Genomic DNA, 110,423 nt, shown 5'->3' on the forward strand with positions numbered 1-110,423 from the left:
AGAGCGACCCGCTGTGGCGCCTGCCGCTTTGGGCGCCCTACCGCAAGGGGCTGGACAGCAAGGTGGCCGACCTCAACAACGTGACCAGCAACGGCATGGCCGGAGCGATCACCGCGGGGCTGTTCCTCCAGGAATTCGTGTCGAAGGACACGCCCTGGGCGCATCTCGACACCTTCGCCTGGAACAGCGGCGCCCGCCCCGGCCGCCCGGAAGGCGGCGAGGCGCTGGCCCTGCGCGCGGCCTACGCGGTCATCGCCAAGCGGTTCGGGTAATCCAGCGGTCCAGCATCCGGCGTATGGTTAAAATTGTCACCCCCGCGGGCGTCGCGGGGGTGGCGTGGCGATTCGGAAAGGACTAAAACCTTTGGGTAGGACCGGTGGACTCGGGTGCCGGCCGGGTTTTTGGAGGCGGATACATGGCGCTGAAGGTTCGTGAGGATTATCGCACCCTCACCGGTCCGGAAAAGGCGGCCATTCTGATGCTGGCGCTGGGCGACGAGCATTCGTCCAAGCTGTTCGCGATGATGGACGACGAGGAGATCAAGGAGCTGTCGCAGGTGATGGCGAACCTGGGCACCGTCTCCGCCAACCTGATCGAGCGCCTGTTCGTCGAATTCGCCGAGCAGATGTCGGCCACCGGCTCGCTGGTCGGCTCCTTCGACTCCACCGAGCGCCTGCTGCTGAAGACGCTGCCCAAGGACAAGGTCGACTCCATCATGGAGGAGATCCGCGGTCCCGCCGGCCGCACCATGTGGGACAAGCTGGCCAACGTCAACGAGTCGGTCCTGTCCAACTATCTGAAGAACGAGTATCCGCAGACCGTGGCGGTGGTGCTGTCGAAGATCCGCCCGGAACACGCCGGTCGCGTCCTGACCCAGCTGCCGGAGAGCTTCGCGATGGAGGTCATCATGCGCATGCTGCGCATGGAGGCCGTGCAGAAGGAGGTTCTGGACGACGTGGAGCGCACGCTGCGCACCGAGTTCATGACCAACCTCGCCCGCACCAGCCGCCGCGACAGCCACGAGATGCTGGCGGAAATCTTCAACGGCCTGGACCGCACGACCGAGCACCGCTTCATGGCCGCCCTGGAGGAACGCAACCGCGACAGCGCCGAGCGCATCAAGTCGCTGATGTTCACCTTCGAGGACCTGTCCAAGCTCGACCCCTCCGGCGTCCAGGCCCTGCTGCGCAGCGTCGACAAGCAGAAGCTCGCCACCGCCCTGAAGGGCGCGTCGGAGACGCTGAAGGACCTGTTCTTCTCCAACATGTCGGAACGCGCGGCGAAGATCCTGCGCGAGGACATGGCCGCCATGGGCCCCGTCCGCGTCCGCGAGGTGGACGAATCCCAGATGTACATGGTCCAGCTCGCCAAGGATCTGGCGGCCCGCGGCGAGATCGTCATCTCCGAAGGCAGCGGCGAGAACGAGCTGATCTACTGAGCGGGGTCCCGACGAGGTTGCCCCCACCCTCCCCATGCTGCGCACGGGTCCCCTCCCTCCCCCGCTGTGCAGGGGAGGGCGCTGTCCGAAGCCGCCGGAGTTCCCTCCCCTGCGCAGCGGGGGAGGGTTAGGGTGGGGGCAAGCCAATGCAAGCGCTCTAAGCTCATAATATGACCCCTTCCGGAACGAGCTTTCTCTCGGCCCATGTGCATAATCGGTTGTCGCCCTATCCTTTGAGGACGACGCCATGCCGACCATTCATCGCCAGGACGGCTTCCGGTTCTACTTCTACAGCCATGAACCCAACGAGCCGGCGCATGTTCATGTGGACCGGGGCGGTGCCTCGGTGAAAGTCTGGCTGACCCCGGTGTCCGTTGCGATTAATATGGGCCACTCGGCAAAGGATCTGGCCGATGTGCTGCGGATCGTGCGGGAGCATCGGGCGCGGTTCCTGGAGGAATGGCATGGCTTTTTCGGCACCGAAGGTTGATCTGCGCATCAAGGCCGTGTTGCTCGACGACGAGCGGTTGACGGTCGACCTTATGGATGGACGGTCCATCGCCGTGCCGCTCGCCTGGTATCCGCGCTTGTTCGACGCCACCCCGGAGCAGCGCCGGAATTGGGAGATCGCTGGCGGCGGCTACGGCATCCACTGGCCCGATGTGGATGAGGATCTCAGCACCGAAGGGCTTCTGCGCGGGGCGCCGGCCCCTCGACACATTTCCCCTCCCGCGACACCCTGACCGATTGATCCGGCTGCGAAACGCTTGCCTGTCCGGGCCGGGTTGAGGGACACTCCGTCGCCGCGCGTTCCGAATGCGGGGGCCTTCGGGGGCAAGGGACGCGGCACGCGGGGGGAAAACATGGCACGGAACCTGAAAGCGCTCGGCCTGTGGCGGACGGCTTTGATCGCCAGCGTCCGGCAGGACGGGCCGGATCTGTCGGCACGCCAGATGGCCATCATGCTCCAGGTCTATCTGACCGACCCGCCGCACACCGTGCGCGGTCTGGCGGCGACGCTGAACATCTCCAAGCCCGCGGTGACCCGCGCGCTCGACCGGCTGTCGCTGCTCGGCTTCATCAAGCGCAAGCGCGACGTCGAGGACAAGCGCAGCGTGCTCGTCCAGCGCACCGTGAAGGGCAGCGTCTTCCTGTCCGACTTCGCCGAGCTGGTCGTCGCGGCGGGCGCCGTGGCCCCGGAGGACATGGCGGTCATCCGCGCCGAGGAGGAGGTAGCCGCCTCCGCCAAGGCGCGGCTGGAGGCGCAGCTGGGCGCCTCCGGCCCTGTGGCGGTGCCCGTTTGACCGCCGACGCCTTCAGTAGCCCTGGCTGCGGTCCACGAGGTTCGGCAGGGGGCGCCCCTCGCGGAAGGCGGTGATCGCCTCGGCCACCACCGCGGCGGAACGCGACGGGTGGGTGACGGCGGCGACGTGCGGCGTCACATGCACCTTCGGGTGGGTCCAGAAGGGATGGCCGGCGGGCAGCGGTTCCTCCGCGAACACGTCCAGGCTGGCCCCGGCGATGTGCCCGCTCTCCAGCGCCTCCAGCAGATCGTCCTCCACCAGATGCCCGCCGCGCGCGGCGTTGACGACCACCGCCCCCTTGGGCAGGGCGGCGAACAGCTTGCGGTTCAGCAGGCCGCGTGTCTCCGCCGTCAGCGGCAGCAGGCAGACCAGCAGGTTGCATTGCCCGAGCATCGCCGCCAGCCCGTCGGGTCCGGAGAAGCTCTCCACTCCCGGCAGCGCCTTCGGTGTGCGGCTCCAGCCCAGCACGCGGTAGTCCATGCTCAGCAGCGTCTTGGCCGAGGCCATGCCCAGCTCGCCCAGGCCCAAGATACCGACACTCACCTCCGACGCCGGGCAGGGGTCCAGCGGCTCCCACCGCCCGGCCCGCTGGAGCGCCTCGTAATCGTCGAGGAGCCGGTGCCAGCGCAGCACCTGGAGCGCCACATAGCCGGCCATGTCCACGGTCAGCCCCTCCGACACCATGCGGACCAGCGGCACCTCGGGCAGGGTGGGGTCGAGCAGCAGCGATTCCACCCCGGCGCCCAGCGACACGATCAGCTTCAGGTTCGGCAGGGTGGCGAGCAGCCCGTGCGGCGGCTTCCACACCAGCGCCATCTCGATGTCCGCCGGGTCCCCCATCTCGGGCCACACCCGCACCTCCAGGCCGGGCAGCCGGGCGTCCAGCTCGCTCAGCCAGCGGTCGGAGCGGTCGGTGGTGGAGCAGAAAAGCAGCGTCACGGTGCAAACCCCTGTAATGTTGTCGTTCTTCGTCTCAAACCCGTTCGAGCCAACCGTGCCCCGTCTGATCCTGCTGAACAAGCCCTATGGCGTGCTGCCCCAGTTTACCGATGAGCAGGGGCGCCCGACATTGGCCGACCATGTGCCGGTGAAGGGGGTCTACGCCGCCGGGCGGCTGGACCGCGACAGCGAGGGGCTGCTGGCGCTGAGCGACGACGGCGCGCTGATCGCCCGCATCGCTTCGCCCAAGCACAAGCTGCCCAAGACCTATTGGGTGCAGGTGGAGGGCGACCCGACCGAGGAGGCGTTGCAGCGCCTGCGCGACGGGGTGACGCTCAACGACGGGCCGACCCTGCCCGCCGAGGCCCGCCGGATGGAGGAGCCGGATGGCCTGTGGCCGCGCGACCCGCCCGTGCGCTTCCGCGCCGCCATTCCGACGAGCTGGATCGCGCTAACTCTGAAGGAGGGGCGGAACCGGCAGGTGCGCCGCATGACCGCCGCGGTCGGCTTCCCGACCCTGCGGCTGATCCGCTGGTCGATCGGTGACTGGACGCTGGACGGGCTGGCGCCCGGCCAATGGCGCGAGGTGACGGTGCCGGGGTGGGACTCCCCGAAGGCGCCGCCGGTCCGAACGGCGCCGCCGCCCGGCACCAAGGCGAAGCGCCCGCGGAGCCAAGGCAATCGCACTTGACCCTCATAGCCCTCTCTCCTCCGCTCACGCGCAAACGAAGTTTGCGCTGACGCGACAGGCGGACCTCTGGTCCGCCGAAAGTGGGGAGAGGGTGGCCCGTAGGGCCTCTCGCGCGGGGGGCAAGCCAGCGTGGGAAGGCACAGGTAGGCCTAGACCGGCTCGCAGCCGTAAGCCTTGTCTCCGGCCAGCCGGTGCGGTCGGAGGCGGCATCAGATCAGCGATCAACGTCCGCAAGACGGAAATGACCGCCATCACTGGGCCGTCAGATAGGACTTGGCGCGTGGATTCGCGGTGAATTCGTCATACGCCTGCGTGGGACGGGGATTGGTATCGTCGGCAGCGATGCCTGTGCCGTGTCAACGCCGCCGGAGGTTGTCCATGTCGCGCTCGGCGCTCCGAAGGACCGCTAGGGTCTGCGCGAGGCATCGCGGCAAGTGGCGGACATTTTGGCCGAGACACCTGCCATATCTCCCATGGTTGTATGAATTTCTATGGCGTATTGAATGCATTCAAGTTGACATTTTCGGTCCCTGTGGAGCATACGATCACGCATTGCATGCAGGCATTGCTTGCCTCCCGAAGGAACACGCGATGTCATCCGAACAGGAGTGGCCGCCTCTTCCCCCTTTCAGCACCGGCGTGCGTGGTCGCTGCCCACGCTGTGGCCAGGGTCATCTGTTCAGCGGCTTCCTGAAGCTGCGCTCCCACTGCGAGGTCTGTGGTCTGGACCACTCCTACGCCGATCCGGCTGACGGCCCCGCCTTCTTCGTCATCTGCTTCGTCTCCATTCCCACGGTCATCCTGGCGCTCTGGATCGAGGCAAAGTTTGAGCCCCCTTACTGGGTGCACCTCGTCACGACCTTGCCGTTCCTGTTGCTGACCTGTGTTCCGCCCTTGCGGCCGTTGAAGGGTTGGCTGGTGGCCAGCCAGGACTTTTACAAGGCTGAGGAAGCCCGTTTCGTTACAGCCGCGCCAACCCAGCCGCCTGTGGCCTCGCCCGCAGACAAAGTCTCGCGCTCGACCTGATTGCCGTCAGGTTTCCTTGACGATAGATAGTGTCATAGCCTGGAGATGTTCAAAATGTACGACTGGTTCCCTTTGGTATTCTTTCCATTCAAGATTATCGTGTTAGGAACGGGCATGTTCTTCGCCATCAAGTGGCATCACGATCAAGCGAAGAAGGATAAAGCGAAGAAGAATAACGAAACCAACGGATCGTAAGCGCCCGCCGAACACAACGGCCGTCGCCTTGCGAGGACGCCAGCGGCATCAGATCCGCGATCAACTCCCCCTTGTGCCGGGCTGAACTCATGCCGCCGGATTCCGCGCCCTCCCGGCTGCTGATCAGCAACAAACAGACGGAAATGACCGTCATCACAGGGCCGTCAGACAGGACCTAACCCTCTCCCCAGAGGGGAGAGGGGATATTGAATGCGATTGTGCTACATCCGCACGGCGTCGGACTTGACGGCTTCCAGGTTCAGCGCGGCGGCGAGCAGGGCGCGGGTGTACTCTTCCCGCGGCTCCTCGAAAATGCGGCGGGTGGGGCCCTGCTCCACGACCTTGCCGTCCTTCATGACGATGACGTGGCTGCTGAGCGCCCGCACCACCCGCAGGTCGTGGCTGATGAAGAGGTAGGCGAGGTTGTTGCGCGCCTGGATGTCGCGCAGCAGGTCGACGATCTGCGCCTGCACCGACATGTCGAGCGCGCTGGTCGGCTCGTCCAGGACGACGAATTTCGGCTTCAGCACCAGGGCGCGGGCGATGGCGATGCGCTGGCGCTGGCCGCCGGAGAACTCGTGCGGGTAGCGGTGGCGGCTGGACGCGTCGAGCCCCACCTCCTCCAGCGCCTTCGCCACCATGGCGTCGCGTTCGGCGCCGGAGCCGATGCCGTGGATGGTCAGCCCCTCGCCGATGATCTGGCCGACCGACAGGCGGGGCGACAGGCTGCCGTAGGGGTCCTGGAAGACCACCTGCATCTCCCGCCGCAGCCCGCGCAGCTTCTTCGCCTGCCAGCCCTGGATGTCCTTGCCGTCGAAGCGGATCGCCCCCTCGCTGGCGTGCAGGCGCAGCAGGGCCAGCCCCAACGTCGTCTTGCCGGAGCCGGACTCGCCGACCACCCCGACCGTGTGCCCCTGCCGCACGTTGACCGACACGCCGTCCACGGCGCGGACGTGATCGACGGTGCGGCGCAGCAGGCCCTTCTTGATGGGGAACCAGACCTTCAGGTTGTCGGCGGCCATGATCTCCGGCGCGTCGGCGGGCGGGGTCAGCGGGTCGCCCTTCGGCTCCGCGGCCAGGAGCTTGCGGGTGTAGGGGTGCTGCGGGCGGGCGAAGATGTCGGCGACGTCGGCCTGCTCGACGATTTCGCCCTGGTTCATCACGCAGACCCGGTCGGCCATCTTGCGCACCACGCCTAGGTCGTGGGTGATGAGCAGCAGCGCCATGCCGAAGCGGCGCTGGAGGTCCTTGAGCAGCTCCAGGATCTGCGCCTGGATGGTGACGTCCAGCGCGGTGGTCGGCTCGTCGGCGATCAGCAGGTCGGGCTCGTTGGCGAGCGCCATGGCGATCATCACGCGCTGGCGCTGGCCCCCCGACAGCTCGTGCGGGTAGGCGTTCAGCCGCTTTTCCGGGTTGGGCAGCCCGACCAGCCGCAGCAGCTCCAGCGTGCGCTTGCGCGCGGCGGCGCGGGACAGGCCCTTGTGCAAGAACAACGTCTCGTTGATCTGCCGCTCGATGCTGTGCAGCGGGTTCAGCGAGGTCATCGGCTCCTGGAAGATCATGGCGATGCGGTCGCCGCGCACGTCGCGCAGCACCTTCTCCTCCGCCCCCACCAGCTCGGTCCCGCGGAAGCGGATGGAGCCATGCGGGTGGCGGGCCATGGGGTAGGGCAGCAGTTGCAGGATCGACAGGGCGGTGACCGACTTGCCCGACCCGGACTCGCCGACCAGCGCCAGGGTCTCCCCCTTGGCGATGTCGAAGGACACGCCCTTCACCGCGTGCATCGCCCCGCCGCCGGAACGGAACTCGACATGGAGGTTGCGGACCTGGAGGAGATCGTCGGTCCCATTGGTCGTCATGTCGGTCATGGGCGGTTCCGCCTTCTTGGGCTGGTGGTCGTCAGGGGCATCATTCCGCGGCCTTCTGCGCCACCGCCGCCGCCTCGTTGGCGGTTCCGGTGGCGGTGGAGAGCTGGCCGATGGTCTTGCGCGGGTCGAAGGCGTCGCGCACCGCCTCGCCGATGAAGATCAGCAGGCTCAGCATGATCGCCAGCACGAAGAAGGCGGTCAGGCCCAGCCAGGGCGCCTGGAGGTTCGCCTTGCCCTGGGCCAGCAGCTCGCCCAGCGAGGGGGAGCCGGGGGGCAGGCCGAAGCCCAGGAAGTCGAGCGCCGTCAGGGTGGTGATGGAGCCGTTCAGGATGAAGGGCAGGAAGGTCAGCGTCGCCACCATGGCGTTGGGCAGCACGTGGCGCACCATGATCGTCGCGTCGGTGGCGCCCAGCGCGCGGGCCGCCCGCACATAGTCGAAGTTGCGCGCCCGCAGGAACTCCGCCCGCACCACATGGACCAGCGAGGTCCAGGAGAACAGCAGCAACAGCCCGAGCAGCCACCAGAAGTTCGGCGTCACCACGCTGGACAGGATGATGAGCAGGAACAGGGTGGGCAGGCCCTGCCAGATTTCGATGAAGCGCTGGAACAGCAGGTCGGTGATGCCGCCGAAGTAGCCCTGCACCGCCCCCGCCATGATGCCGACGACGGAGGAGAAGGCGGTCAGCACCAGCCCGAACAGCACCGAGATGCGGAAGCCGTAGATCAGCCGCGCCGTCACGTCGCGCCCCTGGTCGTCGGTGCCCAGCCAATTGTCGGCGGACGGCGGGGCCGGGGCGGGGACCGGCAGGTTGTAGTTGATGGTGCGGTAGCCGTAGGGGATCGGCGGCCAAACGATCCAGCCCTTCTCCTCGATCAACTGGCGCACATAGGGGTCGCGGTAATCGGTCTCCGTCTCGAACTCGCCGCCGAAGGTGGTTTCCGGATAGGCGGTGAAGACGGGCCAGTAGAGCGCGTTGTCGTACTTGATGAGCAGCGGGCGGTCGTTCGCGATGAACTCCGCACCCAGCGACAGGGTGAACAGCACCAGGAAGATCCAGAAGGACCAGAAGCCCCGCCGGTTCGCCCGGAAATTCGCCAGCCGCCGCCGGGTGAGCGGCGTGACGCGCAGGCCGAGGAAGCGGTCGCCGGTCATGGGCGCGCCCTCCGGCGGGCATTTGCCCTCTCCCCTCTGGGGAGAGGGGAGGGTGAGGGGATTGCGCGTGACGGTGCGTACGGCAAAAGCGCACCCCCCTCACCCCAACCCTCTCCCCAGAGGGGAGAGGGAGCATGCGTCAAGATCGCAAAGCTCGCCATCACACCCTCCGCGCTTCGAAGTCGATGCGGGGATCGACGGCGACGTAGGTCACGTCGCCGACGAGGTTCATGATGAGCCCCAGCAGCGTGAAGAAGTACAGCGTGCCGAACATCACCGGATAGTCGCGGTTGATCGCCGCCTCGAAGCCCAGCAGCCCCAGCCCGTCCAGCGAGAAGATCACCTCGATCAGCAGGGCGCCGGTGAACAGGATGCCGATGAAGGCGCCGGGGAAGCCGGCGATGACGATCAGCATGGCGTTGCGGAAGATGTGGCCGTAGAGCACCCGCCGCTCCGCCAGCCCCTTGGCGCGGGCGGTCACGACATACTGCTTGTTGATCTCCTCCAGGAAGGAGTTCTTGGTCAGCATGGTCAGCCCGGCGAAGCCGCCGATCACCATGGACAGCACAGGCAGCACCATGTGCCACGCATAGTCGAGGATCTGTTGCCACCAGGGCAGGCTCGCCCAGTTGTCCGAGACCAGCCCCCTCAGCGGGAACAGGTCAAAATAGCGCCCGCCGGCGAAGACGACGATCAGCAGCACGGCGAACAGGAAGCTGGGGATGGCGTAGCCGACGATGACCACGCCGGAGGTCCAGACGTCGAAGGGCTGGCCGTCGCGCACCGCCTTGGCGATGCCCAGCGGGATCGACACCAGATAGACGATCAGCGTCGTCCAGATGCCCAGCGAGATCGACACCGGCATCTTCTCGATCACCAGATCGACGACGCTGCGGTCGCGGAAGTAGCTCTTGCCGAAGTCGAACATCAGGTAGTTCGACATCATGTGGATGAAGCGCTCGTGCAACGGCTTGTCGAAGCCGAATTCCTTCTCAAGCTGCTTGATGAATTCCGGGTCGAGCCCCTGGGCGCCGCGGTAGCGGCTGCCGGTGTCGCCGCCCTGGGCCTGCTGCGCCGCCGGGCCGCCGGTCTCGCCGCCGCCGGTGCCGCCGATGCGGGCGGTCGCCTCCACCGCGGTGCCCTGGACGCGGGCGATCATCTGCTCGATGGGACCGCCGGGGGCGATCTGCACGATCAGGAAATTGATGACCATGATCCCGAACAGGGTCGGGATGATCAGCAGCAGACGGCGGATGATGTAGGCCAGCATCGCGCGGGTTCGCCTTTCTTAATCCAACCGTCTCAGGGAGCCGCGCGGCGGGCCGTGTTGGCGAGCTTCGCGTTCTTTTCGGGATCGACCCACCAGGTGTCGGTGAAGGCCAAGCCGTATTTGGGCGCAACCGCCGGATGGGAGAAACGGTTCCAATAGGCGACGCGCCGCACGTCGTCGTGCCATTGCGGGATGACGTACCAGCCCCACAGCAGCACGCGGTCCAGCGCGCGGGTCGCGGTGACCAGGCTCTCGCGGTCGGGGGCCTGGATCACCCGGTCGATCAGCGCGTCCACCACCGGGTCCTTGATGCCGGCCAGATTGCGGCTGCCCGGCTGGTCGGCGCGGGCAGCCTGCCAGTAGTCGCGCTGCTCGTTGCCGGGCGAGGTCGATTGCAGGATGCGCTGGATGACCATGTCGAAGTCGTAGCGGTCGATCCGATTCTGGTACTGGGCGGTGTCCACCACGCGGATGGCCGCCTCGATCCCGGCGCGCTCCAGGTTGCGGACGAAGGGCTGGACGATGCGGTCCATGTCCGGCTGCACCAGCAGGATCTCGAAGCGCATCGGCTCGCCGGTCTTCGCGTTCAGCAGCTTGTTGCCCTTCAGCTCCCACCCGGCCTCTTTCAGCAGGGCGAGCGCCGTGCGCAGGTTCGGGCGGATGTTGCCCGACCCGTCGGTCTGCGGCGGCGCGAAGGGCTTGGTGAAGACCTCCTCCGGCAGCTTGCCGCGGAACGGCTCCAGAAGCGCCAGTTCCTCCGGAGAGGGCAGGCCGGTGGAGGCCAGTTCGGAGTTGGAGAAGAAGCTCTTGGTGCGTTGGAACAGGCCGTAGGACAGGTTCGCCCGCGTCCATTCGTAATCGAACAGGTGATTCAGCGCCTCGCGCACCTTGCGGTCGGCGAAGACCGGGCGGCGGCTGTTGAAGACGAAGGCCTGCATGCCCTGCGGGTCCTGGTGCTTGATCTCCTCGCGGACGATGTGGCCGTCGCGGACCGCGGGCACGTCGTAGCCGGTCACCCAGTTCTTCGACGAATGCTCCACCCGGAAATCGATGGCCCCGGCCTTGAAGGCTTCGAACACCACGTCGAGGTCGCGGTAATAGTCGAAGCGGATGCGGTCGAAGTTGTAGCGCCCGCGGTTGACCGGCAGGTCCTTGGCCCACCAGTCGGTCACCCGCTCGAAGACGAGCGAGCGGCCGGGCTGCACCTCGACGATCCGGTAGGGGCCACTGCCGACGATGGGGTCCAGCGTGGTGCTGGCGAAGTCGCGCACCCCGGAACCGTTTCCTTCGAACACATGCTTCGGCAGCACCGGCAGCTGGCCCATGATGACCGGCAGTTCGGGGTTGCCGCCGTCGCGGAAGGTGAAGGTGACCGCGCGTTCCCCCGTCTTCTCCGCCTTCACCACGTCGGCGTAGTAGGTGCGGTAGAGCGGGTGGCCCTTGTCGCGCAGCGTCTCGAAGCTCCACACCACGTCGTCGGCGGTGACCGGGGCGCCGTCGTGGAAGCGCGCCTGCGGGCGCAGCGTGAAGCGCACCCAGCTCCGGTCCTCGGCGACGGTGATCGTCTCGGCGAGCAGCCCGTAGCGGGTCAGCACCTCGTCCCCGCTCTCCACCGTCAGCGTGTCGAAGGGCAGGCTGGCCCCGGCGGCGGTCGACCCGCGCAGGATGAAAGGGTTCAGGCTGTCGAAGCTGCCGTAGGTCGCCAGCTTGATCTCGCCGCCCTTCGGGGCGTCGGGGTTGACGTAGTCGAAATGCTGGAAGTCCGGCCCGTATTTGGGCGTCCCATGGGCCGTGACGGCGTGCCCCGCGGTTTCGCTCGGGTTGGTCTGCGCGCGGGCCGTGGCGAAGGGTTCCGCCAGATACAGGCACATGACCGCGGCGAGGATCGCTTTACCGGTCTTCCTCATGCCCCTCTCGATCCTTTTTGTTTCCGGTAAGGTAGGGGTCCGTCTATGGCACATTCAAGGCGGAGACGGGTATGGCGGCGTCCAAGCTCGCGGCGGGCTGGGAAACCGGTGCGGCGATTTGCGCCTGAAGCGCCGCGGCAAGCGCGTCCACGACCCGTGTCAGCGTGTCCAGCTCCTCCAGGAAACGGGCGAACAGGGCGGGGGTCAGCCGCTCGTCGAGGGCCGCGATCCCTTCGAACAGGTCGCGCCCGGTGTCGATCGCCAGGATGAAGTGCAGCCCGTCGGTGGCCAACCGGACCTCGCGGGCGCCCGCCAGGGCGGCGAGCCGGGCGGCCAGGGCCCGCATTTCCGGCGGGAACCGGCGTTCGGCCTCCGCCGCCGCGCCGCTCAGCGGGGTCAGCACCGGCTCGCCGCCGCGGGCGCCGAGGGTGAGCGTGCAGGACAGCGGCGGAACCCCCGGCTGCGGCAGGTCGATGCAGAGAAGCCAGCCGCGGAAAATCCGGACGGTGCCCTTCAAGGGGCCGGCGAACTTGTGGAGTTCGACCTCGTTGAACCAGAAGGCCAGGCCCCGGCGCACCCCGGTGATACCGTCCTCGGCGCGGGCGGAATGCGGCTTCAGGTCGCTGAACAGCTGGCGCAGCCGGCGCCGGCCCAGGCAGCCGCCGGGCGCGTAGGTGAGGTCGGCGTGGCGGCAGGCGGCCAACACGAGCGCGACGAAGAAGCGCTTGCGGCGGCGGCGGAAGAGAACCAAGGGCGCGCTGAAGACAGCGAAGGCGAGGGCGCCATAGAGCTTCCCGCCATGCTTCCCGCTCTTCAGGAGGAAGGGCAGCTTCACCAGGGCGAGCGCCGTCCCGCCGATCACGGCGAAGACCAGCAGCACGATGGCGGCGCGGGTTCCGGTCCGCTGCCGCTCCAGCCGGTCCAGCAGCGGCCGGATCTCCCGGTCGAACAGATCCTGGGCGTCGGGTGCCGGTGAAGGGGCGGGTGTCTCCGGGGTCATTGGACGGCGGCCCTCAGCCTTCCTTGCCCGGCTTCACCCACCACGCCTCGGGGAAGCCGCTGTTGCGGAAGCCCAGATCGTATTTCGGCGTCTTCTCCGGGAAGCCCAGCGTCGTCCGGTAGGCGATCCAGTTGTCCGGGTTGTACCAGTGCGGCACCATGTAGAAGCCCCACAGCAGCACGCGGTCGAGCGCGCGGGTCGCCGCCTGGACCGACGCCAGATCCTTCGCCGCCAGGGCCTTCTCGATCATCGCGTCGGCCGCCGGCTCCTTGATGCCGGCGTAGTTGGCCGATCCCCGGACGTCGGCGGCGGCGGAGCCGAAATAGCTGCGCAGCTCGGTTCCCGGCGGGGTGAAGAAGTTGAAGTTCGCCACCACCACGTCGAAGTCGAACTCGTCGGTGCGCGCCTGGAACTGAGCGGTGTCGACCACCCGCAGAACCGCGTCGATGCCCGCCTTGCGCAGAGCCTCCACATAGGGCTGGATCACGCGGGTCAGCGCGCCGGTGCCGTCGAGGAACTCGATGCTCAGCACCTCGCCGGTCCTGGCGCTGGTCATCCGGCCGTTCTTCAGCTCCCACCCGGCCTCGCGGAACAGGCGCATCGCCTCGCGCAGGTTGTTGCGGTTGTTGCCGCTGCCGTCGGTCTTCGGCGGCTCGAAGGGGGTGGTGAAGACGCGCTCCGGCAGCTGGGCGCGGAAGGGCTCCAGCAGGGCCAGCTCCTCCGGCGTCGGCGGTCCCTTGGCGCCGAAGTCGGAGTTGGGGAAGTTGGAGGTGGTGCGGAGATATTGGCCGTACAGGATGTTCTTCTGAATCCATTCGAAGTCGAACAGATAGCCCAGCGCCTCGCGCACCCGCGGGTCGGCGAACTTGGCGCGGCGGGTGTTCAGGCGGAAGCCCTGGGCGCCCAGCGGCAGGTCGCTCTTCACCTCGACGCGGTTCACCCGGCCGTCGCGGGCGGCTGGGAAGTCGTAGCCGGTGGTCCAGCGCTGCGCCCGGTTCTCGGTGCGGAAATCGTAGGCGCCGGCCTTGAAGGCCTCGAACATCACGTCGTCGTCGCGGTAGTAATCGACCTTCACGCTGTCGAAATTGTAGAAGCCGCGCGCCGTGGCCAAGTCGCGGCCCCACCAGTCGGCCACCCGCTCGTAGGTGATGGAGCGGCCCGCATCGACCGACTTGATGCGGTAGGGGCCGCTGCCCAGCACCGGCTCCAGCGTCGTCTTGGCGATGTCGCGGCCGTTGGCGGTCCACCAATGCTCGGGCTGGGGGGCGATGCTGGTGGCGAAGTCGATGATCGGCTTCATCTCCCCGGTGGTCTTCAGGGTGATCTTTAGCCGGTGCTCGTCCAGAGCCTCCACCGTCGCCACGCGGTCGAGGAAGGATTTCAGGAAGGGGTTGCCGTGCGCCTGGATGGAATCCCAGGCGAAGACCACGTCCCCGGCGGTCACCGGCACGCCGTCGTGCCAGCGCGCGTCCTTGCGCAGGTGGAAGACGGCCCAGCTCTTGTCGTCGGGCAGTTCCACGCTTTCCGCCAGCGCCCCGTAGGCGGCGTCCATCTCCCAGCCGGAGCCGACCATCAGCGAATCGGCGATCAGCCCCAGCGTGCGCGGGGTGACGCCGCGCAGGATGATAGGGTTCAGGCTGTCGAAGCTGCCCTGAGCGGCCAGAGTGATCTGTCCGCCTTTGGGGGCCTCGGGGTTGGCGTGCGGGAAATGGGTGAAGCCCGGCTTGAACTCCGGCTCGCCGAACTGTTTCAGGGCGGGGACGGTGACCGTCTGCGCCTGGACCCCGTTCGCCTGGATTGGCGCCGACAATGCGAGGAGGGCCAAGAAGGCAGTCGTCCGGGCGGCAGCGAGAACTCGGCGCATCGTCGGTCCTGATGTGGTTGGGCCTGACATGGTTGGCCTGAAGTGGCTTGGCGGATCAGCCTTAGCATGTACGCGCCTTGCGGCGCGTCAAGTCCGCGTACGCAACGGTATCTTACGCCCGTCCGCTGGCGCCGGCCCGTCCGGGGGCGCAAAAAAGGCAGGAATGTGGCGACGCCTGACGAGGTGGTGACATGTCGATGGTCCGGCGCACGAGCGCGGAGTTTCTCGGCACCTTCTGGCTGGTGTTCGGCGGCTGCGGCAGCGCCGTGCTGTCCGCCGCTTTCCCGGAGGTCGGGATCGGGCTGACCGGCGTCTCCCTGGCCTTCGGCCTGACGGTGCTGACCATGGCCTACTCGGTCGGCCACATCTCCGGCTGCCACCTGAACCCGGCGGTCACCGTGGGGCTGTGGGCCGGTGGGCGCTTCCCGGCCAAGGACATCCTGCCCTACGTCATCGCGCAGGTGGTCGGCGCCTTCCTGGCGGCGCTGGTGCTGTACGTCATCGCCACCGGCAAGGCCGACTGGTCGCTGGCCGCCAAGGGACTGGCCGCCAACGGGTACGGGGAGCATTCGCCGGGCGCGTACAACCTCACCTCCGGCCTGCTGGCCGAGGTGGTGCTGACCTTCATGTTCCTGATCGTCATCCTGGGCTCCACCGACCGGCGGGCGCCCGCGGGCTTCGCGCCGCTGGCCATCGGGCTGGCGCTGACGCTGATCCACCTCATCAGCATCCCGGTCACCAACACCTCGGTGAACCCGGCGCGCAGCACGGGCCCAGCGCTGGTCGTCGGCGGCTGGGCGCTGCAGCAGCTCTGGGCCTTCTGGGTGGCGCCGCTGGTGGGTGGGCTGCTCGGCGGGCTGGCCTACCGCGCGCTGGCCGAGGAGATGCCGCCGAAACCGGCCATCACCGGCGAGGCCCGGCCATCTACCTGAGTCCTTTCTGACCCTTTCCCTTCGGGTCCCTCCCGACTCAGCGGACCGTGCCCCTCCGGCGCGGTCCGTTTTTTATGGGAATGTTCGCCCTCGCCCGGCGGAAGTCACGGCCTTGTCGCGGGAACTTCGCGGGCGTCAACGGTTATTCTGGGCATCCGTTGACGCACTGGGAGTAGATCATGCGGCAGTTCGACCCCGATTCCAACCCGATGACCGACGAGGATTACGGCATCGTCCTCGGCCTGTTCATCGGCATCTACCTGGGGCTGCTGGCCGTCTCGCTGCTGCCCTGACCGGCGCGGGCCTTCTTCCAGTGGTCGGCCATGCGCTCCATGAGCTGACGGTAGCGGCGGTCGGACCGCATCATCCGGCGCACCGCCTTGCCGTTGCGCGGGTCGGCCAGCATCCATTCCTCCGCGGCCATCTGGTGCTCCGGGTGGATGGACAGCATGTAGATCGCCGCCTGCTCCGGCTGCGTCACGGCCTCCTCCTTCAGCCCCTCCAGGATCGCCCCGACATAGAGCGGCAGGACGTTGCGGAAGTCCTCCGGTCCGGTGCCGTCCTGGCTGGAGGCGTCGTCCCCGGCGCCCATCAGGGCGCGGCGCTCCTCCGCCGGCAGGGCGAAGAAGGCGTCCAGCCCCAGCAGCAGGTCGCAGACCGTCTTCTTGCGGACCATCCAGTTCGCCCCGCCCGACACCCGGCCGGCCAGCGAGTGCAGGAAGGGGCGCAGCTTCTCCGGCGAGGTCTCGAAGACGGAGCGGGCGGGCGTGGCGATGGTTGCCATGGGCGTGGTCCTCCTGTCTCAGCCGGCAAGGGCGGCCAGCGTTTCGCGATGGGTGCGGGCGTCGCCCGCGGCGACCACGCGTCCGCTGGAGGTGGCGTCGAGCGGTTTCCCGTCCCAATCGGTCATCAGCCCGCCGGCCCCGGTCACCACCGGCACCAGCGCCGCGAAGTCGTAGAGCTTCAGCCCCGATTCGACGACGAGGTCGTAATAGCCCGCGGCCAGCAGGCCGTAGCTGTAGCAGTCGCCGCCATAGACCGACACCTTGGCCGCCCCCGCCACCCGGCGGAAGGCGTCCTGGTCCGCTCCGGGGAACAGGTCGGGCGAGGTGGTCCCCAGGGTCGCCGCGGCCMGCCCCCCGGCGCAATCGCGCACGCGGGCCGGCTGGCCGTTGAACAGGGTGGCGCGCCCCTCGACGCCCAGCCAGCGGTCCCGGACGATGGGCTGGTCGATGACGCCGAGCACCGGGCGCCCGCGGTGCAGCAGGGCGATCAGCGTGCCGAAGATCGGGCGGCCGGTGATGAAGGACTTGGTGCCGTCGATGGGGTCGATCACCCACACCCATTCGGCGTCCAGGTTCTTCGTCCCGAACTCCTCGCCATAGATGCCGTCGTCGGGGCGTTCGGCCTCGATGATGGCGCGGATGGTCCGTTCCGCCTCGCGGTCGGCGATGGTGACGGGGGAGGCGTCGGCCTTGTCGTCCACCGCCACCGGCGTGCGGAAATACTGGCGGATGACCGGGCCGGAGGCGTCGGCCAGACGCTCCGCCAGGGTCACCAGGGGGGTGGGGCAGGGTTCGGTCATGGTCGCTCCGCCGGATCGCGCGTGGTGGGAAAGAGGGCGGCATCCTAGTCGGCTGCTCTCCCGGCGCAAACCATCAATGCGGGAGCCATCATCAAGAGGGGAGGGTTGCGTGGGACGCCGCTTCCCCGTCCGGCGGGCTTGTGGCAGCCTCTTCGCCATGCACGACCGCTCCTCCCCACCCGACCGCCCGACCGCCCGCCCGAACGCCTATGCCGGCATCCCGCTCGATCGCGCCGCCGTGCGCCGCAAGGACAAGGACTGGCTGAAAGACGCCTGGGCCTCGCCGCAGGCGCGCCTGCTGCCCGTGGCGAAATCGCGCAACTTCGTGACCGGCGACGCCGACTCGGCTCGCGCGGTCGCCGTCGCCTGCGGTGGTGACTGGGGGGTGGAGCCGGTTTTCCTCGGCCTGCTGGACGGCGTGCCGCACTTCACCGTCGACCTGACCGCTCTGGAGGCGCCGGAGGAGCATCCCGCCCTGGCCGGGCTCGGCCGTTTCGAGGACCTGCGCGCCGTCGGCCCGGTAATGGAGGCGACGGAGGCCGGGCTGTGCGCCTACGCCCGCGGCATCACCTGGTGGAACGCCCGGCACCTTTTCTGCGGCGTCTGCGGCTCCGTCGCGGCGGGTGCCGAGGGCGGGCATGTGCGCGTCTGCACCAACCCGGACTGCGCCACCCACCATTTCCCGCGCACCGACCCGGCGGTGATCATGCTGGTCCATGACGGGGCCGGGCGGATGGTGCTGGGCCGCAACTCCCGCTTCCCGCCAGGCATGCATTCGGTGCTGGCCGGCTTCGTCGAGCCGGGCGAAAGCCTGGAGGACAGCGTCAAGCGCGAGGTGCTGGAGGAGGTGGGGCTGGAGGTCACCGACATCCGCTACCACTCGTCGCAGCCCTGGCCCTTCCCGTCCTCGCTGATGCTGGGCTTCAGCGCCCGGGCGGTTACGCTGGACATCCAGACCGACCTGGAGGAGCTGGAGACGGCCCACTGGTTCGACCGCGAGTTTCTGCGGACCTTTACTCCCAGCGAGACGTTCCGCCTCGCCCGCCCCGACAGCATCGCCCGCCGCCTGATCGACGAGTGGATCGCCGAGGGGGAGTGAGGGCGTCGCATCGCGTGCCCCCACCCTAACCCTCCCCCGCTATCGCAGGGGAGGGGATAGCTCCCTCCCTTGCCGAAGCCGTGGGAAGGGGGGGCAAGCGCGGCTCGCCCCATCCCTCAATCCTCGCCGATGCGCTGGCTTTCCTGATAACGGAAGGGGTTGGCGGGGTAGACGCCCAGGATCTTCACCTCGCCCGCGCGGGCGAAGAAGGCCAGCTCCTCCAGTGCCAGGCGCAGGGAACGCTCCTCGGGATGGCCCTCCACGTCAGCGTAGAACTGGGTCTGGGTGAAGTGCCCGCCGACCATGTAGCTTTCCAGCTTCGTCATGTTGATGCCGTTGGTGGCGAAGCCGCCCAGCGCCTTGTAGAGGGCCGCCGGCACGCTGCGCACGCGGAAGACGAAGGTGGTGATGATCTTGGCCCCGGTCCCCTCGGTGGGCAGCGGCGGGGTCTTCGGCTCGCGGGACAGGATCAGGAAGCGGGTGGTGTTGTGCTCCGCGTCCTCGATGCCGCCCTTCAGGATGTCCAGCCCGTAGATGTCCGCGGCCAGCGAGGAGGCGATGGCAGCGTGCTGCGGGTCGCCCAGCTTGGCGATCTCGGCGGCGGCGCCTGCGGTGTCGGCGTGGGAGATCGCCGTCAGCCCCAGCTCGCGCGTCATGTTGCGGCACTGGGACAGCGCCTGGATGTGGCTGCGCACTGTCTTCAGCCCGGCCAGCGTGGCCCCCTTCGGGGCGAGGAGCTGGTGGTTCACCCGCTGGAAATGCTCGCCGATGATGTGCAGGCCGCCTTCGGGCAGCAGATGGTGGTTGTCGGCCACGCGCCCGGCGATGGAATTCTCCACCGGGATCATGGCGAGCGCCGCGCGTCCCTCGCGCACGGCGGCGAAGGCGTCCTCGAACGTGGCGCAGGGCAGCGTCGTCATCTCCGGAAAGACCGTCCGGCAGGACAGGTCCGAATAGGCGCCGGGCAGGCCCTGGAAGGCGATCACGTTCGAGGTCGTCATCGGTTGGTCTTCTTTTTAAAGGGAGGTGCGCTTGGCGAGGATCGCGCGGGCGCGCTCCAGGTCGGCGGGAGTATCGACGCCGAGCGGAACCGCGTCAACGACGGCGGCGTCGATGCGCATGCCGAAGGCCAGCGCGCGGAGCTGCTCCAACCGCTCACGCTGCTCCAGCGCCGAGGGCGGCAGGCGGACGTAGCGCTCCAGCGCGGCGCGGCGGTAGGCGTAGAGCCCGATGTGGTGGAACAGCGGCCCGTCGCCCCATGGAGCGGTGGCGCGGCTGAAATAGAGGGCGCGGCCCCGCCGGGCGCCGGGCGGCAGCTCCAGGATGGCCTTCACCACGTTGGGGTCGGTGCGCTCCTCCTCCCGGGTGATCTCGACCACCAGCGTGGCGATGTCCACCTGCGGGTCGGACAGCGGGGCGAAGGCGGCGCGCACCACCGCCGGCTCGATGGTCGGCAGATCGCCCTGTACGTTCACCACCGCGTCGTATTTCCCCTCCGGATCGAGCAGGCTGACCGCCTCGAAGATGCGGTCGGAGCCCGAGGGGTGGTCGGGCCGGGTCAGCACGGCGGTGCCGCCCGCCGCCTCCACCGCCGCGGCGATTTGCGGCTCGGCGCAGGCGACCACCACGGGGCCGATCTCCGCCTCCATGGCGCGGCGCCACACCTGCACGATCATCGGCGCCCCGCCGATGTCGGCCAGCGGCTTACCCGGCAGGCGGGTGGAGGCCATGCGGGCGGGAATCACGACGATTGGGTTTGAGGGCGGCGGGTTCGCCGTGCCCCGGGTGTCTGCGTTGGCGTTCATGTCGGCGTTCATGATGGAACGGCCCCCTGTCGCGTCGGAAAGGTGGCGCGGGTGAACCATGGATCGCCCTTTGCGTCAAGCGGTGTCACTCCAATATTCAGACGGCCAACAGTCGGAAACCCGACATTCCTGTGGCAAGGGAGGGGGCCGAAGCGGTGACAAGCCGCCGCGGTCACGCTATCGTGCGGCGGAGAACCAGCCAGTCCTGGCGACGGACCCGCGGCACGACAAAAAGGGGAAAAAGACGTTATGAGCATGGAGTGGAACAAGATTTTCGGCGCCGTGCTGCTGGCGGGTCTGATCGCCATGTTGGCCGGCTTCGCCGCGGAAGTTCTGGTGCACCCGAAGTCGCTTGAGAAACCCGCCTATGTGGTGGCCATGCCGGACGGCGCCGCTCCGGCCCCCAGCGGTGGCGCGGCCCCGTCCGGCCCCGCCGAGATCGCCCCGCTGCTCGCCAAGGCCGACGCCGCCGCCGGCCAGTCCGCGGCCAAGGCCTGCGCCGCCTGCCACAGCTTCGACAAGGGCGGCCCGAACAAGGTCGGCCCGAACCTCTACGGCATCGTCGGCGCCGCGCACGGTCATATCGACGGCTTCGCCTATTCCGATGCTATCAAGGGCAAGGCCGGCCCCTGGAACTACGACGAGCTGAACCACTTCCTCTACGACCCGAAGGCCTACGCGCCGGGCACCAAGATGACCTTCGCCGGCGTCAAGAAGGACCAGGACCGGGCGAACATCATCGCCTATCTGCGCTCCCTCTCCGACAGCCCGGCGCCGCTGCCGCAATAACTGCCGCAGCAACGCGCCTCGGTCTCATCCGGGAAAAAGGAAAAAGCCCCGCGTTCCGCAGGACGCGGGGCTTTTTCGTTCCGCCTCAAACGGAAAGCCGGCAGATTGGCCTTGCATGGGGCGGCCTTATCGCCGATATAAGGCGCGGGAGGCTGGCGGCGGACGAGTCCCTCGCCAACCCGGTCAGGTCCGGAAGGAAGCAGCCGTAACGAGTTTCGGCTCGGGTCGTTCGTCCAGTCTCCCACCCTTCCCCATAAATTCCTGCAGCGAATTGAAACGGCGACAGCCCCGTGCCGTGACGCTATTCTGCGCTCCGTCGTGAAGCCGATTACCGGGCCAGCCGCGTGACCGATACCACCGTTGCCGATATGTCCTCTTCCGTTTCCGGGACGTCCGGGGGCCTCGCCTACCGGGTTCTGGCGCGAAAATACCGTCCGAAGAGCTTTGCCGAGCTGATCGGGCAGGACGCGCTCGTCCGCACCCTGACCAACGCCATCCATTCGGGCCGCATCGCCCAGGCCTTCATGCTGACCGGCGTGCGCGGCGTGGGCAAGACAACCACCGCCCGCATCATCGCCCGCGCGCTGAACTGCACCGGGCCGGACGGCACCGGCGGGCCGACGGTGACGCCCTGCGGCGTCTGCGACAATTGCCGGGCCATCGCCGAGGACCGCCACGTCGATGTGATGGAGATGGACGCCGCCAGCCACACCGGCGTGGACGACATCCGCGAGATCATCGACGGCGTGCGCTACGCCCCCGTCTCGGCGCGCTACAAGCTCTACATCATCGACGAGGTCCACATGCTCTCCAAGAGCGCGTTCAACGCGCTTTTGAAGACGCTGGAGGAACCGCCGTCCCATGTGAAGTTCGTCTTCGCCACCACCGAGATCCGCAAGGTGCCGGTGACGGTGCTCTCGCGCTGCCAGCGCTTCGACCTGCGGCGCGTCGACGCCCAGGTGCTGAAGGAGCATTTCACCCGCATCACCGGCCTGGAGGGGGCGGGGATCGAGCCGGACGCCGCGGCCCTGATCGCGCGCGCCGCCGACGGGTCGGTGCGCGACGGGTTGTCGCTGCTCGACCAGGCCATCGCGCTGGCCGCCGGCACCGTGACCGCGCAGCAGGTGCGCGACATGCTGGGTCTGGCCGACCGCAGCAAGGTGATCGACCTGTTTGAGGCCGCCGTCTCGGCCAAGCCGGCGGAGGCGATGGACCTGCTGTCCGACCTGCACCGCGTCGGCGCCGATCCGGTGGTGATCCTCCAGGACCTTCTCGACCTCGTGCACAACCTGACGCGGCTGAAGGTCGTGCCGGACAGCGCCAACGACCCCGGCCTGCCGGAGGCAGAGCGCACCCGCGGCGCCGCCCTGTCGGCCAAGCTCGGCATGCCGGCGCTGACCCGCGCGTGGCAGCTCCTGCTGAAGGGGCTGGGCGAGGTGCAGGCGGCCCCGGTGCCGCAGCAGGCGCTGGAGATGGTCATCGTGCGGCTGTCCTACGCCGCCGACCTGCCGACTCCGGGCGATCTGATCCGCCAGTTCCAGAATTTGCAAAATGGCGGCGGGCAAGGTGGACAAGGCGGTGGCGGTTCCGCGCCGCGCGGCCCCGGCGGCGGGCCGGTGGCGGTGGGCGGCTCCGCCGTGCGCGCCGTCGCCCAGGCCCCCCAGCCGAGCCCGCAGCCGTCGCCCCAGCCCGCGCCGGCCGTCGCCGTGGCGGACGAGGAGCGCGTGGCGATGCCCCGCGACTTCCGCACGCTGGTCCAGGTCTTCGCGGAGAAGCGCGAGGGCGCGCTCTACGGCCACCTGACCGGCAGCGTCCATCTGGTGCGCCTGGAACCGGGGCGGCTGGAACTGCGGCTGACGACCCTGGCCCCGTCGACCCTGCCGAATCGCGTCGGCCAGCTGTTGACGGAATGGACCGGCCAGCGCTGGGTCGTCATCGTCTCGGACGCGCCGGGCGAGCCGACGCTGATCCAGCAGGAGCAGGCCGCTCAGAGGCGCGCGCTGGAGGAGGCGGAGGCGCATCCGGTGGTGCGCGCTGTTCTGGACGCTTTTCCCGGCGCGAAGATCACCGATGTCCGCGACCTCAAGGCAGCGGTCGAGGCCGAGCCCCAGGTTGCGGATGACGGGGAGAATCCCGACCTTATGGTCATGCAGCAGGACGACGGGGTTTATTACCCGCTCGACGATGAAGGAGATTTCTGACCCATGAAGAACCTCGGCCAGATGATGAAGCAGGCCCAGCAGATGCAGGCCAAGATGCAGGAGATGCAGGCCCGCCTGGGCGAGGTCGAGATGAGCGGCCAGTCGGGCGCCGGCATGGTCACCGTGACGGTGAACGGCAAGGGCGAGATGAAGAAGATCAAGCTCGACAAGTCGATCGTCGATCCGGAGGACATCGAGGTCCTGGAGGACCTGATCATCGCCGCCTTCAACGACGCCAAGGCCAAGGTGGAGCAGCACGTCGCCAACGAGACCCAGAATCTGATGGGCGGGATGAAGCTGCCGCCGGGCATGAAGCTGCCGTTCTGAGTGTTGAATGGCCGGGTCGAACGCGGCCCGGCCGCCCCTAAAAAACGAAGCCGTGAATGATCGGACCTGAAATCGAGCGCCTGATCCAGCTCCTGTCCAAGCTGCCGGGGTTGGGGCCTCGGTCGGCGCGGCGGGCGGCGCTGCACCTGATGAAGCGCCGCGACAGCCTGCTGGTGCCGCTGTCCGAATCCATGGCGCTCGCCGCGGAGGCCATCCGCAACTGTTCGGTCTGCGGCAACCTCGACAGCCGCGATCCCTGCTCCGTCTGTTCCGACCACAGCCGCGACCGCTCGATTATCTGCGTCGTGGAGGACGCCGGTGACCTCTGGGCGCTGGAGCGCACGCGCGCCTTCCGCGGCACCTATCACGTGCTGGGCGGCACGTTGTCGGCCTTGCAGGGGGTGGGGCCGGACGATCTGAACATCCCGTCCCTGGTGGAGCGCGCGAAGGACCTGGCGGTGACCGAGGTCATCCTGGCGCTGAACGCCACGGTCGATGGCCAGACCACCGCCCATGTGGTGACCGACCGCCTGTCCGGCAGCGGGGTCTCCGTGTCCCGTCTGGCCCACGGCGTGCCGGTGGGCGGGGAATTGGATTACCTGGACGACGGGACGCTGACCGCGGCGCTGAAGGCGCGGCGGCCTTTGTAGCAAGGTGTTGCAAAGGGAGGTCCTTGCCCCCTCCCTGACCCTCCCCCGCTTCGCAGGGGAGGGGATCAGACGTGCTTACTTCTTCTTCAGCGCGGCGACACCCGGCAGGTCCTTGCCTTCCAGCCACTCCAGGAAGGCGCCGCCGGCGGCGGAGATGTAGGTGAACTTCTCGTCCACGCCGGCATGGGCCAGCGCCGACACGGTGTCGCCGCCGCCGGCCACCGACAGCAGGCCGCCTTCCGACGTGCGCTCGGCGACGAGGCCGGCGACGGCGTTGGTGCCGGCGTCGAAGGGCTGGATCTCGAAGGCGCCCAGCGGGCCGTTCCACACCACCGTCTTCGCACCCTGGAGCTTCAGGCCGAGGAACTCGACCGTTTCGGGACCGACGTCCAGCGCCATCTCGTCGGCGCCGATGCCGTCCGCCGGAACGGCGCGGTGGGCCGCACCGGCCTTGAACTCCTTGGCGACGATGAAGTCCTTGGGCAGCAGAAGCTCGCAGTTGGCGGCCTTGGCGGTCTCCATGATGGCGCGGGCCTGATCGGCCATGTCCTTCTCGCAGAGCGAGGCGCCGACATCCACGCCCTGGGCGAAGAGGAAGGTGTTCGCCATGCCGCCGCCCAGCGCCAGCATGTCCACCTTCTTCACGAGGTTGCCGAGCAGGTCCAGCTTGGTGGAGATCTTGGCGCCGCCGACGACGGCGGCCACCGGGCGCTCCGGCTTCTCCAGCGCCTTGGTCAGCGCCTCAAGCTCGGCCTGCATCAGGCGGCCCGCGGCGGCCGGCAGGTATTGGGCGACACCTTCGGTCGAAGCGTGGGCGCGGTGCGCGGCGGAGAAGGCGTCGTTGACGTAGAGGTCGCCGAGATCGGCGATTTGCTTGGCGAAGGCCGGGTCGTTCTTTTCCTCTTCCGCGTGGAAGCGGGTGTTCTCCAGCAGAACGATGGCGCCCGGCTGCGCGCCGTCGATGGCGGCCTTGGCCTTGTCGCCGACGCAATCCTCGCCGAAGGCGACGGTCTGGCCGACGGCGGCGCTCAGCGCGTCCAGCACGTTGCGCAGCGAGTTCTTGGCGTCCGGACCGTTCTTCGGGCGGCCAAAGTGCGACAGTACCACGACCTTCGCACCCTTCTTCGCCAGCTCCGTCAGGGTCGGCGCCAGACGGTCGATGCGGGTCGTGTCGGAGACCTTGCCGTCCTGCATCGGGACGTTGAGGTCGGCACGCACCAGCACCGTCTTGCCGTTCACGTCGAGGTCGTCGATGGTGTTGAACTCGGTCATGGCTGCTGTCCCTACGGGTTGAACTTTTGCCGGGCAATCCAGCACAGGGGCGCCCGCTTTGCAACGGCCCGCGTGGGCGACCGGTTGCCCCATGCGGCGAATGGACCGGGCTCTGGGCGGGCGGGGCCGGCGATCCCATCTCTATGTCCATGAACAGGATCACCCCGCTGTCCTCCGCCCAACTGGCTCCCCGGCCGGCTCCCTGGCCGACCCCGCGGCTGGCCCCCCGGCTGGCTTATGCGGCCAGCCAGTCCGCCCGCGTCGCCTGGTTCCTCGGCCAGTACATGATGGCCGCGCGGATCGGCCGGCGGATCACCGGACCGCCGCGGACACCCCCGCCCGACGGGCGTCCGGTGCCCGGCACCCGCGCGATTTTGGAGGAACTGCGCGCCCTGCTGGCCCGCGACCTCGCCAACATCGAGGCGGGCTGCTACCGCCTGCCGCACGACCTGCTGCCCGACCCGCGCCGGCTGCTGACCGACGCCGCCGCCTTCTTCCGCGACGTGCCGGAAGTGTCGCGCCGCCGCCGCGACCATGCGGCGGTGGAGGTGCGCGCCAACCCGCCGCCCGGCAGCGCGGGACTGCCCGCCTACTACCGCCAGAACTTCCACTACCAGAGCGGCGGCTACCTGACGGAGGAGAGCGCCCGCCTCTATGACCATCAGGTGGAGGTGCTGTTCGGCGGCGGCGCCGACGCCATGCGCCGCCAAGTTCTGGTGCCGATCTTCGAGCATCTGAAAACGCGCCGCAGCGCGGACTGCCGCCTGCTCGACGTGGCCGCCGGGACGGGGCGCTTCCTGACCTTCGTGAAGGACAACCACCCGCGCCTGCCGGTGACCGCGCTCGACCTCTCCCCGGCCTATCTGCGGGAGGCGCGGCGCAACCTCGCCCCCTGGGCGCGCAGCAGCGCGCTGGTCCAGGCGACGGCCGAGGCGATCCCGCTGGCCGACCGCTCGCAGGACATCGTGACCTGCATCTACCTGTTCCACGAACTGCCGCCGAAGATCCGCGCCCAGGCCGCCGCCGAGATGGCCCGCGTGCTGAAGCCCGGCGGCATCCTGGTCTTCATGGACAGCGTGCAGTACGGCGACAACCCGATGATGGACGGGCTGATCGACCGCTTCCCGCAGTCCTTCCACGAGCCCTTCTACGCCCATTACGCCCGCGATGACCTGCCCGCCCTGTTCGCCGCCGCCGGGCTGCGCTTGCGCGAGACGTCGCTCGCCTACATGTCCAAGCTCCTGGTGCTGGAAAAGGTGGACCCCTGATTGCGGGGGCTGCAACAAAAGCGTCATGGTTCTGTAACTTGACCGTGGCTGGGGCCTGTGCAAAACGGGGACCCACCGGAAACGACGGGGCACGAATGGTGGTCGAAGCGGAGTCCAACCGGGAAACCGAGCTGAAGCTGGCCGTCAGGGCCGAAGACATGGCGAAGCTCCGGTCCTGCCCGGCGGTCGCATCCCGCGCCAAGGGAAAAGCCGGCACCAAGACCCTGGAAAGCACCTATTACGACACCGCCGACCGGCGTCTGGCCGGGCGTCTGGTGACGTTGCGCGTGCGCAAGGTTGGCAACCAGTTCCTTCAGACGGTCAAGGGCGCGCCGGAGCGCGGCGAGCTTGGCCGGGCGGAGTGGGAGCACCCGGTCGCCGGACCGGCCCCCGACCTGTCGGCCATCGAGTCGCCGGAGGCGCTGGACCTGCTGGGCTCGGTCGGCGCGGCGGAGCTTCAGCCGCTTTTCACCACGCTCATCCAGCGCACCGTGCGCGTGGTGACGATGGGCGAGGGCGAGAGTGCCAGCCGGATCGAGGTCGCCTTCGACAGCGGCGAGATCCGCGCCCCCGACGGCGCCTCCATCCCGGTGTCGGAGGTGGAGCTGGAGCTTCTCGAAGGCTCCGCCGCCACCCTCTACGATCTGGCGCTGGAGCTGGCCCAGGCCGCCCCGCTGCGGCTCGACCCGCGCACCAAGGCGGAGCGCGGCTATGCGCTGGCCGACGGCACGGCGGACAAGGTGGTCAAGGCGGGCAAGCTGGAGCTGGACCGCGACACCACGGTGGAAGGCGCGCTGGCCCGCATCCTGCGCTCCTGCATCGGCCACATGCTGGCGAACGAGGCCGTCACCCTGATCGGCGAGGACGCGGAGGGCGTCCACCAGATGCGCGTGGCGCTGCGCCGCCTGCGCTCGGCGCTCGCCCTGTTCAAGGATTTCATCCCCGCCGCGTCCTACGCCTGGCTGGTCGGCGAGGTGAAGTGGCTGGGCGGCAGCCTCGGCCCGGCGCGCGACTGGGACGTCTTCCTGGCCGAACTGCTGGAGCCGGTGAAGGACTCCTTCGACCGCGCCGACGGCCACGGCAAGCCGCTCCAGGAGGACATCGACGCGCTCGCCGCCGCGGCGCGCGCCCGCCGCGACCGCGCCTACGAGGGGGTGCGCGAGGCCATCCGGTCGGAGCGCTACACCAGCTTCCTGCTGAAGTTCGGCGCCTGGGTCGAGTCGCGGGGCTGGCGCGACCAGCCGGTCAGCGAGCATTCCGCCCGCTTGTTCGACCCGGTGGAGGATCTGGCCGACCATCTGCTGTCGCGCCGCGCCAAGAAGGCCCGCCGCGCCGGCCACGGCTTCGCGAGCCTGTCGGTGACCGAGCGGCATGAGCTGCGCATCGCCTTGAAGAAGCTGCGCTACGCGGCGGAGTTCTTCCGCAGCCTCTACGACGACAAGCCGGCCCGCCGCTACATCCAGGATCTGTCGGCCTTCCAGGACGCGCTGGGCCACCTGAACGACGTGGCGACGGCGACCCGCCTGCTGCACGAGCTGCACGACGACGGCAGCCGTCCGGAGCCGGGCGAGCCGCGCGCCGCCGGCATCGTCATCGGCTGGCACGCCCGCGGCGTGGCGGAGTCCGAGACGGCTCTCCGCGGCCTGTGGGAGGAGTTCGCCGACGCGAAAGCCTTCTGGTCAAAGCCCGACCGGGAGGGGTAATCTTCCCACCCATGCGGACCATCCTCGTCGCCAACATCAAGGGCGGTTGCGGCAAGACCACGATCGCCACCCACCTCGCCGCCGCCTGCGCCGCCGCCGGGCACAGCACGGCGCTGGCCGACGTGGACCGCCAGCGCTCCTCGCTCGGCTGGCTGGCCCGCCGCCCGGCCACGGCCTCCACCCTGATCGGGCTGGACTGGGCCAAGGACCTGTCCGACGCGCCGAAGGGCATCCGGCGTCTCGTCATCGACGCTCCGGCCGCGCTGAAGACCAAGCAGATCGAGGATCTGGTGCGGATGGCCGACGTCGTCGTCCTGCCGGTGCTGCCCAGCGCCTTCGACGAGCAGGCGACTCAGCGCTTCCTCGGCAAGCTGGAGGAGCTGAAGTCGATCGCCAGGAACCGTAAGTCGGTGGCGGTGGTCGGCAACCGCCTGCGCGCCCGCACCAAGGCGGCGGACCGGCTGGACCAGTTCCTCGGCGGGGTTGGGCACAGCGTGGTGGCCCGCCTGCGCGACAGCCAGATCTACGCCGACGCCGCGGCCTCCGGCCTCAGCCTGTTCGACCTGACCGGCAAGCGCGCCGCCGAGCACCGCGCCGACTGGGAACCGCTGCTGGCCTACATCGAAAGGGCGTGAGCGGCGACGGCGCCGTTACAGTCTGTTACGTTCGGGCATGGTGCGGGACATCAAGCGGTTACAATCCGGCCTCACTTTGGCCGCATTCCGTTCAACCCGCGAGCCGTCCCCCATGCCCTCCCTCACCTCCACCATCACCCGGCAGATCGTCACGCCGGTGACCATCGTCCTGTTCGTCGTCTCGACGGTGACGGGAATCATGCTGTTGCTGCACTGGAACGGCAATCTGGTGCGCTTCTCCCACGAATGGCTGAGCGTCGGCTTCTCCGCCATCGGCCTGTGGCATCTGGCGCGCAACTGGGCCGCCTTCCTCCAGTATTTCAAGCGCAACGTCGCCCTGTCGGCCTTCGTGGTCAGCGTCGCCGGTTCGCTGGTCTTCACGGCGATGACCGGGACCCCGGCCTCCACAGGCGGCCCCGGCGCGATGATGCGGGCGGTGGCGAACGCCCCGCTGGCGACGGTGGCGCCGGTCTTCGGGCTGGACGCCGACAAGGCCGTCCAGGCCCTCAAGGCCGCCAACATCGAGGCGCAGCCCGGCGAGTCGCTGTCGGCCATCGGCAGCCGCGCCGGCATGAACGCGGTGGGCGTGGCGAACATCCTCACCGCCGCCAAGCAGCCCAAGCCAGCTTCAAATGGGCCGGCCTCGTAACGTTTTGGAAGCGACCGCCTACACCCGCGCCACGAGGAACAGCCGCTTGAAGGGAAACAGCGTGCGGCCGTCGGGGCGCCGGGGGTAGGCGGCGTTCAGCCGGGCGCGGTAGGCCGCAAGAAAGTCGTCCAGCTCCGCGCCCGTCAGCGTGTCCAGGACGGGAAGCAGCGTCGTGCCGCGCGTCCATTCCAGCACCGGATCGTCGCCCTCCAGAACCTGGAGATACTCCGTCTCCCAGAGGTCCAGACGCCGGGTGAGCGGGGCGAGCCAGCCATAATAGGTCTCGGGCGCATGTACCGGGGCGGTGCGCAGGACCGGCGCCAGCCGCTCGGCCCAGGGGCCGTCCGCCGCCGTCTCGTAGAGCAGGCGGTGCGAGGGCGCTTCGAAGTTGCGGGGCATCTGCACGGCCAGAACCCCGCCGGGGGCCAGCGCCCGCAGCAGGTCCGGGAACAGCCGCTCGTGCCCGTCCAGCCAGTGCAAAGCGGCGTTGGAGATCAGCAGATCGACTGGCCGATCGGGGCGCCAGACGCGCAGGTCGGCCTGGAGCCAGCGCACGCGGGACGGCGTGGTCCGCGCGCGTTCCAGCATGGCGAGGGAATTGTCCACCCCCAGCACCTCGGCCTCCGGCCAGCGTTCGGCCAGCAGGCGGGCGAGCTGCCCGGCCCCGCAGCCGAGATCGACCACCGTCCGCGGAGTCGAGGAGGGCAGGGCCGCCACGAGGTCGTGGGCCGGGCGGCGGCGCCAGGACTCGAACCGTGCGTATTGTTCGGGGTCCCACGGCATGCCCGGCCTCCACCGGTTGAAGGGGTTTGGGGGTTATTCCTGCTCGCGCTGGCGGGCGATCCGCTCGTCCATCTGGTTGTAGTGCTTCGTGACCATCATGAAGATCGTCCCGATGCAGCCGATGGCCAGCAGCCAGCCGCCGTAATAGAACGCCGTGTCCGCCGCGCGCGACGCCGCCAGCAGGCCGATGAACGCCATGAAGCCCAGGACACCCCCGGTGATCCACTTGCCCGTGCCTTCCAAAGTCCCGTTCCCTTCCTTCGCTGCCGGTCCCGCGCGGGGCGTCCGCCCGGCGGGATGCCGACGGGTTGACCGTGCCGCGAATTCTGGTGGAGCGGGCGCCGGAAATCAATGCGGGATGGGCGAATCCGATGTGGGCATTTCGCCCAGGCGGGCGGCCCCCTCCACCACGATCCCCGGGGGAAGCTCCAGCGCGAAGACGGTGCCCGCCGCGGTGCTCTCCACCAGCCTCAGGTCGCCGCCATGGGCGCGCAGCACCTCCCGCGCGATGGCGAGGCCCAGCCCGACGCCGCCCGCCCGCGCGGAGCCGGCGAAGGGCTGGAACAGGTTGTCCCGCGCCCGCGGCGGCAGGCCCGGCCCGTCGTCGGCGACCAGCAGGACCAGCCCGCCGCCGGGCCGCCTCTCCGCCGTCACCGTCACCGCCGCGGCCCCCGCCTGCACCGCGTTGCGCCCCAGATTGACCAGCGCGCGGGAGAGCTGGGCGGCGTCGGCGTGGACGGTCAGCCCCTCCGGCACCCGGTTGTTCCAGCGCAGTTCCGCCCGCTCCCCATCCGGGCGCAGGGCGGCCAGCGCCTCGGCCCCGGCCTCCTCGACCAGCGGACGCAGCGGCACCTCGGTCTGCGCCAGGGGCAGCAGGCCGTCGCGGGTGTAGGTCATCGTCTGGCCGCACAGCTCCACCGCCCGGTCGATGGAGGCCATCAGCCGCGGCGTGACCCGCCGGACCTCCGGATCGGCGCTCTCGGCCAGCCGTTCCGACAGCAGGGCGGCGGTGGACAGGATGGCGCGCAGGTCGTGGTTGATCTTGGCGACCGCGGTGCCCAGCGCGGCCAGCCGCTCGCGCTGGCGCAGCGCGCTGCGGATGGTGGCCTGCATGTCGGCCAGCTCGCGCTCCGCCACGCCGATCTCGTCGGTGCGGGCGCTCGGCTGGAAGGGCGGCGTGCCGTCGGGGTCGCGGCGGATGGCGACCAGCCCCTCGGTCAGGCGGCGCATCGGCCGCACCAGCAGCCGGGTCAGCGAGACGAAGACCAGAACCGCCGCGATCAGCGAGATCGCCACCGACAGCGCCAGGATGCGGCCCGAGAAGTCGATCATCGCCCGGATCATCGGCCGCTCGTCGATCACCATCTCGACCTGGAAGGCGGGGTCCTTGGGCGACGGCCCGATCACCCGGATCACCCGGTCGCGCCGCTGGGCCAGCGCCATGAAGGCGTCGGCGGTCAGCCGCGGCGCCATGGTGGAGCGCAGGTCGAAGACGGCGTCCACCGTCGGCGGCATGGAGCGGGACAGCATGTAGACGCGGCTGTCCGGCCGGATCAGCTCCACCGCGTGGGCACCGACATGGGCCAGCAGCTCGTTCTGAAGCTCCATCGCCACCATCATGTCCGGCGTCGCCTCCACCGACAGGGCGGCGAGATGGGCGGCGGCCAGCCGCTCCTCCAGATAGGTCAGGCGGTAGCGCGCGATGGACGGCGTGTAGATCAGCACCTCGGCCAGCAGGACGAACAGCACGGTCAGCACCAGCAGCTTGGCCGACAGGCTGCGCGTCACGGAGGGCAGGGGCATGAGCGGTGTCCGGGGGCAGGGTCCGGGGGAAGGGATGCCGGAGGATAGGGCAGGATGCCGCCGCAGACCAGTTGCCGGACCTTATTATCCCTCTCCCGCACCGGGGGAGGGGATTCGAGCGCTCCCCTCTGGCGCGCCACTCCCAAGATTGGTAGTAGAACCGGCATGAGCGACCTTGCCCGTCACATCGACTCCCTGTCCCGCGCCAGCGTGCTGTGCGTCGGCGACGTCATGCTCGACCGATTCATCTACGGGTCGGTCGACCGCGTGTCCCCCGAAGCGCCGATCCCCGTGCTGCGGATCGAGCGCGAGACGGCTATGCTCGGCGGCGCCGGCAACGTGGCCGCCAACGTCATGGCGCTGGGCGCCGGCTGCCGCTTCGTGTCGGTGGTGGGCGAGGACGCGGCGGGGCTGGAGCTGGTCCGCCTCGTGGCGAAGGAGACGGGCGACGGCGGCGGGCTGGTCGCCGAGCCGGGGCGCCAGACCACCGTCAAGACGCGCTTCATCGGCGGGCGCCAGCAGCTGCTGCGCGCCGACGCCGAAACCATCGCCGCCATCGGGTCGGAGGAGGAGGTGATGGTCGCCGCCCGCACCGGCCTGCTGACGGTGGGTGCGGTGATCCTCTCCGACTATGGCAAGGGCGTGCTGACCGACGCTCTGGTGGCGCAGCTCATCCAGGCGGCGCGGGAGGCCGGGCTGCCGGTGGTGGTCGATCCCAAGGGCGACGATTTCGGGCGCTACCGTGGGGCCAGCGTGATCACCCCCAACCGCAAGGAGCTGATCCAGGCGACGGGGATGCCCGCCGACAGCGACGCCGAAGTCGAGGCCGCCTGCCGCTTCCTGCTGGACAGCTGTGGCATCGACGCGGTGGTCGCCACGCGCAGCGAGCGCGGCATGTCTGTGGTCACCCGCGACGGCGCCACCCATCTGCCGGCCAACGCGCGCGAGGTCTTCGACGTCTCGGGCGCCGGCGACACGGTGGTGGCGACGCTGACCTCCGCCCTGTCGGTGGGGGTGGAGCTGACCGATGCGGCGCGGCTGGCCAATCTGGCCGCCGGGATCGTGGTGGGTAAGGTCGGCACCGCGGTGGTCCGCGCGCCGGAGTTGCTGTCCGCGCTGCACGAGCAGGAATGGCGCAGCGGCGAGGAGAAGGTCGACACGCTGGAGCAGGCCGTGGAGCGGGCCGAGCGCTGGCGCGCCCGCGGCAAGCGGGTGGGCTTCACCAACGGCTGCTTCGACCTGCTGCACCCCGGCCACATCGCGTTGCTGAACCAAGCCAAGGCGGCCTGCGACGTGCTGGTGGTGGGACTGAACAGCGACGCCTCGGTGAAGCGGCTGAAGGGCGAGACGCGCCCGGTGCAGACCGAGACGGCGCGGGCGACGGTGCTCGCCTCGCTGGCCTGCGTCGATCTGGTGGTGATCTTCGGCGAGGACACGCCGGAGGAGCTGATCCGCGCCCTGCGCCCCGACGTGCTGGTGAAGGGGGCGGACTACACCGTCGCCACGGTGGTCGGTGCCGGATTCGTGCAGAGCTACGGCGGCAAGGTCGTGCTGGCCGACCTTGTGGACGGCCAGAGCACGACCAACACAATCAGGCGCATGCAGCGCTGAATTCGGGCGTTGACCGCCCCGGCTTGCGGCCGGGGCGTCCACGCCACGCGATCACATTTTCTTCTGGACGCTGTCCGACGAGCGCTCCACGGCGCGGCCGCCGGCCTGCACGTCCTGGCCCATGCCTTCGACGGTGTTGCAGGCGGCGAGGCTGGTGGTCAGGGCGGCGCCCAGGGCGGCGAAAAGGACGAGCTTCTTCAGGCTACGCATGGCATTTTCCTCTTGAGGTCGAAAACAATCGCCTGAAAAACGCGAGAAACCAGCCAAAGGTTTCCGAAGCCTCACCGTGCGGAAGGACAGTTCTCCACACTCAAACGGATAGGGGGAGGGCGCGCATGTTCGAAGGGTTCACCCGCCACCGCATCGCCGCCGACGGCGCCGAGATCCACACGCTGGTCGGGGGCGAGGGGCCGCCGCTCCTTCTGCTTCATGGCTTTCCGCAGTGCCACGCCCTGTGGAACCGGGTCGCGCCGCGGCTGGCCGAGCGCTTCACCGTGGTGCTGACCGACCTGCGGGGGTACGGCCAATCGTCGAAGCCGCCGGGCGATCCCGCGCACGAGACTTACTGCAAACGCACCAACGCGCGCGATCAGGTGGCGGTGATGGCCGCGCTCGGATTCGACCGCTTCCGGCTGGCCGGACACGACCGCGGCGCGCGGGTGGCCCACCGGCTCGTCCTCGACCATCCCGACCGGGTCGAGCGCGCGGCCTTCCTGGACGTGGTGCCGACGTTGGAGGTCTTCGCCCGCATCGACCAGCGCATGGCGACGGCCTACTACCACTGGTTTTTCCTGATCCAGCCGAACCGTCTGGCGGAACGGCTGATCGGGGCGGACCCCGACTTCTATCTGGGGCAGGTGCTCGGCTCCATCGGCAGCAGCGCCGACATCTTCGAGCCGGAGGCGATGGAGGCCTACCGTACCGCCTTCCGCGACCCCGCCACCGTCCATGCCATGTGCGAGGACTACCGCGCCGCGGCCGGCATCGACCTGGAGCACGACCGCGAGGACCGCGCGGCGGGCCGCAAGGTGGCCTGCCCCGCCCTGTTCCTGTGGGGCCGCAACAGCGCGGTCGGGCGCCTCTACGACGACCCGCTGGGCATCTGGCGCGGCTACGCCCCGGCCATCGAGGGTCATGTGATGCCCGCCGGCCACTTCATCCCCGAGGAGGCGCCGGAGGAGACGGCGCAGGCGTTGCTGGATTTCTTTGCGGGGTGATTCTCACGCGGCGTGTCGCGCAGCCGTCTCTTTGCGGAAGCCCGATCCCCTTTCGGGCGCTTCATGGAGAAGGGACGCCGCCATGCGCTGCCAGGAGTTTCTGGATAATATTAAAACCTGTTTCGAGAGAGGATTTATTGATTACTCAAAGTTCAGAGAAATTGCCGCGGGTGAAAGTATATCGGGCGGGTGGGAGGTCTGGTTACAGCTTGAAATTGCGTATGGATTCTTGAAAATTGCCAGCGAGAGGGGTTATGCTTCGAAATGTTCACGGGAAGAAGCCTATCCTTCTCAGGACATTAAAAAAGTTAAAAAAGAGATCGATGGGAAAATGAATGAAGAAACATATGAGGCGAATGAAATAAAACCGTATATCAGTACAACGGGTCCCGTCCGCGACAAAAGCTCTGCCGCGCGCGCGGATTTTCTGATAAAACGGAACATGGGGATTTTTGTCACGGATGATACTTATGTTGAGCTGAAATGCATTAATCAATCACATACCAATCCAGTTGGGAACGCTTGGGGGCGTTTCGAGGGCGACATCATCAAACAGACGGATCTTCTTCGCTTCAACTCTACCCTGAACTGCATATCGGTCCTCGTGTCGTGTGGATATTTTACGGAAGAAGAAGTTCGAGGGGATGAAGCTGAGCTTCGCTGGTTTTGGGAGGCGGGGAAGCGCGACGCCTATGTCTACGACATGAGAAATGAGCGCGTCAGCACACTTAAGGATGTTCGGGTGGACCGTGAGTACCGACCGTTCTTTATCGCTGTCGCAATCAATAATCTACCGGAGTACAGGGGGGCCACTTTCACCCCTGAACTGTGGAGCAAGCCGTTGTCGAACGAAGGTGGGGGAGTATAAGGATCCAGGAATGACCTTCAGGATGGTCCGGCGCCTCAGGTCCCTGGGCGACAGCATCCAGGCCTTGCGTCCGCCGTTGATCCGGGATTTCAGTGCCGGTCCGCTCCTCCGTGCAAAACTCCATGACCCGCTCGACTCCGGCGCGGTTGTACCCGTTCCGGCCTCATGTCAGCACGGGCTCCGGCTGTTCCCATGCCGGTCTTTCAACCCGGCATCCCTCCCCCCGGACGAACTGTCCCGTTGCCAGTTGGCGTGAGCGGCGGCATAAATCGGCGCGCGGCCCTCCCCGCTGGACGGGAAGGCTTTTGGCAAACACAAAAATGGCGGAAGGAAAGCCCCCAATGGCTGAAAGCACTTTCGACGTCGTCGTGGTCGGCGGCGGTCCCGGCGGGTATGTCTGCGCGATCCGTGCGGCGCAGCTCGGTTTCAAGGTCGCCTGCGTCGAGAAGCGCAGCGCGCTGGGCGGCACCTGCCTGAATGTCGGCTGCATCCCCTCCAAGGCGCTGCTCGCCGCGTCGGAGAAGTTTGAGGAGGCCAAGCACGGCCTCGCCAAGTTCGGCATCAAGGTCGGCGGCGTGGAGCTGGACCTGCCGGGCATGCTGTCCCACAAGGACAAGGTCGTCAAAGAGAACACCGGCGGCATCGAGTTCCTGTTCAAGAAGAACAAGATCGCCTGGCTGAAGGGTGCGGGCCGCATCACCGCCCCGAACACCGTCGAGGTCGAGGGCGTCGGCACCGTCACGGCGTCCAAGGCCATCGTCATCGCCACCGGCTCGGAAGTCACCCCGCTGCCGGGCATCGAGATCGACGAGCAGAAGATCGTCTCCTCCACCGGCGCCCTGGAGCTGCCGGAGGTGCCGAAGCGCCTCGTCGTCATCGGCGGCGGCGTGATCGGTCTGGAGCTGGGCTCGGTCTGGGGCCGCCTCGGCGCCGAGGTCACGGTCGTGGAGTTCCTGGACCGCATCCTGCCGACCATGGACGGCGAGGTGTCCAAGCAGATGCAGCGCATCCTCGGCAAGCAAGGCATGACCTTCAAGCTCGGTTCCAAGGTCACCGGCGCCAAGGTCACCAACACCGGCGTCACCCTGTCGGTCGAGCCCGCCGCCGGCGGCACCGCCGAGGAGATCGAGGCCGACGTCGTGCTGGTCGCCATCGGCCGCCGCGCCTTCACCAACGGGCTGGGCCTCGACGCCGTCGGCGTGGAGATGGACAACCGCGGCCGCGTGAAGATCGGCACGCATTTCGAGACCAATGTGCCGGGCATCTACGCCATCGGCGACGTGGTCGAAGGCCCGATGCTGGCCCACAAGGCCGAGGAGGAGGGCGTCGCTCTCGCCGAGCTGCTGGCCGGCCAGGCGGGCCACGTCAACCACGACCTCGTCCCCGGCGTCGTCTACACTTGGCCGGAAGTGGCCGCGGTCGGCAAGACCGAGGAGGAGCTGAAGGCCGCCGGCACCGCCTACAAGACGGGCAAGTTCCCCTTCACCGCCAACGGCCGCGCCCGCGCCAGCGGCACGACCGACGGCTTCGTGAAGATCCTGGCTGACGCGCGCACCGACAAGGTGCTGGGCGTCCACATGGTCGGCCCGAACGTGTCGGAGATGGTGGCCGAGCTGGCCGTGGCGATGGAGTTCAGCGCGTCCGCCGAGGATATCGCCCGCACCTGCCACGCCCACCCGACCCTGTCGGAAGTGACCAAGGAAGCCGCTCTCGCCGTGGACGGCCGCGCCCTGCACATCTAAGGCGCGTCTATCTCCTCTCCCTTCCCTGCGAAGCGGGGGAACCCTTCTCTCCCTCCCCCGCCCAGCGGGGGAGGGCCGGGGAGGGGGCAACATCCCTCCCACCTTCGACCCTACGGCGTCTTCTTCGCCCGCGGGTGCGCCGAGCGGTACACCTGCATCAGCTGCTCGCTCTCCACGTCCGTGTAGCGCTGCGTCGTCGACAGCGAGGCGTGGCCCAGCAAATCCTGGATCGCCCGCAGATCGCCGCCGTCCGCCAGCAGATGCGTGGCGAAACTGTGCCGCAACGCGTGCGGCGTCGCGGTTTCCGGAAGCCCCATCAGGCGGCGCAGGTCGCGCATCCGCCGCTGCGCGATGGCCGGGGCGAGCTGCCCGCCGCGCACCCCGACGAACAGCGGCGCGTCCGGACCCTGCTTGTAGGGGCAGGCGTCCATGTAGGCCCGCACCGCCTCGGTCACCGCCGGCAGCACCGGGACGATCCGTTCCTTGTTGCCCTTGCCGGTGACGCGCAGGGTCTCGCCCAGCGGTGCCTCGCGGCGCGTCAGGTTCAGCGCCTCCGAGATGCGCAGGCCGCAGCCGTAGAGCAGCGTGAACAGCGCGCGGTCGCGCTTGCCGACCCACGGCTCGTCCGGCTCCTTCTCCGATTCCTCCAGCAGCCGGCCGGCGTCCAGCACGGTCAGCGGCTTCGGCGCCGGCCGCTTGATGCGCGGGCCGGAGAAGGTGTTGATCGCCGGGTTGTGCAGGCGCCCGTCGCGGTCCATCCAGCGGAACAGGTTGCGCACCGAGGACAGGGCGCGCGACCGACTGTTGGAGCCGATCCCCTTCATGGCGAGATGGGAGAGCCAGGAGCGGAAATCCCTGACGGTCAGCGCGGCGAGGTCGTTCATCGACGGCGGCTTCGCCTGATAGCCGGTGATGAACTCCAGGAAGGTCGCGACGTCGCCGATGTAGGCGGTCAGCGTGTGGGGCGAGACGTTGCGCTCGCTCTCCATCCAGCGGCGCCAGTGGACCAGCGTGTCCTGCACGTCGGGCTGGGCGGCGAAACCGAGGACGGGATTCTGTTTTCCGGTCATGCGTTCCGTGGGTTCAGGCCGGCAGTTCGAGCCAGCCGCGGATCACCCGCTCGACCACGCGGGCGAGGAAACCGACCAGTTCCGTCCCCTGGCCACCGTGGAAGCTGTCCGGCTCGCGGCTGCCGAAGGCCAGCATGCCGTCCGGCGTCTCGCTGGACACCTGAAGGCGGATCAGGATCTCCGACCGCACCAGCCCAGCGCCGGGGCCGTACAGCTCCGGGTCGCCCTGGATGTCGGCATTCAGCGCCACGTCGGCCTTGCCCAGCCAGCGGTCGACGGTTCCCGGCTCGACCACCCGCACGCCGGAGGTCTGGACATGGGGGGTGTCGTGGCCGTTCGATTCGACGATCAGGCAGGCGACGTCCAGGTCCAGAAGCACCGCCAGATCGGTGGTGATGGTCTGGATGAGCTGCTCGAAGCTCTGGGCGTCGAGGAGGAACAGCACCGCCGCGTGGATGCGGTTCTGGCTGTTCATGTTGGCGCGCGAGGTGCCGATCAGCTCGCGCTGCTGGTCCTTCAGCAGGCGGACCTCGCCGCGCAGCCGCTCGACCATGTAGGCCTGCAGGTCCACCACCCCGCGCCCGCGGTCCTGCGACGGCGGGGTCAGGTGGTGGACCAGCTCACCGTGATGGACCAGGAAGTCGGGATGGTCCCGCAGGTAGGCGCACACCTCCTCGGCGGTCGGCGCGTCCTTCCTCTGGGGGGTGTGTCCCGGTTCCCGGCCCATGCCGCCGTCCTCAGAGGATGGACTGGCCGGTCTTCTGCCAGTCGGCGACGAACTGGGCGAGGCCCTTGTCGGTCAGCGGATGGTTGAAGAGCTGCTTCAGAACCGACGGCGGGGCGGTGACGACATGGGCGCCCAGGCGGGCGGAGTCGACGATGTGGATCGGGTTGCGGATCGAGGCGACCAGCACCTCGGTCTTGAAGTAGTCGTAGTTGCTGTAAATCTCCACGATGTCGGCGATCAGGCCCATGCCGTCCTGCCCGATGTCGTCCAGGCGGCCGACGAAGGGCGACACGAAGCTGGCGCCGGCCTTGGCCGCCAGGATCGCCTGCGCCGGGGAGAAGCACAGCGTGACGTTGACCATCGTCCCTTCGGAGGACAGCGCCTTGCAGGTCTTCAGGCCGGCCTGGGTGAGCGGAACCTTGACCGTGACGTTGTCGGCGATCTTGGCAAGCTTCTTTCCTTCCGCCAGCATGGTCTCGAAGTCGGTGGACGCCACCTCGGCGCTGACCGGGCCGTCCACCACATCACAAATTTCGGCCACGAGGTCGAGGAAGCTGCGACCGGTCTTGGCGACGAGGGAGGGGTTGGTGGTAACACCGTCCAGCAGGCCGGTGTCGGCCAGATCGCGGATCTCGGCGATGTCGGCGGTGTCAACGAAGAACTTCATGACCAGGAATCCATGCTTGCTGAGGAAGAGCGCGCCCTGTTGCCCGGGATTCGATGCCCGGTATCGCGGCCAGGGGGCACTTTAGCCGATGCGTGAAAATTCCGCCAGATCCGGGGCCAAATCCGGGGCCAGTTCCGGAGGACCGGCGCAGGCTCTTCTGCCGGGCACGGTGCCGCCGGATGCGGACCCGCGCGTCCGCGTGCTGCTGCCGCTGCCGCTGCGCGAGGCCTACGATTACCGCGTGCCCGCCGGGATGACCCTCGTCCCCGGCGATTACGTGGAGGTTCCGCTGGGGCCGCGCCGCGTGCTGGGGGTGGTGTGGGGCGACGGCGCCGGAGTCGTGGCGGCCGCGCGGCTGAAGCCGGTGGTCCGCCGCTTCGACGTGCCGCCGATGCCGGAGGTCGAGCGCAAATTCGTGGAGTGGGTCGCCGCCTACACCATGACGCCGCCGGGCCACGTGCTGCGCATGGCGATCAGCGTGCCGTCGGCGCTGGAGCCGGCGAAGGCCATGCTCGCCTATCTGCGCAAGCCCGCCGCGGAGCCGCCGCCCGGCTTCAAGATGACCGACCCGCGGCGGCGCGTGCTGACCCTGCTGGACGACGGCCCGCCGCGCACCCCGGCGGAGCTGGCCGAGGAGGCCGGCTGCGGCGTCACCGTGGTGCGCGGGCTGGCCGAGGCCGGGCTGCTGGAGCCGGTGCTGCTGCAGCCGACCAAGCTCGGGCGGCCCGACTGCCACCGCCCCGGCCCCACCCTGTCCGCCGACCAGGAGGCCGCGGCGGCCGACCTGCGCGCCCGCGTCGAGTCCGGCGTCTATTCCACCGTGCTGCTCGACGGGGTCACCGGCTCCGGCAAGACGGAGGTCTATTACGAGGCCATCGCCGCCGCCCTGAAGGCGGGCAAGCAGGCGCTGGTTCTGCTGCCGGAAATCGCCCTGTCGGCGCAGTGGCTGGACCGCTTCGCCCGCCGCTTCGGCGCGCCGCCCGCGGAATGGCATTCCGAACTGACCGGGGCGCAGCGCCGCGACACCTGGAGGGCGGTGGCGAACGGCGAGGTGCCGGTGGTCGTCGGCGCCCGCTCCGCCCTGTTCCTGCCCTACAAGAACCTCGGCGTCATCATCATCGACGAGGAGCACGACTCCGCCTACAAGCAGGAGGAAGGGTCGATCTACCACGCCCGCGACATGGCCGTCGCGCGGGCGCATCTCGGCGGCATCCCCACGGTGCTGGTCTCCGCCACGCCGTCGCTGGAGACCAAGGTCAACGCCGACAGCAACCGCTACGCCCGCATCGAACTGCCGGGCCGCCACGGCGGCGCCGTGCTGCCCGACGTCGAGCTGGTGGACCTGCGCAAGGACCGGCCGCCGGCCCGCCACTGGCTGGCCCCGTCGCTGAAGAAGGCCATCGAGCAGACGCTGGCGGAGAAGGAGCAGGTGATGCTGTTCCTCAACCGCCGCGGCTACGCCCCGCTGACGCTGTGCCGGGCCTGCGGGCACCGGCTGCAATGCCCCAACTGCACGGCGTGGCTGGTCGAGCACCGGCTGGCCCGCAAGCTCCAATGCCACCATTGCGGCCTGTCCCAGCCGCTCTCGCCGACCTGCCCGGAATGCGGCGAGGAGGGCACTTTGGCGGCCTGCGGTCCGGGCGTGGAGCGCATCGCCGAGGAGGTGGCGGAGCTGTTCCCGGACGCCCGCGCCGCCATCATGGCATCCGACACGCTGTTCGGCCCCCGCGCCATCCAGGAGATGGTCCGCCGCATCGCCGACCACGAGCTGGACATCCTGATCGGCACCCAGGTCATGGCGAAGGGCCACCATTTCCCCATGCTGACGCTGGTCGGGGTGGTCGACGCCGATCTCGGGCTGGCCGGCGGCGATTTGCGGGCGGGGGAGCGGACCTACCAGCTCCTTCATCAGGTGGCCGGGCGCGCCGGGCGCGGCGAGCGGCCGGGGCGGGTGATGCTGCAGACCACCATGCCCGAGCATCCGGTGATGCAGGCGCTGGCCGCCGGGGACCGCGACGGCTTCTACCAGCTGGAGGCGGAGATGCGGCTGGAGGCCGGGATGCCGCCCTTCGGACGGCTGGCCGCCCTGATCGTGTCGGGGGAGGACGCGGCGGCGGTGGAGAAGCTGTCCATCGCCCTGGGCCGCGCCGCGCCGCGCAGCGACACCGTCGCCGTGCTGGGACCGGCCCCGGCGCCGCTCGCCCTGCTGCGTGGGCGGCATCGGCGGCGCCTGCTGCTGAAGGCGCCGCGCACCGTTCAGGTGCAACCCTTGATCGCTCATTGGTTGGAGCAGGTGGCGATTCCGCCCAACGTGCGCGTGCAGGTGGACGTGGATCCCTACAGCTTCCTGTAGAAGAGATGTCGCGCCCGTTAAGAATCGTCGGACTCCTGTAAAGGGGGGCTGCGACCGATTGTCCCTGCGCGCTCCGCAAGGCACCTGTGACGTTTGGTCCGTTGCGGCCGGCGGGTCATGGTATTACCAGAGTATGGAAGTCATCTTTCGCCGAGCGATCTCATGTCCAGGCTGCGCGGTCGTTTCCACCTCCACACCTTGCTGACGGTTCTTCCGGTTCTCGCCCTGCTGGCGATCATCGCGCTCGCGGCGGGCGTACCCGCCCAGACCCGGGGGACGGAATCGGACGCCAAGGCGCTGCTCGACAAGACCAGCGGCTATTTGCGCCAGCACGGCGCGGAGAGCGCGCCGGACGCCTTCGCCCAACGCGACGGCGCGCTGATCGACCGCGACCTCTACCCGATGCTGATCGACCGCGACGGCGTGATGGTGGCCCATGGCTGGACGCCGTCGCTGAACGGCGCGAACCTCAAGGACCTGAAGGACGTCGACGGCAAGCCCTTCATCCGGGAGGCGCTGGACATCGTGGCGGAGCGGGACTCGGGCGCCGTCAGCTACAAATGGACGGACCCGCTGTCCGGCCAGATCGCGCCGAAGACGATGATCGTGCGCCGCATCGTCCTGGGCGGCGAGCCCTATCTGCTGTCGGTCGGCGTGTATCGCTGACGGCCGACTCGGACTTTTCCGAAGGGTGAAAAAGGCACTTAGAGCACCGAGACGGAACGGTCGGTCCGCGGGCGGGGACGCCAGATCGACAGGCATTCGGCGGCGCTGCCTCCCGATCCGATGCCGTACCAGCCGGAGCGGTCGTTGAAGGACAGGCTGTAGCGCCCGCGCCCGTCGCGCTCGAACCGGAAGACGGGACGGTCCACGCCGGGCAGGAGAACAAGGAGCCGGTCATGCTCCCGGCCCGTTTCGCGGATGACCCCGGCCCAATGGCCAAGGCGCAGCTTCGGCTCGGCCACCGCCTCGAAGTCGTTGAGGTCGGCGGGCGTGAAGCGGGCGCAGGAAAAAGCGACGACGGTCATGATTGGCCTGGGTTTGTCCTGTCAGACGGGCTGTGGGGCGACCCTGCGCGTGAATGGTTAAACGGGTGTTAAGTGGCGCGTTAGGTCACAGTCTGGTCTCTGGACCGTCGCGGAGCGAGACCCGGAAAAACGGACCTCGAAGAGGGCAGGGACATCGGATGACGAGGTGATCCGTTGCGGTTGTGAAGTGGTATGCCCATTTCCAGCCGCCACCGCCAAGAGCGGACCCCACGCCGCAGGGGCGCAAAACGCCGCACGCAAGCCGCGTGCAAATTGTCCAGACCCCGTTGCGCAGGGCCTAATCCTGTGATATTGGACCGCTCGCTTTCGCGGGCTGGGCCGCCGCGATGTGGGTTTTGCCCTATTTAAGGCCCTGAAAATTCACCGTCTACCGAACTCAATTCGAGGGATCAGGTGGCAATCGAAGGTACAGGCGTTTCCGAACTCGCTAAGCGCTACTCCATCGCGCTGTTCGAGCTTGCGGACGAGAACAAAGCGTTGGATCAGGTCGCGAGCGATCTGGTTGCGCTGAAGCAAATCCTGGCTGAGAGCGCCGACCTTCGCCGCCTCGTCCGCAGTCCCGTGATCAGCCGCGCCGACCAAGGCCGGGCGATGGCCGCGGTTCTGGACCGCGCCGAAGTGTCCGATCTGACCAAGCGCTTCATCGGGCTGGCGGCCAAGAACCGCCGCCTGTTCGCGCTGGAAGGCATGATCGAAGGCTATCTCGCCGAACTGGCCCGCCGCCGTGGCGAAGTGACCGCGCAGGTCACCTCCGCCCAGCCGCTGAGCGACGCTCAGCTGGCCGCGGTGACCGACACGCTGAAGGCGTCGATCGGCTCCAAGGTGTTGGTCAACACCTCGGTCGATCCCGCGCTGATCGGGGGCATGATCGTTAAGTTCGGCTCGCGCATGGTCGACACCTCGGTGCGCACGAAGCTGAACAAATTGCAACTCGCCATGAAGGCCTCAGGGGGATCAGTCTGATGGATATCCGCGCCGCAGAAATCTCTGCGATCCTCAAGCAGCAGATCGCGAATTTCGGGACCGAGGCGGACGTCGCCGAGGTCGGACAGGTCCTCTCCGTGGGTGACGGCGTCGCCCGCGTGCACGGCCTGGACAACGTGCGCGCCGGCGAGATGGTCGAGTTCCCCGGTGGCATCAAGGGCATGGCGCTGAACCTCGAGACCGACAACGTCGGCGTCGTGATCTTCGGCACCGACAGCGAGATCAAGGAAGGCGACACCGTCAAGCGCACGGGCACCATCGTGGACGTGCCGGTCGGCAAGGGTCTGCTGGGCCGCGTCGTGGACGGCCTGGGCAACCCGATCGACGGCAAGGGCCCGCTGGTGGACGTCACCCGCACCCGCGTCGAGGTCAAGGCCCCCGGCATCATCCCGCGCAAGTCGGTGCACGAGCCGATGCAGACCGGCCTGAAGGCCGTCGACAGCCTGGTTCCGATCGGCCGCGGCCAGCGCGAGCTGATCATCGGTGACCGCCAGACCGGCAAGACCGCCGTCGTCATCGACACCTTCCTGAACCAGAAGCCGATCAACCAGGGCGACGACGAGAGCAAGAAGCTCTACTGCATCTACGTCGCCGTCGGTCAGAAGCGCTCCACCGTCGCCCAGATCGTCAAGACCCTGGAAGACGCCGGCGCCCTCGAATACTCCATCGTCGTCGCGGCCACCGCGTCGGAGCCGGCCCCGCTGCAGTTCCTGGCGCCCTACACCGGCTGCACGATGGGCGAGTATTTCCGCGACAACGGCATGCACGCCCTGATCGTGTACGATGACCTGTCCAAGCAGGCCGTCGCCTACCGTCAGATGTCGCTGCTGCTCCGCCGTCCGCCGGGCCGCGAAGCCTACCCGGGCGACGTGTTCTACCTCCACAGCCGCCTGCTCGAGCGCGCCGCCAAGATGGGCGACGCTCACGGCAACGGCTCGCTGACCGCACTGCCGGTCATCGAGACGCAGGCCGGCGACGTGTCGGCCTACATCCCGACGAACGTGATCTCGATCACCGACGGTCAGATCTTCCTCGAGACGGGCCTGTTCTACAAGGGCATCCGTCCGGCCATCAACGTCGGCCTGTCGGTGTCGCGCGTCGGCTCCGCCGCCCAGATCAAGGCGATGAAGCAGGTCGCGGGCACCATCAAGATGGAACTGGCCCAGTACCGCGAGATGGCCGCCTTCGCGCAGTTCGCCTCGGACCTCGACGCCGCCACCCAGCGCCTGCTGGCCCGTGGCGCCCGTCTGACCGAGCTGCTGAAGCAGCCGCAGTTCCAGCCGCTGCCGGTCGAAGAGCAGGTCGTGTCGATCTTCTCGGGCGTGAAGGGCTACCTCGACAAGATCAAGGTCGAGGACGTCAACCGCTTCGAGCAGAAGTTCCTCGCCGAGGTCCGCTCCAAGGGGGCCGACATCCTGGCGACGATCCGCAACGAGAAGCAGATCACCTCTGCGACCGAGGAGCGCCTGAAGGCCTTCCTCGACAACTTCTCCAAGGTGTTCGTCTGATCGACGGCGGGGGCGCAGTCCCTGCGCCCCGTCCGTCAACCCGAACGACCCCGAGCGGAATGAAGGGCCGGCATGCCTAACCTCAAGGACCTAAAGAACCGGATCGCCAGCGTCCAATCGACGCGGAAGATCACCTCGGCGATGAAGATGGTCGCCGCCTCCAAGCTCCGCCGCGCGCAGGAGCAGGCGGAAGCCGGTCGTCCCTACGCCGAGCGCATGGGCCGCATGCTGGCCTCTCTCGCGGCCAACGTGCAGGACTCGGGCAACGGCCCGAAGCTGATGACCGGCACCGGTTCCGATCAGGTGCATCTCCTCGTCATCATCAGCTCCGACCGCGGCCTGTGCGGCGCCTTCAACGGCGCCATCGTCCGTGAGTCCCGCCGCCAGATCCAGCGCCTCCAGTCGGAAGGCAAGACGGTCAAGCTGCTCACCGTCGGCCGCAAGGCCCGCGACCAGCTGCGCCGCGAGTACGGCTCGCTGATCGTCGAGACCTACGAGGATGTGGGCCGCCGCAAGCTGTCCTTCGCCGACGCCGATGTCGTCGCGCAGAAGGTCCTCGCGATGTACGACGCGGGCGAGTTCGACGTCTGCTCGGTGATCTTCAACAAGTTCAAGTCGGCGATCTCCCAGATCGTGACCGTCCAGCAGCTCGTTCCCTTCGCCGTCGAGGCGCAGGCGGAAGAGGACGCCGCGGGCGCCGAGGTCAAGGCGATCTACGAGTTCGAGCCCGATGAGGAGCAGATCCTCGCCGAGCTGCTGCCGCGCAACCTGTCGATCCAGGTCTACCGCGCCCTCCTGGAAAGCGCCGCGTCCGAACAGGGCGCCCGCATGACCGCGATGGACAACGCGACGCGCAACGCCGGCGACATGATCAACAAGCTGACGATCACCTACAACCGCACGCGCCAGGCCTACATCACCAAGGAGCTGATCGAGATCATCTCCGGCGCCGAGGCGGTTTAACGGCGCAGCGTTCGCGGTCGATACGACGGCACATCCGACAATTATCGAGTTCCGAGGGAGCTTTACTCCATGGCCACCACCACCCAGGCGACGAACGCCGCCGGCAAGATCACGCAGGTCACGGGCGCCGTTGTCGACGTCCAGTTCGACGGCGAGCTGCCGGCCATTCTGAACGCGCTGCACACCCAGAACGACGGCAAGACCCTCGTGCTCGAGGTTGCGCAGCACCTCGGCGAGAGCACCGTCCGCGCCATCGCCATGGACAGCACCGACGGCCTGGTCCGCGGCGCCGCGGTGACGGACACCGGCGCCCCGATCGCCGTGCCGGTCGGCCCGGCCACCCTCGGCCGCATCATCAACGTGATCGGCGAGCCGATCGACGAGCGCGGCGACGTCGGCGCCGAGCGCACCCTGCCGATCCACCGTGCGGCCCCGGACTTCGTCGAGCAGTCGACGGACGCCGAAGTGCTGATCACCGGCATCAAGGTCATCGACCTGCTGGCTCCCTACGCCAAGGGCGGCAAGATCGGCCTGTTCGGCGGCGCCGGCGTGGGCAAGACCGTGACCATCATGGAGCTGATCAACAACGTCGCGAAGGCGCACGGCGGCGTGTCCGTGTTCGCGGGCGTGGGCGAGCGCACCCGTGAGGGCAACGACCTCTACCACGAGATGATCGAGTCGGGCGTCATCAAGCTCGACGGCCCGGGCTCCAAGGTGGCCCTGGTGTACGGCCAGATGAACGAGCCGCCGGGTGCCCGCGCCCGCGTCGCCCTGTCCGGTCTGACCCTCGCGGAGTATTTCCGCGACGAGGAAGGCCAGGACGTGCTGTTCTTCGTGGACAACATCTTCCGCTTCACGCAGGCGGGTTCGGAAGTGTCGGCTCTGCTGGGTCGCATCCCGTCGGCGGTGGGTTACCAGCCGACGCTGGCCACCGACATGGGCGCCCTGCAGGAGCGCATCACCTCCACGAAGAAGGGGTCGATCACCTCGGTGCAGGCCATTTACGTGCCCGCCGACGATCTGACCGACCCGGCCCCGGCCACCTCCTTCGCCCACCTGGACGCCACCACGGTGCTGTCGCGCTCGATCGCCGAAATGGCGATCTTCCCGGCGGTGGACCCGCTGGACTCGACCAGCCGCATCCTGGACCCGCGCGTCGTCGGTGAGGAGCACTACACCGTCGCCCGTTCGGTGCAGCGCGTTCTGCAGACCTACAAGTCGCTGCAGGACATCATCGCGATCCTGGGCATGGACGAGCTGTCGGAAGAGGACAAGCTGGTCGTGGCCCGCGCCCGCAAGATCCAGCGCTTCCTGTCGCAGCCGTTCCACGTCGCCGAGGTGTTCACCGGCACCCCGGGCGTGCTCGTCAGCCTGGAAGACACCATCAAGGGCTTCAAGGGCATCGTGAACGGCGACTACGACCACCTGCCGGAAGCGGCCTTCTACATGGTCGGCACCATCGACGAAGCCATCGCCAAGGCGAAGAAGCTGGCCGCCGAAGCCGCCTGATCACGGTCGGCTGACGTTCGGTAACGAGGCTAACCCTCTCCTCCGCCCGCGCGGGGGAGGGGGTTCTTATGAAGAGGCACCAGGAAACCCATGGCCGATAAAGTCGAATTCGAGCTGGTCTCTCCGGAGAAGCTGCTGACCTCGCAGCCCGTCGACATGGTCGTGGTGCCGGGTTCGGAAGGTGACTTCGGCGTCCTCGCCGGCCACTCGCCGATGATTTCGACCGTCCGTCCGGGCGTGATCGACGTCTATGAGGCCGACCGCGTGGTCGACCGGGTGTTCGTCGCCGGCGGCTTCGCCGAAGTGACCGAGACCCGCTGCACCGTCCTGGCCGAGGAGGCCATCGCGGTCGCCGAGATCGACCGCGCCAAGGTCGAGCAGCAGATCCGCGACCTGGGTGAGGATCTGGAAGACGCCAAGTCCGACGACGAGAAGGCCCGCGTGGAGGCGAAGATCGCCGTCGCCCGTGCCAAGCTCGACGCGACCGGCGCGACCACGCACTGACACCGGGGCCGGCCCGGCGGCGGTAAACGCCGGCTGGGCCGTTTCCGTTGCATTGCGCCTTCGCAGCCATACATAGTGTCCCGCAAGGGATCGAACGCCTCCCGGCCCGTCCGTCGAGGCGTTTTTGTTTTTATGGTCCTGTTCTCCGTCAGAGCGTGGAACAACCGGCCCGGAACGGCGGCCGCAGCGGGAGTGGAGTGTGGCGTTGCACTGGAAATACGAAGAGCTTCCCTGGGATCACTTGGACCACAGCAAGGTCGATCCCGATCTCGTCCCGCTCATCAAGGCGGCGGCCCTGGTGGAGTTCAACGCCGACGACTACACGGCCTACCTCTGCAACGTCTTCCACGACGATCCCAAGTTCCAGGAGGTCGCGCACGGCTGGGCGGTCGAGGAGGTCCAGCATGGCCGCGCGCTCGGCAAATGGGCGGAGCTGGTCGATCCGACCTTCGACTTCGACCGCGCCGTCGAGCGTTTCCGCGCCGGCTACAAGGTGCCGATCGACCTCGACGCCTCGGTCCGCGGCTCGCGCACCGGCGAGATGATTGCCCGCTGCATGGTCGAGACGGGCACCAGCAGCTACTACGCGGCCATCGGCGATTCGACGGACGAGCCGGTCCTCAAGCTGATCTGCAAGAACATCGCCGCCGACGAGTTGCGCCACTTCAAGCTCTTCTACACCTACACCAAGAAGTATCTGGAGCTGGAGCAGCTCAACAAGTTCCAGCGGCTCAAGGTCGCGCTGTCGCGCATCGGCGAGTCGGAGGACGACGAGTTGGCCTACGCCTACTACGCGGCCAACGCGCCGGAGGGCGAGCCCTACGCGCACAAGACCTACAATCAGGCCTACATGCGCCGCGCCTACGGCCGCTACCGGCCCAAGCACGTCGACCGCGCGGTGGCGATGGTCTTCAAGGCCTGCGGGCTCAAGCCGCACACCCGCTTGTACAGCGTCGCCGCCCGCGGCGCCTGGTGGCTGATCGAAAGCCGCGCCAAGCGGCTCGCCAAGGTCGCGTAAACGGTCGGGCCTCAATTGTAGCCCTCTCCCCTCCGGGGAGAGGGTGCCCGCGAGGCGGGCGGTGAGGGGGTTGCGCGTGGCGGTACGTCCAGCACAAGCGCAACCCCCTCACCCTAACCCTCTCCCCAGAGGGGAGAGGGGACTTCAAATGCAATTCTCCTAAAATCAGCCCCGCCGCAGCGCCGCGATGATCGGGGCGAACTCCGCCAGGACCGACTCGTAAACCGGGCGCTTGAAGGGCACGATCAGGCCGGGCAGGTCGTCGGCATCAACCCATTTCCAGGCGTCGAACTCCGGGTGCTCCGTGGCGAGGTCGATGTCGGCGTCCATGCCGGTGAAGCGGGCGGCCAGCCAGACCTGCTCCTGACCGCGCCAGCGGCCCTTCCAGACCTTGCCCAGCAGATGATCGGGCAGGTCGTAGCGCAGCGTCTCCGCCGTCTCCCCGAGGATCTCGGCCTTGTCGGTGCCGATCTCCTCCTTCAGCTCGCGCAGGGCGGCCTCATGCACGCCCTCGCCTTCGTCGATGCCGCCCTGGGGCATCTGCCAGGCGTCCTTGCTGTCGCAGCGCTTGGCCACGAAGACCTGCCCGCGGTCGTTGAGCAGCATCACCCCCACGCAGGGGCGGTAGGGGAGAGTCTCGCGGTCGATGACCTTCTTGCTCATGCGCCTTATTGCTTCTGCAGGTTGGCCACGGCGGAGACCGGCACGATGGCGATGCCACGGTCGGCCAGCCCGGTGAGCCACAGGTTGATCCGTTCGATGGTGCTGGGGTAGGGCGCGCCGATGCCCACCGCGGCGCCGTTGGCCTTGGCGATGGCCTCCAGCTCGGCGAGCTGGTCGTCAATGGCGCCGCGCGACAGGTCGCGGTCGATCACCCGGTCGGCGAAGGCCCGCGGCACTCCGGCCTGACCCGCCAGGGTGCCAGCGACGCTGCGCGGGTTGGCGCGGGCGTCCAGGACCATCAGGCCGCGCGCCTTCATCGCCGCGACGACCGGGTTCACCGCGTCGGGGTTGGCGGTGAATTTGCTGCCCGTGGTGCTGGTGATGCCGACATAGCCGACCGCCTTGCCCAGCGACCATTCCAGCCGCTCCATGTTGCGCTCGGGCGGCAGCATGGTCAGCAGGGCGTTGGGGCCGGGATCGTTGCGCGGATAGTCCTGCGGCTCCATGGGGACCGAGAGCATCACCTCGTGTCCCTTGCCGCGGGCGCGCTCGACCCAGTTGTCCAGCCGGTCGGCGTAGGGGACGAAGGCCAGCGTGATCGTCGGCGGCAGCTTCTGCAGGGCGTTGCCGGTGGTCACGCCGGATATGCCCATCTCGGCCAGAACGATGGCGATGCGCGGGCGTCGGTCGGCGGCGGGAAAGGGCCGGGCATAGACCTGCCAGGGCTTTCGCCCGTCCTCGGCGATGCGCGGCAGCGGCCCGTTGCGCGAATCCTCGACCAAACCGGGGACCGGCGCCGGCGTCAGGGTGACCGGCTCGTTCACAGCCACAGCGAGCGGCGGCGAGGGAGCCGCGGCGGCGGGCGGCGGAGGAGCCGCCGGTGGGGAGGCCGCAGGCGGAACCGGTTGCACGGGAACCGTCGCCGCGGCGGGCGGTGCCGCCGGCGGTGCCGGGGGCTGAGCGCCCTTCACCGCCACCTCGACACGGGGAATGGCCGCCTGCCACGCCTCGGTGGTGTGCGCTGCGTTCATCGCCAGCCAGCCGGCCAGCCCGCCCAGCCCAAGGGCCAGAACGGCGTAGGCGCCGAGCAGCCTCTTGGCGAGGGGCGACAGCGGGCGGCGTTCCTTGCGCGCGCGGGGAGCGTCGTCCGAATCGCCGCCGGCCCTCCGGCGCCGGAGGCGGGCCAGCAGGCCGGGTCCGGAACGTTCCCGTTTCGCGGGCTTCAGGCGGCCCAGCAGGGCGGCAGCGTTCACGGACCCGTTCCCTCCCCTCAGTGCGCGCGGGCCTGGAACAGGGCGACGCCCCGCAGCAGGTCGAGCGCGCGGGCCAGCTGGTAATCGAAGGGCGGCTGGTTGGGCGCGCCCTCCCCATTCTCCGCGGACGGCGCCGCCGGGGCGTTGCCGTTGGCCGGAGCGGGAGTCGCACCCGGCGCTGCGCCCGGAGCCGAGCCGGGCGCCGCCCCGGGAGCCGGAGCGTTGCTGGCGCCCGGCGCCGGGGCCGGCTGGGTGGTGGCCGGGCGGGGGGCGTCCGGGTTGCGCAGCGCGCCGCGCAGGTCGCTCTCGCGGCGGCGGATCAGACCCTGGTCGGTTTCCTCGACGCGGGCCGGATGCACCTCGATGTCCGGGGCGATGCCCAGCGCCTGGATCGACTTGCCCGACGGGGTGTAGTAGCGCGCCGTGGTCAGGCGCATGGCGCCGTGGCCGGGCAGCGGGATGATCGTCTGGACCGAGCCCTTGCCGAAGGACTGGGTGCCGAGGACGAGCGCCCGCTTGTGGTCCTGGAGCGCGCCGGCGACGATCTCGGACGCCGAGGCCGAGCCGCCGTTGATCAGCACCACGACCGGCAGGCCCTTGGCGAGGTCGCCGGGCTTGGCGTTGTAGCGCGTGCCCTCCTCCGCCTTGCGGCCGCGGGTGGAGACGATCTCGCCCTTCTCCAGGAAGGTGTCGGAGACCGAGACCGCCTGGTCGAGCAGGCCGCCGGGGTTGTTGCGCAGGTCGAGGACGTAGCCCTTCAGCTTGTCGCCCAGCTGCTGCTGGATCGAGGCGATGGCCTTCTCCAGCCCTTGCTGCGTCTGCTCGTTGAAGCTGGTGACGCGGACGTAGCCGATGTCGCCCTCGGTGCGGTAGCGGACCGACTGCACCTTGATGACGGCGCGGGTCAGCGTGACCTCGAACGGCTCGCCGGCCTCGCCGCGGCGCACGGTGACCTTGATGTCGCTGCCCACCGGGCCGCGCATCTTCTCCACCGCCTCGTTCAGCGACAGGCCCATCACCGCCTCGCCGTTGAGCTGGATGATCAGGTCGCCCGGCTGCAGCCCGGCGCGGAAGGCCGGCGTCTCGTCGATGGGGGAAACGACCTTGATCAGGCCGTTCTCCATCGTCACCTCGATGCCCAGCCCGCCGAACTCGCCGCGGGTCTGAACCTGCATGTCCTGGAAGCTCTTGCGGTTCAGGTAGCTGGAATGCGGGTCGAGCGAGGTGAGCATTCCGTTGATGGCGGATTCGATCAGCTGCTCGTCCGTCGTCGACTCGACATACTCGGCGCGCACGCGCTCGAACACGTCGCCGAACAGGTTGAGCTGGCGGTAGGTCTCGGAACTGTTGCCGGTGCTGTTCACCTGCGCGGTGACGGTGGCGACGCCGGCCCCCAGAAACACCAGGGCCGCGGCGGTGGCGGCACGCTTGACTATCCTCATCTACCCTTGTCCTTTCCCCTCCGGGGCGCCGAAACCGCGCTGTGGATTGATCGGCTGTCCGTGACGTCGTAGCTCGAAGTAAAGATCGGGTGACCCGTCGGTGGGCATCAGGCCAATGGGCTCCCCCGTGGCCACGCGCCGTCCGACGGCCGTGTCGATGCGGCCAAATCCAGCGATGAGACTATGATATCCGTGGCTGTGTTCCACGATCAAGATTTGGCCATAGCCGCGGAACGGCCCGGCGAAGACGATCGTTCCGGCTTGCGGTGACACCACCGTCGAGCCGGCGCGGGCCTGGATGGTGACGCCCCGGCTGGTCGCGCCGTAGCGGTCGGCCTCGCCGTAGCGGACGGTCACCCGGCCGCCCACCGGCAGACGCTCTCCCGCAGGGGCGCTGGGCGCGGCGCGGGCGGTTTCCGCCTCGGCCCTGGCCCGCTGGTCTGAGGCGCGCTGCTCCGCGAGTTTCTGTTCGGCCTGCCGTTGCTCCGCTGCCTTCTGGTCCGCCAGCTTCTGCTCGGCAGCTTTTTGCTCGGCAAGCCGGCGTTCGGCTTCGCGGCGCTCCGCCTCCAGCCGCTCGGCCTCGCGCTTGGCCGCCATGGCGGCGGCGCGGCGTTCGGCCTCGATGCGGTCCATCAGCTGGCGCAGGTCGGCGGCCTGACCGGTCAGCCGGGCGGTGCGCTGGGCGACCTGCTGCCGCTCCTCCTCGGTCTGGCGCGACAGCTCCTCGCGCCGGGCGACGAGCTGGCCGATCTCCTTCTGGCGGTCGATCAGGGTGAGGCGGGCGGCGTAGGTGCGGCTGCGCTGGGCCTGCAGCGTCTCGCGCGTCTCGGCCAGCCGGGTCAGCGCCTGGGCCAGCGCATCGGCGCGGGCGCGCAGGGCCGGGACCGTGTCGCGCAACAGCAGGGCTGAGCGCAGCGTGTCCACCGGCCCGTCCGGGCGGGCCAGCGCCGCTTCCGGGGGGATACGGGCGACGCGCTGCAGGGCGGCGAGCAGGGCGGCGATCTGCTGCCGCTCGCCCTCCAGCTTTTCGGCCTGGTTGCGCTCCTGCGTCTCCAGGGCGGTCAGGGACTCTTCGAGATGGACGAGTTCGTCTTCCTGCGCCCGCTCCTGATCGGCGAGGCCGACCAGCCGGTCGCGCAGCTCGTCCAGCTCCTTCTGAAGCGTCTGGGACTGGCGGTCGAGCTGCTTTTGCAGTGCCTTGTCGGACTGGATGTCCTGCTCCACCCGCTTCAGCGTCTGGCCGGGGGACTCGGTCTGCGCCGTGGCGGCGGTGGAGATGACGAGAAGTGTGGCGGTCAGCAGGGTGGCTGTCAGCAGGGCCGGGCGCCAGGAAAGCGCCCGTCTCAGCCCGGCGCCTTGCGGAACGGAGACGGGGAGGGGGAGCAGAGCAACACCCGCCGGATGATCGCGCCCTGCGCCCATGCCCGGTTCTGCCTTATTCCGCGGCGGCCCGCGCGCTGGCGCGGTCGATCAGGCTCTTGCCGGTCATCTCCGCCGGCTGCGGCAGCTTCATCAGGTCCAGCAGCGTCGGGGCGATGTCGGCCAGACGCCCGCTGCGGATGGCCGACACCCCGGTGGGGCCGTTCACCAGCACCAGCGGCACCTTGTCCAGCGTGTGGGCGGTGTGCGGGCCGTTGGTCTGCGGGTCCTTCATCAGCTCGCAGTTGCCGTGGTCGGCGGTGACCAGCATCACGCCGCCCTGGGCGCGCACGGCGGCCTCCAGCCGGCCCAGGCTGGCGTCCACCGCCTCCACCGCCTTGATGGCGGCGGACAGGATGCCGCTGTGGCCGACCATGTCGGGGTTGGCGTAGTTGATGACCACCAGATCGTACTTCCCGCTGTCCACGGCGGCGACGACCTTGTCGGTCACCTCGGCGGCGGACATTTCCGGCTGGAGATCGTAGGTCGCGACCTTCGGCGACGGCACCAGGATGCGGTCCTCGCCGGGGTATACGCGCTCCTCGCCACCGTTGAAGAAGAAGGTGACGTGCGGGTACTTTTCCGTCTCGGCGATGCGCAACTGGGTCAATCCGGCCTCGCTGACCACTTCGCCCAGCACCTTGGTCAGGGATTTCGGCGGAAAGATGGTCGTCATCAGCTTGGCGAGCGTGGACGAGTACTCGACCATGCCGACGGCGGCGGCCAGCTTCGGCACCGAGGCGCGCTCGAACCCGTCGAAGGCCGGGTCGACGAAGGCGGCCAGGATCTCGCGGGCGCGGTCGGCGCGGAAGTTCGCCATCAGGATGGCGTCGCCGTCCTTCATGCCGGTGTAGCCGTCGATGACGGTCGGCAGGATGAACTCGTCGTGGGTGCCGGCGGCGTAGCTCTGCTCGATGGCCTGGATCGGGTCGGCGGCCGTCTCGCCCTGGGCGCTCACCAGCGTGGCGTAGGCCTTGGCGACGCGGTCCCAGCGCTTGTCGCGGTCCATGGCGTAGTAGCGCCCGCTGACCGTGGCGACATTGACGCCGGGCAGGGCGTGGACGTCGGCCATGAACTCGGCCATCTGGTCCTTGGCGCTCTGCGGCGGCACGTCGCGGCCGTCAGTGAAGGCGTGGATCTCGACCGGGACGCCCTCATGGGCCAGCACGCCGGCCAGCGCCGCGATGTGGTCCTGGTGCGAATGAACGCCGCCCGGCGACAGCAGACCCAGGATGTGGCAGCGCCCGCCCGAGGCCAGCAGCGTCTTGGCGAGATCGGTCAGCGCGGCGTTTCGCTCCAGTTCGCCCTCGACGATGGCGTGGTCGATCATCACCAGATCCTGGCGGACGACGCGGCCGGCGCCCAGGTTCATGTGCCCGACCTCGGAGTTGCCCATCTGGCCCTTGGGCAGCCCGACCTCCTCCTCGCTGGCCTCCAGGAAGGCGCGCGGCTCCGACGACCACAGCCGGTCCCAGTTGGGCGTGTTGCCCTGCGCGATGGCGTTGTCCTCGCGCTCCTCGCGGTAGCCCCAGCCATCCAGGATGCACAGCACTACGGGTCGGGGACGATTGGTCTCGGTCATCACGCTCCTCATACGCCTGTCACGGTCGGGTTGCGGGTCTCGGTCGAACTGTCTGACGCCGTTGTTCTTAGAGGTTCTTGTGGCTGATGCCATTTTACGCGCGCATCGCCTTGGGCCGGATCAGAAAATGGCACGCCCTCGCAGCCGCGCAATGGGAGTCATGCACGGTGATAGGGGTGTCCGGCCAGAATTTGCTGGGCACGGTAGATTTGCTCCGCCAACATGCCTCGCACCAGCATATGCGGCCATGTCATGGCGCCCAAGGCCAAAAGGAAATCGGCGCGCGCCCGCACGGCGTCGCCGTGGCCGTCGGCCCCGCCGATGAGGAAGGCGATGTCGCCCGCCCCCTGGTCCCGCCAGCCGCCGATCTTGGCGGCGAAGGCCTCGCTGGTGATGGTCTTGCCGCGCTCGTCCAGGGCCACGACGATGGCCCCGGCGGGGATGGCGGCCAAAAGCAGCTCCGCCTCCTGCCGCTTCAGCTCGTCGGAGGCGAGGCGCTTCTTCACCTCGACCTCGCGCAGCGTCAGCGGCCAGGACAGGCGGCCGGCATACTCGTCATACAGGTCGCGCGCCGGACCGGTCCGTGACCGCCCAACCGCGGCAAGCCACAGACGCATCGGTCCGACTCCCGTTCGTCACCGGTCCTGAACGTTGTCCGTCAGGCGCTCATGCGCTCGGCGGAGGGCCGCGGCGTGTCCAGACCCCACATCTTTTCGATGTTGTAGAAGGTCCGGACTTCCGGGCGGAACAGGTGGATGATGACATCCCCGGCGTCGACCAGAACCCAGTCGCACTGGTTCAGGCCTTCGATCTCGACGCCGCGCAGACCGGCCTGCTTCATGCGGTCGGCCAGCTTCATGGCCATGGCGGCGATGTGCCGGGTGTTTCGGCCCGACGCCACGATCATGTAGTCGGCGAAGCTGGTCTTGCCGGCAAGGTCGATGACGACGACGTCTTCGGCCTGATCGTCGTCCAGGGACGTCTCGACGAGCGCCTTCAGTTCGTCCGGCTGGGGAACGGGCGCGGGCCGCACAACGGGCGCGGCCGGTTCGATGAACGTGTTGATGGTACCTACCTCGCGATACAGGGTCACGACCCGCTGGCGCGTGCCCGGCGGATCGCCGTCGCCGAAGCCGGATGCAGCGGGTTGCGGAGAAAAATCCAGGCCGGTGTTTTCGAACCGGCCAACCCCTTGGCCTTGTGCATGCTCACCCGGCGACGGGCATAGCGCTGAGCGGCTATGCCACCAAGCGCCCCTATAGAATAAGTTGGTCGGGCGAGAACTGCAACCGGCACCAGCCGGAAGATGCGCGTCCAATGCCGCCAGCGGGGGATTTGCTGAAGATTGTCCGCCCCCATCAGCCAGACGAAGTGTGTTTTGGGGAAGCGGAGCGTCAGCTTGGCCAGCGTGTCGGCGGTGTAGCGGGTGCCAAGCTCCCGCTCGATGGCGGTGACCCGGATAGCCGGATGGCGGGCGGTGCGCCGGGCCTCCTCCATCCGCTCGGCGAGCGGCGCCATGCCCCTCACCGGCTTCAGCGGGTTCTGCGGGCTGACCAGCCACCACACCTGATCGAGCCCCAGCGCCTTCAGCGCGTACAGGCTGATGTGCCGGTGCCCGGCGTGGGCCGGGTTGAAGGACCCGCCGAGCAGCCCGACGCGCAGGCCGGCGTGGAGCGGGCCGGCGTAGCGGTGGGGGGGTGGTTTCACGGAGCCCCCACCCTAACCCTCCCCCGCTGCGCAGGGGAGGGGATTGACTCCTCCCCCTGCGAAGCGGGGGGAGGTTGGGAGGGGGGCTCGTGGATGGACGTGTTACGGCCGCGTCTGGCCATCGCCGCGCACGACATACTTGTAGCTGGTCAGCTGCTCCGCCCCCACCGGGCCGCGGGCGTGGAACTTGTCGGTGGAGATGCCGATCTCGGCGCCCATGCCGAACTCGCCGCCGTCGGCGAACTGGGTGCTGGCGTTCCACAGCACGATGCCGCTGTCGATGCGCTGCAGGAAGCGCTCCGCCGCCGCCGGGTCCTCGGTCACGATGGCGTCGGTGTGGTGGGAGCCGTGGCGGTTGATGTGCTCGATCGCCCCGTCCACCCCGTCCACCACGCCGCAGGCGATGATCGCGTCGAGATACTCGGTGTCCCAGTCCTCCGCCGTCACCGCCGTCACGCGCGGGTCGGCGGCCTGGGCGGCGGCGTCGCCACGGACGGCGCAGCCGGCGTCCAGCAGGTCCTTCACCAGAACCGGCAGGACCGCGTCGGCGATCCGGCGGTCGACCAGCAGCGTCTCGGCGGCGCCGCAGATCGAGGTGCGGCGCATCTTGGCGTTCATCACCACCTTGCGCGCCTTCTCCAACTCGGCCCCGGCATCGACATAGACGGCGTTGTTGCCGTCCAGATGCTTGATGACCGGGATGCGGCTCTCCTCGGCGATGCGCTGGATCAGCGACTTGCCGCCGCGCGGGACGATCACGTCGATATAGTCGCGCATGGTCAGCATGTGGCCGACCGCCGCCCGGTCCGTGGTCGGGACGAGCTGGATCGCCGCTTCCGGCAGCCCGGCGGCGCGCAGCCCGTCGGCCAGACAGGCGGCGATGGCACGGGACGAGCGGATGCTCTCCGACCCGCCGCGCAGGATCGCCGCGTTGCCCGACTTCAGGCAGAGGCCGCCGGCGTCGGCGGTGACGTTGGGACGGCTCTCGTAGATGATGCCGATCACCCCCAGCGGCACGCGCACGCGCTGGATGGCCAGCCCGTTCGGGCGGGTCCATTCGGCGATGACGCCACCGATGGGATCGGGGAAGGCGGCGATGTCCTCCAGCCCCTTGGCCATCGCCTCGATGCGGGCATCGTTGAGGGCCAAGCGCTCGATCATGGGACCGGCGAGGCCGCGCTCACGGGCGGCGGCGACATCCGCGTCGTTGGCCGCCTGGATCTCCGCCTTGCGGGCGCGGATTGCGGCGGCCGCCGCCCGCAAGGCCTGATCCTTCGACGGGCTTGGCACGGTCGCCAGCTCCGCCGCGGCGGCGCGGGCGGCGCGGCCGAGGGCGAGCATCTGATCGTGCAAGGCGTCGGTGGTCTCAAGCAGGGCGGACATCGGTCTCACTCCAGTGGCGTTCGCCAATTGAAAAGGGCCGGAACCATAGCCGATCCTGCGTTTCCGCGAAAGCCATGCCGCTTAAGCCGAAAAGCTGAGTGGAATACTCAACATTCAGCCTGGGCCGCGGATTGTTGCGTGGTTAGCGTGCCGTCATGCAACATTGGCGAAGGAGCCTTTCATGAACCGGCTGGTCCGCCGCGGCGCTGCCGTGGCCGTTGGGGTGGTGTGCCTGGGGGGATCGGCCTGGGCGGAAACACCATTGGAGCGGGGGCGTGCCCTGGTCAACGGCATCGTCGCCTGCGGCAACTGCCACACGCCGCAGGGGCCGAATGGTCCGGTCGCGGGGCGGGAACTGGCCGGCGGGACGCCCTTCGTCGAGGAGCCCTTCACCGCCTACGCCTCCAACATCACGCCGGACCCGGAAACGGGGGTCGGCCGCTGGACCGACGAGCAGCTGATCGCCGCCATCCGCGAAGGCAAGCGTCCCGACGGCAGCCTGATCGGTCCGCCGATGCCCATCGGCTTCTACCGCGGCCTGTCGGACGGCGACCTGCGCGCCATCGTCGCCTATCTGCGCAGCGTGCCGCCGGTGCGGCATTCTGTCCCGAAGTCCGAGTACCGCATGGCGCTGCCCGCCGCCTACGGACCGCCGGTCGGATCGGTGGCCGAGGTGCCGCGTACGGACCCGGTGACGTACGGCGCGTACATGGCCGGCCCGCTCGGCCATTGCATGGAATGCCACACGCCGATGCTGCCGGACGGGCGGCTCGACATGACCCGTGCGGGGGCCGGTGGGCGGAATTTCACCGGGCCGTGGGGCAACGCGGTGTCCCGCAACATCACGCAGGACAAGGAACATGGGCTGGGCGGCTGGACCGACGCGGAGATCCGTAAGGCGATCACCGAGGGTGTACGTCCCGACGGCAGCCGGCTGAGCCCGCCCATGGGCTATCATTATTACAAGTCCATGAGCGATGGCGAGTTGGGCGCCCTGGTCGCCTACCTCCGTACGCTTCCCCCGACCCGCTAGACCCCACCGGCCGTGCGTGAAATACCGCACCGCCGAAAACGCAGTACCGTAAGCTTTGCCAAGAGGGCATAGTCCGCGGGCTTTTCCACCCGCCGGACCGTGCCTCCCATGCTGACCCTGCTGCTGATCGTCTCCGCCTTCTTCGCGGGCGTGCTCAACGCCGTGGCCGGTGGCGGCAGCTTCCTGACCTTCCCGGCGCTGATCATGGCCGGCGTGCCGCCGCTGAACGCCAACGCGACCAGCACGGTGGCGGTATCGCCGGGCGCGCTGGCCAGCGCCTACGGTTACCGGCGGGAGTTGGGGCGGATTAAGGAAGTCAGCCTGCCGGCCTTCCTGGGCGTCAGCCTGATCGGCGGGCTGCTGGGGGCGCTGCTCCTGCTATGGACGCCGCAGCGGGTGTTCGAGGAGATCATCCCCTGGCTGCTGTTGTTCGCGACGGTGCTGTTCGCCTTCGGCCCGAAGGTGTCGGCCTACATCCGCCGCAACTTCAAGGTCGGGCACAGCACGGTGCTGATCGTGCAGTTCTTCATCGCGATCTATGGCGGCTATTTCGGCGGAGGGATCGGCATCCTGATCCTGGCGACGCTGGGGGTCTTCGGCCTGACCGACCTGCACGCGATGAACGGGCTGAAGGCGCTGGTCTCGGGCTGCCTGAACGCGGTCGCGGTGGTGGCCTTCGTCTTCGGCGGTGCGGTCTATTGGAACGAAGCGCTGATCATGATGGTGGCTGCCGTGGCCGGCGGCTATGCCGGGGCCGCCGTCGCCCGCCACATCCCGCCGCCGATCCTGCGCAAGTTCGTGATCGTCGTGGGCGTGGCGATGACGGTCTATTTCTTCGTCGCCAAGGGGTGAAAAGGGCGGGCGGCGGTCAATCCGCCGCCATGCGCTCCGCGAGGCCGCACAGGCTATCCCAATCCAGCGCCGCCGGGTCCGCCACCACATGGTCGGCGGCGTCGAACAGCAGGTCGGCGTGCTGGGGCCAAGCGATGGTCAACATGCCGGCGGCCTTGGCGGCGCGGGCACCGGTCGGGCTGTCCTCGATCACCGCGCAGGCGGCGGGCGGCACGCCGAGGCGGTCGGCGGCGGTCAGGTAGGGCTCGGGGTCCGGCTTGCCCTTGCTCACGTCGTCGCGGCTGAGGCCGAACAGGAAATGCGGGCTGCTCATGTGGCGCAAATTGGCCTCGACCACCCGGCGCCCGCTGTTCGACACGCAGGCCTGCAACAGCCCCCGCTCCGCGAAGGCGCCGACCAGCGCCAGGGCGCCGGCCCGCGCCTCGACCTCGGCGATGCGCTCCAGATAGAGGTCGGTGATGGCGTCCGCCCATTCCCGGAAGGTCAGGGCCATGGGGCGGGCGGCGTGCAGCCGGGCGTACAGCTCGGGGAAGGCGACGCCCAGCGTGGCCGCGTAGTCCGTGTCGGACATAACATGGCCGTGCAGCCGGCAGACCGCGATGGTGGCGCGCTGGTGCCAGGGCTCGCTGTCCAGCAGCGTGCCGTCGATGTCCCACAGGATGGCCTGGAGGGGCGGGCGGGCCAGGATCGGAACGCTCACCGCACCACCAGATCGTCGCGGTGGATCATCTCGTCGCGGCCCCGGTAGCCGAGGATCTCCTCGATCTCGTGGCTCTTGCGGCCGGCGATGCGGCGGGCGTCCTCGGCGGCGTAGGCGGTCAGGCCGCGCGCCACCTCGCGCCCGTCCGGCGCCTTGACCACTACCACGTCGCCGCGCTCGAAGTCACCCTCCACGCCGCGCACCCCGGCGGGCAGCAGGCTGGCCCCACGGGCGAGCGCCGACAGCGCGCCGGCGTCCACGGTCAGAGTGCCGTGGGCGTTCAGGTTGCCGCCGATCCACGCCTTGCGGGCGGAGGAGGGGGAGGCGGCGGGCAGGAACCAGGTGCACAGGGCGCCGCCCTGCTCGGGCCGCTGCTCCAGCGCGGCCAGCGGGTTCATGCGCTTGCCCTTGGCGATGACCATGCGGCAGCCGGCGGCCAGCGCGACGCGCGCCGCAACGATCTTGGTCACCATGCCGCCGGAGCTGTAGCCGGGCGGCGGCTCGCCCGCCATGTTCTCGATGTCGGAGGTCAGTTCCTGGACGACCGGGATGTGCCGGGCGTCGGGGTCCTTGCGCGGGTCGGCGGTGTAGAGGCCGTCGATGTCCGACAGCAGGACCAGCGTGTCGGCGCTGATCATCTGGGCGACGCGGGCGGCCAGACGGTCGTTGTCGCCGAAGCGGATCTCCGCCGTGGCGACGGTGTCGTTCTCGTTGATGACCGGGACGGCGCCCAGCCTCAGCAGCGTGTCGATGGTGGCGCGGCCGTTGAGGTGGCGGCGGCGCTCCTCCGTGTCCTCCAGAGTCACCAGCACCTGGGCGACGGTCAGGCCGTGGCGGGCCAAAGTCTCCTGATAGGCGGCGGCGAGCCGGATCTGGCCGGTGGCGGCGGCGGCCTGCTTCTCCTCCAGCCGCAGGGCGCGCCCGACGAGGCCGAGATGCTCGCGCCCGCAGGCGACGGCGCCGGAGGTGACGATCACCACCTCCTGCCCGCGCTTGCGGCAGGCGGCCACATCGTCGGCCAGCGCGTCCAGCCACTCGCGGCGCATCCGGCCGGTGGCGCTGTCGACGAGCAGGGCGGAGCCGATCTTGACGACCAGCCGCCGCGCGTCGAGCAGGGTGGGGAGCGGGGAGGGGGTATCAGCCTTTGGCGTTGTCGTCGTGCTCGCCGTCGTCGCCGCTGTGTTCGGTGTCGTCACCGTCATCGTCGCCTTCATCGTCCCAGTCGTCCCCGTCCTCGTCGGAGTCGCTGTCCGGCTCGTCGGGGAGATCGTCGTACTCGCCCGTCTCCTCGTTCCAGCCCGCATACTCGTCATCCATCTTCTGGCCGACCGGGGGCCGGGGGATGGAGCGCGTGACCGGAGCCTGGATGACGTCGGGCTCCTCTTCCTTGGACTGTTTGATGAGCGTGAGCAAGCGGTAAAGCACCGCCTGGACGCCCTGGCCGGTGGCGCCGGACAGAACCATCACCTCGGCACCCGACGCCGCCTCCAGCGCGGCCTTCTTCTCCGCGACCTCCTCGTCGAGCAGGGCGTCGGCCTTGTTCAGGCCGATGATCTCCAGCTTGTCGGCGAGGTTGCCGCCATAGGCGACCAGCTCGTTGCGGATGGTGGTGTAGGACTGGACCACGTCCTCCGCCGTGCCGTCGATCAGGTGCAGCAGCACGCGGGTTCGCTCCACATGGCCGAGGAAGCGGTCGCCCAGCCCATGCCCCTCGTGCGCGCCCTCGATCAGGCCGGGGATGTCGGCGATGACGAACTCCTCGTCACCCGCGCGGACGACGCCCAGGTTGGGGGCCAGCGTGGTGAAGGGGTAGTCGGCGATCTTCGGCTTCGCCGCGGTGGTCGCGGCCAGGAAGGTGGACTTGCCGGCGTTGGGCAGGCCGAGCAGGCCGGTGTCGGCGATCAGCTTCAGCCGCAGCCAGACCCAGCGCTCCTCGCCCGGCCAACCGGGGTGGGACTTGCGCGGGGCGCGGTTGGTCGGGGTCTTGTAATGGGCGTTGCCGAAGCCGCCGTCGCCGCCCTTCAGGAAGACGACGCGCTGGCCGGGCTCCGTCAGGTCGAGCAGCACGGTTTCCTGATCCTCGTCCAGGATCTGGGTGCCGACCGGCACGCGCAGGACCACGTCCTCGCCCCTGGCGCCGTTGCGGTTGGCGCCCATGCCGTGGTTGCCGCGCTGCGCCTTGAAATGCTGCTTGTAGCGGTAATCGATCAGCGTGTTGAGGCCGTTCACGACCTCGATCACGACGTCGCCGCCGCGGCCGCCGTTGCCGCCGTCCGGTCCGCCATACTCGATGAACTTCTCGCGGCGGAAGGCGATGGCGCCGGGGCCGCCGTCGCCGCTCTTCAGATACACCTTGGCTTGATCGAGGAACTTCATCGGGGACCGTGCCGGCCAATCTACCGTTTGCGCACCGTCCTCCAACCGTGGGAAGGGGGCGGTGACCACCATATCAACAAAAGAAAATCGGGGGCCGGTTGCCCGAACCCCCGATCATCCGAATACACCGTACGGGCCGGACGAGATTACTCGGCCGCGACCGCCGGGACCTCCGCCGCCAGGATGGCGACGTAGGTGCGCCCCTGGGCGCTGCGCTTGAAGGCCACGGTGCCGTTCGCCTTGGCGAACAGGGTGTGGTCCTTGCCGATGCCGACGTTCTCACCGGGGTGGAACTTCGTGCCGCGCTGGCGGACGATGATGTTGCCAGCGACGACGTTCTCGCCACCGAAACGCTTCACGCCGAGGCGGCGGCCAGCGGAATCGCGGCCGTTGCGCGAGGAGCCGCCTGCTTTTTTATGGGCCATGGGGAGTTACTCCTGTGACTGGTCGGCGGCCGTTCAGGCGGCGCCGTTGATCCCGGTGATGCGCAGGACGGTCAGGTCCTGGCGGTGGCCGTTCTTGCGGCGGTAGTTCTGGCGGCGCTTCTTCTTGAAGACGATGATCTTCGGACCGCGATCCTGGGCGACGATCTCGGCGGTCACAGCGGCGCCGGCAACCGTCGGGGTGCCAAGGGTGGTGCTGCTGCCATCGCTGACCATCAGCACGTCGTTGAGCGTGATGGAAGCGCCGGCCTCGGCCTCGAGCTTCTCAACGCGGATCACGTCGCCATTGGCGACCTTGTACTGCTTGCCGCCGGTGCGGATCACTGCAAACATCGTCGTCACTGCCTATCTCAAAACAAACGGAAGGGCCGCTCGCCCACCGTTTGAGGTGCAAGCCCGTTCGTGAGAGCGGGGATTTAACTGATGGGCCACCGGGAGTCAACAGGCATGGTGGCATTTTCCCGTTCATTTTCCTGCAAACAAGGGCTTGCATCCCCAAAAGCTTTTGGGTAGGTTCCGCGCCACCCCGGAAACGGGGCAGCGGATGGGTGGCAGAGCGGTTGAATGCACCGCACTCGAAATGCGGCATACCCGCGAGGGTATCGGGAGTTCGAATCTCCCCCCATCCGCCACTCTCATTCGAGCGAACGCTCAAACGAAGAAGCCTTCCCGACCGGGAAGGCTTTTTTCGTTTCCGGCCTGGGATGTCCCTCAGCTGTCCTTGAGCATCGCCAGCGCCGCCTCGAACAGCGCGCTGCCCGGTTCGGCGAAGCGGTCGACCACGCTGAAATGGTCGGCGCCCGGTTCCACGATCTCCCGCACCGCGTTGCCCTGCGCGGCCCAAGCCAGGGCGTAGTCGGCCTGCTGGCGGTGCATCGCGTCGGTCTCAAGGCCGCCCAGCGCCGGCATCAGCAGCGGGGCGGGGGCGGGAACGGCGTGGATCGGGCTCAACCGCCGCGCCGAGTCGGGATCGAGCCGCAACTGCTCGTTCACCTCGAAGCCGAGCATCGGCTCCAGGTCGTAGAGGCCGCTGATCGGGATGCCCCCGGCCACGCGGTCGCGATTCTCCGAGACCAGCTTCGCCGTCAGATGGCCGCCCGCCGAATGGCCGGACACCACCACCCGCCGCGGGTCGCCGCCGAAGCCGGCCGCGTTGGCGATCACCCAGTCCAGCCCGGCCTGGGCGTGGCCGCACAGCGCGTCCATCGTCACATCCGGGCACAGGCCGTAGCCGAGCAGGACCACCGCCACCCCGCGCTCCACATAGGGTGCGGCGATGAAGGAATGCAGGTCCTTCGACAGGGCGCGCCAGTAGCCGCCGTGGATGAAGACCAGCACCGGCGCGCTCTCCCCGGCGGGGAAGACGTCGGCGCGCTGGCGCGGGTGCGGGCCGGTGGCAATGTCGCAGCGGCCGTTGAGCCGGGCGCGCACCGCCTCGCTTTCCGCCTGCCAGCGGGCGAAATAGGCCGGGTGCTCCGGCACCAGCTTGCGGAAATTGTACTGGCGGTCGATCTCGGCGGCGGTCATGCCGGCATACAGGGGTTCAGACGCCAAGATAACGCTCCTTCAACGTGGGATCGGCGAGCAGGGCGGCGGAGCTGCCGGACCACACCAGCCGCCCCTTCTCGATGACGTGATGGCGGTCGGCCAGGGCTGCGAGGGCGTGCACGTTCTTGTCCACCACCAGGATCGCCTGCCCCTCGCCCTTCAGGCGGGCGAGGCAGTCCCAGATCTCCTGGCGGACCAGCGGGGCCAGCCCCTCCGTCGCCTCGTCGAGGATCAGCAGCTTGGGGTTGGTCATCAGGGCGCGCCCGACGGCGAGCATCTGCTGCTCCCCGCCCGACAGGTTGCGGGCGAGGTTGCCGGCGCGCTCGGCCAGCCGGGGGAACAGGGCGTGGACCCGCTCCACCGTCCAGGGATCGCGCCGGGCGAAGCGGTTGGCGGCGGTGGCGATCAGGTTCTCGCGCACGGTCAGGGTGGGGAAGACCTGCCGCCCCTCCGGCACCAGGGCGATGCCGGCGCGCGCGATGCGGTGCGGCGGGCGGCCGGCGATCTCCGCGCCCTCGAAGGCGATGGAGCCGCCGGTCGGCGCCACGAGGCCCATGATGGCCTTGATGGTCGTGGTCTTGCCCATGCCGTTGCGGCCCATCAGGGTCACCGCCTCCCCGGCGTCGACGGACAGCTCCATGCCGAACAGCGCCTGGCTGGAGCCGTAGGCGGCGGTCAGGTTGGCGACGCGCAGCATCAGGCGACCTCCAACTCGTCGCCGAGATAGGCCTCGCGCACCGCGGGGTCGTTGCGGATCTGCTCCGGGGTGCCGCTGGCGAGGTCCTTGCCGCGCACCAGCACGGTGATGCGGTCGGCCAGTGCGAAGACGGCGTCCATGTCGTGCTCGACCAGCAGGATCGTCACGCCGCCCTTCAACTCCCGCAGCAGCCCAACCATGCGGGCGGAGTCCTCCGGCCCCATGCCGGCCATCGGCTCGTCGAGCAGCAGCAGGCGCGGACCGGTGGCCAGGGCCATCGCCAGTTCGAGCTGCCGCTTCTCGCCATGGGCCAGCGCGTCGGCGCGGGTGTCGGCCCGCGCGCCCAGCCCGACCCGCTCCAGCACGGCGCGGGCTGGCTCCGTCAGCCGCCGGTCGCGCCCGGCGTCGCGCCAGAAGCGGAAGCTGTGCCCGGCGTGGGCCTGCACCGCCAGCGCCACGTTGTCGAGCGCCGTGAAGCTGGGGAAGATCGAGGTGATCTGGAAGCTGCGCGCCAGCCCGCGCCGCGCCCGTTTATGCACGGGCAGGCGGGTCACGTCGCGCCCGTCGAACAGGATGGTCCCGGAATCGGGAGTCAGCTCCCCCGACAGCTGGCCGATCAGGGTGGTCTTGCCGGCCCCGTTCGGGCCGATCAGGGCGTGCAGTTCCCCCTCCGCGACGGACAGCGAGAGGCCGTCGGTGGCGGCCAGACCGCCGAAGCGCTTGACCAGCGAGTCGGTGCTCAGCAGGGGGCGGCTCACGGGCGCCTCCCGGCGACGACGCCCCACAACCCTTTGCGGGCGTACAGCACAAGAAGGATCAGCACCGGCCCCAGCACGATCTTCCAATGCTCGCCCAGCCCAGCGTGGGCGAGGTCCATCAGCTCCGGCACGAACTCCTCCAGCAGCAGGAGCGCGGCGGCGCCCAGCACCGGGCCGATCAGCGTGCCGATGCCGCCCAGCACGACCATCACGATGAGATCGCCTGAGCGGCTCCAATGCAGATACTGCGGCCCGACGAACATGGTGGCGTTGGCGAGCAGCGCCCCGGCCAGTCCGGCCAGCGCCCCGGCGATGACGAAGGCGACGAGCTTGTAGCGGGTGACCGGGTAGCCGAGGGCGGCCATCCGCCGCTCGTTGTCCTTGGCGCCGCGGATCACCCGCCCGAAGCGGGAGTTGACCAGCCGCCAGCCCAGCGCCAGCGCCGCCACCAGAAGCCCCAGCACCACGTAATAGAAGGTGGTGTGGTCGGCGATGTTCAGCGGGGCGGGCAGGGTGGAGCGGCTCCACAGCGCGATGCCGTCGTCCCCGCCATAGGCCTTCAGCCCGGTCATCAGGTAGAAGAGCATCTGGGCGAAGGCCAGCGTGATCATGATGAAGGGCACGCCGGTGGTGCGCAGCGAGATCGCCCCCACCGGCAGCGCCGCCAGCGCCCCGGCCAGCATGGCCAGCGGCCAGACGATCAGCCCGTTCACCGTTCCGGGAAAGCCGAACAGCGTCGATCCGTCCGACTGGTGGGCGAACAGGATGCCGACGGCATAGCCGCCGATCCCGACGAAGGCGGCGTGGCCGAAACTGACCATCCCGCCGAAGCCCAGGATCAGGTCGAGGCTGACCGCCGCCAGGGCGAAGACCAGGATGCGCGTCGCCAGCCGCACGTAGAAGGGTTCCCCCATCCAGTCGGCGACGGTGGGGAGCGCCAGCGCGACGGCCAGCAGGATCAGCAAGGCGATGCGGGGGCGGGTGAGCAGGGCGGTTCGGGGCGCGGTCGGGGGCATGGAGGGCCGGAAAAGAGGGGCGGTCAACCAACCGACAGGCCAATCGGCAGGCCAATCGGTAGGCCCGTCTTTTCGCACAGATGGGCGGGCTTGAACACAAAAGGTCGCGCCGGCCCGCTCATCACCACCCGCTCATCACCACCCGCTCATCCCCAGGGCGTGTCGTGGTGGCGGCGCCGCCGCGACCGCAGGAGAAGCTGGCGTTCGGTGCAGCGCTTCATGTGCTCCGGCACCTCCGAGTCCTCGCCGACGATGGGGCCGCTCAGATAGGCGGCGCCCGCGGCCTCCGCCGTCTCCAGTTCCACCGGGGTGCGCACGCCGTCCACATAGGCGAACATGCCGAACTTGCGCGGTCCGGGGCAGAAGGTCTGCACCCGCTCCAGGATGTGCGGCTCGTCCTCCCGCCCGTCCAGCCGCAGCCCGACCCCCTTGACGCCGGCGGTTGCGTAGACCGACAGGTCGCCCGCGTCGTCGTGCAGGATGACCATGGCGGCGCGGGCGAAGGGGCGCAGCATCGCGACGATCTCGGCCAGCCGTCCATAGGGAACGCCGGCCGGCAGCCCGTCCAGCTCGAAGGCCAGGAAGGGCATCAGCACGCGCGGGATCATCCGGCAGGCCTGGATGTATTCCCGCCGCCGCCGGCTGGAGGCGAGCGTGCCGAAATGGACAGGGATGGTCTGGGCGTAGCGGAATTTGTTGGCGTACAACTCGTTGTAGGTACTGACCGCGAGGCTCAGCGTCTCCATGTCGAGGTCGAAGACGGCCTCCTCGCGCCCCGGGTCGAAAGCGTCCATGCAATTCAGATAGCGGGCGGTGTCGGCGTCGGTGCGGCAGCAGTAGGTCGACACCACCTTGTGCTTCACGTCGAAGACCGGACGGAACAGGACCTTGGGGCGACTCTGCGGCGTGACGGTGTCCGCCGGCATCTCGGTCCAGTGCGGGCGCCGCGCCTCCACCGCGGGAATGGCGTCGTCGGTTGGCGGGGGGGAGGCCGCGGCGGTGCCTTCCGGGCCATGGACGGCGTCCTTGAGCAGGTCGGCCAGCCGCGCGGTGTCCAGGGCGACCCCGCCGCCGACGTCGACCACCGCGGTCTTGACGGTGATGCGCCGCGTGTCGGCGTGGCCAAGCAGCGCCTGGTGCAGGCTTTCCATCACCTTGCTGCAGGTCAGCTGCGCCGATTTCCGGTCGGCCTGGGCGAAGACGATGATGTAGTGGTTCTCGCCGTAGCGGAACCAGACGTCGCGCGGCGACAGAACCTTCTTGAGCATGCGCTCGGCGTAAACATGCACCCGCTCGTTCACACTGCCCCAGCGGTCGCCCAACTCCTGCCGGATCTCGTCCAGGCCGATCAGGTGGACGGACCCCGCGGTGACCGTCTGGCTGTGCGTCAGGATCTGCCGGGCGCGCTCCTTGAAGGACTCGTCGATGGACTGGGTGGAGTCCGGGGCGAAGGACTGCGTGGGTCCGTCCTTCTGTTCCGGTGAGGTGCTGGCCGGACCGGAGGGATGGTGTGAAACCATGGCCGAGCCTCCCTTTCCGGTTTGGGGGAGCGCGCATCCAATGGCAGGGCAGTCGCCTGAAATGGGTGCGGACATGAAGGGATCGACTGCAGAAACAGAATGATCCTTTCGCACTTGCTAATGCGTTAACAGAGGCACTGAAACGGGCCTTGCAGACGGTCTATGCGGAAAGAGGGGAAGTCTTCGTCGGACTGGACTATGCCGACTCGCGCCGGGCCTTTACTCTGGCTCTCATCAGCATTTGCCTTTCGGTGCAACGCCGCATGTGTTCGGGAACATCGGAATCCTTGCCGATCACGGCGCCGCCGACATAGGCCGCCCCGGCCTCGATCGCCGCCTGGAATTGCTCGACGTTCCGGATGCCGTCCAGATAGGCGAACAGGCCGTGTTTGCGCGGGGCCGGGCAGAAGGCGTTGATCTTGTCGATGCAGCGCTGGTCGCCGTCCCGGAAATCCATGGACAGCCCAACCCCTTTGACGCCGGCGTTGGCATAGACCGCGATGTCAGTGGTGTCCTCCCGCAGGATGACGATGGCGGCGCGGCCGAAGGGGCGCAGCATGGTGACCATCTCGGCCAGCCTCCCGTTGGGAATGCCCAGCGGCAGCCCTTCAAGTTCGAAGGCCAGGAAAGGGATCAAGTAATTGGGGATCATCCGGCACGACTGGAGATACTCCCGCCGCCGTCGCGCCGAGGCGAGGGTTTCGAAGTGGACCGGAATGGTCTGGGCGTAACGGAATTTGTTCTTGTAAAGTTCATTGTAGGTGCTGATGGCGTGGCACAGGGTTTCCATATCGTAATCGAAAATGGCTTCTTCCTGCAGGACGTCGTCCAGCGTGATCTGGTTGATATGGCGGCAGGTGTAAAGATCCGGACGGCAGGTGTAGGTGGAGATCACCTTGTTCTTTACATCGTAGACCGGGCGGAACAGCACCTTCGGCTGTTGCGGCGGCTCTCCGTTGTCCAGGGCGAAACCGACAAGCGAAGGCCGCCGCCGCTCCTCGGCCTGCGGCTGGGCGGCCGGTTGGGCCGTCGGGTCGGTGCGATCCGCCGGGCGTTCCGGCTGGCTGGCGGCCCGGTGGAGCAGATCGTCCAGGCGGGCGCTGCCGATGGCGATGCTGCCGTCGATTTCCATCAGGGCGGTCTTGACGGTGATCTGGCTGGTATCGCTGTGGCCGAGCAGCGTCTGATGCAGGGTTTCGACGATCTTGCCGCAAATCAGTTGGGCGGCCTTTATGTCGGCATGGGCGAACACGATGATGAACTGGGCGTCGCCGTGCCGGAACCACACGTCCTGCGGGGACAGGATCTTTTCGAGCAGGCGGCCCGTGTAGTCCTGCACCCGTTCCTTCACGGTCTCCCACCGTTTGCCCAGATGGTCCCGGATGTCCTCCAGACCAATCAGATGAACGGCGCCGGCGGTGACGGTCCGTCCGCTGGAAAGGATATCCCGGGCCCTGTCTCGAAAGGCCGCGTCGTTCAGTTGGCAGGACGACCGACACTCCGCCGCCTTCGTGGCGGCGGTGCAATGGGACGTGGGGCCGGAGCAGGAGGATTCGGCGGACCCCTCCTGGGCGGAGGGGGGCGAATGGATTGCATTCACGGCAATAGCTCCCTTGCGACCGGCACAAACCTGTGTGTCGGTGTATTCCTGCCTTCTGAATGTTCGTCGTCTTAACAACAGTGTTACAGGGAAATTGCCGAAGAGTTAACAGCCGTGGGTTTTCCGGTGCGGTGCGGTGCGGAGGCGCTCCGGACACCCTGGGTGGGTGGTCTGCCACAAGCGGCCATGCACAAGCGGCCATGGCCGTTGACCCGCCGGCAGGACGGGATTATGCCGGGCCGGCCTGTGGGCATGGGGAAAGGGTGGGGACATGAACGCGAAGAATGCAGTGGTGCTGGTCAGCGGCGGGCTGGACTCCACGACGGTGCTGGCGATCGCCCGGGAGCAGGGGTACCGGCTGAACGCGCTCAGCTTCCGCTATGGGCAGCGCCACGCGGTGGAGCTGGAGGCGGCCAAACGCGTCGCCGCTGCCATGGCGGTGGACCGCCACGTCATCGCCGACATCGACCTGCGGGCCTTCGGCGGCTCCGCCCTGACCGATACCATCGAGGTGCCAAAGCATGCCAGCGCGGCGGAGCTGGGGACGGGCATCCCGGTGACCTACGTCCCGGCGCGCAACACGGTGTTCCTGTCCTTCGCGCTGGCCTGGGCGGAGACGCTGCAGGCGTCGGATATCTTCATCGGCGTGAACGCGCTGGATTATTCCGGCTACCCGGACTGCCGGCCCGAATACATCGCCGCCTTCGAGACCATGGCGAACCTCGCCACCAAGGCGGGGGTGGAGGGCACCAGCCGGTTCACGATCCACGCCCCGCTGATGACGCTCGACAAGGCGGGCATCATCCGCCGCGGGCTGGAACTGGGGGTGGATTACGGCCTGACCCACTCCTGCTACGACCCGGCGCCGGACGGCACGGCCTGCGGCTCCTGCGACAGCTGCCTGCTGCGGCTGAAAGGCTTCCAGGAGGCCGGGCTGGCCGATCCGGTGGCTTATGCCGGGGCGTGACGCACGCCGTCAATGGGCCGGGAACAGCCCCTTGGGCTTGATCGCCAGGACCACCGCCATCAGCACGTAGATCGCCATGGAGGCCAGGGCCGCCCCGGCGGCACTGGCGTTGGCGGCGTCCATCACCAGACGGAAGGCGGCGGGCAGCAGGGCGCGGCCCAGCGTGTCCACCATGCCGACCAGCAGGGCGCCGGCCAGCGCCCCGCGGATCGAGCCGATGCCGCCGATCACGATGACCACGAAGGTGAGGATCAGGATCTGCTCGCCCATGCCGACCTGAACCGCCAGCACCGGCCCGGCCATGGCGCCGGCCAGCCCGGCCAGCCCGCAGCCCAGCGCGAAGACCAGCCCGAACAGCCGCCGGACGTCCACCCCCAGCGCCATCACCATCTCGCGGTTGGTGGCCCCGGCGCGGATCAGCATGCCGACCCGCGTGCGGGCGATCAGCAGCCACAGGAACACCGCCACCGCGATGCCGACGGCGAGGATGGCCAGCCGGAAGGCCGGGTATGTCAGCCCGAACAGGTCCACCGTCCCGGCCAGCGCCGCCGGCGGGTTCAGGAAGATGGGGACCGGGCCGAAGACGATCTTCACCAGCTCGTTGAAGAACAGGATCAGCCCGAAGGTCGCCAGCACCTGATCCAGGTGGTCGCGGCGGTAGAGCGTGCGCAGCGCCACCGCCTCCACCACCAGCCCGAGCAGCGCCGTCAGCAGCACCGCCGCCGCCAGCGCCAGCGGGAAGCTGTCCAGCACCGGCACCAGCGCCGCCGTCAGGTAGGCGCCGACCATGTAGAAGGTGCCGTGGGCGAGGTTGATGAGGTCCATGATGCCGAAGACGAGCGTCAGCCCGGCGGCCATCAGGAACAGCATCACGCCGAGCTGAAGCCCGTTCAGCCCCTGTTCGACGAGGAGGAGCGCGTCCATTCTCCGGCGTCCTGGCTGCGCCTCACTTCATCGGGCAGTCTTTGACGTAGGCGTCAGCGTGGTTGGTGAAGACCGTGGCGACGGTCTTGTTGGTCACCGCACCGTCGGCACCCTTCACCACCTCGCGCAGGTAGATGTTGTGGATCGGGTAATGGTTGGTGTTGAAGGCCACCTCGCCGCGCAGGCTTTGCAGCTTGGCCGAGGCCAGAGCGGCGCGCAGCTTGTCCTTGTCCTTCAGGTTGCCGCCGACCGCCTTCACCGCCGTGTCGATCAGCAGCGCCGTGTCGTAGCCCTGGGCGGCGTACATGGACGGGATGCGCCCGTACTTGGCCTTGAAGTCGGCGACGAACTTTTTGTTGGCGGCGTTGTCGAGGTCGGGGCTCCACTGCGCCGAGTTCTTGACGCCCAGCGCGGACTCGCCGACCGCCGACAGGATGTCCTGGTCGAAGGAGAAGCCGGGGCCGAACAGCGGCACGGCGCCCTTCAGCCCGGCCTGCTCATACTGCTTGATGAAGTTGATGCCCATGCCGCCGGGGTAGAAGACGTAGACGGCGTCCGGCGCCGCGGCCTTGAGCTGCGCCAGCTCCGCCGCGTAGTCGAGCTGCCCGACCTGGGTGTAGACCTCGCCCGCGACCGCGCCCTTGTAGTAGCGCTTGAAGCCGGCCAGCCCGTCCTTGCCCGCCGGGTAGTTGGGGGCCATCAGATAGACCTTCTTGAACCCCTCGTCCTGGACATGCTTGCCGACGGCCTCGTGGATCTGGTCGTTCTGGTAGGCGGCGTTGAAGAAATACGGGTTGCACTGCGCACCCGCCAGCTGCGACGGGCCGGCGTTCGGGCTGATGAAGAAGGTCTGCCCGCCGGCCAGCGTCGGCAGCATCGCCAGCGCGAGGTTCGACCAGACCACGCCGGTCACCATCTGCACGCGGTCGCGCTCGACCATGCGGTTGGCGAGGCCGACGGCGACGTCCGGCTTCTGCTGGTCGTCCGCCTCGATGACCTGGGTGTCCTGCCCGCCCAGCTTGCCGCCCGCATGCTCCACCGCCAGCGCGAAGCCGTCGCGGATGTCGATGCCCAGGCCCGCGCCGGGGCCGGACAGGGTGGTGATCATGCCGATCTTCAGCGTGTCCGCCGCCGCCGGGGTGGCGAGCAGGGCCAGCGCGGAGGCCAGCGTAAGCAGGTTGCGGGTCATGACGGTCCAGCCTCCAGGGGTTTTATGATTGATTTATGGGCAGTGCAGATTTCAGGCAGCCTGCAGCCGCCCGTCTGCCCAGGCGCGCGCCGTGGACGGGCGGCCCTCGGCATCGATCAGGCCGCGGGTGAAGAGTTCTTCGACATGGCGGATGAAGAAGGCGGCGGTGCTCTCCCGCTCCCAGCATTCCATCCAGTTCTGCTCCAGGAAGGCGAGGATCGCCGGCTGGCCCAGTTCGGCCTCCCACAGCACGCCGAGCAGGGAGGTCTGCTGCTCCTCGTGCATGCACTCCTCGAAGGTCAGCTTCTGCTGGCCGCGCGCCTCCTTGCGCAGCGTCGTCTCCGGCCCCGGCCCCAGGCCGAAGTCGTAGAGCGGACGGCGCTCGGGCGCCGCGACCAGCCAGTGGGCGACCTCATGCACGATCACCGTCGATTCCACGTCGGTGCGGATGACCTCCCCGTCCCACATGAAGGAGGTGTTGGGCGGCTCGTCCAGCGTGCCGATGCCGTGGGCGTGGGCCAGCCGCACCGCTTCGGCGCGCTGCTCCGGCGTGTCGACGCCGCCGGGCACCGGCCATGTGGCGGCGATGCGCCGGAAGGCGGCGAGGGGCAGGGGCTTGCCGGCCAGCAGGCGCTCGAAGGTCGCCAGGGCCTCCGGCATCGTCTCGGCCGGGATCGGGGTCAGGATCATGATGGGAAAAGCAGTCCGGGGTGCGCAATGACCCCTATTTGCCCAACAGGGCCGGCGCGGCGCAAGAAAAACCCCTCCTCCATCGCAATCGGATGGGAGGAGGGGTGAAGACGAAACCGTCAGGCCGCCCGCATGTCGGTCAGGAAGCGGGAGACGAAACCGCGCAGCCCCTCCGCCTCGCCGGTCAGCCCGTCGGCGGCGTCGAGCACCTGACGGGAGGCGTCGCCGGTGGCTTCCGCCGCCTGGGTCACCCCGGCGATGTTGCCGGACACCTCCTGGGTGCCGCGGGCGGCCTGCTGGACGTTGCGGCTGATCTCCTGGGTGGCCGCCCCCTGCTCCTCGACCGCCGCGGCGATGGTGGTGGAGATGTGGCTGATCTCGCCGATCACGCGGCCGATCTCGGCGATGGCCCCGGCGGCCTCGCGGCTGACCTGCTGGATGCCGGCGATCTGGCCGGAGATGTCCTCGGTCGCCTTGGCGGTCTGGTTGGCGAGGCTCTTGACCTCCGACGCGACGACGGCGAAGCCCTTGCCGGCCTCGCCCGCCCGGGCGGCCTCGATGGTGGCGTTGAGCGCCAGCAGGTTGGTCTGGCTGGCGATGTCGTTGATGAGCTGCACCACCTCGCCGATGCGCTGGGCGGCGTCGACCAGTCCGCGCACGGTGGCGTCGGTCCGCTCGGCGGTGCTGACCGCCTGCCCGGCGATGCTGTTGCTCTGGGCGACCTGCCGGCTGATCTCCTGGATCGAGCTGGAGAGCTCCTCCGCGGCGGCGGCGACGGTCTCCACGTTGGCGGTGGCCTGGGTGGAGGCGGCGGCGACGGCGCTGGCCTGCCGGGTGGTCTGCTCGGCGGTGGCCGACATGCCCTGGGCCGTGCTGTTGAGCTGGGTGGCGGCGGAGGAGACGCGGGACAGCACCTCCATCACCATGCGGTCGAATTCGCGGGTCAGGGAGTCGATGCGCTCCGACCGCTCGCGGCGGGTCTCATGCTCCGCGGCCTGTTCCGCGGCCATGCGGTCGGCCTCGATCAGGCTGTGCTTGAAAACCTCCACGGCCTTGGCCATGCCGCCGATCTCGTCGCCGCGGCCGAGGCCGGGCACGTCCACCCGGCGGTCGCCGCCGGCCAGACGGGTCATGGTGTCGGTCATCGAGACGATGGGCCGCGACAGACCGCGCCCGATCATCAGGGCCGAGATCAGCCCGAGCAGGACGGCGACCGCGGCGGCGGCGGTGGTCATCGTCCGGGCGCGGTCGATGTTCTCCGTGGCGGTGGTACCGAGCGCCGCCTGCTGGCGGACGCTGGCGTCGCGCAGCTGTTCGACCCGCGCGTTGACGGTCGGGCCGAGCGTCTCCAGCACCTGCGAGACCAGCTCGTCCCGCTTGGTGGTGGCGACGACCACCTTCTCGAATTGGGTGGCGAAGACGCGCTGGTAGGCCAGGAAGGACGAGGCGCCGCGGCGTCGCTCCAGCTCGGTCAGCTTGGCGAGCATCGCGTTGCCGCGCTCGCGGGCGCTCTGAAGCTCCTTGCGGAAGATGTCGGCGCTCTCCGCCGAGCCGTCGGTCAGGAAGCGGTTGGCGGTGTTGCGGGCGGCGAGGAAGTGGCGGGCGGCCATGCCCGCCTGATAGGCGGCTTCGGTGTCTCCATCGGCGTAGGCGCTGTCCATGACGCCGCTGAGCGCCTTCTCCATCTTGACCCCGAGGTCGAGAAGCTCCGCCGACGCCTCGCTGCGGGTCGCCTGGAACTCCATGATGCGGGTGAAGGCCTCGCGGTATTGGCCCAGTTCATCGTCCATCTGCGTTACCGTGCGGTTCAGGGCCGGCTCGGTGAACAGGGTCTTGGCCTCGTCGATCCGCCCGTCGAGGTCGGCGGCCAGCGAGTCCACCGTGTGGGCGGCCTCCTCGCTGCCGGTCAGCAGGAAGGTCTTGGCCTGGAGCTGGAGCTCCAGCATCGTCGCCTGGATGCGGCCGACCTCGGTGGTCTGGCGGGCCAAGGTCTGATAGGTCGCGAAGCCGTGCTTGGCGTCCATCAGGGCGTAGACCCCGATGCCGCCGATGGCGACCAGGAAGAGGAGAACCCCGGCGTTCGCCGCGGTGATCTTGGTGCCGACCCGAAGATGGTTGAACAGGCTCATGGTCGGGAAAACTCCGGATGAGGCTGAATGGTTTAGATACAAAACATGGCAGTGTCCGCTTACCAATTCATTAAGTGTGCCAACTGGTTTCCAGCCCCCGAAAACGGGCATGAGGCCCCTCCGCGCACGCTTGGGGATGTCCTTATCCTTCCGGGTTCTGGCGGTTTCGCGGGGCCTTGGAATATTTGTCGGGACCGTGGCGTTAGCCCACCAGCGACGGACCGTTCCGGCGCCGGTTCCAGCGATGTGCTGGTCACGGCTTAGGCCGTGGATGGTCACAATAGAGGCGTTTTGCTCATCCACATGTATCGTGCTATATGCCAAAGGGCGAAGCGCCCCGCCGGGGACGCCTGCCTGGACCCCTCCGACCCGGCTCGTGATCATCTGACCCAACGGCCGGCCATGTCCCTGACCGACGCGCCCACTCTGGCGGCTTCCGCCAACACCGCTCCCAACACCACCCCCAGCCCAGGCGACGCCGCTTCCACCCCGAAGCCGTCGCGCTCCGCCCGCACGAAGCGGGGGCGCCTGTCGGTGGTGATCCCCTTCTACAACGAAGGCCCCAACATCGCGGCGCTGTTCGAACGGCTGGTGCCCGTGCTCGACCGGCTGGACGCGGAGTGGGAGGTGGTCTGCGTCAACGACGGCAGCCGCGACGACACGCTCGACCGTCTCCTGGACGTCCATGATGCCGACCCGCGGGTCAAGGTGGTCGACCTGTCGCGCAACTTCGGCAAGGAGCTGGCCCTGTCGGCCGGGCTGCGCCACACCACCGGCGACGCCGTGGTGCCGATGGACGCCGACCTCCAGCACCCGCCGGAGCTGCTGCCCCAGTTCCTCGCCAAATGGCGCGAGGGCTACGACGTGGTCGTCGCCGTGCGCCACGCGCGGGTGGGGCAGAGCCTGAGGCACCGGATGTTCGCCCGCGCCTTCTACTGGATCTTCGATAACCTGTCGGAGGTCAAGCTGCCGCGCGAGGTCGGCGACTTCCGGTTGATGGACCGGCGGGTGGTCGACGTCATCAACCGCATGCCCGAACGCACGCGTTTCATGAAGGGCATCTTCGCCTGGGTCGGCTTCCGTCAGGCCAGCATTCCCTACCAGCAGGGGGAGCGCGCCGGCGGCGACACCAAATGGGGCTTCCTGAAGTTGCTCAGCCTGTCCTTCGATGGGCTGACTGCCTTCTCCACCTTCCCGCTGCGGGTGTGGAGCCTGGTGGGCATGGCGATCTCCGGCTTCGCCTTCGTCTACATCCTGCTGCGCCTGCTGCGCACCCTGATCTACGGCATCGACGTGCCCGGTTACGAATCGCTGCTGGCCGCGGTGCTGTTCATGGGCGGCATCCAGCTCGTCACGCTGGGGGTCATCGGCGACTATCTCGGCCGCGTGTTCAACGAGGTGAAGGGACGTCCCCTCTACATCGTCCGTTCCGCGCACGGATTCGAGGATCAAGCCGCGGCCCCGGCATCCAATTCAGCGGCCAACCCGGGGGCTTGGCGCCGGCCCGGAAGCGAGGACCGCCCTTCATGAGCCTGATGCCGCCGCTCGGCCTGAATCCCCTCGGGGCGACGTCCCCGGCGGGCGTCCTCTCCCAGCGCCGCGCCGGAGCCCTGTGGGACGACATGGCGCGCGCGCTTCTGCTGTGTCTGATCATCCTCGCCGCGCTGACCTTCCGGAACTACGGGATCAGCACCGACGAGGAGGTGCAGCATATCTACGGCAAGAAGCTGCTGTCCTTCTACCTGTCCGGCTTCACCGACCGGTCGGCCTTCCATTTCAAGGACCTGTACCTGTATGGCGGGCTGTTCGATCTGGTGACCGCCCTGGTGGTCCCGATCTCGCCGTTCGAGGAGTACGAGACGCGCCACCTGCTCTGCGCGCTGGTCGGGGTGCTGGGCATCGCCGGCTGCTGGCGTTACGCGCGGCTGCTGGCCGGGCCGCGGGCGGGGTTCCTGGCGGCGGCGCTGCTGGCACTATCCGGCGTCTATTACGGCGCCATGTTCAACAACACCAAGGACGTGCCCTTCGCCGCGGGCATGGTGTGGACGCTCTATTTCGCCACCCGCATCATCGGCCAGATGCCGGCCCCGCGCCGCAGCGCGGTGCTGAAATTCGGGCTGGCGCTGGGCCTGACCCTGTCGATCCGGGTGGGCGGGGTGTTGGCCGGCTTCTACCTCGCGGTGGCGCTGGCGCTCTATGTGGTGCTGGTGGCGTGGCAGGGCGGGTTGCGGCCGGCGCTGGGCGTCGTGCGGCGCGCCGTGCCGCCCCTGCTGCCGGCCATTCCGCTGGCCTATGCGGTGATGGCGCTGTTCTGGCCCTGGGCGGTGCAGAGGCCGCTGAACCCGCTGGAGGCGCTGCGCGTCGTCTCGCATTTCCCCATCGACATCCAGACGCTGTTCATGGGGCAGATGGTCAGCTCCGCCGCCCCGCCGGCGCTCTATCTGCCGGTCTATCTCGGGGTGAAGCTGCCGGAGGCGGTGCTGCTGGGCACCCTGGCCGCGGTGGTGCTGGCCGCCCTGTGGGTGGTGCGTGGCGGCTGGCGGAGCGTGGACGGCGCCTTCGGCGCGGTGCGCTGGGTGCCGCTGGCGCTGGCGGCCTTCCTGCCGGTGCTCCTCTTCATGCTGATGCGTCCGTCCGTCTACAACGGCATCCGCCATTTCCTGTTCGTGGCGCCGCCGATGGCGGTGCTGGCCGGCATCGCCTTCGACCGGCTGTGGAGCGGGGCCGAGGCGCTGGGCCGGCGTACAGGACAGGCGTACGGGGCGGCGGCCATCGCGGTGGCCGTGCTGTACGCGTGGCAGCTCGGCGCCATGCACCCGAACCAGTACGTCTACTACAACCAGTTCGCCGGCGGGCTGAAAGGCGCCGAGGGGCGGTTCGAGCTGGATTACTGGGGCAACTCCCAGCACGAGGCGCTGGCCGAGCTGATCGCCCTGGTGGAGCGCGAGAACGGCGGCAAGGCGCCGCCGCGCCAGTACACCCTGTCGGTCTGTGGCAACACACTGGCCGTACGCTTCGAACTGCCGCCCTGGCTGAAGCTGGTCAACGGCACCGGTCTGGACTGGCGCAAGGCCGATTTCTTCATGGCCTTCACCCAGGTGAAGCAGTGCCCCAGCCTGCTGGGCGGCCAGCCGATCATCGAGGTCGCCGCCGACGACGTGCCCCTGACCATCGTCAAGGACCGCCGCCCGCCGCTGGCGGAAATACCCACCGAGTAGAATTCGGCCGAGTGACACGCCTCTCACCGGTCTAACCCGCCCGGCACAGCCTGCTCCGTTGGCGTGATGTCCGTCCGCGGGCGTACCGCCAGGCGGAACCGCTTCCCACTCTTCCCTCTGCGCGCCCATTCCGCGCGCCGACGACGGAGGGTGGGGATGCGGGGGCCGGTGCTCGGTGTCGTGTCGTTTCTTGCGCTCACCGTCTGGGCGACGGCCCCGGCCCCGGCGGACGCGGTGGCCCCGGACCGTCTTCGGGAGGCGGTGACGGCGTTGGCCGATCGCCGTCTCGAGGAGGCGGGGGCGGGCAGCATCGTCGTCGGGGTGATCCGCGACGGGCGCAGCCTCGTCGTCGGGCGCGGCGACAGCGGACGGCCCGACGGCGGTCCGCCGGACGGGCGCACCCTGTTCCAGATCGCCTCGCTGACCAAGCCCTTCACCGGCACCATCCTGGCGGAGCTGATCCGCGCCGGGCGCGTCGCCCCGACCGACCCGCTGGCCCGTCATCTGCCCAAGCCGGTCCACGCCCCGGACTTCGACGGCACGCCGATCCGCCTGCTCGACCTCGCCACCCATACGGCGGGGTTGCCAAACGTGCCGGAGACTCCGCGCTTCTCCTGGAGCCGGCTGGAAGACCCGCGCAACCCCTACAAGCCGCTGACGCGGGAGGAGGTGGGGGCGTGGCTGTCCGGCTTCAGTCTGACGGTGCCGCCGGGCACGCGCTTCCGCTACTCCAACGTCGGCATGGCGGTGCTGGGGGAGGCGCTGTCCACCGCCTCCGGCATTCCCTACGAGACGCTGCTGAAACGGGTGGTCACCGACCGCTTCGGGATGACGGACACCACCCTGGCGCCCAACGCCGGGCAGCGCGCCCGCAAGGCGGTGGGCCACGCCCGCGGGCAGGTGGTCCCCGATTGGGAGGCGCCGGCCATGCAGCCCTCCTTCGGGCTCTATTCCACCGCCGACGACCTGCTGCGCTGGCTGCGCGCCAACATGGGCGACTGCACCGGCCTGGGAAAGGCCGCCTGCGACGGCGAGACCGCCGCGACGCTGGCGCTCGCCCAGTCGGTGCAGGTGGACGGGCGGGCGCTGCGCGATCCGGGGGCGCTGGGGCAGGGGGCGATGGCGCTGGGCTGGTTCGTCGCCTGGGCGGCGGACGGCACGCCGATCCTCTGGCATTCCGGTTCCACCGGCGGCTTCAACGCCTACATCGCCTTTTCACGCGCCCACCGCTGGGCCGCGGTGGCCCTGACCAACAGCGACCCCGAGCGGATCACCGCCGACCGGGTGGTGGGCGACCTGATCCGGCAACTGGAGAGGGCGGCGGAGCGCCGCTGAACGCACCAGGGGGAAGAGGGGCCGCCGTCAAGGGACCGCCGTCAGTGCAGCAGGCCACCGGGCGGCAGGCGGTCGGGCGGCGTCAGGATTTGCGAGGCGGGCTCGGCGACCGGTCCGGCCTGGTGGTGGGCCAGCCGCCATTCGCCGTCCTCGCGCGCGAACAGGTTGGTTGCGGCCAGGACGGCGTCTCCCACGATCTCCTCGCACAGCACGACCGCGGTGTCGCCGTACAGGCTGACGCGTTCGTTGCGCGCCTGCACCGCCGGGCCGCGGGGGGAACGCAGCACGTCCTGCCAGCTCGACACCACCGCCTCCCGGCCGAACAGGATGGTCCAGCCGGGATGGATGCAGGACACGGGCAGGCGGGAGGCCCACAGCCGGTCCATGGCGGGAAAGTCACGCCCGGTGAAGGCCTGATAGAAAGCCCGGTTCGCGGCCAGCACGGCGTTGCGGTCGGTCATGGGGAAGCGAATCTCCGAAACAGCGAAAGCCGCTTCTATACAGGGAGCTGGCTCGACGGCAAGCATCGGCCCCCGTTATCACAGATCGCACCCCTTTTGCGGGCGCCCTTTATGGGAAAACGGCCCGCTCTTCCTCACGCCGTGATATCCACCTTCTGGGACGCGTCCGCCGCGGCGCCGCTCTTGGCGTCGCTGCTGCCGTCGGTCAGACCGGCGATGGGCTGCGACAGGTCCAGGTTCAGGTGCATCACGCCATCGGCGCTCTTGGTCGGCGTCAGGGCGCCGAGGCCGCTCATCCCGCCCTTCGCGGCCATGCCGTTCAGCTTCTCCAGGACGCCCTTGATCTCGTCATCGCTGAAGCCCTCGGAGCGGACGATCATGCCGGTGGCCTTGCCGGACACCTTGGTCGTGGCGGCGGAGAACATGGCGCTGCCCGAGCCGTCCGCGTTCAGCGTGGCCGCCAGCCCGCGGTCCTCGCGGGTGAAGTCGAGGGTGGACTTGGCGAAGGAGATGCGGACCGACTTGTCGCCGTCCTGGATGGTCAGCTCCATGCCGCGGGACTCGATGGACCACTGCGAGCGGGCTTCCTCCATGCTCATGCCCATCTGGCTGAAATCCATGGACTTCAGCTTGTCCTTCATGGCGCTGCCGAAATCGCCGACGGCGCCCTTCACGTCATCGTCCGACATGCCCAGCCCGCCGAGCAGGCTGCCGAGGTCGCCGGCCATGTTGTCGATGGCCTTCTCGAACAGGCCGGAGAGGCCCTTGGACTGCTCCAGGGCTTTCTGCATGATCTGCTCGGCCTGCTTGGCCCGATCGGCCATCGCCTGGGTGCCGGTCTTGCTGCCGCCGGCCGCATCGCCCGCCGCACCGGCGTCGGCGCCGGTCGCCGCCGGCTTCTTGCCCGACAGGTTGTCGAGCAGGTTTTCCATCGACTGGCTGATCGTGTAGGCCGGGCTGGCGCTTTTCGCGGGAGTCGCGGCGTCGGCGGTGGCGGTGGTCGTGGCGGCGGCCTTGGTGCCGTCCGCGGCCTTGCTCTCGGTTGCCTTCTTGGCGTTGTTCGCCTGTTGCAGGACCGTACTGGTCGTCCCTGTCGGTCCGGACATTTCCGAGTAATACATCGCCGCCTCCCGCGCGTGATCGTTTCGCCGTAAGGGTATGATCGTACCGGAGTCCTTTACCACAGGTTAATTCGTCGCAGGGCTCCTGCAACGCCCGGTCGAAACACTTCGGTTTCGAAGGATTTTATCAGTTTTTGCTTGCAGAGTCCTCGATGGGGGCAAGGGGCTGGGTGGCCGGACCGTTCAGAACCGTCCCATCCACCGCGAAGCGGGAGCCGTGGCAGGGGCAGTCCCAGCTCCGCTCGCCGGGATTCCAGCGCACCACGCATTTCAGATGGGGGCAGATGGCGGAGCGGCGGTGCAGCGCCCCCGACTCGTCGCGGAAGACGGCGACGGGCCAGACCCCCGACTTCAGGACCGCGCCCTGGCCGGGCTCGATGCGGTCCTCCTCCTCCAACTCCGGCCCCTGGACGTAGGGCAGGAAGTGGCGGGCCACGTCCAGGTTCTCCCGCAGATAGGTGCCGAGTTTGCTGGTCATCTTGCGGCCGGGGTCGTACAGCGCGGCCCACGGGCTGCCGCTGCCGTGGATCAGCTCGCACAGCACCAGCCCGGCGATGGTGCCGTGGGTCATGCCCATGCCGCTGTCGCCGGTCGCCACGAAGACCCGCCCGCCATAGGCCGGGTCGGGGCCGATGAAGGCCAGCCCGTCGAAGGGTTCCATCACCTGCCCGGACCAGCGGTGCTCGACCGCCCCGGCCTGGGGGAAATGCGCGCGCGTCCAGGCTTCCAGCGCGGCCCAACGCTCCGCCATGTCGCGGGCCTCCCCGGTCTTGTGGTCCTCGCCGCCGACGATCAGCCGGTCATGGTCGGCCTCCGGCTGGAGTCGCACATAATGATAGGTGTCGAGCGTGTCCCAATAGAGGGCGTCGGGCACGCTGCCCTTCGGCACCCGGACGGAGATCGCGTAGGTGCGGTAGGGCGCCTGCTTGGAATGGATGGCGAAGCGGTCGCTGATCGGGGAGTTGGTGGCGACGACCACCGCGGCGGCCTCGACCATCGCGTGGTCCGGCCCGGCCTCGACGCGCGCACGCTCCCCGTCCTGCCGGACCGTGGAGACATGCGCCCCGGTGGCCAGCGCGCCGCCGCGCGCCAGGAAGGCGCGGGTCAGCCCGGCCAGATAATCGAGCGCGTGGATGCGCGCCTGCCGGGGGAAGCGCAGGCAGGGGCCGGGATGGCGGATGGGCGGGGCGTCCAGCCGCTCCACATCGTCCAGCCCGGCGCGGCGGGCGGCGTCGCGCTCGCGGTCCAAACCGGCGGGGTCCTGCCCCGGCGCCAGCATCAGATAACCGTCGAGGCGGGCGAAGCCGCAGTCGATGGCCTCCTCGCGGGCGATCCGCTCGATGGTGTCGATGGCGCCGCCGTGGCTGTCCGCCGCCATGCGGGCGCCGGACTCGCTGTGCAGCCGTTCGATCTCGGCGAAGCGGTCGTCGATGACGTTGGAGAGATGCGCCGTGGTGCGCCCGGTCTCGCCGCCGCCCGGCGGTCCGTCGTCCAGCAGCAGAACCGACTTGCCGGAGCGCTGGAGCAGGTAGGCCGTGGTGACCCCGGCGATGCCCGCCCCGACGACGATCACATCAGGCCGCAAGGCGCCCAGCGCCGCGGCGGTGGGGGCGACCGTCCCGGCGGGCATCGCCGGCCCGCCGCGGTCCATCCAGACGGAGGTCGTGGCCCCGGAACCTTGCCCGGACTTTTGCATGACCGGTCATCCTTCTGTTGGCGTCCTGTCCTTCCGGCAACACGGCGTGCGATGCTGCGGTTCCGCTGCGGCCGTGCGCCGCTTCCGCCCTCCGCCTCCGGCTGTTACGGTGTCGCCGATCCGCCGCTTCACCGGACGACGCCGCCATGACCGACCGCCTTTCCATCGCGCTGGCCCAGATCAACCCGACCGTCGGCGCCATCGCCGCCAACATCGACCGCATCCGCGACGCGCGGGCCGAGGCCGCCGCGCGCGGCGCCGACCTGATGGTCTGCCCGGAGCTGGCGGTGACCGGCTACCCGCCGGAGGATCTGGTGCTGAAACCCTTCTTCCTGGACGTGGTGGAGCGGGCGGTGCGTGAACTCGCCGCCGAGACGGCGGACGGCGGCCCGGCCCTGCTGGTCGGCGCGCCCTGGCGCGACGGCGGCGCATGTTTCAACGCGGCGCTGCTGCTGGACGGCGGAGCGGTCGCGGCGACCCGCTTCAAGGTGGACCTGCCGAACTATGGCGTGTTCGACGAGAAGCGCGTCTTCACCCCCGGCCCGCTGCCCGGCCCGATCAATGTCCGCGGCGTGCGGCTGGGCGTTCCGATCTGCGAGGACATGTGGTCCACCGACGTGATCGAGACGCTGGCGGAAAGCGGGGCGGAGATCCTGGTGGTTCCCAACGGCAGCCCGTTCGAGCTGGGCAAGCACGACCAGCGCGTGCAGCTTGCCGTGCGGCGGGTCACCGAGTCGGGGCTGCCGCTGCTCTACGTGAATCAGGTGGGCGGACAGGACGAGTTGGTCTTCGACGGCGCCAGCTTCGCGTTGGGCGCCGATCACCGGCTGGTGGCGCAGGCCCCCGCCTTCACCGAGCATTTGCTGATCACCCGCTGGGAGCGCGGCGAGGACGATGTCTGGAGTTGCGCCGACACGGAGTGCGTCGCCCCGCCGGAGGGTCTGGAGTCGATCTACGCGGCGCTGGTGCTGGCCTTGCGCGACTACGTGACCAAGAATGGTTTCCCTGGCGTCATCCTGGGCCTGTCGGGCGGCATCGACTCGGCGCTGTCGGCGGCCATCGCGGTGGATGCCTTGGGCGCCGACCGGGTGCACGGCGTGATGATGCCGTCACCTTATACCGTGCAGGACAGCCTGGACGACGCCGCGGAATCGGCGGAGCTGCTGGGCTGCAAGCTGGACACCGTTCCCATCGTCCCGGCGATGGAGGCGTTCGAGCGGATGCTCCTGCCGGCCTTCGCCGGGCGCGATCCGGACGCCACGGAGGAGAACATCCAGGCGCGGTCCCGCGGCGTCACGCTGATGGCGCTGTCCAACAAGTTCGGCCCCATGGTGCTGTCCACCGGCAACAAGTCGGAGATGTCGGTCGGTTACGCCACGCTCTATGGCGACATGTGCGGCGGCTACGCCGTGCTGAAGGACGTCTATAAGACGACGGTCTACGCGCTGGCGCGCTGGCGCAACAGCCATGTGCCGGACGGCGCTCTCGGCCCGGCGGGGCGCGTCGTGCCGGAGCGGGTTCTGGTCAAGGCCCCGACCGCGGAACTGAAGCCCGGCCAGACCGACCAGGACACGCTGCCGCCCTACGACGCGCTGGATGACATTCTGCGCTGTCTGGTGGAAAAGGACCTGGACGTGGCGGAGATCGTCGCCCGCGGCCACGCACCGGAGGTGGTGGACAAGGTCTGGCGCATGCTGCATCTGGCCGAATACAAGCGCCGCCAAGCGCCTCCCGGCCCGAAGATCACCCCGCGGCTGTTCAACCGTGAGCGGCGTTATCCGATCACCAACGGGTTCGGGAGCATTGTTTGAGAAGTGCTTGAAACAGGCCCCCACCCCGACCCTCCCCCGCTGCGCAGGGGAGGGAGATGTCTGCGAAGCGGCGGCAGTCCCCTCCCCTGCGCAGCGGGGGAGGGTTAGGGAGGGGGCAAAAGCCGCGCCTCACCCGCGCGTCAGGCGGATGATCGTCACCATCATGCCGACCGCGTACAGCTCGGCCAGCGGAACGATCCAGGACGGATGGAAAATGATCGACAGCGGCATGATCAGCAGAAGGATCAGCGCCGGAAACACGAAGTAAGGCGAATTGCAGTAAGCCGGCAGGCCATGCACCAAGCCCGAGACATCACGGAAATCTCCGCCAATCAAACGATCCGCATCACCAACAGTTTGGTCCACCATTCTCTAGCACCCACTGTATTTATGGTCTTTTTGTTCTCCATCTCTTTGGGACGGAGCGGCGTCCCTATAACACAGTTTGCCGCAGCGCGGGCACGACTTCGCGCCGTCTTGCCGGATGGCGAAAACGGCGCGGAAAGTCCTGATTTTTATTATGGCTTTACGCCGCTTCGGTCAGCGCCAGATGCGGCCGGCGGACCATCGACTGGATGGTGAAGGGTGCGCGCACGCCGCCGCTGAACAGCTCGGCGCATTCCAGCGCCTTCAGCACCCGCTCCTCCGCCGGCAGGCCGACCGTGGAGGCGAGCGAGCCCAGCGCGTAGTCGGACCCGCAGCCGATGGCGTGATACCCGCGCACCGCCTCGCCCACCTGATAGTCGGACTGGATGGAGAACAGGCGTCCCTCGTAGCCCACCATGAAGGTCCCGCCGGTCTCCACGTCGTTGGAGCGGTGGGCGTAGCCGCCGTCCTTCAGACAGCCGCGCACGGCGTCCACGAAATCGACGACCATGTAGCGGAAGACGTCGGCCTCGGGGTCGCGGTGCGGCGGCTCCAGCCGGTAATGCAGAAGCTGGCCCATGCGGAAGCTGCTGGTGAAGCCGATCAGCAGGTCGGCGTTGCGGAACACCTTGGTGTCCGCGCGCACGGTGATATCCAGGCCGTTCACGCCCGCGCTGTCACCACCCATCCACACACGATCGCCGTCCACCAAGCCAACAATGCAGGTCATCGCCGTCCTCGTCCCTGAATCAATTCCGCCCGAAAGCAGGGACAGGGTGGGCTTTTATGGTTAACGAATTGTTGCGCCGCGGCGGTGCCGAAGGGGGTATTTCGCTTCGGCACCTCGCTCCAAGCGCAAGCGCGACAGCGGCTTAGCGGGCAAGCCCGGTCGTTGGGTGGCTGGCCGCCAGCCTGCGGACGCGGCGCCAGCGTCTACTCCCGGGGCGCGGCGTGCAGGCGCTTCTGCCCCTGGACGAAGCGGGCCAGCGTGTCGGACAGCACGCCGCGCGGGATCATCGCCTCGATCAGCTGGAAGCGCCCGCGCGTGGCGAACGCCTTGTCCAGCGCCGCCTTCAGCTCCGCCCGCGTGCGCACGCGGACGCCGTCGCCGCCCATGCCCGCCGCCATGTCGGCGAAGCGCCAGTCGTCCAGGTCGTTGAAGGCGGATTCCGGCTGGAAGGTGCGCAGCATCTCCCAGCTGGCGTTGTTGAACAGGATCACGATGGGGTCGATGCCCAGCCGTCGGCAGTTGCCAAGCTCCCACCCGGTCATCTGGAAGGCGCCGTCGCCGACCACGGTCAGGATGCGCCTGCCGCCCGACACGCATTGCGCCCCGATGCCCGCCGGCACGCCGAAGCCCATGCCCGCGTAATAGCCCGGGGCCATCAGCCCGGCGTCGATCATGTCCATGGCGGTGAACAGGCAGTCGCCCATGTCCGCCGCGATCAGCAGCGGCTCCTGCCCGGCGCGGATACGGTCGTTGACGGCGCGGGCGATGTCCATCGGTGCGATGGGGCCATCGTCGGCCTGAAGGCCGGTCGGGTAGGCGTGGGGCTCCTTGCCGCGGGTCGTCCGGTCGGACGGCGGCAGCCGCTCCAGCAGAGCGTCCACCAGCCCGTCCAGCGGGATGTCGGCGTAGGTGTGATAGCCCAGCGTCACCGCCCGGTCGAAAGCGTGGATGGTCTTGCGCAGGTCGATCTTGCGCTGGGACACCGCGAAGTTGGTGTCGCTGAGGATGGCACCGAGCAGGAACAGCCCGTCCGACTCCTCGACCAGCCGGGTGATCTCCGCGTCGCCGGCGACGCCGATGTAGGTGCCGAGCGGCGGGGTCGGCGCGTCGGCCAGCAGGCCGCGCCCCATGAAGGTGGTCACCACCGGCACGCCCAGCCGCTGCGCCAGCTCCGCCACCTTGGCCTCCAGCCCGTAGCGGCGGACCTCGACGCAGACCATCAGCACCGGTGACGTGGCCGAGCGCATGGCCGCCAGCACTTCGTCCGCGCAGGCGGCCAGCGCGTCGCGGTCCACCGGCCAGGCGGGGTCGTCGCCCACCGGCTCGACCTCGGCGTTGACCATGTTGCGGGGGATTTCCAGATAGACGGGGCGCGACAGGGCGCGGGCGGCTCCCAGCACGCGGGCGATCTCGGCCGGGGCCTTGGCCGGGTCGTCCAGCCGGGCCTGGGCGACGGTGATCTCCTTGAACACCTGGAACTGCGTGTCCAGCGTGCGGCCCTGGTGGTGAAGCAGCAGGCCGGCGTTGCCCTCCGTCGTGCCCGGCGCGCCGGAGATGACGACGACCGGCGACTTCTCGGCGTAGGCGCCGGCCACCGCGTTCACCATGTTGAAGGCGCCCGCCCCGTAGGTGACCGCCGCCACCCCCAGGGTCGAACTGTAGCGCGCCGCCGCGTCCGCCGCGAAGCCGACCGCCGGCTCGTGGCTCAGCGTGTGCAGCGGCAGGATCTGTGTTTCCTCCGCCACCTTGAAGAAGGGCAGGGCGAAATCGCCCGGAATCCCGAACATGGCCTGTGCGCCGCGATCCTTCAGCGCGCGCAGCAGGGCTTCGGCCAGCTTCATGGCCGCTCTCCCGTTCCAATTGGTTTCGCGGGCCGAAAACCCGCACAGGGGAACAGCATCGCCTCCGCCACCGCTCCGCGCAAGAATTGTTTCATTCGAAACAATCCATTCGCGTTGGAAATTGTGGAGAGGCGGGAGAAGGATCGTGCGCCGAACGCGATAGGCCCGGCGGCGTCCCCCTTGGCGTCCGATGGGCGTCTTTCGGACGGGCGCGCGGCGTGCTACGACTGCCGGCCCGTCCCGACTTTCGAATGATGCCCGCATGTCCGTCGCCGTCCGCTTCGCCCCCAGCCCGACCGGTCTCCTCCATGTCGGCAATGTGCGCCTCGCGCTGGTCAACTGGCTGTTCGCGCGCAAGGCGGGCGGCACGTTCCTGCTGCGCCTCGACGACACGGACGAGGAGCGTTCCAAGCCGGAATATGCGGAGGGGATCGAGCGGGACCTGACCTGGCTCGGCCTGACCTGGGACCGTTTCGCGCGGGAGAGCGACCGCTATGGCCGCTACGACGAGGTGGCGGCGGCGCTGAAGGCCAGCGGGCGGCTCTACCCCTGCTACGAGACGCCGGAGGAGCTGAACCTCAAGCGTGCCAGCCTCGTCTCGCAGGGCCGTCCGCCGATCTACGACCGGGCGGCGCTCCGCCTGGGCGACGCCGACCGCGCCCGCCTCGAATCGGAGGGACGCAAGCCGCACTGGCGCTTCAAGCTGGAGCATGCGCCGGTCGAATGGACCGACCTCGTGCGCGGCCCGGTGCATTTCGAGGGCGCGGCTCTCAGCGATCCCGTGCTGATCCGCGAGGACGGGCGCCCGCTCTACACCCTGACCAGCGTGGTGGACGACGCCGACCTCGCCATCACCCACGTCATCCGCGGCGAGGACCACGTCGCCAACACGGCGGTGCAGATCCAGATCTTCGAAGCGGTTGAAAGCATTGAGGGCGGCGGGGCGGTCCCGGTCTTCGCCCATCTGCCGCTGCTGACCGACGCGGCGGGGCAGGGCCTGTCCAAGCGGCTGGGCAGCCTGTCCGTGGCGTCCTTGCGCGAGGAGGAGGGGATCGAACCGATGGCGCTGGCCAGCCTGCTCGCCAAGCTCGGCACCTCCGACGCCATCGAGCCGCGGCTGACGCTGGACGAACTGGTGGCCGAGTTCGACATCGCCAAGGTGTCCCGCGCCACCCCGAAATTCGACCCGGAGGAGTTGCTGCGGCTGAACGCCCGCATCCTCCACCTGCTGCCCTTCGAGCGGGTCGCCGGGGAACTGGCCGCGCTCGGCCTGGCGGAGGCCGACGCCGCCTTCTGGGAGGCGGTGCGCCCCAACCTGTCGCGCGTCGCGGAGGCCCGCGACTGGTGGGCGGTGACCCACGCCCCGGTCGCCCCGGTGGCGGACGACCCCGCCTTCCTGGCCGAGGCGGCGGCCCTGCTGCCGGAGGAGCCCTGGGACCTCTCCACCTGGGGCACCTGGACGGGTGCGGTGAAGGCGAAGACGGGTCGGAAGGGCAAGGATTTGTTCCTCCCCCTGCGCCGCGCCCTCACCGGGCGGGACCATGGACCGGAATTGAAGAACCTGCTACCCCTGATCGGCCGACCCCGCGCGCAAAAGCGCCTCGCGGGAGAGACGGCGTAAGAGTCCCTTCTCCCCCCTGGGGAGAAGGTTAGGATGAGGGGGCGGCCGAAAGGCCGGAAAAGTTCTGCGCCGGACAAGCCCTGCGATGGGCCGGCGTTTCCCCCTCACCCCGACCCTCTCCCCGGAGGGGAGAGGGGGATTTGGAAGACCCTCTCACAGGAGACATGGCGCCGTGCCGCTGGACCTCTACAACACGCTGACCCGCCGCAAGGAACGCTTCGAGCCGATGACTCCGGACCGGGTGGGCATGTATGTGTGTGGACCCACGGTCTACGACACCGCGCACATCGGCAACGCCCGCCCGGTGGTGGTGTTCGACCTGCTGTTCCGGCTGCTGCAACGGCTTTATCCGGCGGTGACCTACGTCCGCAACATCACCGATGTGGACGACAAGATCATCGACCGCTCGCGCGACAGCGGGGAGCCGATCGAGGCGCTGACCAAGCGCACCGCCGACCTCTACCACGCCGACATGGACGCGCTGAACGCGCTGCGCCCGACCATCGAGCCGCGCGCCACGCACCACATCTCGCACATGGTCGCCCTGATCGGTCTGCTGATCGAGCGCGGCCACGCCTATGCCGCGGAAGGGCATGTGCTGTTCTCCGTGCCGTCGATGGCGGAATACGGGCAGCTGTCCCGCCGCTCGCTGGACGAATTGATCGCCGGCGCCCGCGTCGAGGTCGCCCCCTACAAGCGCGACTCCTCCGACTTCGTGCTGTGGAAGCCGAGCGCCGCCGACCAGCCCGGCTGGGACAGCCCGTGGGGCCGCGGCCGGCCGGGCTGGCACATCGAATGCTCGGCCATGGCGAAGGAGCATCTGGGCGTCACCTTCGACATACATGGCGGGGGGCTGGACCTGATCTTCCCGCACCATGAGAACGAAATCGCCCAGAGCCGCTGCGCCCACGGCGGCGAGCCGCTGGCCCGCTACTGGGTTCACAACGGCTTCGTGACCGTCGAGGGCGAGAAGATGTCCAAGTCGCTGGGCAACTTCTTCACCGTGCACGATCTGCTGGACGAGTTCCCCGGCGAGGCCATCCGCCTGACGCTGCTGAGCGCGCACTACCGCCAGCCGCTGGACTTCACCCGCGAGGGGCTGAAGCAGTCCAAGGCAACGCTCGACCGCTGGTATCAGGCGCTGCGCGGCGACCCGGCTCCGGCGCAGGCCGAACTGCCGTTCGACGTATTGGCCGCGCTGGAGGACGACCTCAACAGCCCGCTCGCCATCTCGCATCTGCACGAGCTGGCGTCCGCGGTGAACAAGGCGACGGGAGAGGCGGGAAAGGCCGCCGCCAAGGGCGCGCTGCGCGCCGCCGGCGAGGCGCTGGGCCTGCTCCAGCAGGACCCGGAGGTGTGGTTCCGCTGGGCGCCGAAGGGGGCCGCGGTCCTGTCCGACGCCGACATTCAGCAGCGCATCGACGACCGTCTGGCCGCCCGCAAGGCCAAGAACTACGCGGAGGCCGACCGCATCCGCAAGGAGCTGGCCGACCTCGGCATCGTTCTGGAGGACGGCCCGCAGGGCACGAGCTGGAAGCGGGCGTAACGCTCTAACCGGTCCGACGCGCCATCGCCTCGCGGCCGCGCGCCGGACCGCTTTGCTTTTTCGCTTCCCCCGGCGGAATGCCGTTCATCAGGAAGCGCAGCGTCGGCGAGCGGCGCACCAGCCCGTGATGGACCGCCAGCGGCACGAACAGGCCGACCGCGGTGATCGCGGCGAACTCCAGCAAAGGCGGCGCGGTGACGGCCAGCAGGGCGAAGCCGGCGGCCATGACCACCAGATGGTGCAGCAGATAGATCGTGTAGGAGGCCTGCGACAGCGCCCGCACCCGGCGGCTCTCCGCCGAGAAGAAGGCCTGCGTCAGGCCGAGCACGAAGCGGAAGGCCGACCAGGCGGCGACGGCGCGCAGCACCTCGTCGAGGAAGCGGACCGGCATGGGCTTCTCGATGCCGACCATGCCGATGTGGATGGCGAAGCACACCAGATAGGTCAGCGCCACCCCCCAGCTCGCCTTGGCGTAGCGCGCGGCGCCGCCCGGCCAATGGGCGATCAGCACCCCGACCGCGAAGAAGCCCGCTGAGGTGACGATGCTCACCGCCGTGGAGTTGGTCGGCACCAGCGGCGTCACCAGCCGATCGGAGATGTTGTCGAAGCCCAGCACCCCCATCATGACGAGGCTGAGCAGGAGCGGCGGCAGCCAGTCCGGCGGGTCGGCCAGCCAGCGGGCCAGCCCCGGCGCGCGCTCCGCCATCCACCGGTGCAGCGCGACCAGCAGCGGGTAGGCGAGGCAGAGCGCCAGCACGCTGATGAACAGCTCGACCAGGAACCACAGGTGATAAACGAGCCCGCCGCTCCAGAAGGCGGCGGGGATGGTCTGGGTGAGGAACTCCGCGGCGGTCAGGCCGGGGTCGATGGCGCGGCTTTCCATCCACAGCTGCGCGACGTTCAGCGTCACCGTCATGGCGACGAGCGGCACCAGCAGCCGCGAGGCGCGCGAGGTCAGCACCGCCCGCGGTCCGTGGCGGCGCAGGCTGTGGGTGATCAGCAGGCCGGAGATCAGGAAGAAGGCGGGCATGCGGAAGCTGTGGATGAAGTCCGCGAACAGCCCAATCCAGGCGATGCCGTCGGGGGAGTTCATCACCCAGTCGTAGCCCGGCGAGTAGATCAGCGCCGCGTGGTAGGGCACGCCGAGGATCATCAGCAGGCTGCGCGCCGCGTCCAGCGAATGATCCCGTGTGCCGCCCATTCCAATTGATACGCCCGCCGCCGCCATCGCCCACACCTTTCGGGGTCTCTTTCGTTTCACCTCTCCGAACGAACGCGCCAGGGCATCGTCCGGACGCGCTAGGGACGGCGGCGCATTCGGGGAACCGAGATGGGGGTAAGCCGTTCTTGCCGGTTGCGCTCCGTCCGCACCGGCGCGCGCCGAGGGTTCACTCCGGCGGGCCGAACCTGTTACAAGACCGCTGCGGAGCGCTCGCATTCACGCGGGTGGCGCCGTCGTTCGCGCCCGTATTTCCGCGGGTGGCTTTTGGAGGATTCCGTCATGCTCTGGCTCGCCGCCTACATCGGCAGCGTACTCGCCATCAACTACGCCTTCAGCCTGGCGCCGCATCTGGATCTGGTGTGGTCCTGCTGGGCCGGGTTGATCTTCATCCTGCGCGACATGGTCCAGGTCCGCTACGGCCACTGGTCGCTGGCCGCCATGTTGGCCGCCACCCTGCTGTCCTTCCTGCTGGCCGACCCCTTCGTCGCGACGGCCAGCGTCACCGCCTTCGCGGTGTCGGAGCTGATCGACTGGGGCGTCTTCACCGTCACCCGCCGCCCGCTGCGCGATCGGCTGTGGATCAGCGCCGCCCTGTCGGTGCCGGTGGACACGGCGCTGTTCTTCGGCATGCTCGGCATTTGGGACCCGGCGGTCTGGGCGGCCAGTCTCGCGTCCAAACTGGTCGGCGTGTCGGCGGTGTGGATGCTGATGCGTGCCCGGTCGGCGCGGCCGGCGACGGCCTGACCCGGTCCCGGATTTGGCAATCGCCGACTCGGTGATCCACCGGTTCCGCCGCGGCTATTCCCAGCCGTGGCGGGACGACGCGGCGTCGGCGATTGCCAAAAGGACCGGAGGGCGTCAGACCACCGAGGCCACGGTTTCGGTGGTCTGGCGGGGGCTGGGCGCCTCGTCGGGGATCTCGACCAGGAAGATGGCGCCGCGTCCCGGGCGCGACAGCACCCGCACCCGGTAGCCGAGCAGGCGGCTGAGCCGCGCCACGGTGGCGAGGCCAAGGCCGAGGCCCTTGCGCCGGTCGCGCTCCGGATTGCCGATCTGGTAGAAGTCCTCGAAGATCAGGTGCAGCCGGTCCTGCGGGATGCCGGGGCCGGTGTCCTGCACCTTGATGGCGGTGAAGCCGCGCGCCTGCCGGCAGGTCACGCGGATGGTGCCGCTGGGCGTGTATTTCAGCGCGTTGCTCAGCAGGTTGCGGACGATCCGCTCCAGCATCGCCGGGTCGGTCGTCACGCGGGCGCCGCCGCAGGTGACGCGGAAGCCCAATCCCTTGCCGGCGGCTTCCAGCCGGCCTTCCTCGCAGATGCGCTCCAGGAAGACGGGCAGGTCCAGTTCGGACAGCTGCGGGCTGATCACGCCGGTCTCCAGCGTGGCGATGTCCATCAGCGAGTTCAGCAGGCGTTGGGTCGCCTCGAACCCGTCGCGCGCGGCGTCCACCAGCTTGCGCAGCCGGGGGCTGTCCGCCTGTTCGCCGATCATGTGCAGATAGATGCCCAGCGTCTGGAGCGGCTGGCGCAGGTCGTGGCTGGCGGCGGCCAGGAAGCGCGACTTGGCGGCGTTGGCCTGTTCTGCCTCCGCCCGCGCCCGCGCCAGCGCGTCGTAGCTGCGGCGCAGCTCGGCCATGCGGTCGCGGTCCTGGAGCACGGAGTTGACGGTGGCGACCAGAAGCAGCGTGATGATCAGGCCGGCGAACAGCACCGCCCGCGGCGTGGCGCTGGCCACGCTCCCCTCGAAGGCGTGGGTGCCGGACAGGACCAGCGTCCAAGGACGGCCGAACACCTCGACATGGAGAACCTCCCGGAAAGCGGCGTCCCGGGCGGCCGCGGAGTCGAACATCAGGGAGTCCGCGGTGGTCTCCGTCCCGTCATGGACGCGGATGTCCAACAGCTCCGAGGCGCCCCGGTCCATGATGCTGCGCATCAGGTCGTGCGCGCGGAAGGGGCTGTAGACGAAACCCAGCAGCGCCTCGCGCCGGTCGGCGACGGTGGTCAGGGGCAGGGCCTGGTCGTAGACGGGCACATAGATGAGGAAGCCGGGCTGCACGTCCTCTTCGGTTTCCTGGACCAGCCGCAGCCGGGCGGTCGCCGCGGCGGTGCCGCTGATGCGGGCGCGCTCCATGGCGGCCTGGCGGGTCGGCTCGGCGTGCATGTCGAAGCCGAAGGCCCGCAGGTTGCGGCTGGCGAAGGGTTCGATGTAGACGATGGGGAAATATTCGGGCCGCTCCCCCTCCGGCGTCACGCGGTAGCTGTAGAAGCCGGCGGCGTGCAGCGCCGCCTCGTGCTGCTCCCGGTCGGGAGCCTTCACGCGCTTGGCGTAGCCGATGCCCTGGATGCCGGGATAGCGGTCCTCCACATGCAGGCCGGTGACGTAGGCCCGCCATTCCGTGCGGCTGACCTGCCCGCCGCCGGCGTCCACCATCGCCACGGCGCCCTGCAGCATCTGTTCATAGGTGTCGAGCCGCGCCGTGACGTCGCCGGACAGGTCGCGGGCCAGCGCGCGGAAGCGCGCCTCTGCCAAGCGGTGGTTCTGCTCGGTCAGCAGCCACCAGGCGAGGCCGGTGAGCAGCAGCCCCAGCCCGAAGACCACCCAGCTCTCCCACGACCGGAACAGCCGTCCGTCGGGGGCTGCGCGTTTGCGCTTCGGCTTGTTGTCCTTTGGCTTGGGCGGCGCGGATGGCGCCGGCGGTAAGGGCTTGGGCGGCGTCGAAGGCGCCGGCGCTAAGGGAATGTCCATGCCGGTCCGGCCCGTCACGCCGTGCCGGCGGACTGTTCCCGCAGCACCTTGGTCAGCACCGCCTGCAGATGGGGCGGCAGCACCGGCTTCTGCAGGACGGTCAGCCCGCGGGCGCGGGCGTCGCGCAGCCCTTCGGTGGAGGTGTCGCCGGTGATGATGACGCCCGGCACCTCGGCCCCGGCCTCCGCCCGGATGCGGTCGATGGCCTGCACGCCGGTGCGCCCTTCGCGCAGCCGGTAGTCGGCCAGGATGGCGTGCGGCGTTTCCCCGGCGACGGACAGGCGGTCGATGGCCTCGCCCTCGCTTTCGGCGGTGACGACCCGGTACCCCCACATCTCCAGCAGGAGGTTGAGGGCCTGCAGAACCGTCCGCTCGTCGTCGATCACCATGACGAGCTTGTCCTGGTCGTCGTCACCCGCGGGAGTCACCGTGTCCAATCCATCCGTTCACAAGGGGCGTTGATCATACAGTCCAACCGGCATCCGGCCAGAAAAGAGTACCGCACCCGTGAGATGGGCGCCATGCAGAGGGGCGGCTGTTTAGCACAGACGATGGTTTGTTCGGTCAGTACATTTGTCCTATTACCTCCATTGCGTGCCTATGTCCGGCGTGGCAAAGCCCCGCATTCCTGGCGGGTTCGATCAAAAGCATTGAGCTGGCGGAGCGCATCGTCCATTCTTCCGGCCCTCCGGACAGTCCTATGACCTTCCTTCGGGCGACCAATATCTTCGGGCGGCGGCAATGACGGGCGAACGCATCCATCTGTACGACACCACGCTGCGCGACGGGGCGCAGACCCAGGACGTGGATTTCTCCGTCGCCGACAAGATCGCCATCGCCCGCGACCTCGACCGTCTGGGTATCGACTATGTGGAAGGCGGCTGGCCCGGCGCCAACCCGACGGACGACCAGTTCTTCGCCGAGGCGCCGGACCTCGCCCGTTCGACCTTCACCGCCTTCGGCATGACGCGCCGTCCCGGCCGCAGCACCGCGAACGACCCGCAGCTCGCCGCCCTGATCCAGTCCAAGGCGCGCGCCGTCTGCATCGTCGGCAAGACCTGGGACTTCCACGTCGACGTGGCGCTGGCCATCCCGCGCGAGGAAAACATCGAGCTGATCGCCGACAGCATCGCCGCGCTGAAGGCCGCCAAGGGCGAGGCGCTGTTCGACGCCGAGCATTTCTTCGACGGCTACAAGCGCAACCCGGCCTATGCCGCGTCCTGCATCAAGGCCGCTTACGAGGCCGGGGCGCGCTGGGTCGTGCTGTGCGACACCAACGGCGGCACGCTGCCCCACGAGATCGACGAGATCGTCCGCCGGGTGATCGATGAGCACGGCATCCCCGGCGACCGGCTGGGCATCCACTGCCACAACGACACCGAGAACGCCGTCGCCAACTCGCTGGCCGCGGTGCGCGCCGGGGTGCGGATGGTGCAGGGCACGATCAACGGTCTGGGCGAGCGCTGCGGCAACGCCAACCTGGTGTCGCTGATCCCATCGCTGATGCTGAAGATGGGCTACGACGTCGGCATCAGGCCCGCCGACCTGCCGCTGCTGACCGAGATCAGCCGCAAGTTCGACGAGCGGCTGAACCGCGCGCCGAACCGCCACGCCCCCTACGTCGGCGCCAGCGCCTTCGCCCACAAGGGCGGGCTGCACGTCTCCGCCGTGGAGAAGGACCCGTCCTCCTACGAGCATGTCGAGCCGGAGGCGGTCGGCAACCGCCGCCAGATCGTGATGTCGGACCAAGCCGGCCGCGCCAACGTCATCGCGCGGCTGCGCGAGATGGGCATGGCCGTCGACCCGAAGGACGAGCGGCTGAACCGTCTGCTCGACCTCGTGAAGCAGCGCGACACCGAGGGGTACGCCTACGACACGGCCGAGGCCAGCTTCGAGCTGCTGGTCCGCCGCGAGCTGGGCGAGGTGCCGGACTATTTCACGCTGAAGCGCTTCCACGTCACCGACGAGCGCCGCTACAACGCCAAGGGCGAGCTGGTGGTCGAGTCCGAGGCCGTCGTGCGGGTGAAGATCGGCGGCCAGGAGTATCACGAGGTTGCGTCGGGCAACGGCCCGGTGAACGCGCTGGACACCGCGATGCGCAAGGCGTTGGAGCCGCTGTACCCCCTGCTCGACGGGGTGAAGCTGTCCGATTACCGCGTGCGCATCCTGGCCGCCAAGGACGGCACCGGCGCCATGCCGCGCGTGCTGATCCGCTCGCGCAACGGCGACGGGCAGGAATGGTCGACGCTGGGCGTTTCCACCAACATCATCGAGGCGTCGATGGAGGCGCTGGTGGACAGTTACACATTCAAGCTGTTTAAAGGCGGCGCAACACCGCGAAGCTGAGACCAACGTTCAGATCATGACCTCCGGCAAAGACCCCAACCGGCCCTCCGTCCTGGGCGGCCCGACCATCATCCTCGTGCAGCCCCAGCTCGGCGAGAACATCGGCGCCTGCGCACGGGCCATGCTGAATTGCGGCCTGACCGAGCTGCGTCTGGTGAAGCCGCGCGACGGCTGGCCGAACGAGAAGGCGGTGGCCGCGGCGTCGGGCGCCGATCCGGTGCTGGACGGGGCGAAACTCTACGACACGACGGCGGAAGCCGTGGCCGACCTGAACGTGGTCTTCGCCACCACCGTCCGCACCCGCGGGATGATCCAGGAGTTCGTCACCCCGCGCGTCGCGGCGACGGAGCTGCGCGCCCATGTCGACTCCGGGCACAAGACCGGCGTCCTGTTCGGGCCGGAGCGCACGGGGCTGGTCAACGACGACCTGACGCTGGCGGAAAAGCTGATCACCGTGCCGCTGAACCCGGCCTTCTCCTCGCTCAATCTGGCGCAGGCGGTCCTGCTGATCGGCTACGAGTGGTTCCAGACCGGCGAGACCCCGCCGGACCGCCTGCTGCACACCGGCCAGACCCGCCCGGCGACCAAGGCCGAGCTGGTGAACTTCTTCGAGCATCTGGAAGGCGACCTGGACCGCACCGGCTTCTTCACCTCGCCGGAGAAGCGCCCCTCCATGGTCCGCACGCTGCGCAACGCCTTGGAGCGGATGCAGATGACCGAGCAGGAGGTCCGCACCTTCCACGGCGTCGTCGCCGCGCTGACCGGGCGGCGCAAGGGCGAAGCGTAACCTCTTCCCTTCCGGGGCGGATCGCGGCCTATACTGCCGCATGGAATACACCTTGCAGCATATGGACGTTGGCCTCGTCCTGCTCGACGGCGACCGGCGCGTGGTGTCGGTCAACGCTTCCGTGGCGCGGATGCTGGGGCGCGACCGTCCGCTGCTGGGGGCCAGCCTGCACGACCTGCATCCGCCGGGCAGCCGGGCCAAGGTGGAACTGCTGCTGGCCGCGGCGCACGATCCGGACTCCCCGGCGGTGGCCAGCTCTATGATGGTGGCGCTGCCGGGACGGACCATCGTGGTGAAGGCCACCGCCCTGCCGCCGGGCGGCGGGGCCGCGCTGGCCCTGATGCTGTTCGAGGTGAACGGCAAGGCGCTTCCCGAGCCGGCTCCGCCGTCGCCTGCGGACGCGGTGCCCGAACCCGTCACGCCGCTGGTCAAGCTGCCGATCACGACGCGCCAGGGCGTGGTTCTGATCGACCCTGCCGATGCGGTCTATGTGCAGGCCGACGGCCATTACACGCGGGTCCACACGGCGGAGGGTGCCTTCTTCTGTTCGCTCTCCCTATCGGAGCTGGAGGCGCGGCTCGACGGGCGGCAGTTCGTGCGGGCGCACCGCCGCTATCTGGTCAACCTGCGCCACGCCCAGGCCATCGACCGCAGCGACGGGCGGGCCGTCTTCGTCATGGCCGCCCCCGGCTCCCCCCGCGTGCCGGTCAGCCGTGGCCGGATCGAGCAGTTGAAGAAACTGCTGGCCCTATAGCCTTTCCCCTTACGCGCATCAGGGTTGATCCCGCCGCCTTGTGACTTCCGACGGCGGTTGATCCGCCTCAATCGTCCCGTCCCGCCGCAGGCGTAGAACAAAGCCATGGCCGGCGCCCGCATCGGGTGGGCGCCAGGATGACGAGGAGATACGGCCATGGCTTTCCTGGACGACGACCACGCCTATGTGGATCAGCTCGTGGTGGAGTATTACGGTGACCGCCTGACCGGGCTCGCGCCGGCGCGTCTCGCTGCTCTGCACGCGCTGTTCGGCGAGGTGATGTGGCACGAGGGGATCGAAGCGCTGACCCCACAGCGGCTGAACACGCTGCTGGACTTCACCGAGGAAGAGCTGTCGCACGCCGCCTGAGTGGCAAGAGCGCGAACCGTTCGCGCAGCACTCCCGCCATTCATGCCGTCCGCCCGCCGTTCGTGCAACGGGTCTTGTCCCTGGACCCGCCTTCCGCGATGAGAGAGGTCAATACAAGCCTCTTGCGCAGGAAACACGACCGTGGACGCAACCGACACTCCCGACCGCTACGTCTCCTTCAAGGGCATCGACTGCGAGGGCAACTCCCGCCGCATCATCGAGCGCCTGTACATGCACATCGACGACCCGGCCAAGACCAACGCCTTCTGGGAACGCTTCCGGGCGAAGCTGGCCGTGGCCGACGATCCGTTGAAGCGTCAGGCTGACGGGCTGTGCCTGCTCTGCGCCAACGTCTACTACATCTCCGACCTCTTCGAGGAATACGAGGACGAGGAGGGCCTGGCCATGCTGCGCCAGCTCGAGGACGAGTGCTGCTGAGGCTTCGTGGTTCGACACGCCTCATGGTTCGACACGCCTCATGGTTTGACCCGACTCATGGTTTGACAAGGCGCGCCGAATCCGTATAGTGCGCGCCTTCACTCCTGGGAAAGCGGGCGTGCCTCTTGTTTGCGCCCCGTCCGCGGCCTGTTCCGCGGAACTACCGGGACAAAACCAACTCGTGTTCCATCGAGGATCAAAATGGCCAAGCGTCAACAGTCCAAGTACAAGATCGACCGCCGCCTCGGCGTAAACCTCTGGGGCCGCGGCAAGTCGCCGATCAACAAGCGTGAGTATGGCCCCGGCCAGCACGGCCAGCGCCGCAAGAAGCCGTCCGACTACGGCCTGCAGCTCATGGCGAAGCAGAAGCTGAAGGGCTACTACGGCAACATCGGCGAGAAGCAGTTCCGCCGCATCTACGCCGAGGCCGTGCGCCGCAAGGGCGACACCGGCGAGAACCTGGTGGGCCTGCTGGAGCGCCGTCTGGACGCGGTGGTCTACCGCATGAAGTTCGCACCGACCCCGTTCGCCGCGCGCCAGATCGTCAACCATGGCCACATCCTGGTCAACGGCCGCCGCCTGAACATCCCGTCGGCCCAGATCAAGGAAGGCGACATCATCGAGGTGCGCGCCAAGTCCAAGCAGATGGCCCTCATCCTCGAGGCCACCGCCTCGGGTGAGCGCGACACCCCGGACTACCTGGAAGTCGACACGGGCGCCCTGAAGGGCCGCTTCGTCCGCGTCCCGCTGCTGGCCGACATTCCGTACCCGGTCCAGATGGAACCGAACCTGGTCGTCGAGTTCTACTCGCGCTGACCGTTCGGCCCAGCCGACACGCGAAAGGCCGCGCCTCCGGGCGCGGCCTTTTTCGTTTGGGGATGGGCGGTCGTGGCCGCCGGTGCTACTGTCGTGGAGCACCGGGCGATGGAGACGGCAATGCACATCTCGCGGCTGGCCGCCGACAACAGGGCGCTGATTCCCCAGGACGTCCGCGACGCCTTGGGCTTGAAGGAAGGCGACCCGATCCTGTTTTCCGTGAAGGACGGGCGGCAGGCGGTGATCCGCAAGGCGCCCGTCGTCGATACCGCTTATCTGAAAGCGCTGGAAGGCGGTCTGTCGGAATGGGCCTCGCCCGAGGACGACGAGGCGTTCGATGATCTTTGACCGCTGGTCCGTGGTGGTCCTTCCCTTTCCCTTCACGGACCTCGGTACAGCCAAGCGGCGGCCCGCGCTGGTTCTCTCATCGGCGGATTTTCAGCAGGCTCATGGCCACATCCTGTGCGGATGGTCATGAGCGCCGCGCACAGCGCGTGGCCTTCGGATGTCGAACGGACCGCTTATGCCGAGGCTGGTCTGAAGAAACCCTGCAAGTTCCGCTGCAAGCTTTTCACGCTTCAGGATGATCTGTCTGGTGCTCTATGGACTCGGCATGCTGGCCGAAGCCGATCGGCTGGCCGTGACCGCGGCGACCGCCGGACTTCTGCCGCGATAGAGCTGCCGGCTTTCACAGAAAAAAGCCGGAACCCTTGCGGGTTCCGGCCTTGAGGTGCGGGGATCGGGGGCAATCCCCGCGGGGGAGAGGGATCAGGCGTCGGCCGTTTCCAGCGCCGGATAGTCGGTGTAGCCGTGGGCGTCGCCGCCGTAGTAGCTGGTCTTGTCCGGCGTGTTCAGCGCCGCATTGCGGCGGAAGCGCTCCGGCAGGTCCGGGTTGGCGATGAAGGGCTCGCCGAAGCTCACCGCGTCCGCCGCGCCGGCGGCGATGGCCGCCTCGGCCTGCTCCTTGCTGTAGCCGCCGTTGATGATGAAGGGACCCTTGAAGATCCGGCGCAGTTCCGCCGCGAGGTGCGGGGCGCCTTCCGGCGGGGCCATGTGGTGGCCCGGCTGGCCTTCGATGACGTGCAGGAAGGCGAGGCCGAAGGGGTTCAGCGCCTCGGTGACGTGGGTGTAGAGCGCCCGCGGGTCGCTATCCCCCATGTCGTTGAAGGTGCCGGTCGGCGACAGCCGGACGCCGACCCGGCCGGGACCGACGGCGGTGGTCACCGCGTCCACGATCTCCAGCAGGAAGCGCGCCCGGTTCTCCACGCTGCCGCCGTAGCGGTCGGTGCGCTTGTTGCTGCGGTCGCGCAGGAACTGGTCGATCAGATAGCCGTTGGCGCCGTGGATCTCCACGCCGTCCAGCCCGGCGTCGAACACCGCCCGCTTGGCGGCGTCGGCGAACGCTTTGACCAGACCGGGAATCTCGTCGGTCTCCAGGGCGCGCGGGGTGGGGAAGGGCAGCAGACCCTTGCTGGTGTAGGACTCGCCGGCGGCGGCGATGGCCGAAGGGGCGACCGGCAGGGCGCCGTTCGGCTGGAACTCCGTGTGGGAGATGCGGCCGACGTGCCAGAGCTGCGCGGCGATCAGCCCGCCCTTGGCGTGGACCTCCTCCGCGATGCGGCGCCAGGCGAGCGTCTGCGCGTCGGTGTGGAGGCCCGGCGTGCTGGGATAACCCTGGGCGGTGGCCGAAACCTGAGTCGCCTCGGTGATGATGAGGCCGGCGGAGGCGCGCTGGCCGTAGTAGTCGGCCATCAGCGGGGTGGGAACGTTGCCCTCACCGGCGCGGCTGCGGGTCATCGGCGCCATGATGACGCGGTTCGGCAGCTCCATGGAGCCAAGACGCAGCGGCGTGAACAGATCGGCGGTGGTCATGATGCGGTTGCCCTCTCGATTCAAAAATCGGGTCCCAAGTTGGGGCGTCTTAAGTTGGGGCGTCCCAAAATGGGGTCCGGGGTTCCGCGGGTTGGGCGGCGCCCGGTATGTATGTGCGTACATACTTGCCAACGCCATCCGGGCTTGTCAAGTATGCACGTGCATACCTATTATCATTTCAGCCGCCACACGGATCGGCGGCCAGTGAGAGGGCCTGCATCGTGGACAAGACCGACACCCCGGCCACCGCCCCGGCTGTTGACCCAGCGATTGACGGTGGCTGTTGCGCCGCCGGGGCCGACGCGCCCGCGCGCAAGCGCGACCGCGAGGCGACCAAGGGCGTCCTGTTGGACGCGGCCAAGATGGTGTTCGCCGAGCGCGGCTTCGACGCCGCGACCACGCGCGACATCGCGGGCCGCGCCGGTGTGAACGAGCAGTTGATCCAGCGTTACTTCTCGGGCAAGGCCGGCCTGCTGCTCGCCGTCGTGGAACGCTACGGGCGCGAGGAGGGGAGCGGCTGCGCCATGCCGCCGCCGGGCGATGATCTGGAGGAGGATCTGGCGGCCTTCCTGCTGCACCAGCTCCGCCACGCCTGGAAGTGCCGCGACTTCACGCGGGTGATGCTGGCCCGCGCGCTGGTCGACCCAGACATCGCGAACGAGATGGCGCGCACCCTGTCGGAAAGCCGGATCCCCTGCCTGCTCAGCCGGCTGGAGATCTTCCGCGAGCGCGGGGCCATCACGGCCGACGCCGATCTCGCCCATGTTGCGGCGGGCATCGCCACGCTCAGCTTCGGGCTGGGCTTCCTCGATCAGGTGGTGTTCGGGCGCTGCCCGGACCGCGTCAACGAGGTGGTGCGGACGCTCGCCCACACCATGGCCCACGGTCTCGCGCCGCGGGCCTGAACCACCTCAATCGGCGCGGCAGGCGGCGGCGCGGGCCTGCTCGGCCCGGCTGTGTTCAGCGCGGGCCTCGGCGCGGGCGGCCCGGTGGGTGAACAGCGCGTCCGCCGAATAGAGCGCCAGGGCCACCCAGATGCAGCCGAAGGCCAGCAGGTGCGAGGAGGTGAAGGCCTCGCCATAGACCGCGACACCCAGCAGGAGTTGCCCGGTCGGACTGATGTATTGCAGGATGCCGATGGTCGACAGCTTCAGCCGGGCGGCGCCGACCATGAACAGCACCAGCGGGATGGCGGTCACCGGGCCGGTCAGGATGATCAGCAGGTCGGTGCCCAGCCCGTGCGCGCCGAAACTCCCCAGGCCCTGGGCGTTCAGCCACAGCAGATAGGCGATGGCCGGCGGCACCAGCAGCACCGTTTCCACCAGCAGCCCGATCAGCGGGTCGATGGCCGCCTTCTTGCGCACCAGAGCGTAAACGCCGAAGCTCAAGGCCAGCGACAGCGCCACCCAGGGAACCTCCCCGTAGGACAGGACGAGGCTCAGGACGCCCGCCGCCGCGATCAGCACGGCGATGCCCTGCCGCTTCGACAGCCGCTCCTGAAGGAAGGCGATGCCCAGCAGGACGTTGATGATGGGGTTGATGTAATAGCCGAGACTCGATTGGACCATATGGCCGTTGTTCACGGCCCAGATGAAGATGGTCCAGTTGCTGCCGATCAGCGCGGTCGTCACCAGGAAGATGCCCAGGCGCCGCCAGCTTCCCACCCCGCGTACGATGCCGGACAGGCCGCGCGTCGGCACCAGCCACAGCCCGACCAGCACCACCGTCCACAGCACCCGGTGGGCGACGACCTCCACCGCCCCGACGTTGCCGAGCTGCTTGAAGAAGACCGGCGCCAGCCCACCCCAGATCAGGAAGGCGGTCAGGGCGGCGGCGAAGCCCAGGGTGGCGGGGTTGCGCCCGTCGGCCTGCGGCAAGGAGGGGGAGGGAGTCTGGGCCATGACTCCCCTTTACCATGCCCAAGAAATGGGCGATAGGAACGCCCCCTCATGCCCGCACTGCGCGCCGGGAATGCCGCAGTTCCCGCAGGGGTTTTCCCGCTCAGCCCCCTCCGCCGCCTGTGGTGCCGCTTCCGCTTCCACTGCCAGCGGGGGCTCCGCTCCGCGGCATCGCACCGGACGACCCCGACGAGCCCCGGCCGATCGGGACGTTGGTGCCGACGCCCTCACTGCGGACCAGCGCGCGGGCCTCGCGCAACCGGTCCACACAGCCGTCCGGGTCGCCCTTGCCGACGGCGGACCGCGCCTCGCCCAGCAGGCCGCGCAGCCGGTCCTTCTGCTCGCCGGTCAGGGCGGTGTGGTTGCGCCCGCCGGCCACCACCTTGTCGCCCAGAAACAGGTCGGAGAAGCGGGACACCTCGTCCCGGCAGGCGGTCAGCCGCTCCTGCTTGGGAACCGTTCCGTCCTGGCCCTGCGCCACAGCGGGAAGAGCCATCAGAGCCAGCAGCGCCGCCGCTGGAAACACGCGCCTGTCCATGACCGGGCCTCCTTGTCCGTGCCCCTCGTTCGTGCCGAGTCCGTGCGACACCTCCGCGGATTCATCGATGGAAAAACAAGGGTGGACCGGGGCCTGTTCCGCCAAAGGAAAAGGGCCCCGCGGTGGCGGAGCCCTTTGTCACACGTCTGCGGCGCGGATGGCCGATCAGGCGTTCGCGCCCGTCGCGACGCCCTTGTCGGCCAGCAGCGACTGCAGCTCGCCCGACTCGTACATCTCGCGCACGATGTCGCAGCCGCCGACCAGCTCGCCCTTGACGTAGAGCTGCGGGAAGGTCGGCCAGTTCGAGTAGTCCTTCAGTCCCTGGCGCAGGCCCGGGTCCTCCAGGATGTTGATGCCCTTGAACTTCACGCCGACGGTGCTCAGCACCTGGACGACGGCGGCGGAGAAGCCGCACTGCGGGAAGACGGGCGTGCCCTTCATGTACAGCACGACATCGTTGCCCTTGATGTCCTGCTCGATGCGATCCTTGACGTTCTGGTCAACCATGTCTCTCGGCCTTCTTACGATGTCATCGTGTCTTGCGGGGTGTCTTGCGGGATGCCGTCCTACACGCCTTCCGGCACGGCGGTGGTCAGGGCCAGGGCGTGCAGCTCCCCGCCCATCCTGCCCTGGAGGGCGGCGTAGACCATCTGGTGCTGCTGCACGCGCGACTTGCCCTTGAAGGCGGCGGAGGTGACCAGCGCGGCGTAATGGTCGCCGTCGCCGCGCAGGTCGGCGATCTCCACCGTCGCGTCCGGGATGCCTTCCCTGATGAGCTTCTCGATCACCGCGGCTTCCATCGCCATGGCCGTCATCCTGTTCCGTCAAACCCTGCCCATGCGGGCGCTGCCCGTATAATTAGGCGGAGCGGCCGGGTTTGTCACCGGAGAAGCGACGACATTCCGCGGTGCGAAGCACTCGCCCCCTCCCTAGCCCTCCCCCGCTTACGCAGGGGAGGGGACTGAATTCCCTCTCCTGCGATGCTCTCGCGCAAACCTATGGTTTGCGCTGACGCGGCAGGCGGACCTTTGGTCCGCCGAGAGCGGGGGGAGGGAAGGGGCCCGCGGCGAAGCCGTGGGAAGGGTGGGGGCAAGACTCCGCCCCAAAACGAAAAGGCCGGGCGATGGCCCGGCCTTCCGTTCATCGAACCCTCAACCGCGTCCGCTTACTCGGCGGCGGCCATGTAGCCGGGCAGCCAGGCCTCGTTGGCCTTCTTCAGGCGGGCGATGGTGATCGCCTCGCCGCCGCGGCCGGTCAGGGCCGTGCCGTTGGTCTTGCCGAGCACGCTCACCGGCACGCCGGCCGCCTTCGCCTTCTCCTGCACCGCGGCGGCCTTGTCGGCGCGGACCGCCAGGACGTAGCGGCCCTGGTCCTCGCCGAACAGGGTGCCGGCGTCGGCGCCGTCGAGGCCCGACAGGTTGGCGCCAATGCTGCCGGCCATGGCCATCTCGGCCACGGTGACCAGCAGGCCGCCGTCCTGGATGTCGTGGCTCGACACCACCAGACCCTCGGCGATCAGGCCGCGGACGAACTCGCCGTTGCGGCGCTCCACCGCCAGATCGACCGGCGGCGGCGGCCCCTCCTCGCGGCCCAGGATCTCCCGCAGGTAGAGCGACTGGCCGAGATGGCCCGTGCCCTCACCCACCAGCAGGATGGTGTCGCCCTCGTTCCGGAAGGCAATCCCGACGGCGATCATGGCGTCGGGCAGCAGGCCGACGGCGCCGATGGCCGGGGTCGGCAGGATCGCCTCGCCGTTGGTCTCGTTGTAGAGCGACACGTTGCCCGACACGACCGGGAAGTCCAGCGCGCGGCAGGCGTCGGCCATGCCCTGGATGGCGCCGACGAACTGGCCCATGATCCGCGGCTTCTCGGGGTTGCCGAAGTTCATGTTGTCGGTGACGGCCAGCGGCAGGGCACCGACGGCGGACAGGTTGCGGTAGGCCTCGGCCACCGCCTGGGCACCGCCGCGCACCGGGTCGGCGAGGCAGTAGCGCGGGGTGCAGTCGGTGGTGACGGCGATGCCCTTGCTCTGGCCCGGCAACCGCACCACGCCCGCGTCGGCCTGACCGGACATGAAGCGGGTGTCGCCGTTCACGAGGCTGTCATACTGCTCCCAGATCCAGCGCTTGGACGCCTGATCGGGGCAGGACATGATCTTTTCCAGGATGTCGCCCAGCGTCCTGTCCGCCGGCAGGGCGCGCACGGCGTCCTCCAGCTCCGCGGCGGCCGGGGTGGGCTCCCACGGGCGGTCGTAGAGCGGAGAGGCGTTGGAGACCGGCGCGATCGGCATGTCGCACCAGGTCTGGCCGTGCATCTTGATGACCAGCTTGCCGTTGTCGGTCAGCGTGCCGATCACGGCGAAGTCCAGCTCCCACTTGTCGAAGATCGCCTTGGCGACCTCCTCGCGGCCGGGCTTCAGGATGATCAGCATGCGCTCCTGGCTTTCGGAGAGCATGATCTCGTAGGGGGTCATCCCCTCCTCGCGCATCGGCACGTCGTCGAGCACCAGCTCGATGCCGAGCCCGCCCTTGCCGGCCATCTCGACCGAAGAGGAGGTGAGACCGGCGGCACCCATGTCCTGGATGGCGACGATGGCGTCCGTCTCCATCAGCTCCAGGCAGGCCTCGATCAGCAGCTTCTCGGTGAAGGGGTCGCCGACCTGCACGGTCGGGCGCTTCTCCTCCGAATCCTCGCTGAACTCGGCCGACGCCATGGTGGCGCCGTGGATGCCGTCGCGGCCCGTCTTGGAGCCGACATAGACCACCGGATTGCCGACGCCCGCGGCGGCCGAATAGAAGATCCGGTCGGCCTTGGCGACGCCCACGGTCATCGCGTTGACCAGGATGTTGCCGTTGTAGGCCGGGTGGAAGTTGGTCTCGCCGCCGACCGTCGGCACGCCGACGCAGTTGCCGTAATGGGCGATGCCGGCCACCACGCCCGACACCAGATGGCGGGTCTTGGGATGCTCGGGCGCGCCGAAGCGCAGCGCGTTCATGTTCGCGATGGGCCGGGCGCCCATGGTGAACACGTCGCGCAGGATGCCGCCCACGCCCGT

The 110,423-nt window shown here is 68.9% G+C and carries 107 protein-coding genes, 1 tRNA gene and 1 other RNA gene (2 of these 109 only partly in view); 49 read left to right on the top strand and 60 right to left on the bottom strand.

Annotated elements, in window-relative coordinates; genetic code table 11:
* From AC1DVI_RS12275 to AC1DVI_RS12295, 5 genes are all read left to right on the top strand, one after another.
* Positions 1-272, top strand: the 3' portion of a protein-coding gene (locus tag AC1DVI_RS12275; RefSeq protein ID WP_476958200.1) for a leucyl aminopeptidase family protein. Its footprint begins 1,117 nt before the window's first position; only the last 272 of its 1,389 coding nucleotides appear in the window; its start codon lies beyond the left edge, outside the window; the stop codon is at positions 270-272.
* A 143-nt stretch (positions 273-415) separates the two neighbouring features.
* Positions 416-1,438 carry a flagellar motor switch protein FliG gene (fliG, locus tag AC1DVI_RS12280; RefSeq protein WP_035670918.1) on the top strand — a complete coding sequence of 341 codons (1,023 nt, stop codon included), beginning with the start codon at positions 416-418 and terminating at the stop codon, positions 1,436-1,438.
* A 247-nt stretch (positions 1,439-1,685) separates the two neighbouring features.
* Positions 1,686-1,928, top strand: coding sequence for a DUF4160 domain-containing protein (locus tag AC1DVI_RS12285; RefSeq protein ID WP_476958201.1), 243 nt, complete (start codon positions 1,686-1,688; stop codon positions 1,926-1,928).
* Positions 1,903-2,181: a DUF2442 domain-containing protein gene (locus AC1DVI_RS12290; RefSeq protein ID WP_476958202.1), complete on the top strand. Its 279-nt coding sequence runs from the start codon at positions 1,903-1,905 to the stop codon at positions 2,179-2,181. Before AC1DVI_RS12285 ends, AC1DVI_RS12290 begins: the two co-directional genes overlap by 26 nt.
* 120 nt (positions 2,182-2,301) lie before the next feature.
* Positions 2,302-2,742 (top strand): MarR family transcriptional regulator, encoded by a 441-nt coding sequence (locus AC1DVI_RS12295; protein WP_476958203.1) that lies wholly within the window; start codon positions 2,302-2,304, stop codon positions 2,740-2,742.
* A gap of 12 nt (positions 2,743-2,754) precedes the next feature.
* Here the strand turns inward: AC1DVI_RS12295 and AC1DVI_RS12300 are convergent, their stop codons facing one another.
* On the bottom strand, positions 2,755-3,681 hold the full coding sequence (locus tag AC1DVI_RS12300; RefSeq protein ID WP_476958204.1) for a 2-hydroxyacid dehydrogenase: 927 nt from the start codon (positions 3,679-3,681) through the stop codon (positions 2,755-2,757).
* Between the two features lie 55 nt (positions 3,682-3,736).
* On the opposite strand from AC1DVI_RS12300, the gene AC1DVI_RS12305 reads away from it, so the two are divergent.
* The gene (locus tag AC1DVI_RS12305) at positions 3,737-4,372 is read left to right on the top strand and encodes a pseudouridine synthase (protein WP_476958205.1); all 636 of its coding nucleotides are present in this window, start codon (positions 3,737-3,739) and stop codon (positions 4,370-4,372) included.
* Positions 4,373-4,963: 591 nt separating this feature from the next.
* A complete protein-coding gene (locus AC1DVI_RS12310) occupies positions 4,964-5,398 on the top strand; it encodes a DUF983 domain-containing protein (protein WP_476958206.1) in 435 nt (144 codons plus the stop codon).
* A gap of 127 nt (positions 5,399-5,525) precedes the next feature.
* Here AC1DVI_RS12310 and AC1DVI_RS12315 read toward each other — a convergent pair whose 3' ends face one another.
* The 7 genes from AC1DVI_RS12315 to AC1DVI_RS12345 form a co-directional block, all read right to left on the bottom strand.
* Positions 5,526-5,747: a hypothetical protein gene (locus AC1DVI_RS12315; protein WP_476958207.1), complete on the bottom strand. Its 222-nt coding sequence runs from the start codon at positions 5,745-5,747 to the stop codon at positions 5,526-5,528.
* Positions 5,748-5,814: 67 nt separating this feature from the next.
* On the bottom strand, positions 5,815-7,452 hold the full coding sequence (locus AC1DVI_RS12320; protein ID WP_476958287.1) for an ABC transporter ATP-binding protein: 1,638 nt from the start codon (positions 7,450-7,452) through the stop codon (positions 5,815-5,817).
* 49 nt (positions 7,453-7,501) lie between these two features.
* Positions 7,502-8,614: an ABC transporter permease gene (locus AC1DVI_RS12325; protein ID WP_476958208.1), complete on the bottom strand. Its 1,113-nt coding sequence runs from the start codon at positions 8,612-8,614 to the stop codon at positions 7,502-7,504.
* Between the two features lie 160 nt (positions 8,615-8,774).
* A complete protein-coding gene (locus AC1DVI_RS12330) occupies positions 8,775-9,884 on the bottom strand; it encodes a microcin C ABC transporter permease YejB (protein ID WP_114861849.1) in 1,110 nt (369 codons plus the stop codon).
* 32 nt (positions 9,885-9,916) lie between these two features.
* Entirely contained in the window at positions 9,917-11,791 is a 1,875-nt protein-coding gene (locus tag AC1DVI_RS12335) for an extracellular solute-binding protein (RefSeq protein ID WP_476958209.1), read from the bottom strand.
* A gap of 43 nt (positions 11,792-11,834) precedes the next feature.
* Complete coding sequence (locus AC1DVI_RS12340; RefSeq protein ID WP_476958210.1) at positions 11,835-12,791, bottom strand: hypothetical protein; 957 nt, start codon at positions 12,789-12,791, stop codon at positions 11,835-11,837.
* Positions 12,792-12,804: 13 nt separating this feature from the next.
* A complete protein-coding gene (locus AC1DVI_RS12345) occupies positions 12,805-14,616 on the bottom strand; it encodes an extracellular solute-binding protein (RefSeq protein WP_476958211.1) in 1,812 nt (603 codons plus the stop codon).
* Between the two features lie 230 nt (positions 14,617-14,846).
* Here AC1DVI_RS12345 and aqpZ point away from each other — a divergent pair, with 230 nt between their 5' ends.
* Positions 14,847-15,587 (top strand): aquaporin Z, encoded by a 741-nt coding sequence (gene aqpZ / locus AC1DVI_RS12350; RefSeq protein ID WP_476958212.1) that lies wholly within the window; start codon positions 14,847-14,849, stop codon positions 15,585-15,587.
* 256 nt (positions 15,588-15,843) lie between these two features.
* On the opposite strand, the gene AC1DVI_RS12355 is transcribed toward aqpZ, so the two are convergent.
* The gene (locus tag AC1DVI_RS12355) at positions 15,844-16,371 is read right to left on the bottom strand and encodes a hypothetical protein (protein WP_476958213.1); all 528 of its coding nucleotides are present in this window, start codon (positions 16,369-16,371) and stop codon (positions 15,844-15,846) included.
* Positions 16,372-16,389: 18 nt separating this feature from the next.
* Complete coding sequence (hisN, locus tag AC1DVI_RS12360) at positions 16,390-17,172, bottom strand: histidinol-phosphatase (RefSeq protein ID WP_476958214.1); 783 nt, start codon at positions 17,170-17,172, stop codon at positions 16,390-16,392.
* Between the two features lie 109 nt (positions 17,173-17,281).
* Here hisN and nudC point away from each other — a divergent pair, with 109 nt between their 5' ends.
* A complete protein-coding gene (gene nudC, locus AC1DVI_RS12365; protein WP_476958215.1) occupies positions 17,282-18,271 on the top strand; it encodes an NAD(+) diphosphatase in 990 nt (329 codons plus the stop codon).
* A gap of 116 nt (positions 18,272-18,387) precedes the next feature.
* Here nudC and AC1DVI_RS12370 read toward each other — a convergent pair whose 3' ends face one another.
* Both AC1DVI_RS12370 and AC1DVI_RS12375 read right to left on the bottom strand, forming a co-directional pair.
* Entirely contained in the window at positions 18,388-19,272 is an 885-nt protein-coding gene (locus tag AC1DVI_RS12370; RefSeq protein WP_137115037.1) for a prephenate dehydratase, read from the bottom strand.
* Between the two features lie 15 nt (positions 19,273-19,287).
* Positions 19,288-20,076: a 3-deoxy-manno-octulosonate cytidylyltransferase gene (locus AC1DVI_RS12375; protein WP_476958288.1), complete on the bottom strand. Its 789-nt coding sequence runs from the start codon at positions 20,074-20,076 to the stop codon at positions 19,288-19,290.
* A gap of 249 nt (positions 20,077-20,325) precedes the next feature.
* Between AC1DVI_RS12375 and AC1DVI_RS12380 the strand changes: the two genes are divergently transcribed.
* The 5 genes from AC1DVI_RS12380 to recR all read left to right on the top strand — a co-directional run bounded on the left by AC1DVI_RS12380 (position 20,326) and on the right by recR (position 24,043).
* Entirely contained in the window at positions 20,326-20,865 is a 540-nt protein-coding gene (locus AC1DVI_RS12380; RefSeq protein ID WP_476958216.1) for a c-type cytochrome, read from the top strand.
* A 147-nt stretch (positions 20,866-21,012) separates the two neighbouring features.
* An RNA gene (gene ffs, locus AC1DVI_RS12385) (signal recognition particle sRNA small type) lies at positions 21,013-21,110 on the top strand.
* A gap of 99 nt (positions 21,111-21,209) precedes the next feature.
* A complete protein-coding gene (locus tag AC1DVI_RS12390) occupies positions 21,210-23,066 on the top strand; it encodes a DNA polymerase III subunit gamma/tau (RefSeq protein ID WP_476958217.1) in 1,857 nt (618 codons plus the stop codon).
* A 3-nt stretch (positions 23,067-23,069) separates the two neighbouring features.
* Positions 23,070-23,393 carry a YbaB/EbfC family nucleoid-associated protein gene (locus AC1DVI_RS12395; protein ID WP_476958218.1) on the top strand — a complete coding sequence of 108 codons (324 nt, stop codon included), beginning with the start codon at positions 23,070-23,072 and terminating at the stop codon, positions 23,391-23,393.
* A gap of 56 nt (positions 23,394-23,449) precedes the next feature.
* Positions 23,450-24,043, top strand: coding sequence for a recombination mediator RecR (gene recR, locus AC1DVI_RS12400; RefSeq protein ID WP_476958219.1), 594 nt, complete (start codon positions 23,450-23,452; stop codon positions 24,041-24,043).
* Between the two features lie 75 nt (positions 24,044-24,118).
* Here the strand turns inward: recR and AC1DVI_RS12405 are convergent, their stop codons facing one another.
* Positions 24,119-25,315 carry a phosphoglycerate kinase gene (locus AC1DVI_RS12405; RefSeq protein ID WP_476958220.1) on the bottom strand — a complete coding sequence of 399 codons (1,197 nt, stop codon included), beginning with the start codon at positions 25,313-25,315 and terminating at the stop codon, positions 24,119-24,121.
* A gap of 143 nt (positions 25,316-25,458) precedes the next feature.
* Between AC1DVI_RS12405 and AC1DVI_RS12410 the strand changes: the two genes are divergently transcribed.
* The 4 genes from AC1DVI_RS12410 to AC1DVI_RS12425 all read left to right on the top strand — a co-directional run bounded on the left by AC1DVI_RS12410 (position 25,459) and on the right by AC1DVI_RS12425 (position 29,570).
* A complete protein-coding gene (locus AC1DVI_RS12410; RefSeq protein ID WP_476958221.1) occupies positions 25,459-26,583 on the top strand; it encodes a class I SAM-dependent methyltransferase in 1,125 nt (374 codons plus the stop codon).
* 95 nt (positions 26,584-26,678) lie between these two features.
* Entirely contained in the window at positions 26,679-28,286 is a 1,608-nt protein-coding gene (locus tag AC1DVI_RS12415) for a CYTH and CHAD domain-containing protein (RefSeq protein ID WP_476958222.1), read from the top strand.
* Positions 28,287-28,297: 11 nt separating this feature from the next.
* Positions 28,298-28,921, top strand: a complete 624-nt coding sequence (locus AC1DVI_RS12420) for a nucleotide-binding protein (RefSeq protein ID WP_476958223.1) — start codon at positions 28,298-28,300, stop codon at positions 28,919-28,921.
* Positions 28,922-29,033: 112 nt separating this feature from the next.
* On the top strand, positions 29,034-29,570 hold the full coding sequence (locus AC1DVI_RS12425) for a DUF4405 domain-containing protein (protein WP_476958224.1): 537 nt from the start codon (positions 29,034-29,036) through the stop codon (positions 29,568-29,570).
* A gap of 18 nt (positions 29,571-29,588) precedes the next feature.
* Here AC1DVI_RS12425 and AC1DVI_RS12430 read toward each other — a convergent pair whose 3' ends face one another.
* The 3 genes from AC1DVI_RS12430 to AC1DVI_RS12440 all read right to left on the bottom strand — a co-directional run bounded on the left by AC1DVI_RS12430 (position 29,589) and on the right by AC1DVI_RS12440 (position 32,156).
* A complete protein-coding gene (locus AC1DVI_RS12430) occupies positions 29,589-30,353 on the bottom strand; it encodes a methyltransferase domain-containing protein (protein WP_476958225.1) in 765 nt (254 codons plus the stop codon).
* A gap of 33 nt (positions 30,354-30,386) precedes the next feature.
* Positions 30,387-30,551, bottom strand: a complete 165-nt coding sequence (locus tag AC1DVI_RS12435) for a hypothetical protein (protein ID WP_162801091.1) — start codon at positions 30,549-30,551, stop codon at positions 30,387-30,389.
* Positions 30,552-30,701: 150 nt separating this feature from the next.
* Positions 30,702-32,156: a sensor histidine kinase gene (locus tag AC1DVI_RS12440; RefSeq protein WP_476958226.1), complete on the bottom strand. Its 1,455-nt coding sequence runs from the start codon at positions 32,154-32,156 to the stop codon at positions 30,702-30,704.
* A gap of 165 nt (positions 32,157-32,321) precedes the next feature.
* Here AC1DVI_RS12440 and rfaE1 point away from each other — a divergent pair, with 165 nt between their 5' ends.
* The gene (gene rfaE1, locus AC1DVI_RS12445; RefSeq protein WP_476958227.1) at positions 32,322-33,767 is read left to right on the top strand and encodes a D-glycero-beta-D-manno-heptose-7-phosphate kinase; all 1,446 of its coding nucleotides are present in this window, start codon (positions 32,322-32,324) and stop codon (positions 33,765-33,767) included.
* A 51-nt stretch (positions 33,768-33,818) separates the two neighbouring features.
* Here the strand turns inward: rfaE1 and AC1DVI_RS12450 are convergent, their stop codons facing one another.
* Positions 33,819-33,977 (bottom strand): entericidin A/B family lipoprotein, encoded by a 159-nt coding sequence (locus AC1DVI_RS12450; RefSeq protein WP_038526216.1) that lies wholly within the window; start codon positions 33,975-33,977, stop codon positions 33,819-33,821.
* Between the two features lie 125 nt (positions 33,978-34,102).
* On the opposite strand from AC1DVI_RS12450, the gene AC1DVI_RS12455 reads away from it, so the two are divergent.
* From AC1DVI_RS12455 to lpdA, 3 genes are all read left to right on the top strand, one after another.
* Complete coding sequence (locus AC1DVI_RS12455) at positions 34,103-34,984, top strand: alpha/beta fold hydrolase (RefSeq protein ID WP_476958228.1); 882 nt, start codon at positions 34,103-34,105, stop codon at positions 34,982-34,984.
* A gap of 82 nt (positions 34,985-35,066) precedes the next feature.
* Entirely contained in the window at positions 35,067-35,852 is a 786-nt protein-coding gene (locus AC1DVI_RS12460) for a hypothetical protein (protein WP_476958229.1), read from the top strand.
* A 341-nt stretch (positions 35,853-36,193) separates the two neighbouring features.
* Positions 36,194-37,594, top strand: coding sequence for a dihydrolipoyl dehydrogenase (lpdA, locus tag AC1DVI_RS12465; protein WP_476958230.1), 1,401 nt, complete (start codon positions 36,194-36,196; stop codon positions 37,592-37,594).
* A 110-nt stretch (positions 37,595-37,704) separates the two neighbouring features.
* Here lpdA and AC1DVI_RS12470 read toward each other — a convergent pair whose 3' ends face one another.
* The 3 genes from AC1DVI_RS12470 to fsa are packed head-to-tail and all read right to left on the bottom strand — an operon-like array spanning position 37,705 to position 40,058.
* The gene (locus tag AC1DVI_RS12470; RefSeq protein WP_476958231.1) at positions 37,705-38,664 is read right to left on the bottom strand and encodes a tyrosine recombinase XerC; all 960 of its coding nucleotides are present in this window, start codon (positions 38,662-38,664) and stop codon (positions 37,705-37,707) included.
* 13 nt (positions 38,665-38,677) lie between these two features.
* Positions 38,678-39,391: a DUF484 family protein gene (locus AC1DVI_RS12475; RefSeq protein WP_476958232.1), complete on the bottom strand. Its 714-nt coding sequence runs from the start codon at positions 39,389-39,391 to the stop codon at positions 38,678-38,680.
* A gap of 10 nt (positions 39,392-39,401) precedes the next feature.
* On the bottom strand, positions 39,402-40,058 hold the full coding sequence (gene fsa / locus AC1DVI_RS12480) for a fructose-6-phosphate aldolase (protein ID WP_149164252.1): 657 nt from the start codon (positions 40,056-40,058) through the stop codon (positions 39,402-39,404).
* An 88-nt stretch (positions 40,059-40,146) separates the two neighbouring features.
* Here fsa and AC1DVI_RS12485 point away from each other — a divergent pair, with 88 nt between their 5' ends.
* Both AC1DVI_RS12485 and AC1DVI_RS12490 read left to right on the top strand, forming a co-directional pair.
* On the top strand, positions 40,147-42,411 hold the full coding sequence (locus AC1DVI_RS12485) for a primosomal protein N' (RefSeq protein ID WP_476958233.1): 2,265 nt from the start codon (positions 40,147-40,149) through the stop codon (positions 42,409-42,411).
* Positions 42,412-42,573: 162 nt separating this feature from the next.
* Positions 42,574-43,077, top strand: coding sequence for a cache domain-containing protein (locus tag AC1DVI_RS12490; RefSeq protein WP_247889824.1), 504 nt, complete (start codon positions 42,574-42,576; stop codon positions 43,075-43,077).
* 38 nt (positions 43,078-43,115) lie between these two features.
* Here the strand turns inward: AC1DVI_RS12490 and AC1DVI_RS12495 are convergent, their stop codons facing one another.
* Positions 43,116-43,439 carry a hypothetical protein gene (locus AC1DVI_RS12495; RefSeq protein ID WP_149164255.1) on the bottom strand — a complete coding sequence of 108 codons (324 nt, stop codon included), beginning with the start codon at positions 43,437-43,439 and terminating at the stop codon, positions 43,116-43,118.
* A gap of 414 nt (positions 43,440-43,853) precedes the next feature.
* Between AC1DVI_RS12495 and AC1DVI_RS12500 the strand changes: the two genes are divergently transcribed.
* From AC1DVI_RS12500 to AC1DVI_RS12525, 6 genes are all read left to right on the top strand, one after another.
* Positions 43,854-44,423 (top strand): F0F1 ATP synthase subunit delta, encoded by a 570-nt coding sequence (locus AC1DVI_RS12500; RefSeq protein WP_476958234.1) that lies wholly within the window; start codon positions 43,854-43,856, stop codon positions 44,421-44,423.
* Positions 44,423-45,952, top strand: a complete 1,530-nt coding sequence (atpA, locus tag AC1DVI_RS12505) for a F0F1 ATP synthase subunit alpha (protein ID WP_035671446.1) — start codon at positions 44,423-44,425, stop codon at positions 45,950-45,952. The genes AC1DVI_RS12500 and atpA overlap by 1 nt, the downstream gene beginning before the upstream one ends.
* Positions 45,953-46,024: 72 nt before the next feature.
* Entirely contained in the window at positions 46,025-46,915 is an 891-nt protein-coding gene (locus AC1DVI_RS12510) for a F0F1 ATP synthase subunit gamma (RefSeq protein WP_476958235.1), read from the top strand.
* A gap of 69 nt (positions 46,916-46,984) precedes the next feature.
* Positions 46,985-48,424: a F0F1 ATP synthase subunit beta gene (gene atpD / locus AC1DVI_RS12515; protein WP_476958236.1), complete on the top strand. Its 1,440-nt coding sequence runs from the start codon at positions 46,985-46,987 to the stop codon at positions 48,422-48,424.
* A gap of 90 nt (positions 48,425-48,514) precedes the next feature.
* A complete protein-coding gene (locus tag AC1DVI_RS12520) occupies positions 48,515-48,928 on the top strand; it encodes a F0F1 ATP synthase subunit epsilon (protein ID WP_149164258.1) in 414 nt (137 codons plus the stop codon).
* Positions 48,929-49,127: 199 nt separating this feature from the next.
* Positions 49,128-49,946 (top strand): acyl-ACP desaturase, encoded by an 819-nt coding sequence (locus tag AC1DVI_RS12525; RefSeq protein ID WP_476958237.1) that lies wholly within the window; start codon positions 49,128-49,130, stop codon positions 49,944-49,946.
* A 165-nt stretch (positions 49,947-50,111) separates the two neighbouring features.
* Here the strand turns inward: AC1DVI_RS12525 and AC1DVI_RS12530 are convergent, their stop codons facing one another.
* From AC1DVI_RS12530 to AC1DVI_RS12570, 9 genes are all read right to left on the bottom strand, one after another.
* On the bottom strand, positions 50,112-50,609 hold the full coding sequence (locus tag AC1DVI_RS12530) for an RNA pyrophosphohydrolase (RefSeq protein WP_476958238.1): 498 nt from the start codon (positions 50,607-50,609) through the stop codon (positions 50,112-50,114).
* A 5-nt stretch (positions 50,610-50,614) separates the two neighbouring features.
* On the bottom strand, positions 50,615-51,862 hold the full coding sequence (locus tag AC1DVI_RS12535; protein WP_476958239.1) for a divergent polysaccharide deacetylase family protein: 1,248 nt from the start codon (positions 51,860-51,862) through the stop codon (positions 50,615-50,617).
* Between the two features lie 17 nt (positions 51,863-51,879).
* The gene (locus tag AC1DVI_RS12540) at positions 51,880-53,304 is read right to left on the bottom strand and encodes a S41 family peptidase (protein WP_476958240.1); all 1,425 of its coding nucleotides are present in this window, start codon (positions 53,302-53,304) and stop codon (positions 51,880-51,882) included.
* Complete coding sequence (locus AC1DVI_RS12545; RefSeq protein WP_476958241.1) at positions 53,305-54,726, bottom strand: murein hydrolase activator EnvC family protein; 1,422 nt, start codon at positions 54,724-54,726, stop codon at positions 53,305-53,307.
* A 13-nt stretch (positions 54,727-54,739) separates the two neighbouring features.
* A complete protein-coding gene (gene gpmI / locus AC1DVI_RS12550) occupies positions 54,740-56,305 on the bottom strand; it encodes a 2,3-bisphosphoglycerate-independent phosphoglycerate mutase (protein WP_476958242.1) in 1,566 nt (521 codons plus the stop codon).
* A 158-nt stretch (positions 56,306-56,463) separates the two neighbouring features.
* Positions 56,464-56,922, bottom strand: a complete 459-nt coding sequence (rlmH, locus tag AC1DVI_RS12555; protein ID WP_014239449.1) for a 23S rRNA (pseudouridine(1915)-N(3))-methyltransferase RlmH — start codon at positions 56,920-56,922, stop codon at positions 56,464-56,466.
* 41 nt (positions 56,923-56,963) lie between these two features.
* Positions 56,964-57,398 carry a ribosome silencing factor gene (gene rsfS / locus AC1DVI_RS12560; protein WP_476958243.1) on the bottom strand — a complete coding sequence of 145 codons (435 nt, stop codon included), beginning with the start codon at positions 57,396-57,398 and terminating at the stop codon, positions 56,964-56,966.
* Complete coding sequence (locus AC1DVI_RS12565) at positions 57,395-58,012, bottom strand: nicotinate-nucleotide adenylyltransferase (RefSeq protein WP_476958244.1); 618 nt, start codon at positions 58,010-58,012, stop codon at positions 57,395-57,397. Before AC1DVI_RS12565 ends, rsfS begins: the two co-directional genes overlap by 4 nt.
* Before the next feature lie 102 nt (positions 58,013-58,114).
* Positions 58,115-59,395 (bottom strand): glutamate-5-semialdehyde dehydrogenase, encoded by a 1,281-nt coding sequence (locus AC1DVI_RS12570; protein ID WP_476958245.1) that lies wholly within the window; start codon positions 59,393-59,395, stop codon positions 58,115-58,117.
* Positions 59,396-59,576: 181 nt separating this feature from the next.
* Here AC1DVI_RS12570 and AC1DVI_RS12575 point away from each other — a divergent pair, with 181 nt between their 5' ends.
* Complete coding sequence (locus AC1DVI_RS12575; RefSeq protein ID WP_476958246.1) at positions 59,577-60,428, top strand: c-type cytochrome; 852 nt, start codon at positions 59,577-59,579, stop codon at positions 60,426-60,428.
* Between the two features lie 108 nt (positions 60,429-60,536).
* A complete protein-coding gene (locus AC1DVI_RS12580) occupies positions 60,537-61,280 on the top strand; it encodes a sulfite exporter TauE/SafE family protein (RefSeq protein ID WP_476958247.1) in 744 nt (247 codons plus the stop codon).
* 16 nt (positions 61,281-61,296) lie between these two features.
* Here the strand turns inward: AC1DVI_RS12580 and AC1DVI_RS12585 are convergent, their stop codons facing one another.
* From AC1DVI_RS12585 to rplU, 5 genes are all read right to left on the bottom strand, one after another.
* The gene (locus tag AC1DVI_RS12585) at positions 61,297-61,980 is read right to left on the bottom strand and encodes an HAD family hydrolase (RefSeq protein WP_476958248.1); all 684 of its coding nucleotides are present in this window, start codon (positions 61,978-61,980) and stop codon (positions 61,297-61,299) included.
* The gene (proB, locus tag AC1DVI_RS12590; RefSeq protein ID WP_476958249.1) at positions 61,977-63,194 is read right to left on the bottom strand and encodes a glutamate 5-kinase; all 1,218 of its coding nucleotides are present in this window, start codon (positions 63,192-63,194) and stop codon (positions 61,977-61,979) included. Before proB ends, AC1DVI_RS12585 begins: the two co-directional genes overlap by 4 nt.
* Entirely contained in the window at positions 63,118-64,356 is a 1,239-nt protein-coding gene (gene obgE / locus AC1DVI_RS12595) for a GTPase ObgE (protein ID WP_476958250.1), read from the bottom strand. Before obgE ends, proB begins: the two co-directional genes overlap by 77 nt.
* Before the next feature lie 146 nt (positions 64,357-64,502).
* Entirely contained in the window at positions 64,503-64,781 is a 279-nt protein-coding gene (rpmA, locus tag AC1DVI_RS12600; RefSeq protein WP_145625067.1) for a 50S ribosomal protein L27, read from the bottom strand.
* A 33-nt stretch (positions 64,782-64,814) separates the two neighbouring features.
* A complete protein-coding gene (gene rplU / locus AC1DVI_RS12605) occupies positions 64,815-65,132 on the bottom strand; it encodes a 50S ribosomal protein L21 (protein WP_145625065.1) in 318 nt (105 codons plus the stop codon).
* A 209-nt stretch (positions 65,133-65,341) separates the two neighbouring features.
* On the opposite strand from rplU, the gene AC1DVI_RS12610 reads away from it, so the two are divergent.
* Positions 65,342-65,431, top strand: a tRNA-Ser gene (locus AC1DVI_RS12610).
* A 79-nt stretch (positions 65,432-65,510) separates the two neighbouring features.
* Here the strand turns inward: AC1DVI_RS12610 and AC1DVI_RS12615 are convergent.
* The 6 genes from AC1DVI_RS12615 to AC1DVI_RS12640 all read right to left on the bottom strand — a co-directional run bounded on the left by AC1DVI_RS12615 (position 65,511) and on the right by AC1DVI_RS12640 (position 71,938).
* On the bottom strand, positions 65,511-66,353 hold the full coding sequence (locus AC1DVI_RS12615; RefSeq protein ID WP_476958251.1) for an alpha/beta hydrolase: 843 nt from the start codon (positions 66,351-66,353) through the stop codon (positions 65,511-65,513).
* The gene (locus AC1DVI_RS12620; protein WP_476958252.1) at positions 66,343-67,044 is read right to left on the bottom strand and encodes an ABC transporter ATP-binding protein; all 702 of its coding nucleotides are present in this window, start codon (positions 67,042-67,044) and stop codon (positions 66,343-66,345) included. The genes AC1DVI_RS12615 and AC1DVI_RS12620 overlap by 11 nt, the downstream gene beginning before the upstream one ends.
* Complete coding sequence (locus AC1DVI_RS12625) at positions 67,044-67,802, bottom strand: ABC transporter ATP-binding protein (RefSeq protein WP_476958253.1); 759 nt, start codon at positions 67,800-67,802, stop codon at positions 67,044-67,046. The genes AC1DVI_RS12620 and AC1DVI_RS12625 overlap by 1 nt, the downstream gene beginning before the upstream one ends.
* Complete coding sequence (locus AC1DVI_RS12630) at positions 67,799-68,818, bottom strand: branched-chain amino acid ABC transporter permease (protein ID WP_149164276.1); 1,020 nt, start codon at positions 68,816-68,818, stop codon at positions 67,799-67,801. The genes AC1DVI_RS12625 and AC1DVI_RS12630 overlap by 4 nt, the downstream gene beginning before the upstream one ends.
* A 146-nt stretch (positions 68,819-68,964) precedes the next feature.
* Positions 68,965-70,338, bottom strand: a complete 1,374-nt coding sequence (locus tag AC1DVI_RS12635) for a nucleotidyl cyclase domain-containing protein (RefSeq protein WP_476958254.1) — start codon at positions 70,336-70,338, stop codon at positions 68,965-68,967.
* Between the two features lie 196 nt (positions 70,339-70,534).
* Entirely contained in the window at positions 70,535-71,938 is a 1,404-nt protein-coding gene (locus tag AC1DVI_RS12640; RefSeq protein WP_476958255.1) for a nucleotidyl cyclase domain-containing protein, read from the bottom strand.
* A gap of 271 nt (positions 71,939-72,209) precedes the next feature.
* Here AC1DVI_RS12640 and queC point away from each other — a divergent pair, with 271 nt between their 5' ends.
* On the top strand, positions 72,210-72,905 hold the full coding sequence (queC, locus tag AC1DVI_RS12645) for a 7-cyano-7-deazaguanine synthase QueC (RefSeq protein WP_476958256.1): 696 nt from the start codon (positions 72,210-72,212) through the stop codon (positions 72,903-72,905).
* A gap of 9 nt (positions 72,906-72,914) precedes the next feature.
* Here the strand turns inward: queC and AC1DVI_RS12650 are convergent, their stop codons facing one another.
* The 4 genes from AC1DVI_RS12650 to AC1DVI_RS12665 all read right to left on the bottom strand — a co-directional run bounded on the left by AC1DVI_RS12650 (position 72,915) and on the right by AC1DVI_RS12665 (position 77,837).
* Positions 72,915-73,829, bottom strand: coding sequence for a branched-chain amino acid ABC transporter permease (locus AC1DVI_RS12650; protein WP_476958257.1), 915 nt, complete (start codon positions 73,827-73,829; stop codon positions 72,915-72,917).
* A gap of 22 nt (positions 73,830-73,851) precedes the next feature.
* Positions 73,852-75,018: an ABC transporter substrate-binding protein gene (locus tag AC1DVI_RS12655; RefSeq protein WP_476958258.1), complete on the bottom strand. Its 1,167-nt coding sequence runs from the start codon at positions 75,016-75,018 to the stop codon at positions 73,852-73,854.
* 51 nt (positions 75,019-75,069) lie between these two features.
* A complete protein-coding gene (locus AC1DVI_RS12660; RefSeq protein ID WP_476958259.1) occupies positions 75,070-75,708 on the bottom strand; it encodes a hypothetical protein in 639 nt (212 codons plus the stop codon).
* Positions 75,709-75,827: 119 nt separating this feature from the next.
* The gene (locus AC1DVI_RS12665) at positions 75,828-77,837 is read right to left on the bottom strand and encodes a methyl-accepting chemotaxis protein (RefSeq protein WP_476958260.1); all 2,010 of its coding nucleotides are present in this window, start codon (positions 77,835-77,837) and stop codon (positions 75,828-75,830) included.
* Between the two features lie 402 nt (positions 77,838-78,239).
* Here AC1DVI_RS12665 and AC1DVI_RS12670 point away from each other — a divergent pair, with 402 nt between their 5' ends.
* The 3 genes from AC1DVI_RS12670 to AC1DVI_RS12680 all read left to right on the top strand — a co-directional run bounded on the left by AC1DVI_RS12670 (position 78,240) and on the right by AC1DVI_RS12680 (position 82,390).
* Positions 78,240-79,367 (top strand): glycosyltransferase family 2 protein, encoded by a 1,128-nt coding sequence (locus tag AC1DVI_RS12670; RefSeq protein WP_476958261.1) that lies wholly within the window; start codon positions 78,240-78,242, stop codon positions 79,365-79,367.
* Positions 79,364-81,055 carry a glycosyltransferase family 39 protein gene (locus AC1DVI_RS12675; RefSeq protein WP_476958262.1) on the top strand — a complete coding sequence of 564 codons (1,692 nt, stop codon included), beginning with the start codon at positions 79,364-79,366 and terminating at the stop codon, positions 81,053-81,055. The genes AC1DVI_RS12670 and AC1DVI_RS12675 overlap by 4 nt, the downstream gene beginning before the upstream one ends.
* A gap of 180 nt (positions 81,056-81,235) precedes the next feature.
* Positions 81,236-82,390, top strand: coding sequence for a serine hydrolase domain-containing protein (locus AC1DVI_RS12680; RefSeq protein WP_476958263.1), 1,155 nt, complete (start codon positions 81,236-81,238; stop codon positions 82,388-82,390).
* Positions 82,391-82,431: 41 nt separating this feature from the next.
* Here the strand turns inward: AC1DVI_RS12680 and AC1DVI_RS12685 are convergent, their stop codons facing one another.
* The 3 genes from AC1DVI_RS12685 to AC1DVI_RS12695 form a co-directional block, all read right to left on the bottom strand.
* Positions 82,432-82,851 (bottom strand): nuclear transport factor 2 family protein, encoded by a 420-nt coding sequence (locus tag AC1DVI_RS12685; protein WP_188259067.1) that lies wholly within the window; start codon positions 82,849-82,851, stop codon positions 82,432-82,434.
* Positions 82,852-82,985: 134 nt separating this feature from the next.
* Positions 82,986-83,972, bottom strand: a complete 987-nt coding sequence (locus tag AC1DVI_RS12690) for a hypothetical protein (protein ID WP_476958264.1) — start codon at positions 83,970-83,972, stop codon at positions 82,986-82,988.
* A 127-nt stretch (positions 83,973-84,099) separates the two neighbouring features.
* Positions 84,100-85,668 carry an FAD-dependent oxidoreductase gene (locus AC1DVI_RS12695; RefSeq protein WP_476958265.1) on the bottom strand — a complete coding sequence of 523 codons (1,569 nt, stop codon included), beginning with the start codon at positions 85,666-85,668 and terminating at the stop codon, positions 84,100-84,102.
* A 146-nt stretch (positions 85,669-85,814) separates the two neighbouring features.
* On the opposite strand from AC1DVI_RS12695, the gene AC1DVI_RS12700 reads away from it, so the two are divergent.
* Complete coding sequence (locus tag AC1DVI_RS12700) at positions 85,815-87,479, top strand: NAD+ synthase (protein ID WP_476958266.1); 1,665 nt, start codon at positions 85,815-85,817, stop codon at positions 87,477-87,479.
* Positions 87,480-87,608: 129 nt separating this feature from the next.
* On the opposite strand, the gene AC1DVI_RS12705 is transcribed toward AC1DVI_RS12700, so the two are convergent.
* The 3 genes from AC1DVI_RS12705 to ipdC form a co-directional block, all read right to left on the bottom strand.
* Positions 87,609-87,848, bottom strand: a complete 240-nt coding sequence (locus AC1DVI_RS12705) for a hypothetical protein (RefSeq protein WP_476958267.1) — start codon at positions 87,846-87,848, stop codon at positions 87,609-87,611.
* 157 nt (positions 87,849-88,005) lie between these two features.
* Positions 88,006-88,575, bottom strand: coding sequence for a hypothetical protein (locus tag AC1DVI_RS12710; protein ID WP_014239485.1), 570 nt, complete (start codon positions 88,573-88,575; stop codon positions 88,006-88,008).
* A 203-nt stretch (positions 88,576-88,778) separates the two neighbouring features.
* Positions 88,779-90,416, bottom strand: a complete 1,638-nt coding sequence (ipdC, locus tag AC1DVI_RS12715) for an indolepyruvate/phenylpyruvate decarboxylase (RefSeq protein ID WP_476958268.1) — start codon at positions 90,414-90,416, stop codon at positions 88,779-88,781.
* A gap of 262 nt (positions 90,417-90,678) precedes the next feature.
* Between ipdC and gltX the strand changes: the two genes are divergently transcribed.
* Both gltX and cysS read left to right on the top strand, forming a co-directional pair.
* Positions 90,679-92,037, top strand: coding sequence for a glutamate--tRNA ligase (gene gltX, locus AC1DVI_RS12720; protein WP_476958269.1), 1,359 nt, complete (start codon positions 90,679-90,681; stop codon positions 92,035-92,037).
* 172 nt (positions 92,038-92,209) lie between these two features.
* On the top strand, positions 92,210-93,583 hold the full coding sequence (cysS, locus tag AC1DVI_RS12725; RefSeq protein ID WP_476958270.1) for a cysteine--tRNA ligase: 1,374 nt from the start codon (positions 92,210-92,212) through the stop codon (positions 93,581-93,583).
* A 4-nt stretch (positions 93,584-93,587) separates the two neighbouring features.
* On the opposite strand, the gene AC1DVI_RS12730 is transcribed toward cysS, so the two are convergent.
* Positions 93,588-94,784 carry an acyltransferase family protein gene (locus AC1DVI_RS12730; protein WP_476958271.1) on the bottom strand — a complete coding sequence of 399 codons (1,197 nt, stop codon included), beginning with the start codon at positions 94,782-94,784 and terminating at the stop codon, positions 93,588-93,590.
* A gap of 300 nt (positions 94,785-95,084) precedes the next feature.
* On the opposite strand from AC1DVI_RS12730, the gene AC1DVI_RS12735 reads away from it, so the two are divergent.
* The gene (locus tag AC1DVI_RS12735) at positions 95,085-95,549 is read left to right on the top strand and encodes a preQ0 transporter (RefSeq protein WP_476958272.1); all 465 of its coding nucleotides are present in this window, start codon (positions 95,085-95,087) and stop codon (positions 95,547-95,549) included.
* A gap of 114 nt (positions 95,550-95,663) precedes the next feature.
* On the opposite strand, the gene AC1DVI_RS12740 is transcribed toward AC1DVI_RS12735, so the two are convergent.
* Both AC1DVI_RS12740 and AC1DVI_RS12745 read right to left on the bottom strand, forming a co-directional pair.
* A complete protein-coding gene (locus AC1DVI_RS12740; protein WP_476958273.1) occupies positions 95,664-97,550 on the bottom strand; it encodes a CHASE domain-containing protein in 1,887 nt (628 codons plus the stop codon).
* A gap of 14 nt (positions 97,551-97,564) precedes the next feature.
* Positions 97,565-97,978 carry a response regulator gene (locus AC1DVI_RS12745; RefSeq protein WP_476958274.1) on the bottom strand — a complete coding sequence of 138 codons (414 nt, stop codon included), beginning with the start codon at positions 97,976-97,978 and terminating at the stop codon, positions 97,565-97,567.
* A gap of 313 nt (positions 97,979-98,291) precedes the next feature.
* Between AC1DVI_RS12745 and cimA the strand changes: the two genes are divergently transcribed.
* The 7 genes from cimA (at position 98,292) to AC1DVI_RS12780 (ending at position 103,408) form a co-directional block, all read left to right on the top strand.
* The gene (gene cimA, locus AC1DVI_RS12750) at positions 98,292-99,896 is read left to right on the top strand and encodes a citramalate synthase (RefSeq protein WP_476958275.1); all 1,605 of its coding nucleotides are present in this window, start codon (positions 98,292-98,294) and stop codon (positions 99,894-99,896) included.
* Positions 99,897-99,912: 16 nt separating this feature from the next.
* Complete coding sequence (locus AC1DVI_RS12755) at positions 99,913-100,683, top strand: RNA methyltransferase (RefSeq protein ID WP_476958276.1); 771 nt, start codon at positions 99,913-99,915, stop codon at positions 100,681-100,683.
* 52 nt (positions 100,684-100,735) lie between these two features.
* Positions 100,736-101,437 (top strand): LytTR family transcriptional regulator DNA-binding domain-containing protein, encoded by a 702-nt coding sequence (locus tag AC1DVI_RS12760; protein ID WP_476958277.1) that lies wholly within the window; start codon positions 100,736-100,738, stop codon positions 101,435-101,437.
* A gap of 156 nt (positions 101,438-101,593) precedes the next feature.
* The gene (locus tag AC1DVI_RS12765; protein WP_149164301.1) at positions 101,594-101,806 is read left to right on the top strand and encodes a hypothetical protein; all 213 of its coding nucleotides are present in this window, start codon (positions 101,594-101,596) and stop codon (positions 101,804-101,806) included.
* Positions 101,807-101,947: 141 nt separating this feature from the next.
* Positions 101,948-102,244 (top strand): N(2)-fixation sustaining protein CowN, encoded by a 297-nt coding sequence (cowN, locus tag AC1DVI_RS12770; protein ID WP_014239500.1) that lies wholly within the window; start codon positions 101,948-101,950, stop codon positions 102,242-102,244.
* Between the two features lie 201 nt (positions 102,245-102,445).
* Complete coding sequence (gene rpsD, locus AC1DVI_RS12775; protein ID WP_476958278.1) at positions 102,446-103,060, top strand: 30S ribosomal protein S4; 615 nt, start codon at positions 102,446-102,448, stop codon at positions 103,058-103,060.
* A gap of 72 nt (positions 103,061-103,132) precedes the next feature.
* On the top strand, positions 103,133-103,408 hold the full coding sequence (locus AC1DVI_RS12780) for an AbrB/MazE/SpoVT family DNA-binding domain-containing protein (RefSeq protein WP_476958279.1): 276 nt from the start codon (positions 103,133-103,135) through the stop codon (positions 103,406-103,408).
* 420 nt (positions 103,409-103,828) lie between these two features.
* Here AC1DVI_RS12780 and AC1DVI_RS12785 read toward each other — a convergent pair whose 3' ends face one another.
* Positions 103,829-104,932: an alkene reductase gene (locus tag AC1DVI_RS12785; RefSeq protein ID WP_476958280.1), complete on the bottom strand. Its 1,104-nt coding sequence runs from the start codon at positions 104,930-104,932 to the stop codon at positions 103,829-103,831.
* A 221-nt stretch (positions 104,933-105,153) separates the two neighbouring features.
* Between AC1DVI_RS12785 and AC1DVI_RS12790 the strand changes: the two genes are divergently transcribed.
* Positions 105,154-105,837, top strand: a complete 684-nt coding sequence (locus tag AC1DVI_RS12790) for a TetR/AcrR family transcriptional regulator (protein WP_476958281.1) — start codon at positions 105,154-105,156, stop codon at positions 105,835-105,837.
* 6 nt (positions 105,838-105,843) lie between these two features.
* Here AC1DVI_RS12790 and rarD read toward each other — a convergent pair whose 3' ends face one another.
* The 5 genes from rarD to purL form a co-directional block, all read right to left on the bottom strand.
* Positions 105,844-106,833, bottom strand: coding sequence for an EamA family transporter RarD (gene rarD / locus AC1DVI_RS12795; RefSeq protein WP_476958282.1), 990 nt, complete (start codon positions 106,831-106,833; stop codon positions 105,844-105,846).
* 100 nt (positions 106,834-106,933) lie between these two features.
* Complete coding sequence (locus AC1DVI_RS12800) at positions 106,934-107,368, bottom strand: hypothetical protein (protein ID WP_476958283.1); 435 nt, start codon at positions 107,366-107,368, stop codon at positions 106,934-106,936.
* A 165-nt stretch (positions 107,369-107,533) separates the two neighbouring features.
* Positions 107,534-107,875 carry a Grx4 family monothiol glutaredoxin gene (gene grxD / locus AC1DVI_RS12805; protein ID WP_014239508.1) on the bottom strand — a complete coding sequence of 114 codons (342 nt, stop codon included), beginning with the start codon at positions 107,873-107,875 and terminating at the stop codon, positions 107,534-107,536.
* Positions 107,876-107,934: 59 nt separating this feature from the next.
* Positions 107,935-108,174 carry a BolA family protein gene (locus AC1DVI_RS12810; RefSeq protein WP_035671673.1) on the bottom strand — a complete coding sequence of 80 codons (240 nt, stop codon included), beginning with the start codon at positions 108,172-108,174 and terminating at the stop codon, positions 107,935-107,937.
* 359 nt (positions 108,175-108,533) lie between these two features.
* A protein-coding gene (gene purL / locus AC1DVI_RS12815) for a phosphoribosylformylglycinamidine synthase subunit PurL (RefSeq protein WP_476958289.1) crosses the window boundary here: on the bottom strand, positions 108,534-110,423 show its 3' portion. Its footprint extends 291 nt past the window's final position; 1,890 of the gene's 2,181 nt are visible here — the last part of the coding sequence; the start codon falls outside the window, past its right edge; it ends in the stop codon at positions 108,534-108,536.

It is taken from the genome of Azospirillum sp. P4_B5, from assembly GCF_056402275.1.

What these genes read in the sequence shown, in the direction of transcription:
- AC1DVI_RS12765 (WP_149164301.1), top strand. Translation starts at nt 101,594, where the DNA reads ATGGCTTTCCTGGACGACGACCACGCCTATGTGGATCAGCTCGTGGTG.
- AC1DVI_RS12285 (WP_476958201.1), top strand. Translation starts at nt 1,686, where the DNA reads ATGCCGACCATTCATCGCCAGGACGGCTTCCGGTTCTACTTCTACAGC.
- AC1DVI_RS12425 (WP_476958224.1), top strand. Translation starts at nt 29,034, where the DNA reads ATGCCCTCCCTCACCTCCACCATCACCCGGCAGATCGTCACGCCGGTG.
- AC1DVI_RS12420 (WP_476958223.1), top strand. Translation starts at nt 28,298, where the DNA reads ATGCGGACCATCCTCGTCGCCAACATCAAGGGCGGTTGCGGCAAGACC.
- atpD (WP_476958236.1), top strand. Translation starts at nt 46,985, where the DNA reads ATGGCCACCACCACCCAGGCGACGAACGCCGCCGGCAAGATCACGCAG.
- AC1DVI_RS12370 (WP_137115037.1), bottom strand. Translation starts at nt 19,272, where the DNA reads ATGACGACCTCGAACGTGATCGCCTTCCAGGGCCTGCCCGGCGCCTAT.
- AC1DVI_RS12335 (WP_476958209.1), bottom strand. Translation starts at nt 11,791, where the DNA reads ATGAGGAAGACCGGTAAAGCGATCCTCGCCGCGGTCATGTGCCTGTAT.
- AC1DVI_RS12635 (WP_476958254.1), bottom strand. Translation starts at nt 70,338, where the DNA reads ATGGTTTCACACCATCCCTCCGGTCCGGCCAGCACCTCACCGGAACAG.
- aqpZ (WP_476958212.1), top strand. Translation starts at nt 14,847, where the DNA reads ATGTCGATGGTCCGGCGCACGAGCGCGGAGTTTCTCGGCACCTTCTGG.
- AC1DVI_RS12530 (WP_476958238.1), bottom strand. Translation starts at nt 50,609, where the DNA reads ATGAGCAAGAAGGTCATCGACCGCGAGACTCTCCCCTACCGCCCCTGC.
- AC1DVI_RS12730 (WP_476958271.1), bottom strand. Translation starts at nt 94,784, where the DNA reads ATGGGCGGCACACGGGATCATTCGCTGGACGCGGCGCGCAGCCTGCTG.
- rlmH (WP_014239449.1), bottom strand. Translation starts at nt 56,922, where the DNA reads ATGCGTCTGTGGCTTGCCGCGGTTGGGCGGTCACGGACCGGTCCGGCG.
- AC1DVI_RS12315 (WP_476958207.1), bottom strand. Translation starts at nt 5,747, where the DNA reads ATGACGGTCATTTCCGTCTGTTTGTTGCTGATCAGCAGCCGGGAGGGC.
- AC1DVI_RS12675 (WP_476958262.1), top strand. Translation starts at nt 79,364, where the DNA reads ATGAGCCTGATGCCGCCGCTCGGCCTGAATCCCCTCGGGGCGACGTCC.
- AC1DVI_RS12575 (WP_476958246.1), top strand. Translation starts at nt 59,577, where the DNA reads ATGAACCGGCTGGTCCGCCGCGGCGCTGCCGTGGCCGTTGGGGTGGTG.
- grxD (WP_014239508.1), bottom strand. Translation starts at nt 107,875, where the DNA reads ATGGTTGACCAGAACGTCAAGGATCGCATCGAGCAGGACATCAAGGGC.
- AC1DVI_RS12435 (WP_162801091.1), bottom strand. Translation starts at nt 30,551, where the DNA reads ATGGCGTTCATCGGCCTGCTGGCGGCGTCGCGCGCGGCGGACACGGCG.
- AC1DVI_RS12355 (WP_476958213.1), bottom strand. Translation starts at nt 16,371, where the DNA reads ATGGCAACCATCGCCACGCCCGCCCGCTCCGTCTTCGAGACCTCGCCG.
- cimA (WP_476958275.1), top strand. Translation starts at nt 98,292, where the DNA reads ATGACGGGCGAACGCATCCATCTGTACGACACCACGCTGCGCGACGGG.
- AC1DVI_RS12630 (WP_149164276.1), bottom strand. Translation starts at nt 68,818, where the DNA reads ATGCCCCCGACCGCGCCCCGAACCGCCCTGCTCACCCGCCCCCGCATC.
- AC1DVI_RS12295 (WP_476958203.1), top strand. Translation starts at nt 2,302, where the DNA reads ATGGCACGGAACCTGAAAGCGCTCGGCCTGTGGCGGACGGCTTTGATC.
- AC1DVI_RS12800 (WP_476958283.1), bottom strand. Translation starts at nt 107,368, where the DNA reads ATGGACAGGCGCGTGTTTCCAGCGGCGGCGCTGCTGGCTCTGATGGCT.
- AC1DVI_RS12580 (WP_476958247.1), top strand. Translation starts at nt 60,537, where the DNA reads ATGCTGACCCTGCTGCTGATCGTCTCCGCCTTCTTCGCGGGCGTGCTC.
- AC1DVI_RS12490 (WP_247889824.1), top strand. Translation starts at nt 42,574, where the DNA reads ATGTCCAGGCTGCGCGGTCGTTTCCACCTCCACACCTTGCTGACGGTT.
- AC1DVI_RS12655 (WP_476958258.1), bottom strand. Translation starts at nt 75,018, where the DNA reads ATGACCCGCAACCTGCTTACGCTGGCCTCCGCGCTGGCCCTGCTCGCC.
- ipdC (WP_476958268.1), bottom strand. Translation starts at nt 90,416, where the DNA reads ATGAAGCTGGCCGAAGCCCTGCTGCGCGCGCTGAAGGATCGCGGCGCA.
- AC1DVI_RS12755 (WP_476958276.1), top strand. Translation starts at nt 99,913, where the DNA reads ATGACCTCCGGCAAAGACCCCAACCGGCCCTCCGTCCTGGGCGGCCCG.
- AC1DVI_RS12375 (WP_476958288.1), bottom strand. Translation starts at nt 20,076, where the DNA reads ATGAACGCCAACGCAGACACCCGGGGCACGGCGAACCCGCCGCCCTCA.
- AC1DVI_RS12325 (WP_476958208.1), bottom strand. Translation starts at nt 8,614, where the DNA reads ATGACCGGCGACCGCTTCCTCGGCCTGCGCGTCACGCCGCTCACCCGG.
- AC1DVI_RS12320 (WP_476958287.1), bottom strand. Translation starts at nt 7,452, where the DNA reads ATGACGACCAATGGGACCGACGATCTCCTCCAGGTCCGCAACCTCCAT.
- rplU (WP_145625065.1), bottom strand. Translation starts at nt 65,132, where the DNA reads ATGTTTGCAGTGATCCGCACCGGCGGCAAGCAGTACAAGGTCGCCAAT.
- AC1DVI_RS12460 (WP_476958229.1), top strand. Translation starts at nt 35,067, where the DNA reads ATGCGCTGCCAGGAGTTTCTGGATAATATTAAAACCTGTTTCGAGAGA.
- AC1DVI_RS12330 (WP_114861849.1), bottom strand. Translation starts at nt 9,884, where the DNA reads ATGCTGGCCTACATCATCCGCCGTCTGCTGCTGATCATCCCGACCCTG.
- AC1DVI_RS12450 (WP_038526216.1), bottom strand. Translation starts at nt 33,977, where the DNA reads ATGCGTAGCCTGAAGAAGCTCGTCCTTTTCGCCGCCCTGGGCGCCGCC.
- AC1DVI_RS12520 (WP_149164258.1), top strand. Translation starts at nt 48,515, where the DNA reads ATGGCCGATAAAGTCGAATTCGAGCTGGTCTCTCCGGAGAAGCTGCTG.
- gpmI (WP_476958242.1), bottom strand. Translation starts at nt 56,305, where the DNA reads ATGACCGAGACCAATCGTCCCCGACCCGTAGTGCTGTGCATCCTGGAT.
- AC1DVI_RS12665 (WP_476958260.1), bottom strand. Translation starts at nt 77,837, where the DNA reads ATGAGCCTGTTCAACCATCTTCGGGTCGGCACCAAGATCACCGCGGCG.
- AC1DVI_RS12785 (WP_476958280.1), bottom strand. Translation starts at nt 104,932, where the DNA reads ATGACCACCGCCGATCTGTTCACGCCGCTGCGTCTTGGCTCCATGGAG.
- AC1DVI_RS12340 (WP_476958210.1), bottom strand. Translation starts at nt 12,791, where the DNA reads ATGACCCCGGAGACACCCGCCCCTTCACCGGCACCCGACGCCCAGGAT.
- AC1DVI_RS12410 (WP_476958221.1), top strand. Translation starts at nt 25,459, where the DNA reads ATGTCCATGAACAGGATCACCCCGCTGTCCTCCGCCCAACTGGCTCCC.
- AC1DVI_RS12620 (WP_476958252.1), bottom strand. Translation starts at nt 67,044, where the DNA reads ATGCTGCGCGTCGCCAACCTGACCGCCGCCTACGGCTCCAGCCAGGCG.
- rarD (WP_476958282.1), bottom strand. Translation starts at nt 106,833, where the DNA reads ATGGCCCAGACTCCCTCCCCCTCCTTGCCGCAGGCCGACGGGCGCAAC.
- AC1DVI_RS12695 (WP_476958265.1), bottom strand. Translation starts at nt 85,668, where the DNA reads ATGCAAAAGTCCGGGCAAGGTTCCGGGGCCACGACCTCCGTCTGGATG.
- AC1DVI_RS12570 (WP_476958245.1), bottom strand. Translation starts at nt 59,395, where the DNA reads ATGTCCGCCCTGCTTGAGACCACCGACGCCTTGCACGATCAGATGCTC.
- AC1DVI_RS12405 (WP_476958220.1), bottom strand. Translation starts at nt 25,315, where the DNA reads ATGACCGAGTTCAACACCATCGACGACCTCGACGTGAACGGCAAGACG.
- AC1DVI_RS12670 (WP_476958261.1), top strand. Translation starts at nt 78,240, where the DNA reads ATGTCCCTGACCGACGCGCCCACTCTGGCGGCTTCCGCCAACACCGCT.
- AC1DVI_RS12470 (WP_476958231.1), bottom strand. Translation starts at nt 38,664, where the DNA reads ATGACCGGAAAACAGAATCCCGTCCTCGGTTTCGCCGCCCAGCCCGAC.
- AC1DVI_RS12705 (WP_476958267.1), bottom strand. Translation starts at nt 87,848, where the DNA reads ATGGTGGACCAAACTGTTGGTGATGCGGATCGTTTGATTGGCGGAGAT.
- AC1DVI_RS12430 (WP_476958225.1), bottom strand. Translation starts at nt 30,353, where the DNA reads ATGCCGTGGGACCCCGAACAATACGCACGGTTCGAGTCCTGGCGCCGC.
- AC1DVI_RS12290 (WP_476958202.1), top strand. Translation starts at nt 1,903, where the DNA reads ATGGCTTTTTCGGCACCGAAGGTTGATCTGCGCATCAAGGCCGTGTTG.
- recR (WP_476958219.1), top strand. Translation starts at nt 23,450, where the DNA reads ATGATCGGACCTGAAATCGAGCGCCTGATCCAGCTCCTGTCCAAGCTG.
- AC1DVI_RS12650 (WP_476958257.1), bottom strand. Translation starts at nt 73,829, where the DNA reads ATGGACGCGCTCCTCCTCGTCGAACAGGGGCTGAACGGGCTTCAGCTC.
- AC1DVI_RS12495 (WP_149164255.1), bottom strand. Translation starts at nt 43,439, where the DNA reads ATGACCGTCGTCGCTTTTTCCTGCGCCCGCTTCACGCCCGCCGACCTC.
- gltX (WP_476958269.1), top strand. Translation starts at nt 90,679, where the DNA reads ATGTCCGTCGCCGTCCGCTTCGCCCCCAGCCCGACCGGTCTCCTCCAT.
- obgE (WP_476958250.1), bottom strand. Translation starts at nt 64,356, where the DNA reads ATGAAGTTCCTCGATCAAGCCAAGGTGTATCTGAAGAGCGGCGACGGC.
- AC1DVI_RS12740 (WP_476958273.1), bottom strand. Translation starts at nt 97,550, where the DNA reads ATGGACATTCCCTTAGCGCCGGCGCCTTCGACGCCGCCCAAGCCCTTA.
- AC1DVI_RS12415 (WP_476958222.1), top strand. Translation starts at nt 26,679, where the DNA reads ATGGTGGTCGAAGCGGAGTCCAACCGGGAAACCGAGCTGAAGCTGGCC.
- rpsD (WP_476958278.1), top strand. Translation starts at nt 102,446, where the DNA reads ATGGCCAAGCGTCAACAGTCCAAGTACAAGATCGACCGCCGCCTCGGC.
- proB (WP_476958249.1), bottom strand. Translation starts at nt 63,194, where the DNA reads ATGAAGGCGACGATGACGGTGACGACACCGAACACAGCGGCGACGACG.
- AC1DVI_RS12455 (WP_476958228.1), top strand. Translation starts at nt 34,103, where the DNA reads ATGTTCGAAGGGTTCACCCGCCACCGCATCGCCGCCGACGGCGCCGAG.
- AC1DVI_RS12440 (WP_476958226.1), bottom strand. Translation starts at nt 32,156, where the DNA reads ATGCCCCTGCCCTCCGTGACGCGCAGCCTGTCGGCCAAGCTGCTGGTG.
- AC1DVI_RS12810 (WP_035671673.1), bottom strand. Translation starts at nt 108,174, where the DNA reads ATGGCGATGGAAGCCGCGGTGATCGAGAAGCTCATCAGGGAAGGCATC.
- AC1DVI_RS12540 (WP_476958240.1), bottom strand. Translation starts at nt 53,304, where the DNA reads ATGAGGATAGTCAAGCGTGCCGCCACCGCCGCGGCCCTGGTGTTTCTG.
- fliG (WP_035670918.1), top strand. Translation starts at nt 416, where the DNA reads ATGGCGCTGAAGGTTCGTGAGGATTATCGCACCCTCACCGGTCCGGAA.
- AC1DVI_RS12510 (WP_476958235.1), top strand. Translation starts at nt 46,025, where the DNA reads ATGCCTAACCTCAAGGACCTAAAGAACCGGATCGCCAGCGTCCAATCG.
- AC1DVI_RS12700 (WP_476958266.1), top strand. Translation starts at nt 85,815, where the DNA reads ATGACCGACCGCCTTTCCATCGCGCTGGCCCAGATCAACCCGACCGTC.
- AC1DVI_RS12660 (WP_476958259.1), bottom strand. Translation starts at nt 75,708, where the DNA reads ATGATCCTGACCCCGATCCCGGCCGAGACGATGCCGGAGGCCCTGGCG.
- AC1DVI_RS12710 (WP_014239485.1), bottom strand. Translation starts at nt 88,575, where the DNA reads ATGACCTGCATTGTTGGCTTGGTGGACGGCGATCGTGTGTGGATGGGT.
- AC1DVI_RS12690 (WP_476958264.1), bottom strand. Translation starts at nt 83,972, where the DNA reads ATGTATTACTCGGAAATGTCCGGACCGACAGGGACGACCAGTACGGTC.
- fsa (WP_149164252.1), bottom strand. Translation starts at nt 40,058, where the DNA reads ATGAAGTTCTTCGTTGACACCGCCGACATCGCCGAGATCCGCGATCTG.
- rfaE1 (WP_476958227.1), top strand. Translation starts at nt 32,322, where the DNA reads ATGAGCGACCTTGCCCGTCACATCGACTCCCTGTCCCGCGCCAGCGTG.
- AC1DVI_RS12475 (WP_476958232.1), bottom strand. Translation starts at nt 39,391, where the DNA reads ATGGGCCGGGAACCGGGACACACCCCCCAGAGGAAGGACGCGCCGACC.
- AC1DVI_RS12395 (WP_476958218.1), top strand. Translation starts at nt 23,070, where the DNA reads ATGAAGAACCTCGGCCAGATGATGAAGCAGGCCCAGCAGATGCAGGCC.
- AC1DVI_RS12735 (WP_476958272.1), top strand. Translation starts at nt 95,085, where the DNA reads ATGCTCTGGCTCGCCGCCTACATCGGCAGCGTACTCGCCATCAACTAC.
- AC1DVI_RS12380 (WP_476958216.1), top strand. Translation starts at nt 20,326, where the DNA reads ATGAGCATGGAGTGGAACAAGATTTTCGGCGCCGTGCTGCTGGCGGGT.
- lpdA (WP_476958230.1), top strand. Translation starts at nt 36,194, where the DNA reads ATGGCTGAAAGCACTTTCGACGTCGTCGTGGTCGGCGGCGGTCCCGGC.
- AC1DVI_RS12685 (WP_188259067.1), bottom strand. Translation starts at nt 82,851, where the DNA reads ATGACCGACCGCAACGCCGTGCTGGCCGCGAACCGGGCTTTCTATCAG.
- AC1DVI_RS12310 (WP_476958206.1), top strand. Translation starts at nt 4,964, where the DNA reads ATGTCATCCGAACAGGAGTGGCCGCCTCTTCCCCCTTTCAGCACCGGC.
- queC (WP_476958256.1), top strand. Translation starts at nt 72,210, where the DNA reads ATGAACGCGAAGAATGCAGTGGTGCTGGTCAGCGGCGGGCTGGACTCC.
- AC1DVI_RS12485 (WP_476958233.1), top strand. Translation starts at nt 40,147, where the DNA reads ATGCGTGAAAATTCCGCCAGATCCGGGGCCAAATCCGGGGCCAGTTCC.
- rpmA (WP_145625067.1), bottom strand. Translation starts at nt 64,781, where the DNA reads ATGGCCCATAAAAAAGCAGGCGGCTCCTCGCGCAACGGCCGCGATTCC.
- AC1DVI_RS12545 (WP_476958241.1), bottom strand. Translation starts at nt 54,726, where the DNA reads ATGGGCGCAGGGCGCGATCATCCGGCGGGTGTTGCTCTGCTCCCCCTC.
- atpA (WP_035671446.1), top strand. Translation starts at nt 44,423, where the DNA reads ATGGATATCCGCGCCGCAGAAATCTCTGCGATCCTCAAGCAGCAGATC.